Origin of the sequence: Paenibacillus sp. UNC499MF (assembly GCF_900107975.1) — a bacterium.
Classification (GTDB): domain Bacteria; phylum Bacillota; class Bacilli; order Paenibacillales; family NBRC-103111; genus Paenibacillus_F.
In genome coordinates this window covers 1-115,343 of record NZ_FNVF01000006.1, presented here as the reverse complement: position 1 = coordinate 115,343, position 115,343 = coordinate 1, and the positions used below count along the sequence as shown (strand labels likewise).

Below are 115,343 nucleotides of genomic sequence, written 5' to 3'. Positions count from 1 at the left end.
AAAAGCCAGCAGAAATGCCGTTTTCATAGGTTCCTTTTCCACCTTTCAAAAGTTCTACTCTATAGACTCCATTATTTGGAAAATGTTGCATAGCGGAAGCGTGCAGAGCTGTCTTTATCACGACCATAAAAGGACAGCGGGCGAATAACGGCCATGCTTGCAAAAAAGCCTCCCGTCGCCGGAAGGCTTTCTTTCTATACCTGCATGATTTTAATCAGATTCGTCGTTCCCGTTTTTCCGATCGGCACTCCAGCCGTGATGACCGCGTAATCGCCGCTCTGCAGCAGCCCCTGCGCGGTGCCGCTGGATACTGCGGCCTGGAACATGTCGTCGGTCGTCTGCACAAACTCGCCTTTGACGGGCAGCACGCCCCACAGCAGGCACAATTTGTTCAGAACCTCGTCGCTCGGCGCAATCGCGATGATCGGCGCCTTCGGTCTGTGCTTGGACACCATCCGCGGCGTATACCCGCTCATCGTCGGCGTCAGAATCGCTTTCGCTCCGATCGCCTCCGAAGCGCTGACGGCCGCCTGACTGATAATCTCGGTCACTTTGACCTCCGTGGGAACGCCCGTCTGCCGGCGGCCCGCCTCCGCCATGTAAAGCCCCTCGGCTTTTTTGGCGATCGTAGCCATCGTGCGCACCGACTCGACCGGATACTTGCCGGCGGCCGTCTCCCCAGACAGCATGATCGCGTCGGAGCCCTGTAGAACGGCGTTCGCGACGTCGCTCACTTCGGCCCGGGTCGGGCGCGGGTTGATCTGCATCGAATCCAGCATTTGGGTGGCGACAATAACCGGCTTGCCCGCACGGTTGCAGGATTCGATCATCACTTTCTGGATGACCGGGACATCTTCCACCGGAATTTCAACCCCCAGGTCTCCGCGGGCCACCATGATTCCGTCCGATGCTTCCACGATGGCCTCCAGCTCGTCTACGCCTTCCTGGTTTTCGATCTTGGATATGATCTGAATATGACTGCAGCCTTGTTCCTCCAGCAGCTGCCGGACCGTAAGCACGTCTTCCGCTTTGCGCACGAAGGACATGGCGATGATCTCAATCTTTTCGCGGATACCGAATTCGATATGGCGGATGTCCCGCTCCGTAACACCGGGGAGCGTCGTATGCACGCCCGGCAGGTTAACCCCTTTGCGCGGCTTGATCACTCCTCCGTTGATCACTTCGCACGACACTTCCGTGCCCGCCGCCGAAACGACTCTCAGCTCGATCAGCCCGTCGTCGATCAAAATTTTGTCCCCTGCCTTCACGACCTGCGGCAGTTCCGCATAATTGACCGAAATCCGCGTGCTGTCTCCCGCGATTTCTTCGCTTGTCAGCGTGAGGCTGTCTCCCGCTTTCACTTCGCACGACGCTTCCTTAAGAAGGCCGATTCGTACTTCCGGTCCTTTGATGTCCATCAGCACAGGCACGATGGCGCCCGTTTCTTTCGCCGCCTGGCGGATCCGGCTGATCTGCAGGCTGTGATCCTCCAGCTCCCCGTGAGCCATGTTAATTCGTGCCACGTTCATTCCGGCCGTGATCAATTCCTTCAATACCTCGACGGATCTGCATGAGGGCCCCATGGTGCAAACAATTTTTGTCTTCCGCATATGATCGGTCCTTCCTCTTCTTTGGTTGTCCCTATTGTAATTCGTTTTCGTTCAGGAGAAAATGAACTATAGTATTGCAATTGTACTATAGTATGTTTTATGAAGAGGGAACCATGATCAAATTAACGAACATCCGGCACGACCGGCTGGCGGAATGGTACGAGGAAAGCGGACCCGGCGGCAGTACGGCCGCTTCCTTCATCATGCTGAGCTACGGCCGCTGCCTGTACTGGATCGAAAACGACAAAATTATGCTGGAAAAAGGCGACCTGCTCCTGATAAGAGAAGGTGTGTCCTATTACGGCAAAAGCATTCCGACCTTTCTGCACAACAAATATGTCGCAAGCTTCCGTATTACGGATAAAGGTCATGAGCTGCCGCTGCTGGATAAACCATGGATAAAAATCCGCTCCGGCATGGCCGAATTTTTGCTCGAACGGACCCGCAAATGCTATTCAGACTGGAAGGAGAACGAACCGTACGCCCTAATCCGCGGACAAGCCATTCTTCTGGAGATGCTCGCTCTGCTGAGCCGTGAAGCGGATCAGGCTGCCGTTTTGAGTGAAACGGGAAAACATGCGGAACGGATGAAGCAGTATATCCGCGACCATTACCGCGAGAAAGTGACGAAAGACGAGCTCGGCGGGTTCATCTCGAAAAGCCCCAACTATGCCGCCGCTCTTTTTAAAAAGGTGACGGGGCAAACGATCAGCGAATATGTCCACTCCGTACGAGTGAAGAAGGCCGTCTACATGCTAATGGATTCACTGCTGACGATCGGCGAGATTGCCGAATTTGTCGGCTATGAGGATGTATCGTATTTTCAGCGGATATTCAAAAAAATGACCGGCCGCACCCCTTCCTCTTATATGAAAGAAAGGCCGCCGAGGAATTGACCCGCGTGTCGATCCGTGTGTGCCGCAGCGGTGATCTGTACAGCCTGCCGGCCGGTATCGTTCCAGCAAAAAAGCCCTCACGGGCTTGGATACTCATCATTCCGGCCGCTTCTGCTTGCGGTAGAAGGCCGGTTATCCGCCTGGTCTACTGACCCAGGTTCTGAATCTTATCGGTAAGCTGCTTCATTTCGTTGACCTGCTGAATCACCGGAGACTGGAGAAGCGATTTATAATCGAGCACCTGGCTGTTAAGCTGCTCCAGATGTCCGTTAATCGTGCCCAGCATCGTTTCGTTATACCCGACGATCTGCTTATGCAGGTCCTGGGCAAAGCCGGGCGCATCCAAGCCGTTAAAACTGGAAATATTGTCGCGCATCGCTTCCAGCTCTTTTTTCACTTTCTCTCCCGCCTGGGGATCGGTTGCGGCTTCGCGGGCGGCGGAGGGCAGGTTTTCGGCGAAAGCGGCCGCTTCCTGGAGATATGTCTTCGCTTCTTCTCCATAGTTCAAGGTACTGTTTACGCCTTCCAGAAGCGAACAGCCCGACAGCATCAGAACGGTCAAAACCGCAAGGACAAGTCTGATTTTCATAAATCGAAGGCCTCCTTTAGTTTCCGTTTACACGGTAATACTGTTTTGCCTGGATTCGGTTTCACTATGCGAATTCTCTGCATACGGGCTATTGCCGCGTTTTAAACAAAAAAAGAGCTGCATAACGCAGCTCTTGGCATTTTGACGGCTAATGTTCATCGAGGTCCAAGCACAATTCCAATTCGGCCGTCCTTAATTTCCAGGTCATATTTCTTAATCCGGGTCCGGTCGCTGAACAAAGACTTCCCCGTTTTGATGTCGAATTCCCAGCCGTGCCAAGGGCAGCGAACAATCTCACCCTTGCGGCTGTAGTCGTATTCGTAGACGCCCGACGGAAGATTCGTCCCGGAGACGAGACCCGCGCACATCGGTGCTCCCTGGTGCGGGCAGTAATTATGAAGCGCGTAGAACTCCCCGCCGATCCGGTAAATACAGATTTCCCGGCCTTCCACCTCGACCAGAGCATGCCCGCCTTCGGGAATGTCTTCCGTACCCAGCACATCGTGTACCGCCATAATCACACGACCCTCCGTTTACGATAAGTTATACAGCTTCTTCGCATTCTCGTAAAAGATTTTGCGACGGGCTTCCGGCTTCAGCTTCCGCAGGATCATATCCGGCGCGTCGAAGTCCCAGTGCGGATAGTCGCTGGAATAAAGAATCATGTTCTCCGCGTCGAACATGTTGAACAAGTCGACCAGATGCTGCGGATTGTCCGGCTCCTCGATCGGCTGCGTCGTCAGGAAGCAGTGCTCCGCGACGTATTGGCTAGGCATCTTGGTCAGCCACGGCACCGTGGAGCGGAGCGCCTTGTAGTTCTTGTCGAGCCGCCACATCAGCGGCGGCAGCCAGGCGATGCCGCCCTCGACGAGCACAACCTTCAGGCCGGGGAACTTGGCGAATACGCCCTCGCATACGAGGCTGACCAAATGGGCCATGAACATTTGGGACAGGCACGTATGCCACTCGATGTATCTCGCCGGATATCCGGCCGCCGTAGGCGCGGTCGAGCTGCCCCCTCCTTCGGCACCCGGATGAATGGCGACGGGCAGGCCGTGCCGCTCCGCCGCTTCGTAGATCGGGTGGTAGAAGCGGTGCCCCAGCGGCCAGCGTGCGGCGCTGGAGATGATCACTTCGACGATATCGGGATGATCCCCGATCCGGTCGATCTCCCTGGCGGCGAGCTGCGGGTCCAGCGTCGATACCGCCATGGCGCCCTTGAACGCCTTATGTTTGCCGAGCCACTCGGCGATAAGGAAGTCGTTGTAGGCGGAGCAGACGGCCGCCGCATAGTCCGGGTCGTGCGTCGTCGAAATGTTGTAGACGACGCCCGTCAGGACGGCATACTCGACGTTATAGCCTTCGATGAGCTGCTTGATCATGTAGTCGGGATCGGACCCCGCTCTGCCTCCTCCCGGCGGAATCGAGTCCTTCTTCATCACTCCGATCGGCGAATAATAACCCGAGCCCGAGTAACCGATACCCGTGGAGGCCACCCTGGATTTCCAGGGCTCCGGCAAATACGGGACTAGAGCAGAGTCGTCCTGTTCGTTGTGAACGTCGGTATCGATGACTTTCAGCTTTTCCGCTGCAGCCACAGTTTTCCCTCCTTCGTACTGATGCTGTATTTATACTCTTCTCAAGGTCTATTTCTTGCCGTACGTCCGGGTATAGGCCGTATTGTACATGTTCAGCAGATCGTCCGCTCCCATCTTCTTGACCTGATCCAGGAATTGCTGGTACGTCGTGTCGTTGATCGGTGTTTTTCCGGTGACGAATTCCGTTAATTTCTGCTCCAAAAACTTGTTGAGGTTGTTCAGCTTCGATTTTTCCAGTTCCAGCTCTTCCTCCGTTTTTACGATTTGTTTAGGAGACGGCACGATAAAAGGCTCATACCGTTTGTTGATATCTTTGCTCTTGTCGCTAAGCCCGCGTTCCCAGACTTCACGCGATTTCGCATTGTTCAGGGTGATCAGGTCATACCAGACGCCCCAGTCCTTGCGCAGCGTGTTGAACGGGGAAGCCCCGAATTCTTTCATATAAACGGGCTTGCCGTTTTCCATCGTGTAGGTTTTGCCCTCGATTCCGAGGGACAGGTAGTTCGAGCCTTCCTCGCTGACGAGATAGTCCAGGAACTGGACAGCCCGGTCCTTGTCTTTGACCTTTGCGGAAATCGCCCGCCCGACGGCTCCGATTACGGGACGGGAGAACTGATAATTTTTGATGCCGTCCGCGGCAAACTGCGGAATCGCGTCGAGTTCGAAAGCAGGAGTGCCCGCTTTGCGGCCTTTGTCCGTCAGCGATTCCAGATCCGCCTTCCAGAAGTAAGTGACAAGCGACCTGCCTTTCAGGATGCGTTCTTCCCACTGCGCCTGGGTGAGCAGGGAATACTCGGGATCGAGCAGCTTTTCGGTGTAAAGCTTATTCAGAAACACGAGCGAGTCTTTGTAGCCTTTGTGGTAAGGGGCGAACGCATATTTATCGGTCGTCGGGTCGATGTTGAAAAAGCCTTGGATGCCCGTAAACGCCCGGCCGAACACCGTATACAGTCCCGTATCGCCTACGATCGCATTGGGAATGAGCGGATACGAATTCGGTTCTTTCTCTTTATACGCCTTCAGAAACCCGTAAAATTCGTCCAAAGTACCCGGCGGCTTCAGTCCGTACTTATCCATCAAGTCTTTGCGGGTGTACCAGATGAAGTTAAAGCCTTTGCCCTCGGCGTCCCCTTCGATTACGGGCACCGTATAAATGCCGCCGTCGGCTCCGCTGGCGACCGCTTTGGCTTCCGGGTATTTCTCGTAGAAAGCTTTGAGGTTCGGCGCTTTATCCAGGTAGTCCTTCAAGTTCAGAAACACTTTGTCGGGACCGTGCTCTCTGCCCTCCTGGGTGCTGACCTGGATAAAATCGGTGACGGAGTTCGTGGCGATCATAATCTGTCTTTTCTCGGTAAGTCCTTCCTGGCTCACGATCTGGAAATCGACGCTGACGCCGGTCTTTTTCTCGATCTCTTTGAAAATCTCCCAGTCCTGCCTCACTTTTCCCTCTACACGGTCATACGCCAGCCATGAAAATTTGACGGGTTTCTTGGAATCCGTTCCCCCGCCCTCCCCCGGTGAAGCCCCCTGATCCTTGCTGGAACATCCCGCCGCAACGACTCCGGCAAGCAAAGCGACGGTCAAAATTACGGCAAACGGTCTTTTTTTCATTTCCGAACCTCCCCATAATGGTAGCTTCTGGTCTACTGGCCAGCTTTGCTGGTCCTGCCGCCCGCATATCGCGGTTTTTACTCTATAGCCATGAATTCCGCGGGAATTCAGAACTAGCCCGGCTGTCTAGCCTTTAATACCGCCGATCATGCTGCCCTGTACGAAATATTTCTGGATAAACGGATAGACGCACAGGATCGGGAGCGTAGCGATCATGATCATCGCGTATTTGAGCGTCTCCAGATGATTCAAATCCCCCTCGCCCTGAACGCTCGTTCCGGCGATGAGAATGTTGCGCAGCATAATCTGCAAGGGATACATGCTTCTGTCATTGAGATAGATCAGCGCGTCGAAGAAAGCGTTCCACTGGTTGACCGCGGTGAACAGGCCGATTGTGGCCATGACCGGTATGGACAGCGGCAGAACGATCCGCAGCAGCACCTGAAAGGAACTGCAGCCGTCGATTGTGGCGGCGTCCTCCAGCTCCTCGGGCAGCGCCTCGAAGAAGGTGCGCATGATGAACAGGTACCACGTTGAAATCAGGGACGGCAGGACGATCGCCCAGACGGTATCGAGCATGCCGAGCTTTTGAACGACCAGGAAGGTCGGAATCATACCGCCGCTGAACAGCAGCGTAAACGCGGCCAGGAGCAGAATGCTTCTGCGGCCGGGCAGCCATTTTTTCGATAAAGGATAGGCCATCGCCGCTGTCACGATAAGAGTAAGCCCCACATGAAGAACGGTATAGCGGATCGTATTCCAGTAGCTGATCCACAGATCGGGGTTGGTAACGAGCCGTTCGTAGGCGACCAGCGTAACCTGCTTCGGAAAAAGCAGCACCTCTCCGCTCGCCACCAGGGCGTTATTGGAAATCGAGGCCGAGAACACATAGACCATCGGATAAATCATGACAATGACCAGCAGCAGCATCAGGACGACGTTGAGCGTGTCAAACACTTTGGACCCCAGACTGGCTTTGATTTTCATCGCTGTCCTCCTCCTACCACAGACTCGTCTCGGAATATTTGCGTACGATCCGGTTGGCCGTGACGACCAGAATAAGCCCGATGATAGACTGGAACAGGCCTACGGCCGTCGCGAAGCTGAAATCGGAATCGAGAATCCCGCGCCTATACACGAAGGTGTTAATGACGTCCGACGTTTCATAGTTCATGGAATTGTAGAGGAGCAAAATTTTCTGGAAGCCCGTTTCCATAAAATGACCGAGCGTCAGCACAAACAGGACGATCATGACCGGCAGCATACCGACGAGTGTAATATGGCGAATCTGCTGGAAGCGGTTCGCTCCGTCCATTTTGGCCGCTTCGTAAAGCGTGGGATCGATGCCGGCGATGGCCGCCAGGTACAGAATCGTGCCCCAGCCGATCTTCTGCCAGATTTCGGAGCTTACGTAAATGGTCCTGAACCACTCGGGAATGCCCAGGAACATGACGGGCTCCATTCCGAATATTTTCACGAGAAAGTGGTTGACGACCCCGGTCGTCGGTGACAGAAACGTCACGAGAATGCCCGCGATCACGACGGTCGAAAGAAAGTGGGGCATATAGCTGACGCTCTGGACAAACCCCTTGAACCATTTGTTCCGCAGCTCGTGGAATAAAATGGCGAGCACGATCGGAGCCGGGAAATGAAACAGCAGATCGTACACGTTGAGCATGACCGTATTGCGGATGAGCTTCCAGGAATCAGGCGTGACGTAGAAGAATTCGATAAAATGCTTCAGCCCTACGAATTTGCTTTCGAGGATACCCCGGCCGATGGAAAAATCCTGGAAGGCAATAATGATGCCGTACATGGGCACGTACTTGAAAATGATGTAGTACAAGATCCCAGGAAGCATCAGCAGGTAGAGCGCTTTGTGTTTTCTGACGAGATACCAGAAGCGGGCACTCTTCGTCATGGCCTCTTCCTCCTTTCAAGTAAGCGCTTGCAAAGTGGTGATGGCCTAACTATAGAGAACCTGCCGTTTTCCGTAAAGCGTGCATATTTGTGCCCGGATGCCTTTTCCTCTATGCCTTGAAGGACGCGGTTTTCCGTGTATGTTCAGGAAAAAAAAGAGACTCCGGAAAATAAGGAGTCCGCCCCGTTCACTGATGAATCGTCCGGTATTTCGCGGGTGTGATCCCTTCGTATTTCCGGAACATCCGGATAAATGAATTTCTTCCCCAGTAACCGACTTTTTCGGCGATATCGTCCATTTTCAAATCCGTTTGAAGAAGCAGTTCTTTCGCTTTGACCAGCCGGTATTTGGCGATGTACTCCACATATTTCTCCCCGACCTCCTCCTTGAAGGTCCGGCTGAAATGGCCCACAGACATGTTCATGGAGTTCGCGAATTGTTCGATCGACAACTCTTCATCGTAATGCTCGTGAATATAGGCCAGAATGTCCGTAAATTTGCCGGCCCGTTCATCCGGCTTGGAGGCTTGGAACAGCAGCCCGTGAAACTCCTCGAAACAGCGTTTTACTTCCTCCAGCGTCATGCAGGCGTTAACCTTATCGAACAGACCCGCATAAAAAGGCACGTTAAAGTCTTTCCGGTCGGTTTCCACTGCCCGCACCCACGTATTTAAAATGTCCGTGCACAAATATTTAATCTGAACGGCCGTGCCGTTTTTGCGCACGGCTTCTTCCACCATTTCGTAAGCCGACTGCAGCAGCTTGTCGTAGTCGCGAGTTTTGTACCGGTTCAGAATACGCCCCACCTCCTGGGCGCTCAGGAACGGATCGCACGCGGCCGGATCCGGGGCCCCCTCCCCGCTGCAAATCTCGACGCCGGCGCTCAGTCCCCGGCGCTGCAGTGCGGATACGGCCTGCTCGTATGACAGGTGAAGCTCCTCGATCCCGTATACCGTTCCTCCGATGCCGATCGTCGCTTTGAAATAACCCCCATAGAGCTGCAGAGCCGCCCGGATCAGGTTCGCGTCCTCTTCGGGGCTCAGGCTGAGGAAGGGGTCCTTCTGAATGACGCACACCAGCAAATCGGGCTTGGTTCCGCACAGCCAGATGGTGGAGGGAACGAGCTGAAGAATGCGCTCCTTGAGCTCCGCCATCAGGAACGATTTGGATGTCTCCGACAACCGGCCGTACACGTCGGGGTCGTAGTGCAGGGCTATGCCCAGCACGGTCCGCGCCGCTTTTTTCGTATAGGTAAACCCGATTTCCCCGGAGTATGTCTCGATGGAGAGAGCGTCCCTGTATTCGCCCAGCAAAATTTTGGTCACGAAATGCTCCTGCACGATCGGAAACATCCCCGTCACCCGCTGGTTAAGCTGTTTGTTTTCGGAAATGATTAGCTGCGAGAACCGTTTGATCACATCGTAATCGTTCCCGTCGCTCCGGAATTGCAGCCCCTGGGCAGAGCCGTGCGATTTCAGTCCTTCTTTGATCTCCAGAATGGGCCGGTACATGCGGCGGCTCAAATAATACGAGACGAAACTCCCCACCACAATGAAAAAAGCGAGAAAAATCCAGCTGATCAGCCGCGTAAGATGGGCAGGCTTCATAAGCGTAGGCAAATCGACAAGGCTCAAATAATAGGACGTGTCGTCAAAACGGGATTTGACCAGCGAAATCGCTTTGTCCTCCGTAATCAGAAATTTGGACTCGCCAGAGGCGGCGGCCAGAGGCGACGGAAGGCGGCTGATTCCGTCCGACACTACCCCGTTCGAGCTGATAATTTCTCCCCCGCTTCCGAGTATAGCGGTACCGGCCACCCAGTTTTCCCCGATGTCGATCAACTGCCGCAATTTGTCCCTGTTCACATCCACCACCAGGTACACGTCGGGAACATCCGTATTGAACGGATAGCTCATTAAGGCGGACATCGTGGAGCCGTCCCGCTTCGGCTCCGAGAACTCCATCATTTTCCTGTTTGTAAACTTGGCCAGGTATGCCGCCTTCTCGCCGGCACCCATCGGATAGCGGAAATCGAAATAATACGCCTTATCCGTGTACGTATCCACATCAACGACAAGATCATGGTGAACGAACACCAGATACGCCTTCGTCACCAATTCATCCGATTGCAGCTTGATCAGCTGCTCCCTCAGGGAGTGGATCAGTTCCGTGCGCCGGGGGTTTTCGCCGGAAAGGTCTCCGGTTTCCTTAAGCAGGCTGCGGATATTGGAGGTGCTGAGCATGTTAATCATGTTCGTTTTCAGAGAATTAAAAGCGGTGTCCGTCTGCTCGGAGAAACGGCTCATAATGACACGGTTTAATTTCTGCGCATCCTTCTCGATCAGAGAGACGACGAGGAAATGTGCCAGCGTGCAGGCGACAATAACGGGTATCAGAATAACGACGAAATAGTTGGCGAAATGACGCCAGAACAAGGCGATGCGGAAAGAACGCGTTTTCGGAATCGGAATCATGTCTGCCTACCACCTTTTCACGGAAGGTTAAAAAGAAAAGAATGCAGGAGTAAAAACGGAGACAAAAGAAGCGGAGGAGGAAGAAACGGGATAACCCGGAGTCATCGGAAAAACCTTCGCCAGCGAGAAATGAGAGCGCTCTCATGCTATCCTTTAGTAGTATTATAGTGGCGGTGAAATAATAATTCTACAAATTTGTGAATTTTGAAATAATATTTTCGATCCCAACTTGAAAAGCCTACTTCCTCCAAAGGAAATAGGCTTTTAAATCGGCTAGTTATAAGGGAAGTGTCATCGTAATCGTTCTCGGAGCGAAACCCAGCGACTCATACAGATGAAGCGCGTGATTTCCGGCATATACACTGAGCCTTACTTCCGGATATCCTTGGCTTTTAAGCTGCTCCACCGCTTCCTGCATAAGCTGCCTGGAGATGCCGCGTCCTCTGAACGGCTCAAGCACATAGAGCTCATACACGAACCCGATAGTCCGGTCGGTAAACGAGTCTTTGCTCTCCCCGATCAGAACCCACCCGGCCAGCCGCTTCTCTTCCGCTGCGATCAGGTAATAGCAGCCTTTTTTCAGAAGGGGATCTACGAGCTGCCTCACTTTGTCCCGGTTCGGCTCGGCATTGCCGAGCGTTCCCTCCGACAGAGCCTGAGGCGAAAGCCTGCGGATCTGCTGAATTTCCTCCGGAATCGGTTTGCGGATTTCCACGTCGTTATGTTCCCCCTTTACGTGCCCTCTTGCCCGGCTATTTCTCTTCCGTACGGTATAACATACGACCCCGCAGGGCGGGTTCCTTCTTTTATCCTTAAAAATGAAGCGGCCCGTGCGCGTTGAGCTTAATCTTTTCACCCTCCGTGCCCATAAAGCCGGCCTCCGCAATGCGTTCGAGCAATCTGCCGCCGTATTGGCTGCGAAGCTGTAGCTCCGGCATATGGATATAGCCGATGTAGCAGTCGCAGCAGTCCATCCGGCACGGACGCGGACGCGAGAGCGCGTCCAGGCCGTCCCGGTACAAATGGCCGATAACCCGGCGGTCTTTGTAGCAGCGCTTGACTATGCCGGGCCCCTGGACGTAGAAAACGTCGAGACCTGTGCCGCACGCCCGTCCCCGGCTCTCGTAATCCTCGGCGTTCAGATCGAACAGCGGATCAAGGCCTCTCAGGAAGGCCATATCTTCTTCCGAATAATAATCCGGTTTGTCCTTGAACGCATTGACCCACATATACACGTCGGAAGGCAGCGAACGGCGGAGCGACTCCAGTCGGCCGAAAGCGCTTCTGACGCCCACGGAGCCGACGCTGAACGGGATTTGACGGTTGTGCAGCTGCATAACCTGTCCCAAAAATTTCTCCTCCGTCGTCTGCCCGGGATGATACGTCACCCAGAAGGCGGCTTTATTCGGATTCAGTTCCTCGGTCCACGCGAGACCGGCGGACAAATTCGTCTGAATGGCGACTTTATCCACATGTGCCATATGCGACAGGCGGACCATGGCCTCCTTATACCAGCGGTGAGTCAGCCCTTCGCCGTAAGGATTGAAGAAAACCGACAGGCGGTGCCCTTCGGCGCCCTGACTCTCCGCCCAGTCCGCAAAAGCTTCCACCTGCCGCCGGTCCTTCGCCAGCGTGGCCGCACTGTCCTTGTTCTTGCTGAACGGACAGTACGGACAGTCGTAATTGCACGACGAGAGGCTTCCCCGGTAATACAGCGTCGCCTTCATGCGAAGGTGTATCCTTCCATCCGGATGCGGGTCTCGGGGGAAATAAACCAGTCTCCGATGGAATCGGAGAGGGCGATCCCGTCGTCCGTCAGCCGGAAGAGGCCGCCTGCGCCTGCGTCTGCCCCGGTCCCCGGCACATGCTCGGCCAGCCCGGTCTCCGTCAGGGAGTTCAGCTCGGGATAGTCCTCCAGCGCTTCCGTGCCGAACCGGCCGGCGTAGGACGCGAGCTCCAGCCCCTCCCGGTGGAGAAGCGCCTTCAGAATGAAGCGCCGCTTCTGTTCCGCCTCGTCCAGGACAAAGCCGTAGTCGATGAGGTCATGACGCTCCGCAGCGACATAGTCCGCGATAATGCCGGCCGTCGCGCTGCGGCTTACCGCATAGCGGGTCGCGTAGTGTACGTTCTTCGTGTACGAGCGGGCGCCGCAGCCGAGACCGACCATGCCCTCTTCCTGGCAGCCGTACGGCAGAAGCGTCTTGGGCGACGAGGCGCTCTCACGGGCGAACCGCCTCATCGAATACTGCGTATATCCCGCAGCCAGGAGACGGTCGCGCGCCGCCGTATAGCAGGCCATGCGGATATCCGTGCCCCGCTGCCGGATCTCTTCGGGCTTGACGATCGTGTGCTCCCGCGTATACAGCGGGTATATAAAGATTTCTTCCGGTTCGTAGGCAAGCGCCCGTTCCAGGGAATAAAGCCACGTCTGGACGGTCTGGCCCGGCAGTCCGTAAATAAGGTCGAGATTGAGGATCGGAAACTTGACCCGTTTCAGCTGCTCCAGCGCTTTCTCGACCACCAGAGGCATTTGCGGACGGTAGATGGCCGCTGCCTCCGCTTCCACAAAGCTCTGGATGCCCATGCTCACACGGTCTACCCGGTGCGCCTGCAAAATGTCCAGACGCTCTGCGGTGACCGTCTCCGGCGAGGTTTCGACCGAGATGGAAGCTTCTCCGGCGTCGAGGCCCATGACATCTTCCGCTATCCGGAAAACACGGTCAAGCAGAGCCGGTTCCAGCAGCGTAGGCGTTCCTCCTCCGACGGCGAAACGCGCGAATTTCTTGTGCTCGACATGGGGAGCCCACTGGCGGGCCTGCCGCTCCAGCGCATCGACATACTGCTCGTGGGCGCTCGTCCGCTTGTCCGGCAAGGTGAACAAATTGCAAAAGCCGCAGCGCGCCCCACAGAACGGGATATGCATATATAAGAAGAAAGTTTCCGCCGGCTCGTCCGCCCACAGCTCCTCCAGCGGGATTTTTCTCTCCAACTCCCGGTAAGCCGTCTTGTGCGGATAAGAATACAAGTACGAGCGGTAAGGCGCGGAACGAATCTGTTCTTCCCAAGCGGAAACGGACATTTCTTCAGCTGCCTGCATAAGCTTGTTCCTCATTTGAGAAGAGGACATCGGCCTTCACTTCCTTTTCGTCAATTTACAAAATAAACTCGCGGTAAGGCACATTCCAGACCGCTTCGTGCGCGAGCCGGTGGCCTTCGTAGCCGTCTTCGCCGTAGCACGTTCCGTGATCGGAGAAAGCCAGGCAGAACACCGGCCGCTCCCGTTCTCTCATTGCTTCGAACAAACGGCCGAGCTGGCCGTCCACATAGCGGAGCGCCGCCCTCTGGCTCTCGACCGAATCTTTCTTCGCACCGGGAAGAAAATAATGATTGGGCCCGTGTATGGCCGAAACGTTCAGAAACATAAACAGCTTCTCGTCCGGCTCCGTCCGCTGGAGCAGCTTGAGCGCATGATTGACCTGGTGCTCGGTGGAACGCGGGTTCGTCACACCGAAGGTCATACGCCAGTAGCTTTCCTGAAAATAGCCGGGGAGCACCCGGGCGAGCGGAACTTTTTTCGTAAAAAAAATTACACCCCCGATACAGATCGTCCGGTAGCCTTCTTCCCGAAGGCCCGACACGAGATCGGGTGTGTCGAACAGCCATGTATGGGGATGAGTTTTAAGCCCCGTGTTTTTCGAGTGGAAAAGACGGATATGCTGCGACTTGTCCGTCGTTGCCGGAGTCGGCAGAAAACCGCCGAAAAAAGCGTGATGCGCCGCATACGTAAAGCTGCCGGGCGTGTGCCGCTTCTCCCAGGAGCCGCCGCCGCACAAGTTCGGGCAGTTGGCCTCCTCCAGCACGGCGGCGTCGTAACGCAGCGTGTCCAGCGTAATCATCAGAATGTCGTGAGTGCCGACAATCTCGTTCATATTCATAGAAGCGTTCCTCCCCCGTCCGGTGACGCCGCTGCCGCTCCCGCTTTCCCGGAGCTTCCGGCTCTGGAAAATCCGGCGGAACCCGCAGCTTCCGCAGACCCGGAAGCTGCGGTATCTTTGGCTCCAGCCGCGCCCCCGGCCGCTTCCGCCGCTTCGGCGGAGCCGCCCGCGAGCCGTTTCATCTGCCATTCGTAAGGGTCCATTCCCTGGTAAACGACACGGTACAGCAGATCCCCGAACGGATTGATGTCAAGTATGTAGGGCGCGTGCGAAGCGCTGTCTAGCAGCACGTCGATTCCCGCTGCGGCGGAGCGCGGAAAAGCGGCCAGCGCCTTCTCGGCGCAGGCCGCAGCTCTTTCGCGGACGCCCGGCGCAAGGCCGAGCTCCTCCACGCTTACCCGCTCGCTGCGCAGGTGAAGGTTCGTGATCGGCGTACGGCTTACACGGGCGATACTGTGGCAGGCTTCACCCGCTACGACAAGCTGGCGGATATCGTACGTCCCGCCGCCGTAAGACGCTTTCGGGATCCACTGCTCGACGTGGGCGCCATGCCTCAGCAGCCAGTCCAGCACCTGGCGGATCACGGATTTGTCCGTATAACGCCTGGGTTTCATCGCGTTATAGAATACCGGGGCGCGGGCGCCGTAGTTCTCGACGCCGACAGTCGTGACCGCCTGCTCCGCGCCCGTAAGCGGGTTGATGCGGTAAGCGACGACACCGCAGGCACCCGAGCCGGACGCGAGCTTCACGAAGACCCGGTGAACCCGCCGGGAGAGCATCAGCCCGCGAAGCGTCCCGCAGTCCGCGATCTCCTCCGGCGGAGCCAGGAGGCGGGGCACCGGCATGCCGGCGGCGGACAGGATGCGGTGCGTCTGCCGCTTGTCGAACATGCCGGCGATGTCCTCCGGCGCGTTCGTCCACTGCGGCTGCGGCCACAGCTCCTCCGCTTCCCGCCGCAGGCGGGCAAGCAGCCGCGCGAAGCCGCGGAACCATTGGGACGGGTGATACTGCCGTCCCTCCTGCTCCGCGAGCGAGAGCGCGGACCGCACGGAGAGCGGCTGCGGATCGCTGCGGTGCCCGAACGGAAGCAGCCGGTCGCCGTACGCCGCCTCTTCGTGGTCGGGAGCGCCCAGGGCGATCAGCCCGCGCTCCACCGCGAAGAGCTCGCCGGGCGCGTCCAGCCGCAGCAGCGGGCCTTGTCCGCCCGCCGCCTGCTGCGAGGCCGCTCCTGCGAGGCTTGCCGCCTGCGCGAGCGATGCGCTGCCGTCCAGCAGCCCGGCGTACGGCAGCACGACGGCCGGAGGCAGCCCCAGCTTCGCGCGCGCGCTCTGCAGCCCCGCCGTGCGGCGGTTGTCCGGGTTGCCGATCAGGATCATCCTTTGCGGCATGCCGTTATTCCGTGAGCGACGGATACCGGTAGTCGTCGTCTTCGTCCATATCCTGCTGATCTTCGGTGTTGACGTTAAGGCCGGATAATCTCCAGCGGTTCATCATTTCGTCGGACATATAATGATGGCTTAAGTTCAGATACTTCAGCTTTTTTACTTTTTCGCTGTTGAGCAGCGCTTCCGCTCCAATATCGGACAAGGTTCCGTCCGACATGTCCAGCGTATGCAGCCCGTCCAGAATCGGCGCGTCCGCCAGCGCGATTGCCAGCTCGTCCTGGATTTCGCTGTTTTTCAGACCGAGATAAGTGAGTTCGGGGAACTTGCCGGGTTCGGTGAGCTTCAGCACATCCTCCAGGCTGCCGTCGAATCCGTATTCGTCCACGCCGAGATACAGCTCCAGCTTTTTCAGGCGCGGAAAAGAACCTTCGGCTATTTGATGGATCACGTCCTTGCCCAGACCGCCGCAAATAATGGTCAGTTCCTCCAGATTTTCGTGACGAGCCGGGTTCAGATCCAGTCCCGTGCTTCCTTTGACCGTAAACGACCGGAGTGCGGGATAAGCCTCCAGCAGCGGGGCCAGATTGGTCTGCATAATCCAGGACACTTCGCATTCCTCGAAGCCCATATCTCCGATAAACAGACTCGTCAGTTTCGGAAACCGGTCCTTCAAGGCGACAAGCGTCACGACCGTTTCTTCGGAATCGTTTTCATAAGCACCGCCCCAATCTCCGATAATGAGGCTTGTCAGCTCCCCGCTTTGCGGGCTGTCCGCCAGCTCCTCCAGCAAATCTTTCATTTTCTTGCCGGCTTCGTACTGGTCGTAATCGATCGTTAGTTTAATCTCGGACATAACGGTCCCTCCCATGTAAACTTTTTCCTTCTATGTACGATATAATCCTAACTATAAACGATATTAAAAAAGACTTGCAAACATTTCCGGACGACCGTTTCCTTTTTCCGCCTTGTTTCTTTTTCGTTTTTTAGGGGCTGTTTCGTATGAAATCCGCACCGGATGCGGGTTTTTCGGGATGGATAACATCTTCTTTCCATGGACATATACGTAAAAAAAACCGCCATGCGGATCACACGGCGATCGGACGGACAGCCGGGGTCTAGTAACGGCAAAAGCAGCGGTTTCCAGGCAGCGGTTCCCCGGATCCTCGGTACCCCCACAAAAAGTATCGCCGCAAAACAAAAAATCCGCTTCCTGGCGGATTCCAACAAAATTCCCTATCATGCAAAGAATAAGGCTGCCGATTTTTACCGGCAGCCTTTTTTCGCAGCCTTTCGGCTCCTTTATTACACGGTCTTCAACTCCGAAACCGCAACTTCTTCCGCATTCTTCTTCTGGAATATCATCCCTTTATCCTTGAAGAGCAGGAGGAACACTAGCGCGACGACAGCCGCCACGACAGCCGGGTAAATCCAGAATTGCTGCCACTGCTTCAGCGCAGCCGCCCCTTGATCCACGACCGTATGATTGAAGATATAACCCGTGACCGAAGACGCGAACAACAGTCCTAGCCCGTTCGAGATCATGAACTTCAAGCTCTGTGCCTGCGCTTTAATCGTCACGTCCGCTTTATTGTCCACATAGATGTCTCCCGCCGTGAAGAAGAAGTCCCAACAAATCCCTTGCAGTGCCAGCGCAATGACGATGACGAGAATGCCTGCATCGACGGCCGCGAAGGAGAACAAAAGCGAACGAAGAACCCACGTGATCGCGCCCCACAGGATAATCTTTTTGAATCCGAATTTGAAGAGAAACAGAGAGAGCAAGAACATAAAGATAACTTCCGTTGCAATACCGATTTGCATAATCGTAGCTGCATTCTTAAACCCTAGCGCGCCCAGGAATACCGGCACATAAGCACTGTAAGCCGTTTTAGGAATCATCAGGAAAATCGTACAGGCCATGAATACCGTAAAGTTCTTATCCTTGAACAATGCGAGCGCATCAAGACAGAGCAGGTCCTTCATCAGGAACTTCTTACCCTTGCCGGCTGCTGGCGTATTCGGAAGCGTGAAGCAATAGATCCCCAGCACAATGGCAGAGATCGCTGCAATTTTGAAGGTCATAATGCTGCCCGAGAAGCCCATCTGTCCGAGCAGGAACCCGATCGCCATAAAACCAAAAGTTCCGAACACCCGAATCACCGGAAATGTTTTGGCGCCATGAATATGTCTGAAGCTGATGCTATTCGACAAACCCGTCGTAGGATAGAACAACACACCGACGATAAAGATCAATACGAGGAACATCGTCGCGTTGCCCGATTGAATCTGAGACGGAATCGCCAGCAGCACACAAGCATTAACTACATGCAGGATGCCCATAATTTTCTGGGAGGCGATGAACCGGTCCGCGACCATCCCGATAAACAGCGGCGACAGAATCGTCGCGATGCCGAGCAATGCATAAGAAGTACCGATGATGGAGGATAAGCCCGAGGTGCTGAGAACTAAGCCTAAAGTCATATTCCAGGCGCCTTGAACGAAATATTGCAGGAACATCATGATTAATAGTCTCGGAACGATAGTAGTCTTCATGTGTAATATCCCCTATTAAATAAATTTGATGAGACCGTCGTAAGCCACTTCGATACCGTAAGGCTTGAAGATGTCCACAAGCTCGTCATGCATGAAACCGCTGTTATGAGATAAATGCGAAACGATGATCCGGCTCGATGCCGAGTGAATGCCGCTATCCAGCAATCGCTTCTGGGTCTCCAACACGGTCTCAATGCTCATATGACCGTCGGAATGCGGATTCTGATTGTAGCCATGTGTACATTCGAGTACCGTCAGATCGATATGCTTGTCCGCGAGCCACGACCACGTCAATTCCGGGAACCACCCTGAATCATGACCATACAGCAAGGTCTTGCCTTCCTTTTCGATAAAATAAATCAGACACGTCTCCCACTTCGCATGATTGGCGAGAAGGGGCGTAATGCGCGCTCCGCCGGACTCTACTGTCACAAATGGAATCAGCCGGGTGAATTGAAACCGCTGGGGACTATAACCGGACAACACATCCAGACAACCGTTAACGGCACGATCATTCCCGAAAATATGCAGCGGATGCGTAACGTGGTGACCGTACCCTTCCATCCGGCTGAACAAATCTCCTGCGTTAAAATGATCCGGGTGCGTATGAGTGAAGAGCAATTCCGAAATCCGAGTAACATCCACATCGTCCCGCATGACTTGGCAGCTGTATTCCGGCGGGAAATCAATCTGCATCGTATCATCGACAATCGCAGCTGACCGCGTTCTTATATTTTTCCCTTTCTCGCTTCGCGTCTTCTCGCAAACCTCGCATTTGCAAAATGGATTCGGTATCCCTTCCGACGCGGCAGATCCCAGAAAATGAACTTTCATATAAATATCTCCTTTTCGATTCGCAGGTATGCGGGAATTCAGATACATTCTTTCTGTGATTGTTTCCTAGCAGCATCCTTGCTGCTTCTTGATTTCCGATCATCCACCGGGTTGTTCATCGGAAGAAATCGACTGATTCTTGCAAGGAAAAAAGTTAAGACGACGGAGAAAATGACGATGCCATAGTATCCCGCTCCAATGCCAATTCCGACGCCGCCTGAGAAAAATATCATGGCCGCCGATGTTAGCCCCTTAACCCGTTCCCCGTCCTTAAGAATGACCCCCGCTCCGATAAATCCTAAGCCGGATACGATTTGAGCCGTCAGCCGCATCGGATCGGCGCGCATGAGTTGACCCGTTTCATTGTAATGACTGGCGGTAGAGATGGAAATAATCGTAATTAATGTACAAGCCACTGAGGTATAGGTATATGTCTTCACACCGGCGGGCTTATGTTTATGTGATCGATCCCAGCCAATAAACAGGCCCATCAATGCGCTCGCAAGGATTCTGACATACATCTCCCAATGTCCGAACATCTGGCCATACTGGATTGGATCCACAGCGTTCCTCTCCCCCTTTAATCATGATGTCGTACAAATCTTGGCCGACCGCACTGACAAACGATCAATCCAGATATGATGTTAACGCTTTCTTGAATAGAATTCTAACATATTATTGGAACGAGTCAATAAAATTTTGAGAATAACTTCTCGCTTGATTGTCAAAAATCTGCCTAAAATACCGTAGATACAACGTTTGATGTTTTTTTTCAAATGTTTTTAATATTGGAACGTGTCAAAATTGTGTGATAGCATATCAAAAGAAGACCCGATATAATTAATTTAGCCAACTATCATCAATAAAGGGGGGGAGAATGGAGCATGCCTACCATCAAAGATATCGCCAAAGCTGCGGGGGTGTCGCATGGAACGGTATCGAATGTGCTGAACGGAAGAGGAAATGTAAGTCTGGAGAAAATCAATCTCGTGGAAGAGGCCGCCCGTAAAATGGGTTACAAGATCCACGCGCGGGCTAAATCTTTACGTGAAGGCAGCACGACAACCGTCTCCCTCATCCTGCCTAACATTTCATCGGATTCCTATAACAAGCTGTATATCGCAATCCATAGCACCCTCCTCCGTGCGGGGTACACGACAAATTTATATCTCACACAAGATCAGAAAGAGAATGAACAAGCCCTTCTGCAAGAAATTGCTGCCAATCGGGACTGCGCTGTAATCACGGTCTCCTGTTTGGACGATGCCATGGAATATTACGACCTGCTCGGTATTCCACGGGAGAATATCATTTTCGTCTATCGTAAATTGCAAAACACCATGAAATTCGCCAGCTTCAATGCGGATACATCCGGACGGACGATTGCTCGGAAAATAAAAGAAAAAGCGTACAAAAAGATCGGAATATTCACCGATTTGCTTCAATATTCCTGTGATCGGGATTTTAGAAATGCCATCATGGAAGAACTGTCACCTCTGGATTTGCGCATACATACGATTGCTGCCGCGCAATCTACCGCCTATAACCATGCATTTGATTTCTTTGCAGGGGATGCCTTCGATTGCATTGTGACCAGTGATCTGGAACGAGCGCGCTATATCAAAAACGCCCATTTTTTAGGGAGTACGGGCCAAAGTCCGGAGCTATACAGCTTGGCCGATTCCGAATTTCTAACCGAGGATTTGATTAACAAGTATCACATCAATTACCAGTGGCTAGGCAAAGAAATTGCCGAGACGATTCTACGTCATGAGACGACGGACCAGCGTGACGGGGCCCCGATCATCGGATTGAATCGCGGGTTTATGTTCGAACACCAGACGCTTGGTCATCCGGCGGCGAACAAGACGCTGAACATTCTTACGATCCCGAGTCCAACCACAGATGCGCTCAAGAAATTAGCGCCGCATTTTAAGAAGACGACCGGTATTGATCTTCGGCTAGCCGTCTATTCGTTCGAAGAAATTTACGACATCTTATCCGATATCGATAACCATAAGCATTACGATATCATTCGTGTTGATATGGCCGGGTTATCTTGGTTCGCGGGCCGGACTTTAAAACCGTTAAGCCCGGAAATGCAGGAGCTGCTGACGAATTATCCTTCTCAGCTTATCGAGCGGTATGCTTATGTGAATGAGATCCCTTACGCCGTACCTTTCGACCCTAGCATTCAAATGCTTTTCTATCGTAAGGATATTTTCGAAGATACCAAAGTGCGAAGAATGTTCTATGAGCAGTATAAAGCCGAACTGCGAACGCCCTCCGACTTCGACGCGTTCAACCGGATTTCCGCATTCTTCTCCCGAGCGAGTAACCCCGAGTCGCCTTTATCCCATGGATCCTGCGTAACGACGGGAAACTCAGAGATAATCGCTTCCGAATTCCTAGTCAGGTATTATGCCGAAGGCGGACATTTGATCCAAGAAGACAATAAGCTGGCTCTATCCAAAGAGATTGCGATGGATGCCTTTCATAGCTATATCGATCATTTATCCATAGCCAGGAACTTACCTGCCAAATGGTGGGACGAGTCCATCTCGTTATTCGAAGACGGTCAGATCGCGATGCTCATCGTGTATATGAATTTGTTCTCGAATATTGCCCACAGCGAGATATCCCCGCTCGTCGGGTTCGCAGAGGTCCCTGGCCAACAGCCGCTGCTAGGCGGAGGCTCGCTAGGCGTATCAAAATATTGCCGGAAGGACGACGAAGTCTCAGCCTTCTTCCGCTGGTTCTATGGTCATGAAATTGCCGAGCAAGTTACGCTGCTTGGCGGCGCTTCGGTCAACGATTTCATCTACAGCAACCAGAATGTCATGCATCAATACCCTTGGCTGAAATTCGCTAAAGACTTAGAGTACCGCGGGGTTCGGGAATCCGCCTTTCCGACAGGACATAACTTCAATCTGCGGAAAGTCGAGAAGATTATCGGTCTCGGTGTGAAAAATGTGATGAATCAGATGATGAGCGTCGAGGAAGCGATTGATTATATCAATGCAAGGTTATCCGACAAAGAGTTTCTTGCCTTATAGGAGATGCAGCTCTTAAGATACAGGAAAAAGACAGGTCAATGATCGCCGCGGTATCGCCGGGTGTCTGACCTGTCTGGGAAGTCCATGAAAAGAAAAAACTCGAACCTTTTTCCGGCTTTACCCGTGCCGGCCTCATTTACCGCGCCTCCCGGACTGCCTGCCTGTTGAACGCTCCCGTCACTGCCGCTTCCGGGCGCCGAGCATCCCGCCGCCGTCAGAAGAACTAAAGCTGCGGCGGCAAGCTTTAACCGCTTGAAAAAGCTGTGTGCACCGCGCTGCCGGGACATGAACATTCCCCTTTCTTCCTTTACCAGGCTGTAAAAAAAGAGAAGGACGTCACGTCCTCCTCCCTGTTCTGCCTCAAGCCCTTACTTGCTGCTTTTATACCGCTCGTAAGACTGCTTGTAAATCTTCATATATTCGTCCACGCCCATTTTCTGAACGGTCGCCACGTACTTGTCCCACTCGGACATCGGCTGGGAGCCGGTGATGAATTTCGCTTCCATTTCGCCGATATACGTTTCCATATCCTTGCCCACCGTCGAGCGGAATTCGGTCTCTTCTTCGGTGAAGTTGAAGTTGTTCCACAGCTCCTTCACCGCGTGAGGCTCCGCTTTCTTGCCCGTTTCCACGGATTCCGGCAGCGTCTCCGAGCCTTTGAAATACTTCTGCTGTACATAACCCGGATAGCTTCCCCCGAGCCACGTGATGTATTTGGCCAAAGCCTGGTCCATCGTCAGGCCATTCGGGTTTTTCGTGATTTCCTCGACGAATTCCAGCTTGCCGTCCGCCGTTTTCTTATAGGTCTGGCCTTCGATTCCCATGAAATAGAACGTCGCTCCTTCATCGCCGTAAAAATGGTCGATCCACCGCACGGTCGCCTCCGGATTTTTGTTCTTGTCCGTAATGACAAACGCGCCCGGCCAGACGGCCGGCACCTTGACGTGCGAGTACAATTGGTCGCCGTGAGGCCCCTTCAGAGCACCGAGCCCGAAATAGCCGGTCTGGTTCATCTGGGTTTTCGGATTCGGATTGATGGTGGCGCCGAATACGCCTTTCTGTCCTTTGGCGAACAGGGCCGCCGTCTTGATCGTAAAGATTTCTTTATCGATCAGGCCCTCGGTGTACAGCTTGCGCATGTACTCGATCACTTCTTTGTAGCCCGGGTCCGTCCGGAAAAACCGCAGGTCATTCGTTTTCGGGTCCACATCGACGAATTTGTGGCCGAGACCGCGGTTTCCGAAGCCCCACGCCCCGCGCAGCTGCTCGATCAGCGGGTTGATTCCCTCTCCCGCATATGGAATTTCATCCGCCTGCCCGTTCCCGTTCAGATCGGTTTCTTTGATCTTTTTCAAATACTGGTAAAACTCCTCCATCGTGACCGGCTCCTTCATACCCAGCTTATCCAGCCAATCCTGCTTGACCCAGAGCGGAGTGCCGATCAGCATCGGAAGAAAATCCGGGCTGTAGAAGGAAGGGAACGAATAAATGTTGCCGTCCGGCATGGTCAGGCCCTTTTTCAAATCCGGGTACTTCTCCATCAGCTTCTTGAAGTTCGGAGCGTACTGGTCGATGAGGTCGTTCAATTTGACGAACGTTCCCTGCGCCCCGTATTTCATCAGGTCGGAGGAAGGAACGCGGGCCGAGTAGAAAGCGTCGGGATAATCCCCGCCGGCCAGTGCTAGATTGCGTTTTTCCGTCAAATTTTCAAACGGGACGAGCTGGAACTTGATGTTCATGTTGGTCATCTTGGCATATTCTTTCCAGACGAGCGTTTCTTCGAAGTTATTGCCGTTCGTCGCCGCCTTCCCCGTGAAGAAGGTAAGCGATACCGGCTCCTTGGCGATGGGCATTCCCGTCGGATTCAAATTCGCCACTTCTTTCTTGCTGTCTTTGCCGTCCGCGCTACCCGCGTTATCGTTTCCTCCGCTGCATGCCGACAGCACGCTTACGGCTATGGCGACGGTTAACATCACGGCTGTCCATCTCATTGTTCTCATCAGCAAATCTTCCTCTCTTAGTTCATTGTATCTATCGGCAGCCGGGGTGTCAGCCCCGGCGGACCCGAGAAATTTACCGCAGCTTCCAATCAGCCTTTAACCGAGCCGATCATGACGCCTTTGACAAAATACCGCTGCAAAAACGGATACAGCATCAGCACCGGCAAATTGGCCACAATGACGACGGCGTATTTGATCGCTTCGCCCTCCATCACATTCCGGGCATGGGAATCGTCTCCGACCCCGAGCATTTCCTGCATCTGCCCCTGGATGAGAATTTCACGCAGGAAAAGCTGGAGCGGATATTTGTCGCGGTCGGTCAAATACATCAGTCCGCTGAAATACGAATTCCAGTGCCCCACGCTGTAGAACAAGATCATAACGGCGATGATCGGCATGGAAAGCGGCAGCACGATTTTCCACAAAATGCCGAGGTTGGAGCAGCCGTCGATCGAAGCCGCTTCCTGCATTTCGCCGGGAATCGAGCTCTGGAAAAAAGTGCGCATAATGATGATGTTATACACGGACACGGCCCCCGGAATAATGAGCGCCCACATCGTGTTGAGCATGCCCAGGTTTTTGACGAGCAGATAGGTCGGAACCATCCCCCCGCTAAAAAACATCGTAAACACCATAAGGGCGGAAATCGCATTCCTTCCGGCAAAATCTTTGCGCGAGAGCGGATAAGCGGCCGCAACGGACAAAATCAGATTGATCGCCGTACCGACGACGGTATACACGATCGTGTTCAAATACCCCGTCAAAATTTCGTTGTTCTGAAAAATTTTCGTATAGCCCATCCACGTAATGTCTTTCGGCCACAGCCACACTTCTCCCCGCATAACGGCTTCCGGACTGCTGAAGGAGGCGACCAGCACGAAGACAAGGGGATACAGCACGATCACGGAAACGAGAGACAGCAGCGCGTACACGGCCCAGTCGAACGCTTTTTCCCGGGTGCTTTGAATGGTATTCATCGGGCAGTCCTCCTTTCTACCACAAGCTGGTGCTGCTGACTTTGCGGGCGATCCGGTTCACGGTCAGCAGAAGAATAAAATTGATGACGGAATTAAACAGGCCGACCGCCGCCGAATAGCTGTATTGACCGTCGATAATCCCTTTCTGGTACACATGCGTGGAAATGACGTCGGACGCCTGCATGTTCAGCGAGTTCTGCATCAGATACACTTTCTCGAACCCGACGCCGAGCAGCGATCCCATATTGAGAATGAGCAAAATGGTGACCGTCGGCATAATGCCCGGCAGATTGATATGCAGGATGCGCTGCCAGCGGCTTGCCCCGTCGACTCTTGCCGCCTCGTGAAGCTGCGGATCGATCCCCGTGAGGGCGGCCAGGTAAATGATGGAACTCCAGCCCATCTGCTGCCAGACGCCGGACAGGACGTAGACGCTTTTGAACCAGCCGGGATCGGTCAGAAAGTTAACCGGTTCCCCCCGGAACCACGTCACGGCCATATTCAGCAGACCGGTCTGCGGCGAGAGGAATATAAACACCATCCCCACCAGAACGACCGTCGACAGAAAATGGGGCGCGTACGTGACCGTCTGGACGAACTTGCTGAACTTTTTGGAGCGGACTTCATTGATCATCAGCGCCAGAATAATCGGAACCGGAAACCCGACGACGAGCTGATAGAGACCGATGCCCAGCGTGTTGGTCAACAGCCGCCAGAAATAATAGCTTTCGAAGAACCGCTCGAAATGTTTGAAGCCCACCCAGGGGCTGCCCCAGATTCCTTTGGTCGCGATAAAATTTTTAAAGGCAATTTGTACGCCGTACATGGGAAAATACTCGAAGACCAGGAAAAACACGAGGACCGGTAAAATAAGCAGATACAGATCCCAGTTTCTCCGGACCCGTTTAAAGACCGCGGATCGTTTCCGTTTACGTACGGCCGGAGCGGCCGGGGCTGATGACGGAGCCGCTGTTTGCGGCGATGACGCTTCTTGTGACAAATCCCCACCCCACTTTTCATGTATTCTTTCCGGAGCATAGCAAACGGGGCCGCCGCCGGGTATTTACACTTCTTTATCTCCTTGGCCCCAGATTCGCCGCATAAAAAAAAGATAAGAATCTAAAAAAAGGCTTATTTGTCCCCCGGCGTTCTTTGGATAAAATAAGAAGACAACACGGAAAGGGAGCTTGATGCGCTTGAAACGGGTCCTGCTTAACCGGCATTCGCTGGTCTACAAACTATTTTTCAGCTTTCTCGGCATTCTGCTGCTGTTTTCCGTTTTTAACGGAGTGTCCGTTTATTTCTTTAACAAAAGCATGCAAAACGAAATTATCCAGTACAACCGGCTGATGCTTAAAAATACGGCCGAACGGTACGAGACCCATTTCGAACGGATCAAAACGATGCTTTTCGACCTGTACTCGAACGAAGCGCTCGTGGCGTTCAACCGCCAGCTGCTGACGAAAGCGGAACCGGACATCGAATACTGGAAGGCATCCGAAGTGCTCAGAACGGTCCGCGCCCAGGCGTATAATCCGATGTTTTATCTGAATAACCTGCTGGTGTATTACGATTCCCATTCATTGATCCTGGAGAAAGAAGGCAGCGTGAACGCGCCCATGCTGTTCGAACGCTTCTACCGGAGCGCGGATTATCCGCTCGCTTATTGGAAGGAACAGTTTGCCCGAAGCGGGAACTATGCGCTGCATCCGCAGTCGTCTTTCAACGTGACGACCTTGAACTCGTCGGTGGACGTAGAGCTGATCCCGTTCTCGTTCCGCATGCCCGGCTCCAATTACCAGGTGGTCGCCCTCCTGGACGCCCGCGCTCTGCAGGAAGCGTTCTACGGACCCGGAGACAGCCGCGAGTTTATGATTCTCCGGGAAGACGGCTCCCTGCTGTACCGTTCTTCATCCGCCTTCGGCGCCGGAGATATCCCGTCCTTCGATCCGGATGGAGCCGGGTATGCGAAAGCGGGCGGCACGTATTTTTTTGCCGAAAAAGACCCGCTCACCCGGCTCACGTATGTCACGGCGCTGCCGTACGCGAATATTACGGCTAAAGTGCGCAACGCGAGCCTGACGCTGCTGCTTATATTTGCCGCCGCCCTTGTGCTCGGCATTGCGGCCTCGCTCTTCTTCAGCCGCCGAATTCACAGGCCCCTCAAGCAGATGCTCAGCTCCATTGTGAGCCGGGACCCTGTACGGCCGAAGAACGCGATCCGCGAATTCGACCTGATCCATCAAAACATCCACGAGTTGATGCAGGAAAAAGAAGCCGTCCGGAAGGAGCTTCTCGGAAAAAAGTCGCTTCTGACCAGCTTCGGCTATATCAATAAATTGAAAGCGATTACATCCGACATCAGCGACTGGCAGGACATCGCCGAAATGGATGACCCGTTCTTTCTGGTGCTCGCCCAGCTTCATTTCAAAGAGGGGACCATTCACGAAAACCATTCGCGGCCGGACCGGATCGCCTACTACATCCGGGAGTATATCAACGTTGTCATGACCGAGCATCTTCCCCATTCGCACACGTTCCAGATCGATACAAATCAGATTTTGACATTTGTCAAAGGCGATGACGAGCCGGAAAAACTCAGGGAAGCGCTGGAGAAGCTGAAACCTATCCTCGACCGGGACAAAGCTTATTTTCTCGTCACGCTCGCCGTCGGTTCGGTTCACCAAGGTTCGGGCCAGTTCAACGCCGCCTACAGGCAGGCGCTGGAAATGGCGCAGCAGGCCCGGCCTCTGGACGAGTGCCAGATCATCCGCAGCCACCGCGTGCCGCCTCCCTATGCGCTGAACGCTGCCCGGGAGCAGGAGCTGTTCCAGCACATCCAGGCGGGAAATCTCGCCCACTGCGTGTCGCTGACGGAACGCATCCTGGAGCAGATGGAGAAGAAAGAAGCCGGACTCGCGCAGTACCGGCAGATCGCCGAGAGCATCCTGCTCCGCGCCGCGAGAGCGGTCGAGCCGTACCGCCACGCCGGTACGGACGCAGCGGCGCCGCAGAGCGAGGACGCCGCGGCTGACCCGGAGGCACCGGCGGCGGAAACGCCGGACAGAGCGGGCGGCAAGGACGCCGAAGCCGGTGCCGCAGGCACTATTCCCCGGAATTCGCCTGGGAATATGATGCAGAGCGGCGGCGCTTCCCGCCTTATTCCCCCGGCTATGCCAAGGAATATGACGGGGACAGGCAAGGCCCCCCGCCCTATTCCGCTGACTTCACCGGGGGATATGGCGGAAGTCGGCGGCAGCGGCGGCATAGCCGGCCCTGCGGCTTCCGGAGCGCCCCGCACCGGAAGCGGCGAGCCAGGCGCGCCTGGCCAGGCGGCCCGTGGCGAAGGTGAAGGTCCCGGCGCGCCTGGCGAGGCAACCTTTATCGGAAGCGAAGCTCCCGACTCGGCCAGCAAAGCGGCCAGCGCCAGCGCTCACAGCCCGGAGGTGGCCCTTCCCTTTCAGGTGCGCTACCTGCGCCTGCTGAGAAGCTGCTTTACGCCGGATGAGTTCGCGCAATTTTACGCGCAGCTGTTCAAAGAGGCAGCCCGAACCATCGCTGCGGGCAGGGAAGAACGGGATTCCGTCATCGAATTCGTGATGAACGAGCTCCAAAACAAGTTCGCCGACGATATTTCGCTTGAACTTCTCGCCGACCGGCTGAACTTGTCGGCTGCCTACTTGTCCGTGTATATCAAGGAGAAAACGGGTGCGAACTTCAGCCAACAGCTCAACGCGATCCGCATCCGCAGGGCGAAAGAACTGCTCGGCGATATAAGTTTGAGCGTGCAGGAGATCAGCGTGAAAATCGGCTACCGCAACGTCACCTCCTTCAACCGGATGTTCAAGAAAATGACGGGCCTTCCTCCCGGTGAATACCGCAAGAGACATGTCATCGGCGGGGAGGTTGGCGGTTTGTAATTCAGACCCTTAGGGCTCGACAGACTACCGCGCAATGCCGCTACGAGCGTCCGGGTATAGTGCGCATCGGCAGCTCCCGTCCCTTGTTTAGGGCCTCTTTTCCAGAACTGGGTTTCAATCGAAATTGAATTGGTTAATTATTTCTTATATTTGTTGGTTTAAGATGAAATTATTTACCACATCAAGCCGTACGATCAGCGGATATTACTCAACAGGACAGGGGGAATACAAATGAACCCACGCAAAAGAGCGGTTACGCTTGCATTCTGTGCTCATTTGGCGCTGCTGCCGCTTCCCGGCTGCGGTTCCGGCTCCGACTCATCCGGCGGAGCCGGTACGATCACGCTTGATCTGGCTCTCTGGGACGAAAATTTGTCGGAGGTGATCCGCCAGTCGCTAGAAAGCTACAAAAAAGACCATCCGAACGTAAACGTGCGGGTCACGTATACTCCGTTCGCGGATTACTGGAGCAAGCTGCGTACCAGTCTGGCGGGCAAAAGCGGCCCCGATGTTTTCTGGATGAACGGCCCGAACTTTTACCAATATGTAAGCGCTAACTTATTAAAAGAGCTCGACCCGCTGATGGCGGCCGACGGCATAAAAAAGGAAGATTACACGAAAACCCTCGTCGATATGTACTCCACCGAGGGGAAATTATACGGTCTTCCATATTTCCTGGACGACATCGCGCTGTATTACAACAAAGAATTATTCGATGAGGCGGGTATCCCTTATCCCGATGAAACCTGGGACTGGGACAAGCTCAAGGAAACGGGCGCCAAACTTACCCGCAAGGATAAAGGCCAATACGGCTACATCTCCCCCGTTACAAACCAGGACGGTTACTATAACCTGATTCATCAGGCGGGCGGATACATAATCAATGACGATAAAACAAAATCGGGTTTCGATCTTCCGGAATCCATAGCCGCCTTGAACTGGCTGAAGCAGTTGTCGGACGAGGGCATCTCCCCGGACGCCAGGCAGCAGCTCGAAACAGAGCCCGTGCAAATGTTCGGCTCCGGCAAAGCAGCCATGGTGCAGGCCATTTCGGTCAAAGCGCCCGAGCTTCACGGCATGCTTGGCGATAAACTCGGCATTGCTCCGCTGCCCGGTGGGAAGCGGAAAGCTACCATCGTGCATGGTCTGAGCTGGGCGGTGAACCGGAATACCGAACATGAGCAAGCGGCCTGGGATTTAGTGAAAGCGCTTGCCGGCGAACACGGATCGACTCTTCTCGCTAAATCCGGCTTTAGTATTCCGGCCTATGAGAAAGCCCAGGCCGAGTGGCTGAAATCCATCCCGTCGCTGAATCTGCAAGTATTTGTCGACAGCATCGAAAATGCCGCTCCATACCCCGTTTCGAAATATACCGCGGAATGGCAGACGGTTGAAACTAAAGAAATCCTGGAGGCTTTGCGCGGGAGGAAAAGCGTGGAAGAAGCCGCGGGCAGGATCGCTTCCAAAATGAACATCCTGCTGGAAAAAGAACAGGGGGTGGCGAAATGAGCACGGAACGACCCAACCGCTCCACCGTGAAATTCAAGCCCGGACGCTCCGGTATGGCGGCCCGGGAGGCCATGTGGGCTTATCTTTTTATTGCTCCGGTCGTGCTGGGACTGGCGGTCTTTTATACCCTCCCCGCTCTTGGCTCGCTGGTTCTTTCCTTCTTTGACTGGGATGGATTGTCCAGGGCTTCCTTTATCGGCTTCGATAATTTCGCCGCTCTGGCAAAGGACGAGGATTTTCTCCGTTCTCTCTGGAACACCTTCCTGTTTACAGCGGGCTCGGTGCCTCTGTCTATCGCCTGCGCGACCTTGATCGCCGTACTGCTGAACCAGCCGATCCGCGGGCTCACGGTTTACCGGACGCTCTTCTTCATCCCCGTCGTGACGATGCCCGTGGCCGTGGGAATGGTCTGGCGCTGGCTGTACAATTCGGAATACGGCCTCATCAACCAGGTGCTCGGCTTTCTGCATCTCCCCCAGCCCAACTGGCTGTTTGACGAGCACATTGCGCTGCTCAGCATTATCCTTGTCAGCGTATGGATGAATGTCGGATACAATGCCATCATCTTATTGTCGGGTCTCCAGGGGATATCCAGAACCTATTACGAGGCTTCCTCTCTGGACGGAGCCGGCAGCTGGCGCAAATTTGTTCATATTACGGTCCCGCTGCTAAGTCCGAGTCTCTTTTTTGTCCTTATCATCTCGTTCATTAACTCGCTCCAGGTGTTCGACCTGATCTACATGATGATGGGCAAAGACCAGTCCATGCTCACTTATACGAGAACCGCCGTTTTCAGTATCTGGGAACAGGGCTTTAAGTTTTTCCATTTGGGCTATGCCTCCGCCCAGGCGTGGGTCCTCTCCGTCGTCCTAATGCTGATCACGCTTATCCAGATGTATTTCCAGAAAAAATGGGTTCATTACGAATAAGGGGGTCCCGAGATGGCAGTAAAAATGGCAGCAGAACCGGCAGCAGGAGCAGCAGTCAGGACAGGTTCGCGGGATAGGTCCCGCCTCTTACTTGTCCACTTGTTGTTAGTCGCCGGCGGAGTCGTTATGGTCGCCCCTTTTCTATGGATGATCCTGACTTCCTTCAAAACATTGCCCGAATCGTTAAAAGTACCGCCCGAAATTTTACCGGGCTCGTGGCAGTTTGAAAACTTCACGAAAGTGTGGGGGAAAAACAACTTCGGGCGTTATTACCTGAACTCCATCCTCGTTACTGCCGCCCGCACAGCCGGACAGCTGCTTCTGTGCTCGCTCGCGGCTTTCGCCTTTGCCCGGCTGCGTTTTCCCGGCAAGAATTTGCTGTTCATCGGGATGCTGAGTGTGCTTATGGTGCCTTCCCAGGTTGTGCTCATCCCGAATTTTATTCTTATGCAGCAGTTCAGATGGCTGGATACGTTCTACGCGCTGATCGTGCCGGGTATCTTCAGCGCTTTCGGCACCTTCCTGCTCCGCCAGTTTTTTATGGGGCTCCCCAAAGATTTGGATGAAGCCGCCAAAATCGACGGCTGCAGCCTCTTCGGCATCTATTGGCGCATCTATCTGCCTTTATCCAAACCGGCGCTTGTCGCCTTGGCCATTTTCACCATTCTGGCGGCTTGGAACGATTTCTTCTTCCCGCTCATCATGACGAGCTCGGACAGCATGCGTGTTCTGCCCGTAGGCATCGCGAATTTCCAGGGCCAATACACGACGGACTATCCGCTGCTTATGGCCGGCGCTCTGCTTGCCACCCTGCCGATGATTCTGATGTTCATCTTCCTTCAGCGCTATTTTATCGAAGGAATCGCCATGACGGGTACGAAAGGCTGAGCGAAGAGATTACCGGTTATCGGCACCGATCATCGCTTTGCCCGGTCTCAGACAGACAGAAACGGAACGGAAGCGCAATGACTAAGCCGGTTTCCATCTGCGTCGGTATGCTCGAAACAAGCGGCGCCCCTCCGTTCTCTCTCACTTTCGGGCCGGTACATGCTATACTGGATCAAAAAAGAAGCGGAGCTGAATCATGACGACGTACCTCGCCTTGTTAAGAGGAATCAACGTAAGCGGACAGAAGCTGATTAAAATGGCCGAACTCAAAATCATGTTCGAAGCGATGGGGTTTGCCGCGGTGAAAACGTATATTCAAAGCGGAAACGTCCTGTTTGGGTCAGACCCGGAAATTTCGGAAAGAGCGCTGAGGGAGCGGATCGAGGAGAAAATCGCCGCTGTATTCGGCTTCGGAGTTTCCGTTATTGTACGGACGGCGGAAGAATGGGAAGCTATTATCCAAAGCTGTCCTTATGACGCGGCAAATTTGAAAGAAGGCGAGAGCATCTACGTGACGCTGCTGGGAGACCGGCCGGAGCCGGAAGATTTGAAGCGTATCCCCGAGGCAGATCCTTCGCTGGAGGAATACCGGGTGAACGGACGCGAGATCTACTTCCTGTTTCATCAGAGCATCCGCGATTCCAAGGTGGCCGGCAGCCTGCAAAAGCTGAAAACACCCGTGACGACGCGGAATTGGAACACGATGAACAAGCTGCTTGCGTTGGCCCGTACCCTTTAAAACGTCACATTTCCGAAGCCAGCCTTATCTCCTGCTCCGGTTCCCGTGGGACGGGTTGGGACGGGACGGGGGGCTGACCACCGTCATGCGACGCCGAACACCCGCACACGCTCTGCTCACAGGCCGTCACCGCGTCTTGCGCCGACCCGCTAAAGCTTGATCCGGCCTTCCTCGGGGCCAGCCTAATCCGCAAATGGGCACTTAGCACGGTGCGGATTCAAGTTTGTGAATACGAAAAAGCCGCCGATATCGGCGGCTTTTTTTGTTTCATCCGGCGGATTCCCGAAGCTCCCGGACTCGGCACCCGGCACAGTTCGGGTTCGCTGCACTTCTCCGGAACACACATATACATGCACACGGGGTGCATCGGGTGCGCTTATTGGCCTGCTTTGCCGATCTTTCTCTTTTTCAGCTCGTAGGAATTAACGCTGGTAGAGATGACATACTCCGGCTTCGGCTGCCCTCTTTTCTCGCGGTGCCCCTGAATATGCTCGTCGCTCTTCTCCCAATTCTTCCAGGCTTCTTCCGATTCCCAGCGGATCAGGATCAGCACTTCCTCGTTCTCTTTCTTCGAACGGTTAACCATTACGCTGACGTCGATAAGACCTTCGCGGCTGTCAATGGCGCCTTCTTTGCTGAAACGCTCGACAACCTGATCGGCATTCCCTTTTTCCACTACGACGGATCTCGTTTGAATGAACATGAAGATACACTTCCTTATTTGTGAATGATACCTTCATTGTAGTTGATAAAGATTATCATTGTCAATTTGATCGGCTCTTCCGCAGGCCGCCGGGGCACGGCTTAAACCCGCTTTTTTCGTAAAAAGAAGTATGCGCTTCGGCAAAAGTAGGGGGTATATTACGATGTGGAATCCCCTCCGGTCCGCCTTTTCCGTAATTTTTTCTATAACCTGCCTGCGAAGGACATAGATTTACCACTTTCTGCAAACTCTAGGAAAGCGGCTTGGAAACAGGACCGTTATACTTGGAAAGGCGGTGGTCATATGGCACAAACCAGCAGAGGAATCACGTTTTTACAGCTCTCTATGCTGCTCCTGCTCGTGAACGGTCTCATGAATCATGTCATTCTCAATCCCCTTGTTATGGATGCCTCCGGCAGGGACGCTTGGCTGGTCCCCTTGTTTTCCGCCTTGTTTCTGCTTCCATGGTGTCTTCTTCTCGTTTTCTTCATGAAAAAGTCGGAGCAGACGAAACTCCAGCCTTGGCTGGCGCAGCGGACGCATCCGGTCGTCTCGTGGATTCTGATCGCCCCTCTTTATGTGCAAATTTACCTGATCGGGCTAACGACGCTTCTGCATACGGGGATTTGGACGGTCACGAATTATTTGCCGGCTACTCCACGATTTGCCCTGATCCTCGCTCTTCTCGCCGTTTGCACATACTGCGCCGTATCGGGGCTCCGGACGATCGCCATCTGCGCGGGGGTGCTTCTGCCTTTCGTCATTGTGCTGGGTTACTTCGTCATGATCGCCAACATGCCCAACAAAGAATACGACCGGTTATTTCCTCTGCTGGAATTCGGTATGAAGCCCGTGATGGACGGGATGCTCTACGCGGCCAGCGGTTTTATGGAATTCATTCTGATTATCGCTCTTCAGCAGCATTTGAAAAAAAGGATCAAAAGCTGGCAGCTCCTTATCCTGGCCCTGATGTTCATTCATATCATGCTGGGCCCGATCATCGGGGCCATTACGGAATTCGGTCCTGAGGAGGCCGCCAAGCAGGCGGAATCGCCCTATGAACAGTGGCGTCTCGTCAAAGTGGGCGATACGATCGAACATGTCGATTTTTTCTCCGTATTTCAATGGCTGGCCGGTACGTTGATCCGAATCGGATTATCCTTGTTTCTGCTGGGGGATCTGCTTCCTTTCAGCCGGGCAAAATCCCGCAACCGGTTCATCGTCGGCATGGCGTTAAGCTATCTGGCCGTGACCCTGCTGCCGATTACCCAGCAAAGCTTGTATGAATTTATGCAGCGGTACTATTTCCCGGGTTCTCTGATTGCGCTGCTGGGTTCGTTCTTCGTATGGACGGTCATATCCGTCACAACTAAACCGGGTAAGGAGGGGGCTTCCTGATGGCGCAGAGCGGCAGCATGGACATATGGACGGCGGAACGGCTTAAGCAGTTGTTCAACCAGAGCGACGATATCGTTCTGCTCACCCACACATTCGGAGATCAAGACTCAAACTCAGCGGAAGTCCTCCTGCTGTACAGCGAGGGAGCGATCAACGGCCAGCTGATCGGCGAACTGGTACTGCCCGCCCTGGAAATGGCCTTCGACAAAGACAGGGGCTTCCGTATGTCCGGGGCAGCACTCAGCTCCTGCCTTCCGCTTCTTCCTTTTCACGGTCTCACTACGGCGGAGACAATCTCTGAGAACTTGTTCGAAGGCAAACTGCTCCTCGTTTTCCCCGGTCTGCACGCGGCTTTTCTTATGAATATCGGCGGTTTGCCCCAACGTTCCCCGGAAGAGTCCAATACGGAACTATCCATTAAAGGCCCGAGGGACGGTTTTGTGGAAACTCTCTCTACGAACACCGCCTTGATCCGCAAAAGAATCCGCAGCCACACGCTGTGCTGCGAAAAATTCGTGATCGGCAAGAGAACGAGAACCAAAGTGGCTTTGATGTATGTCCGCGACATCCTTTCGCCCGAACTGCTGGTTGAGGCGCGCAGCCGGCTGGAGTCTATCGACGTGGACGGCATCTTCAGCATTTCGCAAATTGAAGAGCTGGTCACGGACCAGAAATTCTCCTTGATGCCCTTAATGGATTATACCGGAAGGCCGGATTTTGCCGTCAGCGCTCTCCTCAACGGGCGGTTCGTCCTCCTTGTCGACGGCAATCCCATGGTATTGATCGCTCCCTCGACCATGGCCATGCAGATTAAATCGCCGGAGGATCTCCATACGAATTTTTATTATACGTCGTTTTCCCGTCTGGTCCGGATTCTGAGCATTTTCCTGTGCGTGCTTCTTCCGGGTTTCTGGGTGTCGCTTGCGGCGTTTCACCAGGACCAGGTTCCGTTCCGGCTGCTCGCGACCATCACCATCGCCCGTCTGGGGCTGCCCTTCTCCGGGCAGTTCGAGCTTCTGATCCTCCTCATCCTGCTGGAAGTGTTCCGCGAAGCCGGGATTCGTCTGCCCAGCGCCATCGGTCAGGTTCTGACCGTCGTGGGCGGTCTCATTATCGGCGACGCGGCCATACGGGCGGGCCTCGTTTCCCCCTCCGTGGTCGTGGTCGGGGCCATTACGGCGGTAAGCAACGCCACGCTGGTCAACCAGAATTTAAGCTCCGCCGTCAGTCTGGTGCGGTTCTTCCTGTTCTTCCTCTCCTGCATACTCGGCATGTTCGGGCTCATTATGGGACTTATTCTGGTGACTGTTTATTTGTCCAGACTAAGATCTTTCGGCGTCCCTTACCTGTCCCCGTTTTCGCCGCCGATCTACGGCAACTGGGCGCCGGCCTTTATGCGTCTCCCCTGGTCTTTGATGACCCGAAGGCCCAAAAATCTGCATACGCGGGACAAGGATCATATGAAGGAGGACAACCCGTGAGCATCGTGAAAAGGTGTGCCTGGCTGGTTATTCTTCTGTCGCTGACCGGCTGCTGGAACTCCAAGGATATCCAGACGATGGCTTATGCCACGGCTCTGGGCATTGATTACGCGGACGGGAAATATATCACGTACGTCCAGATCCTGAACTTCTCGAATATTGCCAAAAGCGAAAACAACCAGGTCGGAACCCGCATTCCGATCTGGGTCGGACGAGGGGAAGGAAAAACTCTTTCGGCCTCGCTTACGTCCATTTACTCTACTTCACAGCTGCGGTTGTTCTGGGGACATGTCAAAGCCGTCGTCGTAAGCGAAGCTTTGATGAAAAAAGGGCTTGCTGATGTTTACGATATGCTCAACAGGTACCGCGAAATCCGTTACAACATTTTGTTCTACGGAACGAACAAGCCGCTGGATAAACTGCTTTCCCAGACGTCCATGCTGAACTTTTCGCCGGTGGAGTCTTTATTGACCCGGCCCGAGCAGTACTATGCCCAGAAGTCTTTGATCCTGCCTGTATACGGGTACAAGTTCATCGCCGACCTGAACGAAGCCGGAAACTCAACCATGCTTCCGTCTTTAACGGCCAACTCCGTCGTATGGCAAGAAGATCAGTCCAAAGTCTCCTTGTACGAAATAAACGGCGCTTATTTTTTCAATCATCATAAATATGCCGCCTGGCTGTCCGAGGAAGATCTGAAAGGAGCCCGCTGGCTTCAAACGAAACTGGAGCGGACACCTTTGGACGCCCCCAAAGAACATCCTCTGGCCGCCCTTATTCTGGAAGATCCGAGCTATACGGTCAGCGCGCATATCGCGGATGAAAAAATACGGTTTAACATTTCCTTAAAGATCGATGCGTTTATCGACGAATTCCGGAAACCGGCGTCAGATAAGGATATCGAAACCGCGGCAGAGACGGAAATCCAAAACGAAATCCGGATGTCCTTCCGGAAAGGACTGGACAAGAAGGTCGATGTCCTGAAACTGAGCGAAACGCTTTACCGTAAATACCCGGACATGTGGAAAACGTATTTTAAAGGAAAAGAATTTCCGCTCGACCCCGATTCTGTCGGGAAAATCGACGTTAAAGTGAACATCACGCATGCGGGCAAGTATAAAGAAAGAAAATAGCCTTCCGCGGGTTTTACCGGGAAGGCTGTGCGTTGCGGAAACGGATGATCGAAAAATGCGAAACGGACGAAGCCAACAGTGCATCGCGCAGAGGATGAAGATCCGGCACGATCCGCAGTTCCGCGCCCGTTGCCGACAGCTTGGCCAGCAAATTCTCTTCGCGCACGACCGATACAGGCGTTACCTGACGTTCGGTTATGTAATAGCCCGCTGTCGCATCGAACAAACGGAAATCCCGTTCCTCGAAGGTGTACCGGTACAGAACGGTTTCCCTCAGCCGCTCCAGCCAGGCGCTCTCTATCGCAATGACCGTATCCGAGGCGGCCGGCCCGAAAAGAAGCCGTTTGTCTTCCTCCGTGACATCACCGGAAAGCTTATACACGATTCGCGGACATTCCCGCGGAAAGTAGTATAAATGCGCATGAGCTTCGTCCACCGCCCAGACGACGGGAGGAAGATCTTCCCGCGCCGGCGGCTTTCGCGGGAGGAAGGCCGCGATATCAGGTTCTTCGCTGAAATGATACAGCATCCGGACTGCCTCCTTTTGTAACGGAAACCGGTTTCGATCCGCTGCGGTTTCGCTTTTTTGTACGGAAAAGATCCGGATACATTTGTGCGTCTTCTTCCGGTCTGTCAAAAAAATTCATCCAGCCGGATGTAATACTCGACTTTGTCTTCGTCTAGTCCGGTAAGACCGTAATGTTCCAGGAAGAGGGCCTTATAGCGGTCATCGCCGTAATCGTGCCGGAGGCTCCGGATTGCCAGGCCGATGTCCTGATAACGATCCGCCACACCCGCTCGTCCGAGGTCGATAAATCCCGACAGCTTTTCTCCGTCGATAATCAGATTAGGGGGACAGTAATCTCCATGCGCAAAAACCGGATCGTCGGTTCCCGGCTTATCGGCGAGCAAAATGCGGTACAGTTCCTCCGGCGTGCAGTCGTACTCCTCTTTTATTTCGGCCGGATCCACCATGCGCTCGTCGACTAATCTTTTCGCATCGCGCAGCTTCTTATCCAAGCCGTTAGCAAGCGGACAATCGCGGATATCCAGGCTGTGAATGCGGCGGAGGCTTTCCGCGTAAAGCTTCACGAAGAACTCTGGCTTACCTTGGATCGCTTCGTGGGAACCGTCTTTTCCGGACAGCGCCTCCATCAGCAAGTAATCCATCCCGCCGTGTTCCGCCGTGTATAAAACCTTGGGGACCGGGAGCTTCCCGTCCAGCCAGGCAAGTGCTTCGATTTCCGGCCGGAGGGTTCTCCACCAGACGCTCGGGGCGATTTTGAGAAAAGCGGGGGCGCCCCTGTACTCCTTCACGTGATAAACATGATCCCCCGAATAGCCGGTTTTGTTCACAGTCAATTCCGTCTGCCCGAGAAGCTCGACAAGCTCCTCCGGCCAGTTGCGCATATTCTCGTTCATCTGTTGGTTCCTCCTTAAGACTTCATGAGATATGAATGTAGATGCGGCACTTATGCAGCACTCATGCGGCACTTATGCAGCACTCATGCGGCACTCATGCGGCATCCATTTGGCACTCATGCCGCATTCGAAACCGCACGATTTCGTTCCTGTAACAAAATTTACCAGGATGCTTCGCTACACGCTTTTTCCTACGATAGTGTCCGGCTGCGGTTCCAAGATGATCCGCCTTTGAACGGAAATTACTCCTATTCGCCGTCAGGAACAAAATTCCTTTTTAAGTGCCGTTTTCCAGAGTTTAGATTTAGAAATCTTTATAATAGGACGTCCGCTCCTGTCTTGCTATACTAATGAAAACATCATTTCCCAAGGAGGTTTCCCGCTTGCTGTATTCTGTTGTCTGCCTCATCGCTGCAACGATCTGGGCGGTTGTCATGAAGAAAGCGAAAGTGAATGCCGTTTACTCGAACACTGTACTCATGCTGCTTTTTTGTGCGCTGGTCGCCGCCATCGGTCTATCGCAAAATTATACCCAAAGTCTGATTCCGGAAGCAACTGATGGAATCGGAATAGCCAACGATGTGGCCTATTGGATCATTGGAGAAGGAAACTGGTCTACGGCGCGTTTTAAATCTTTTTTTGAAATGTCGCTGTATGTCAGCCTGTTCTTGGTCGTGTTGTACCCGCTCCTCCTGCTGATCGAAAAAAGAACTGCAAAAAACGGAGTAACTTCATGATCGGCTGAAAAAGGGATACTAAAAAGGCGCATACCTTGGAGGTATGCGCCTTTCCGGGTTTAAACGGGCACGCGTGCCGCAAAACTCTGCATGCGGTTTTAGCCAGAGACCTGAATCTAATCTTAAGGAAACACTTAAATTCAAGCGCCGGCAAATGCGCCTAGTTCACGAATCCGGCCGTTTGCAGCAGCCGTTTCAGCACAGCCGCGCCTTCCGCGCGGGTAGTCTTTCCTCCGGGCACGAAGAGACCGTCCCCGCGCCCGTACAGCAGGCCGGCTTCCACCGCCTGCGAGACGGCGCCTTCCGCCCAGCCGGAGATATCGCCTCGGTCCGCGAAGACCTCAAGAACACCCGCCGCGGAGTTCTCCTCCGTCCGGACACCGGCCAGCTTCGCGGCGCGCATGAGCATCACGCTCATCTGCTCGCGTGTCAGCACCTCCCCGGGGCGGAACTCCCCGGTCTCGAAGCCGTCGGCGAGCCGGGCCTGAACGGCGGCGCCGACCGGGCCGGCATACCACGCGTCACCGGCAATGTCGGTGAAGCCTGCCGCGGCGGGCGCCGGGTCGAGCGCAAGGGCCCGCGTCAGCAGAGCCGTGAACTGCGCCCGCGTCAGCGCTTCGTCCGGCGAGAAGACGCCGGCCTCCATGCCGTCGACGATACGCTTCGCGGCCAGCAGCTCGACATCCTTCCGCGACCAGTGGGCGGCAAGATCGGAGAAGCCGACAGCGGAGGTAACCGCCGCGTACGTGCCGCCCCTTCTGTCGCGGATTACGGCCCGGTGCGAGCCCCCGGACGATTCGAAGCGGGACGGCACGAAGCGCAGCTCTCCGGTAGCCGGGTCCGCTTCCATCGCCGTGGCGCGGTCAGGATCGAGCGCTTCGGACAGGTTTACGCTCCTTCGGACGTAGCTTCCGAAAGCGCCGATTTCCTTCGTTTCCCCACCGGCCGTGAGGAAAACCCGGAAATCAACCGGCATGCCTTGTACCCGCATGCCCTCTTTCGCCGCCCGGGCGGATAGCTTTGCGGCCTCGTCCCCGGGAGTCAGCCCGATCGCCACAAGCAGATCGAAGCTGCCGTCCGCGGGAATGTGCGCCGCCAGCAGCCCCGCCGGGATCTCGATGGCGCCGAGATGCGAGGATACGCTGAGAATCGCGTCTGGTGATCCGGCGGCCGCCTTGCGGAGCGCCCCGCCCGGCAGTGATACGGTGCCTGCCGGCCCGCTGCCGGGAATGGCGTAGGAAAGGACCGGGTCCGCCTTTCCCTGCAGCGCCGCAATCTCGGCTTCCATAACGCCGGCATCGGCCGAGACGAGCGTCAGGTTCCGTCCGTCGGAACCTTTCGTCTCCGTCACCGACGTGCGTTCCGGCCCGGACGGGGACGTGCCTCCTCCTCCGGCGGAACCGCTCCCGGACCCGGAATCCGTGCCGGAGCCCGGGTCCGTATCCGATCCGCCTCCCGTGCTGCCCGGGCTTACGTTCACCCGGGCCAGCGCGGTATGTCCTTCGTAGGCCGTCTGCACCGTGCCGCTTCCTTCCCGCAAAGCGGTGATTCGTCCGGCAGCGTCTATGGAGACAACAGCCGGGTCGAGAGAGACATAAGACGCCTGCCCCGTCACGTCCGCGCTGGAATGCTTGTATTCGGCGGTGACGGCGAGCTGGACGTTGTCGCCCTTACCCAGGCTGTAAGAGTCACGGGCCAGCTTCAACGATTTTACCGCCGCTTCGTCCCCGATAATCGTAACGGTCTTCTCGTTCGTTTTGAACCCGTCCACACGGACGGTAACGACCACCGGATTCGCCCCCGGACGAATGGCTGTTTCGGCCTGGAACGTTCCGTCTTGCCGGAGAGCCGCCTCCTGCCCGTTTACGGTAACGGCCGCCTTGCCCGGGCCCAGAACGTCTACCTTGCCCCGGAAGGTCACACTGTCGGCGGAAGTTCTAAGCCCCTCATACGCGAGGAAGCCGCTGAGGGCCGCCGCCCGCACGGAGTCGCCGGTCTCGTAAGCATTCGCGACGAGCTGCCGCTTGGTGCGGATGCCGGAAGCGTCAAGCGTCGATACGACGAATCCGCCTTTCGGGATGACACTGTTCGTTTCTTGCGGCTTGGCCCAGTTCCACGTCATGGCCTGGGTTTTGTTCGGCACGGACGTCACTTTGCCGGAGCTGTCCACGACCGCTTCCACGCCGAAGCGGCTGTTGCCGGTCGAATAGCCGAAAGTATCCGTGAGCACGCCGATGTTATTTTCGATCAAATTGGTATTATAGTAGCTACCCTCCAGGAACGAATCGGGCGAGTCCGGAAGGGAGATGCCGAGCTGATAGTCTCTTACGTAAACGAGATTGCGCAGGGCCGCTCCGGCTACGTGCCAGTTCACCTGAGACGCGTCGAAAAGCATAAGCCCGTGCGTATTTTCCAGGCCCGCCTGGAACACGTCACGTTGGAGAGCCGGTTCCTGCACATTCGTGAGGGCGATGCCGGCGTAGAGCGGCACTTCCCCGTTCGTGACGATGTTTCCGAGCGTAATGTAATGCTCGATTTCGGGAGCCGTTGTCTGATAGGCGCCGATCATGATGAAATCGAGATTTTTCACATAGCCGCTTTCATAATAACCCGGCGTGTATACGGATTCGTCCTTCATCCGCAGACGCTCGTCGTAACGGAATTCCGTGCTGCCCCAGTGTACGCCGTTCAGGTAATACGATTCGAACCAGGAGCCCACGTAGGCGGACACTTCGATTTTTTTGCCTTTTTCCGTCTTATATCGGTCGGCCAGCTGCCTGACTTCAGACGTAAAGCTTTTGATCGTTTTCGACCGGAATTCCCACCAGTCGCGGATAAGAGGACCGTCTTTGCGCACGTTACCCGCGTACGTGAATACGTCGTCCGGCCAATTCCGGAGCTGCTTGCCGCGGGCGCCGAGGAACGATTCGAACTTGGCTTTCGTCACGTCGCTGAAATCCGCGCTTTCGTTGTCATATCGGGCACGATCCAGTACGACGCCGTCCACGTCGTAATTTTGCAGCACTTCTTCGATCGTTTTCAGTTGGAAATCGCGCACCCCGTCATTGGACGGGTTCACGAATGCGACGGCGCCCTGCTTGGCGGATTCGCGAAGCCGCTTGATCTGCCCTTTGTCCGCCGCATTGTACACACGCTCTTCCCAGTCGAGATGACTGTTCAGCACGGCATATTCATTGCTGGCGATCGACCCCTCCGCGAAAATGTTAAAGGCGACGTGGATATCGAGTCCCAGTTCGCGGCTGCCGCGGATAAATTCCTGGAGCAGATCCAGATCCGGATTGGAGCCCGCTTTTTCGGGCGCTGTAATCGCGCTTACGTACGGACGGCCGGTCAGGGTGCTTTTCTTGTACGAGACGTACCCCTCCACTCCTTTCACGTCAAACACGACAGAAGTCACGCCGTTCTCTTTCGCGGTCCGCAAAAAATTATCCACGTTGTCGGCGGTTTGGAATTTTCTCGCATTCGCGGCCTGGTCGACCCACAGAATCACCTTCTTCTCGGTCGAAAAGCCCGGACGGCTGTAGACGACGAGATCTTTGGAGTCCTGCTCCCTGCCTTCTTTCGTAACGACGAGATCCAAATAATTGATGCCCTCTGCAAGCGTGTACGAAGTTTTGAACTTTCCGTCGGGACCGAACGGAAGCGGGGTTCCGTTGACCGTCAACGCGATTTTCGCAGGATCGTCCATATTCGTAATCGTTCCGGAAAGCTCGGTGGACGGCTTCGTTTCCGTATACATCGCGTAATTGTCCAGCTTCAGCCGGGCAATCGGCCCGCCCGCTCCCATCAGCTCCTTGACCGGGACCGCGAAGCCGTTCTTGCGGAGCTTGATCGCATCTCCGGCTTTGAAATACGTCGCCAAATATTTCTTGATGTTTTTGCTGGCGTAGCTCGTATCCTGGGCGACCAGCACATAGCCGCCGGGCGGAATTTCAAGGTCCGTGGGACCGGTCCAGGCCGGCGTTTTGCCGTCTATCGAAGGGTTGATGACCTTTGTCACCTTGCTCCCCGCATCCACCTGCACTGCAACATTAAACTGGGGAACGGTAACCTGCGGCCCCCAATCGTTCGTGAAGAGTGCCACGGTGTCGTCGATTCCGGCGATATCCTGGTCTACGTATCCGATCACGTGGCGCGGGCCTTCGATGCTGATCGTAATGTCGATCGGCGCCGCCTCGACTTCGATCCGGTCAGCCGGCTGCTGAGCGTCGTTATACGTCACCGTTATCGTGGACGAAACGATTTCCCGGCCGTCTTTCAGCAGCCTGACGGGTATCGCGTTCGTTCCCGCCGTCAGCCGGACCGGGCTTTGAAAGGTTCCGTCCGCATTTAGCGAGGCCGCTGCTCCGTTTACGGTCAGAGAAATCCCTTGTCCGCTTCCGTAGCGGATTACCTGCCCCGAAACCGTAAAATCAGGCGATGTAACCGTCATACCCGATGCCGTCGCCAGATTCAGGCCGGGGTCCGGGTTCAGAAAATCACCTGCGTGCACAACTTTTCCCCCTTTATGCAAAGACACGGTGTCTCCGGTTTTGTAATGCTCGAAAAGCGGCTTCCGGGTTACGGATGTCCCCCAGGAAGAGTCGCTTGCAAGCAGCACATATCCGCCCTCCGGAACGGGCAGGTTCTGGCTCTCCTCCCACGTGGAGCCTGTCGGCGGAAGAGCAGTCGGACCGATCACGCGGATCACCTGTCCGTGCTTATCCACGGCGATGGCCGCATTCGTTTTCTTGACGAATACTTGGTCGTTCCCCGAGGAATTCGTCACCTGGGCTCCGCTCGTGAACAGGGCCACATAGTTCGTCTTCTGGGGCGGCGCATCGACATTGACGTTGATGTACCCGACCGGCAGCCGGAACGCGCCGTCCTGCGACAGGACATACACCTCGTCCGTCACCCCGGCTTGCGGCTGACTTCCTCCGCTGTCCTGCCCCGGACTTTGCGCCGAGACTTTGCCAAATGCGGGGGAAAGCAAAGAAATGACCAGAGCGATAATCATCATCCCATTCCACTTGCGCAGCAAGCTTTTCATAACGGCTCCCTTCTTTCGGTCAAAGTTTAGAGTCGAACCCGGCCGAAGCCGGAGAAAAAACGGCAGCCGCTCGTAAGCCGCTGCCGGATGTGAATGATTCTGGATGTGATATGCGTTATTTTTTGGCGGTTTTAAACCATTCGTTGGCCGCTTTAATCATCGCATCGCCGCCATCGGCCTTCCATTTGGCCAGGAATTGATCGTAATTGGAAAGCGGGTCCGATCCGCTGATGAATTTCAGCATGCTGTCGGTCTGGAACTTGTCGAGCTTCTGCTTGTTTTTGGAAATATCCGCAATCGGCGGCGCTTTGGCAAGCGGGTCGGTGACCATGATGCCTTCGGCGTTTTTGTTGATCTGTTCGAAGAACGCTTGCAGAACGGGATCTTTGCGCACACGGGCCTGCCAGTAGTCCGGGTATTTTTTATAATCCACGCCTGTCAGGAATCCGCTTCCGTTGTTAAGCTCGTCATTAAATTTCGGCAGAATCGGGTAATACTTGCCGTCTTTGATCTCATGATGCTCGCCCTGCTTGCCGATGGCGATCTCGATGAAATTATCCGGCTTCAGCTTCAGATCCAGAAATTTCATGGCATCTTCCTTATGCTTGGAAACCTTCGGAATGGTGACAAACCAGGTTGTATTCGCTTTCACGAACGTGGATGCTTTGCCGGATTTATCCTTCAGGAAAGGAATAATGGCCGTTTTGGCATTCGGATCGTTCTTCTTAAGCGCCTTCTCCGTCGTTCCCGCGTTCCAGTAAGCCTGTTTGAAAATGGCCGCTTTGCCGCTGGAGAACTTCTCGATCGCCTTGGCGCTCGTATTGATCGGCATTTCCTGGTCGATCAGACCTTCTTTGTACAGCTTGTTCATATAAGTCAGAAATTCTTTCATCGCCGGTGTCTCTACCTGATGAACGAGGGTTCCGTTCTGGTTCACCCAGTCCGCAGTCACGCCGAATGCGGCCCCGATATCGCCGATAATGGACTCCTTCGCATCTTTGGAACCGGTAAGCGGTGCGATGTTTTTCTTTTCTTTGATCGTTTTCAGCACCGTGTACAGCTCGTCCGTGTTCGTCGGCGTTTTCAGGCCGAGCTCATCCATCCAGTCCTGCCGGACAACAAGTTCTTCCCCCACCGCGAGACCCGAGCCCGTTTCCGGAATGGCGTAGATTTTGCCGTTTACTTTGGCGCTTTCCCACGCAGCCGGGTCGATGGCTGCTTTCATGTTCGGCGCGTGCTTTTCGAGCAGGTCGTCGAGCGGCTCCAGGGCGCCCGAGGTAGCCAGCTTCTCAAACTGCGGCGCGCTCAGCTTCATGACGTCGTACTCTTCTTTGTTCGCCATCAGCAGGTTCAGCTTCTCGTCCGGATTTTCCGCCGGAAGCATTTCGTAATTGACCTTATAGCCTGTTTTTTCCGAAATCGTTTTGGCGGTAAATTCTTTGTTCGGATCGAAATTGCCGTACTGCATCAGCTGGCGCAGGGCCGGCTTGGCTCCTCCTGCCGGTGCCGGCGAAGTACCGCCGGTCTGGGTCTCTTTTCCTCCGCCGCATGCCGCCGTGGTGACTCCAAGGGCTGCGACCGTGAGCAGAAGCGCTGCTTTTTTTAACATAGATGTAAACCTCCCTTTTTGTTGAACAACAAGACCGAGCCGAGTTCCGCAAGCCTCAAGAGAAGGGCCTCACCGCCTTTCCGAATGAAGGTGCCTGTCAGCCTTTTACCGAGCCGACCAGAACCCCTTTCACGAAATATTTTTGCAAAAACGGGTAAACGAGCAGGATCGGCAGCGTCGCAAGCAGGATCGAAGCGGCCTGGATCGACTGGGGCGTCGTATTCATCGAGGAATCCAGATTGTTGTTCCGGAGAAAATCCCCGGTGGACGAAATGAGCAGTTCCTTCAGAAACAGCTGCATCGGCTTCAGACTCGGATTCGTAATGTAGATCATGGCGGCAAAATAGTCGTTCCAGAAATATACCGCGAAGAAAAGCGCGATCGTAGCGAGAACCGGCAGGGAAAGCGGCAGCATGATGCTGAACAAAATGCGCAGATTGCTCGCCCCGTCCATTTTCGCCGATTCTTCAAGGCTTTCGGGCAGCCCTTCGAAGTAGTTTTTGATGATGAGCATGTTATACACGTTCACCATCGCCGGCAGGAAAAGAGCGGGCAGCGTGTTGACCAGATTCAGATTCTGCATGAGCAGGTACATCGGAATGAGCCCGCCGCTGAACAGCATCGTGAAGATGAACACCAGCAGAAGCCATTTGCGTCCCCGCAGCCTCGGTTTCGAGAGGGGATACGCCGTGATGGTGGTCAGAAAAAGACTGAGCAATGTACCGACGACTGTGATCAGGATGGAAATTTTAAACGAATTCAGGAACATCTGATCCTGCAGCACATAAGCGTAAGTGCTCAGCTGAAAGCCGACCGGAAACAGACTGACCTGTCCGGAAATGACAGCGGATTCATCGCTCAGCGATTTGGAGATCAGGTTCAGGAACGGCAGCAGCGTGGCCAGTCCGAACAGGATAAACAAGGTGTAATTGATGACATGAAACAGCTTCTCGGACCAAGTCGTCCGTGGTTTTCTGCGTTTGAGCGGCTTTACGGCAGGCAGGGCTGCGTCTGTATTCATATGCGTCTCTTCCTCTCTACCAGATTCCGCGCTGCAAATATCTGCGGCTCAAATGATTGCCGGTAATCACAAGCGTGAAGGCGATAACCGATTCGAATAGTCCGACGGCGGTCGTAAAGCTGTAATCCTGGTTGCCCAGACCCATGCGGTACACAAACGTGCCGATTACGTCGGAGACGTTGTAGACGGTAGGGTTGTACATGACGAGAATTTGTTCCGTACCCGCTTCGAGCACGGAGCCCAGACGGAGGATAAACATCAGGAGGATCGTCGGTAAAATTCCGGGCAGCGTAATGTGCCAGATCTGCTTCAGGCGCCCGGCGCCGTCCATTTTGGCGGCTTCGTAAAGCTGGGGGTCGATCGTTGAGAACGCGGCGAGGTACACGATGATGCCCCATCCGGTTTCTTTCCAGCCCGCCGACGTGACGAGGACACTGCGGAACACGCTGCTGTCCATGAAGAAAGCGATCTGCTCCAGCCCCAGGCTGATCAGTACCTTGTTGACGAGGCCCCCGTTCGTGGAGAGCAGATCGATAAAAATTCCGCTCACGATAACCCAGGACAGAAAGTGCGGCAGATAAATGACCGTTTGGATCGTGCGCTTGAACAGCATGTTCTTCATTTCGTTCATCAGAATCGCGACGACAATGGGAAGCGGAAACAGGATGACGATTTTCAGCAGGGAAATAATAAGCGTATTGACGAAAACACCGCCGAACTCCTGCGAGGTAAACAGCTTTTTGAAATGCTCGAGTCCCACCCACGGGCTTGCCGCCATACCGTCGAAAATATTGAAATCCTTGAACGCAATAACAAGACCGTACATCGGCGTGTATTTGAAAAGTAAAACAAACAGGATACCCGGCACGAGCAGCAGGTATAAATCCCAATCCTTGCGGATATCCGACCTGAGTTGCCTGGAATAACTTTGTTTCGACCGGGAGACGTTTACTTCAGAAGCAGGCTGTCTCATCGAATCCCCCCTTATGCGGTTTCGCTTTTGTATAGTACTAAGTGTAGAACCTGCGCGAAATCCGTAGTAGAGGATTCTCATTACTATTTGTGGTACTTTGATAGCGCGCTGATCCTTCCCGGGGATGCCTCGGGTGCAAATACGTTCCATCAAAAAAAACCGCCCGCCGTAATACGGCGGACAGCTTTTCACGCTTTTATTTGCTGGTTTTGAAATACCCGGAATATATGGAAAATTTCTGGACGCCCTTTCCCTGCTCCGGCGTAACGCCCGGTAACCGTTCCCTTTCCGGCCGGCTACGGCTTCATTTCGCCCGGTGTGACGCCCCAATATTTACGGAACACTTTCGTAAAATAGCTGACGTCCCGGTAACCGACGAGCCGGGCCGCATCGTACACCTTGGCGCCTTCAAGCAGCGCCGCCTTGGCTCGGTCCATTTTCCGCTCCAGCACGTACGTGGAAAACGCGACGCCCGTCTCCTGCTTGAACAAACGGCTCAAGTACGAGGAATTGACATAGAGCCGGTCCGCCACGCTGTGGAGGGTGATATCGCTGTCGATCTCCTTCTCGACCATGGACAGGATCGTTTTCACGACCCCGTGGCTCGTCGTTTTGCGCTGTTCCTGCAGATAGGCCGAGTAGTGAAGCACCGAACGCTCCAGCCAGGCCCGGATCTGCTGCTTCGTGCTCAGCAAGGTGACGTCCCGGTAATACGGGTAGTCCTCCTTGACGACATCCTGCACGCTCCAGCCCTGCTTGTGAATGAGCCGGATCATGAGGCTCGTCCAGTACATCAGCGCCTCGTGCATCCCCGCAGCGGTCTCCGTTCCTTCCATCGCCTGATCCCACAGCTCCGCGAGAGTAGTCATCGCCTTATCCTCATCGCCGGTTTCCAGAGCGATCTCCAGCGTCTTCTCCAGTCCCGGCGAAAGCGGCACGGACGTTCCGGCCGCCGGCTTGTCCCGGTACGGTACCGCGATGTCGGACCCGTACACGATGCGGTCCTGCAGCGCCTGATACGCCTGAGCGTACAGCTTGCTGATCTCCGTGAGGCCGCCGGTCCCGCCGCTGATTCCCGCGCTGCACGTGACCTTCAGGCACTCTTTGGCCTGGGAGAGCAGCTTCACGACAGCGGCATGCACGCGCAGCATCACGTCGTTGGGCGAATCGGCCGCCGGCATGGCGAACAGCATCAGCGTGTAGCCGCTTGCGTCCGTATTCACCCAGCACGAGTGCGGCTGGAGAAACTCACGGGCGACACACTGGAGCGAGAAGCGCAGCAGCGGCATATCCCCGCTTTTGTAGCGGGGCTCGCCGGTCGCGAGCGGATCGACGTCGGCTACCGCTACGGCGTACTGCATACTCTCATCCAGATCGAGCAGATAATCCCTGCTGATCTTGCGGATTTCCCAGAGGGCGTACTTGCCGCCGATCAGATTTTGGAAAAACGCGCTCTGCAGCTGGGGCAGATGCTCCGACCATTTCTCCTGGAGCTCCGCCTGGCTGTGCCAGCGCTCCAGCTCCTGCCGCAGCTGTTCGGCCGCGCTCAGAACCGCCTCCAGAATCTCCCCGTCACCCGCGGGCTTCAGCAGGTACTGGGAAACGCCCGCTTCGATCGCTTTCTGGGCGAAGCCGAAGTTATCGTGCCCGCTGAGAATAATCATCTTCACGAAGGCATCCTTCTCGCGCAGCTTGCGGGCCAGAGTAAGCCCGTCCATCTCCGGCATCTGAACATCGAGCAGAACGATGTCCGGCTTTTTCCGCTCAAACAGAAACAGCGCTTCCGTCCCGCTCGCCGCCTGGCCGGTCACTTCGATTCCGTTGTCTTCCCACGGAATATTGTTTACGAGCGAAGTGCGCAGGCGCACTTCATCCTCAACGATCATCAGGTTCATGTTCCCGTCTCCTCCTTGTAGCCGATCATGCTGTCCGCACCGGGACTGAAATCTTCTCTGCAGCGGACCAGGGGAAGCCTGAGCGCCGTCCGGGTGCCTCCGCCTTCCGCACTGTCGATGCTCAGTTCCGCGCTCACGCCGTAATAGAGCTTGATTCTGGACACGACGTTCCTTAGCCCGAACAGGTCGTCCACGCCTTCTTCATCCAGCGAGTAAAGCTTGCCCTTGCGTCTGTGGAGCCTGCCCAGCTCCTCCTGGATATAGGCCAGCCGCTCCTGCGGGATGCCGCTGCCGTTGTCCCGCACCTCCAGCACAAGAAACCCTTCTTCCAGCCTGGAGGAAACGACGAGGCGGCCGCCGTGCTCTTTGCCGTCCATCCCGTGGAGGATGGCGTTTTCCACCAGCGGCTGGAGAAGCAGCTTAAGAAGCGGAATCCCCTTCGTTTCCTCCTCCATCCGGTACTCCGCCTCGAAGTTTTCGAGAAACCGGATCTGCTGGATCCGGATATAGTAATGCAGGTGCGAGAAGCTTTCCTCCACCGAAAAAACTTCGCGGCCTTTGTTCAGGCTCAGCCGGAAAAACCGCGACAGGTTCAGAACCATTTCGCTGATTTCGTCCGCTTCGTAATTTTTGGCCGTCCAGTAAATGGAATCGAGCGTGTTGTACAGAAAATGAGGGTTGATCTGGGACTGCAAAAATTTCAGCTCCGTCTTGGCCAGCCTCAGCTCCTGCTCGTAATGATCCTCGATCAGATGCTTCTGCTGCTGGGCCATCTGGTTGAATGCCTCGGTCAAATAGCCGAATTCGTCCCTGCGCTTGTTCTCCAGCTGGATGTTCAGCTTGCCGCTGCCGAGCCTTTTGATCCCGTGCGACAGCTTTTGCAGCGGTGAAGCGATGCCCGTGTAGACGATCCAGGAAATCCACAACGCGAGCAGGATACTAATCGTAATGATTCCGTACATGTAAAGCGTGACCTGCTCCGTCTTGCTGTACAGCTCGCTCTTGGGCTGGGTCATCGTAAGCTTCCATTTGGACGTGGCCGAAGTGATGGAAACCGACAGTACGTCCGGCTCGGAGGGCAAATATTTATCACGCGTCTCCCCTTCCTTCCCGATGCCCGCAATCAAGTTGTTGTCGGCGTTAGTCAGATAGATTTTGGTCTGGGGAGAAGGAAGCAGCGGTTTGATCAGATTGAGCAGCCGCGTTTTGTTCAGCGTAATGAGCATCACATTCTGTTCCCGCTGAGGATTGTACAGGTCCATGGAGCGGACCAGGGTTACGCTGTCCGACTTCATCAGGTCACCGAAGGTGCTGCTCCCGTAAATGATTTGACCCGGCAGCATGTACAAAATGCCCGTGCCGTTTTTGAGCGTCATATCGTGCATAAAATCCTGCTGGCTCTTATCCAAGCCGCTTATGCCGTAATTCGTGGAAAACATCCTTCCTGACGGATAATGGTAGATCGAAATCTGGGAGGCAATGTGATTGATCGAGTTCATATTGGCCAGCTGCTTCATCATTTGCGAAAAGTCTACGACGGAACGCGGCGTCAATTCCTCACCGTTGCGGGACAAAGCGCCGATCAGCTCGGCGTCCGTCGAGATCAGTGTGGACAGTTCCTCTACACTCTGCAGCGTCAAATCGATATAGTCCATTGCGGAATTTAAGGCCAGCCGGGACCTTTCCGCCGCCTGCTCGACGAGAATCTGCTGGGAGCGTTCGTTGGCGAAGAGACTGACCAGCACGAGCGGAAGCAGGATGAGCAGAAAGTAACAGGTCAGCCGGACTTGAATATTCCGCTGAAACTTGTCAAGCAGCCAGCGTAATGTCTTTCTCATCGCGGCCCCTGCGGAATACCCTGCTTCTTGTACCACTCGTTCACTTCCCGGGTCATGTCATTTCCGCCTTCTTTCCTCCACTGTTCCACGGACGTCTCGAAAGAGTCCAACGGCTCGACGCCCACCACGATACGGACGAAATGCTCCATGAGTTCTTTCCCCTTGGTGTTGTAATATTTGCTCATCGACGGAGTCGGCGAGCCGTAGAAGGCGTTCGGGATGAGATGGCCTTCGATTTGTTTCAAATTTTCGTACAAATGAAAATCGCCGAGAGAATCGAGCCGCAACTTCGAAATCTCCTTGTCTTGGATATCCACCATCGCCTGGTAGATGCCCCGGTACAGATGCTTGTCGTGTTCCTCGAAGTTCGTGACCATCTTTCCGTTCTGCATCGTCCAGATTTCGTTTTCAAAACCCAGCTTGAGCGTCTTGTACCCGTCTCCCGCAATGAAATTCAAGTAACGGATGACCCCTTCCGGATTGGTGCTGCCTACCGGAATGACATTGTACGAGCGGATCAGATTGGTCGCGTAGACTCCGCTGTGCCCTTCCGGCCCCACCGGATATTCCAGCGGAATCCAGACGGCCCGGGGATCTTTCTGCATATTGGCCGCAATCGGCCCCCGCGTGTCGTACCAGGCGGCCGAAAAAATGCCCACCTTGCCGTTCTTGACCTTGTCCATCAAGCTGGGGTTGCGGTTCAGCGGAAACTCGGGGTCGAGCAGCTTCTCCCGGTACAGCTTGTTCAGGAAAGCGAGCGCTTCTTTCGTCTCCGGCAGCGTACCGGTGTAGGCAAGCTCGCCGTAACGCTCGGTCCACTGATCGAGCTGCACGCCGAACGCGCCAAAGAAGGGCGCCGAACGGGTAAGCGCCTCGCCGAATGTCAGCCCGATCGTGTCGTTAAGCCCGTTGCCGTCCGGGTCGTCCAGCGTAAAGGCGCGGATTACCTTGTAATAATCGTCCAAGGTGACGGGCGGAGCGAGACCCAGGCGGTCCAGCCAATCCTTGCGCGCGTACATCAGTTCCAGCCCTTTCACTTCGTTCAAGCTCGGTACCGCATAAATTTTGCCGTCGATGGTGACCTGATCCCATGCTTCTTTCGGAATTTTCTCCTTGAGGGCTTTGCCGTACCGGTCGATCAGCTCGTCCAGCGGCATCAGCTTGTTCTGTCTGGCGTTATCATTCATCCATACCTTGTCGGAAAAATTAATGAGATCCGGCAAATTGCCGGAAGCCATAATGACGTTCAGCTTTTCGGGATATACGTCCTGGGGCGGGAGGGTCACCTTAATACTCAGCCCGGTGTTTTCTTCGATATAGCGCAGGTAAGGATTGTTATTCTCGTCCATCCCCTGTGGAAAACTCATTCCGATCGTGTTCGTTACAATCGAGATGGAGTCGGCCGCAGATGCGGGGACGTGCGGAACAAGTCCGCCGCCGGCAGCTTCCGGCACACGTTCGCACCCGGCGGAAACGGCGGCAAGCGCCCCCAGGAGGAGCGAACTTCTAAGCAGGGCAAGCGGACGAAGGGGACGGCAGCGGAAGCGGCGCGTCAGGGCCGCGCGATTTCTTACTCCGCTTTCAAGCATCGCTTGAATACTCCGAGAAGTCCGTCCGCCATCCGCTTAAAGCCGAGATCGGTCGGGTGAATCCCGTCCACCGTACATTCATGGCCGTCTTCGCCGAGCAGCGCCGACCCGTCGAAGAAGGTGATGAACCGGTCGCCGTTTGCGATCCGGTCCTCTACGATCTTCCGCTGTATGGCCCGCCGGTCATCCAGCTTCTTGCGGACGGCCGGGTCGAATGTGACGGCGGCAAATTCGATGCAGGAGAGGACAAGGATCGGAACCTCCGGGTGTTTTTCCCGGTACAGTCCGATAAAAACCGGCAGCGTGTCCCGAATGTTCTCCGGCTCACCCGTGTTGGCTTCATAATCCAGGACCAGCAGATCCGGATTTCCGATTTCGCGGATCACTTCGGCCACTTCGGGTTCTCCCTTGCCGCTGCCCGAAAAACCGAGATTAATAAACTCCCGGTTTATTAGCCGGCTTAAAATACCGGGATAGCTCATGCCCGGCCGGTTCGCGCAGCCGCCCTGAGTGATCGAGGTGCCGTAGACGATAATCCTTCCCGGACTTTCATAGGGGAGCGGTTCTTCCAGGCGGGCATCGTCGTCCGTTCCGATCCAGACCTCCTCCACCCCCTGGTAGAGGGGGAAGTTCAGCGTGACGTGCCGCATCCGTCTCTCCCCGAACTTGTATAGCCGTGACGTGTAGCCGGAGTCCCCCGGTTTAAAGGAAGCGGTTGCAACATACCGCTGATTACCCGGCTCCCCGATGTAACAGTCGAACCCGCTTTGGCCCAGCAGCGTCATGTGGGGCATGACGGCATCGCCGCCGAGCCGTACCCGGACGGAAAGCTGCGCCGTATCGGTCATAAAGCGGATCTGCCCGCCCGCCGTACAATCCGCGAGCCGGTCGACCGCTTCCGGCAGCTTGCCGGACGGAAGAACGGGCAGCCGCCGGTACCGGCCTTCCGTCTTCAGCCACGGAAATCCCGAGATTCTGAACGGAGCCTGCCGCGGATCGTGCCATACGGCTTCCCCGTCGGCCATCGTGTCCGTCTTCAAGTTGCTGTCGTACCGGGCGATATCGATTTTTCCCGCTTGCTTCACTTCCACTTCCATCACTCCCCCGTTTGGTTGAAAGGTCTTTCTTTAAACTTACCTTTGTCTTTCACAAGGTGTAAAGAAGTTTTTGTAAATCGCTCCCTATCAAAAAAATCCTTTCTCCGGTTTCGGAAAAAGGATTGAATGATTTTATGTTTCCGCGGAATCCGTTTGGCGCAATCAGCCTTTCGGCGGAAACGGATCGTTCCCGTAGCTGTTGGATTCCGATATTTTGCCGTCCCTGTTGTGAATTTTGTGCTCCGTTTCTCTCTTCTTGGCTTCTTCCCGGCCTCTTGCCTGCGCTTCTTCTTTCGTGTCGTGATGGCTGAATTTCTCTCCGTCGCGCTGATTGTCCCAGCCGCCTTCGGGGCTCGGCGTCGTATGTACGGAAGCCGGTTCATGTTTGGACATCGGGATCCCCTCCTGTTTGGTTATGATTTTACTTACCCTGAAAACCCGGTTGTTACACATCGGGCCGCCCTAACAAACGAAACTTGGAGCAACCAGGTCTGGAAAACCAATAGGGCCGAATTACGGAAGCTTTTCCTCTCGGCACAAATCGGGACCAAACAACTTTTCCACGGTCGTTCACCGGATAAAATCTAGCACGGGGTCCAGCGACTGTTTTTCTTCCGCCGCGATCAGATCCCCCATTTTGTCGAGCCGCTGTTCGATCGTGAGCAGGGTAAACAGTTTCGGGCTTACTCCCTGACGGACTTCGTCCCAGGTCAGAGGCGTCGACACTGTCGCTTCCTCCCTGCCTCGGGGCGTGTAGGGCGCCGACAAGCTTTTGCCGGGAGCATGCTGGACGTAATCGATATAGATCTTCTTCCCCCGCTCTTTGATCAGCCTTTCGACCGTGAACAGACGGGGATGCTTCTCAGCCAGATAGTTCCCCAGAAATTCTCCGACGGACCGGAGCTGATCGAACGTATACCCGTCGCGGATCGGAACGAAAATCTGGACACCCGTCGCACCCGACGTTTTCGGCACCGAACGTACGCCCATCCCTTCGAGCGTTTCACCGATGATCGCTACCGCTTCCATGAGCCTCGGCTCGTCTTCGAAGCTCGGATCGATATCCAGCACCCATTCCGCGGGTTTTTCTCCGCCGATGTATTCGAACGAGGGATGAAATTCCAGCGCAGCCAGATTGCCGAGCCAAAGCAGGGTGGACAAGGAGTTCAGATGAATATAATTAACGCCTCCGTGAGCCGCGGTTTTCACGAATTCCGGCAGCTTGGAGGGCGCGTTTTTCTGGTAAAAAAACTTCCCTCCGACCCCGTCCGGATAACGGATCGTGGTCAGGTACCGGTCCCGGCAATAGGGAAGCAGGTACGGAGAAAGCGCGATAAGCTTCTGCAGGTAAATCACCTTCGTGATGCCCGCTTCGGGCCAGAGGAGCTTCTGCGGGTTCGATACCGTAATTTCGTTTCCGTCGACCGTAACGACTCCGGATTCGGTTGAACTTGGACTCATAACGTTATCCCTTCCAGCGCCAGCAGTTTAGGATGCCGCAGCAGGCCGCTTTCCGTCACCTCGCGTCCCGTAACAAGGATCGTCAGCGGCTGTTCCAGCCACATCACTTCGGCGCTTCGCAATCCTTCGGGCGTCCCCATGAAATAATCTTCGATAATCCGCCCGGTCTTGAGGCCGCGGAGCTCGCGCTTTACCCGCTCGTTCAACCCGGACGAGACGCGTCCGAAATAACGGCCTTCTCGGCTCATCACGAGACTGGCCACCCGGCCTTCCTTGAGCAGAATGCCGACGGCCTGCACCTCGTGCCGGACGGCCCTTTTGCGCTTGAACCAGTCTTTGTGCTCTTTGCCCTCGCGGTAGGGACTCCCTGCACGCTTGGCAATGACGCCTTCCCATTCGTTAGCGGTCACCCACTCCCACAACGTCCCCGGGTCCGCGTACTGATCGGTCCGGTAAAGTGGCGGCTTCCAGCCGGACGCAAGCTCCTCCAGCCGCCTGAAGCGTTCCCTGAAAGGAATGCCGCGAAGATCTTCGTCCCCGATTTGCAGCACATCGAAAAGCATATAATGTACCGGTTCGCGGGCGACCGCACGCCGGATTAAAGCCGGATCGGTCAGTTTGTCCCGCTGCTGCATTTTCTGGAAGCTGGGCCGTCCGGTAGCGGGATCCAGAATAACGGCTTCTCCGTCAAGCACGAAGGTCCCCGACAATTGTTCCAGGGCTTCGATCAAGTCGGGGTAGTTCCGGTTCTTTGATAACATTTTCTTAGAGAACAGCTCTACTTTTCCGTTATCCACAAAAGCGAGAATGCGGAATCCGTCCCATTTGAGCTGGTATATCCATTCATCGCCTTCAGGAAGTTTACTCGTGAGGATGGGCGACATCGGCAGAAAAGGCTGCATAAATCAGCTCCCCGTCTTCTTCGCCGACGACTTGGAACGGCTTTTCGGCTTGCCTTTGGCAGCCGGTTTCGTGGATGTTTCCGTTTTTTTTCGCCCTGCCGAGCCGGTACGTCCTGCTGTCCCGGAAGTTTTTTTCTTCTCGGTTCCGGCCGCTCCCTGTTTGTCTTTCATCTGCTTGAGGCTCGCTTGAAGGGCATCCATCAGATCGATGACATTCGACTTTTTCTCCTCCGGAGCCAGCTTGACTTCCTTGCCCTCTACTTTATCTTCGATCGCGTCCAGCAGACGTTCGCGGTAATCGTCTTCATATTTATCGGGATTGAATTCTCCGGTGAGCTGCTCGATCAGCATTTTCGCCATGTCCAGCTCACGCTCATCGGCTTCGGTCTCTTCCGGCAAATTCGGAATCTGCTCCTTGGGCCGGATTTCCTCGGCGTACCACATCGTCACCATGGAAAGTACTCCGTCGATGACGCGGATTGCGGCCAGACTGCTTTTGGAACGGATCGTCACGTTGGCGATTCCGATTTTCTCCGTTTCTTCCAGCGCCGACACAAGCAGATTATAAGCGTGGGTTCCCGCTTCGTCGGGCGCCAGGTAATACGTTTTCTGGAAATAAATCGGGTCGATTTCTTCCAGATGGACAAAATCGAGAATCCGGATTTCCCGGGATTTCTCCGAGGCGAGCCCTTCCAGCTCCTTCTTATCGAAGGTAACGAAATGGCCCGGTTCATATTCGTAGCCTTTGACGATCTCGCTCCAGTTGACCTCGCTCTCGCATTTCGGACAGGTGCGGGTGTAATGGATAGGCACATTATATTCTTTGTGGAGCATTCTCATCGGAATGTCGTTGTCCTGTGTAGCCGTGTACATTTTAACCGGCACGTTGACAAGACCGAAACTGATGGCACCCTTCCAGATCGTTTGCATGTGTCAATCCCCTCCGTTTCGCTTAAAGAAGCGTATGTGTTGTACTTAACCGCGAGCCCGGGGGATCAATCAATGAGCCGGACGGAAAAAACAGGATGGGGTCATCGCCCCCATCCTGCGCCGCATCAACCATTATTCGTTCAATCTACCCATCACGAGCGTACCGTAATAGATACCGTCGGAAAGAAGCTTGTCCTTTCTCAAAACCCCTTCGACTTCAAAACCGAGTTTCTCATACAGCTGAACGGCTTTTTCGTTCGTTTCGAGAACCGTCAGCGTCATTTTCACCATTCCGACGGAATCCGCCCAGTCGATAGATGTCTTCAGCAAATTTTTACCGATGCTGTGCCCCCAAAAGTCTTTCAGCACTCCGACTCCGAATTCGACTTTGTGGGAGAACCGTTTTAAAGAATTTCCTTCGCATCTGGAATACCCGACGATCCGGTCCTGTACAACCGCGACCAAAAACAAGTTTCCCGGGCTGTCCGAATCCGCCTCAATCAGCTTTACAAAGCCCGGCGCGTCCATGAACGCTTCACCCGGCTCCCGGTCCAGATTTTCGGTTTCCCCGTCGATTTGCACTCTTAACCCGGACAACTGTTCCGCATCTCTTGCGGCTGCCGACCGGATCGTATACGATAGTCCGTTCACATTAAAGGGCCGTTCGGCGATAATCATGAGTGTCTCCCATCCTTCTGTTTTTCGCAAAAAAAATTTGCGGTTAAAACAGTTTAGCACAGGTATCCGATGTCAGGCGACGGGCCGTCACGATGTTTTGGGGCGAGCAGCCGTTAAAATCCGACACAGTAACATTCCTATACTAGGACAAGTACAGTGTTTTGCGCGAAAAATGACTTCTATCCCGTGTTCTACTTCAGGAGGAATCCACCATGAAAAAAGCCGTATTCCTGGACCGCGACGGGGTCCTGAACGAGGTGATGACCCGCAGGGTGCGCCACGTCAACAAGCCGTCCGATCTCTATCTGCTGCCGGGTGTGCCGGAAGCCGTCAAAGGTTTGAAGGAGGCCGGCTTTCTCGTATGTGTCGTCACGAATCAAGGCGGCGTCGGACTCGGATTTATGACGGAGAAGACGCTTCTGGCCGTTCACCGGCGTCTGAACAAGCTGCTGGCCGCAGAGGGCGCGGTCATCGACGATATCGCTTACTGCCCGCACCGTCCGGCCGCAGGCTGCCGCTGCCGTAAGCCAAAGCCCGGCATGCTCCTCGAGCTGGCCCGCAAGCATGGCATCGATCTGGCGCGGAGCTACATGATCGGCGACAGCGAGACCGACATCGGGGCGGGCCGGGCAGCCGGAACCCGGACGATCCGGATCGGCGCGCCGGACGGGGCGGATTTTGCGGCTTCCTCCCTGCTGGAAGCCGCGGTGATCATTGTGCGGCACGAAGTGGAGACGGCCGGCGGCCAAGACCGGCGCAGCGGATAAGCTGCGGCAGGGATCGCGCTGCGGCACGATGGCGGCAGCGCACGGCCGCTGCGCGTCCACGCGACGGCGGGCTTGCCGCCTACGATCGCTGCGCGTCCGCGCTCACGGCGGGCTTATCGCCACGGTCGCTGTGCGTCTACGCTCACGGCGGGCCTGCCGCCCACGGTCACTGCGCGTCCGCGCTCACGGGGCAGGCTTGCCGCCACGGTCGCCGCACGTCTACGCTCACAGCGGGATTGCCGCTCACGGTCGCCGCGGTGCCGGGCAACGGGGCTTGCGTACTGGCGGGACTCTGCCCTGAGGGCAAACCTCCTCCCGGTAAGCCGCCCCTCTTCCGCTAGGCGAGCATAATCCGGCTGCGCTTGTGCTCGCGCATAAGCGTATCCGTCAGCCGCAGAAAATCCATCGAAGCCGGCAGATCGTCCGCTTTGGGACGAATCCGGTAAGCTTCGCCGGTGAGCAGGTTGTACGCTTCGATCTGGCCCGGCAGCCTGCCGAAAGCCTTGTAGGCGAAGACAAGCGACAGTTGAAGATACGCCTTCACGACGCACCAGTCCTCGTCAAGATAATACCGCTTCAGCGTGTAGGAGCCGTTTGCCCATTCGCCTACATGCAGATGCATGACGAGCTCAAGATCCAGTTCTTCGACCTGCACCGAGAGCGTCTCGAAGAGAAACAATGGCGGGTCCGTGTACTCTTCCTGAAAGAGGGCGAGAATCAAATATTTCGCCAGATTTTTTTTCATCCGCAAATAATCTTCCATGACAAGACCCGATTCTTCGGGACCTATAAGGTACAGTTCCAGCCTCTCCAGGATAATGTCCGCCGTCCGCCGGGAAGCGTCGATGCCGTAAAATTCGCGGATGATCCGGTCGGACGCCGTTCTCGCGCTTTCGCGCCAAGGCTCGCTTTCTTGACAGTTTCCGCCGGAGAAAAAGCAGCCGGGACAGCGGATAAACTGCTCCAACCGCCCGTCCTCCATCCGGCCTGCCGCCGGCCCGCCGCTCACAGCGCCCCCTGGAGGCGCATAACGGCCTGCCGTCCGAATTCTCTGCACGCTTCGCGTTCGGGAGCCGACGGGCAGAGCTCGATTTTCAGCCCCTCCTGCATCGTGCAGCCGAGGGATTGGAGCTTTTCCGTCAGCAGATCGACGGCCGCTCCGTATTGGGCGTAACTAGAATCGCATGAGCCGAATACCGCTCCGATTTTGCCCGTCAGCCGCAGCTCATCCATCTCTTCATAAAAATCCAGAAACTCGTCGGGCAGCTCTCCGTCTCCCCAGGTGTACGCCCCGAGTACGATCCCGTCGTAACCTTCCAGTTCCGCGGCACGGGCATCCAGTATATCCTTGACCGTTACCGTCCCTCCGGCCTGTTTGATCCCTTCGACCACAGCATCCGCCATTTCTTCCGTATTTCCGGTCAAGCTTGCGTACACAACTATAAAAGCGCTCATCCTCCACCCGTCCCTCCATCTATGTAAATGTTTAAAAGTGATCTTTTTGATTGATAATGATTATCATTTTCATAATTAGTATAGAGGGTCCCCGCTCCGTTTTCAATCCCTAATTGAAAATTATTCTCAATCAAAATTAAAATAAAAATCAAAAAGAACCGCAGCTAATCTGCGGCTCTTCCCTTATCGTCTCTTCGCCGGTTCTATCGTGTCGGCGAAACTGTCGTCTTTCCGGAGCAGTTTAACGCCCTGCCTGCGGTTTCCGGACCGCATAGCTTAAACAGTCCGTTTTCATAATGACCGGCGTTTCACCGCGGTTGATTTCGATGTCCAGCGGCTTATGGGACACCTCAAGCTCCTCCCAGCCGGAGTATGCCTGCCGGAATTTTTCCAGCGCCTGCTCTTTACTTAAAATGAGCTCGATCAGCGTTTCGCGTTCTCCGCCCGTTTCCGCATCCACTTCTCTTATGTTCGTATTCATGAGGAGAAAATTGATGCCTCCGTCCCTTGTCCCTGCCGCAAGTCCTGCCAGCACCTTCTCCAGAGCGGCTTCGGAACGGACATGCTCAAGACTTGACGCCGCGAGGATATAATCGAACGTGTTCTCCGGCACCTTGTATTCGCTGATATCCGCCTGCCCGGTTTCAATGAGCCCTTGGACACCGTACTTGCCGCTGTTGGCTTCAAGCTCCTCCACCGCTTTGTCCAGCAAATCCACACAGACGACTTTTCCGCCTGTCGGCTGGAGCTTCCGGGCCAGCGGAATGGAATTCCGTCCGACTCCGCACCCGAGATCCAGTACTTGCAGAGGGTTCCCCTCCTGAAGCTTCTCCAGATACGCCAAAACCCGGCCATCCGGCTCTTCCAGCCAGCTATCCTTCTCGTACAAATCGTGCTCTTCGAAATACTGCTCGTGATACGCCTTCTCCTCGCGCCGGATACGCTGCAAACGTGCCGAATTCATGCTCATCATCCTTCCGCTGTTTATTGCTACCCATGCTTACCCCAAAAAATACGGAGTTGAAGCGCCGATCCGGCGGAAGGAAGAATAGCGGATCTGTCCCGCGAAAATCCGGGACCGATGTCCGTTAGTGCGCGGTTTTTCTAGTCCGAAGCGCTCGTACAACAGCCGTGATTTTAAGCAAGCCGGTGCAAACCAGCAAAATCGCCGTCAAATACAACCCGTGGGAAATTCCCGGCAGAAAAACCATCAAAACCGGCCATGGCGCTTGAAGCAGCTTCGGCAGCATCAGAATCCCGGCCGGAAGCAGCAGGTGAACCGAGATGATTGCCGCCAGACTCAGCGCAATGCCGCCGGCCGTAGGCTTCACGTGTTTTTTCCGTTTGAACAAGCGGTAAAAACTGCGGACGGCAAGCGCAAGTACCGCGATCAATGCCAGATCGGCCAGTACATACGTCCGGTTATAATTCGGAAGGGCATCGACGGAAGCATCTTCCCCCTGCAAAATCCCGTATATCCCCATGACGATCTGATCGTACGGGACGAGATAATCCATCGTGTTAAGAAGCAGAATAATGCCGGTATCGCCGTGAATAACCATAAACGAATACGTATTTTCGGTCGCTCCGTCATGAAAGAAAACCCCGTTTGTGACCGTCCATCCCATAGCGTAGGAAGCGCCGCCGCCCATGGAAGCTTCCGGCTTATGCATCATAGCGCCGCTTTTTTCGCTCCAGACCTGCTTCTCGTTATAACGGCCCCCGTTCATTTGTGCGCTCAGGAAACGGGTCATATCTTCCGCGGAGGAAATCAGGTAACCGGAAGGCACCGTGCCGGTATGGGCAAGCTGACGGGTCGGAGTTTTGAAGCCGAAAACCGGCTGATACCCCGTCGCCAGATCCGCCCCGCCCGCCTCCGCCGGTGAACCGAAACTGCTTTTCATGTCAAGCGGTTCGAAAAGATTGTTTTGCACATAAGCTGTGTAAGATGTTCCCGACACGCTCTCCACCAGACCGCCCAGTACGTTATAGTTCAAATTGGAATATTCGAAACTCGTTCCCGGAGCACGGACAAGGGAAATTTTACGTAAACCGCCGATATGATCTCCGATCGTGGAGTCCCCCTGCGTCAGGGCGGCCACGCCGTCGTATTTCGAAAACCCGCTCGTCTGGTAAAGCAGATCTTTAACCCGTATCCGGTCGGATTCCTCCGGAACCGTCGTTTTAAAATCCGGCAAATAGCGGCGCACCGGTGCCTCCAGATCGATCTTTCCCTGCTCCGCAAGCTGCATGACGGCCGCCGCCGTGATGGCTTTGGTTGTCGATCCCAGCACGAAAGCGGTCTGCGGAGTCGCTTTCCTGCCGTCCGGACCGCTTATGCCGTAGCCCTGAAGATAGAGCGGACTGTCCTTCTTCACGATGCCGAGCGCGGCTCCGGGAATGTGCAGCCGGCTCATGACTCCTTCCATGTAAGCGTCGATCCGTGCGGTATCCGGCTTATCAGGACCGCTTCCCGCCGCTTCGGCGGGCGCAGGCACCGCAATCAAAAGAGCGGCAGCAGCCGCAAGCAGGAATCGCTTTCCTTTTGCCAAGCGTTGTTTCCGGGTCTCTGCGGGCGGGGTTGTTTCCTTCAGGTTCATTCTCATCCAGTCTCCTTCGTGATCCTATTTCCGTATATAGGAATATTTTAAGTTGACCTGGAGAACGAACCCATCGATTTTCCTTGCAAAATGCTTATCTCCGGCTTACAAATTCGTCACATGCGCCGGGGCCGGTTCAGCTTTTTATCGCCCCGCCTTTATATGGAAAAAATCAAAAAAGCCGCCAGTTATCCTGACGGCTTAAAACATGATTGATTTAATTGAAGTTAGATGGTAAAATAAAAAACCGCTATCAATACTAGTAATTAAACGTATTGAGCGCTTTTATCTAATCATATCGTATCACCTTTGCACAGCTTTGTCAACTTTTTTTTCATTTCCGCTTATGCGGGTTGTTCTTTCACCTTTAAGGAGGGGTTTTCTTGTCGGTTTCCAAAGAAGAATGGCAGCACGAACAGCAAAGGGTCGATCTCGTCAGAAATAAGCTGCGGCAGCAGCTGGAGAAAATCGAACCCGATGTCGGGCAGCTCAAATCGCAGGTCGTCGATATCCGCAAGCATTTCTGGGATGAAGTGACCGTCAATCTGGCTCATGACGACGATATCCTGGATACGTACCTCAGCTTGAGGCAGCAGGCCGAAGTTTTATCCGAGAGAGAGAGAACCCACCGGCAGCTCAAGAAGCTGGCCGACCGGATGAACCGTCTGCTCCCCTCCCCTTATTTCGGGCGGATTGATTTTAAAGAAGACGGCTCGAGCCGGACCGAGCGCGTGTACGTCGGCGTATCTTCCTTTCTCGACGAAGACGGCGAAACCTTCCTTGTCTACGATTGGCGTACCCCTGTCGCCAGCCTTTATTACGACTACGCACTCGGTCCGGGCGAATACCATACGCCCGGAGGTCTTGTAGAGGGCGAAATCGAACTGAAGCGCCAGTTTATTATCCGCGACGGCCGCATTCATTTTCTGTTTGATACGGGGCTGATGATCGGCGACGAACTGCTCCAGCAGGTGCTCAGCAAAGGGGCGGGCTCCCAGATGAAAACGATTGTCGCCACCATCCAGAAGGAGCAGAACCGCATTATCCGCAACGATAACTCGCGGATGCTTATCGTACAAGGCGCGGCAGGCAGCGGCAAAACGTCCGCGGCTCTACAGCGGGTCGCCTATCTGCTGTACAAACACCGGAAAACGCTGACCGCCGACCAGATGGTGCTGTTTTCACCGAACCCGCTTTTCAACAGCTACGTGTCCACCGTTTTGCCGGAGCTTGGCGAGGAGAACATGCAGCAGACGACGTTCCAGGAATATCTGCATCACCGGCTCGGCCGGCGGTTCAAAATCGAGGATCCGTTCGATCAGATCGAATATGTGCTGGCGGATGAAGAAACTCCGGGCTATGCCGCTAGATTGAGCGGAATCCGGTACAAGGCTTCCTCCCGCTTCCTGCATGTCATTCAAGCGTATAAAGATCAGCTCCTGAAGGAGCATATGCTGTTCAAAGACATCGTTTTCCAGGATCAGGTGATCGTGTCCCGTCAAGCTTTATCGGACCACTTCTACGGCTATGACGCTTCCATCCGCCTGGCCAACCGCATCGAGCTTATGAAGGAATGGCTGCTGGAAGAGCTTGCGGCGTATCAGGAGCGGGAGATGCAGGAAGACTGGGTCCGCGACGAGCTTGATTTCCTCGACAAAGAGCAGTACCAGCGCGCCTACAACCAGCTCCGCAAACGGCGGGGACGCGCCGAAAGCTTCGACGATGCGGACGTGGAAGAGCAGCTTCTGCGCAAGATGATCGTCCGGGAGCATTTCAAGCCCCTGCGGACACGGGTAAAGCGGCTCCGCTTCGTCGATGTTCCCGGCCTGTACCGGCAGCTGTACGAGAACAAGCCGCTGCTTCAGTCCCTGCACCGGGCAGCCGCCGCGGCGGATCTTGCCGTTCCCGGGGAGACCGCCGTGGACCGGGACGGCCTTCCTGCCGAGTGGGATGAAATCTGCGCGTACACGCTGGACCGGATGAACCGGGGCGCTCTGCCGTACGAAGACGCGACTCCTTTCCTGTACTTGCAGGAACTGACCGAAGGCTTCCGTACCAACACGATCGTCCGGCACGTTCTGATCGACGAAGCCCAGGACTACTCCCCTTTTCAGTTCGAATTTCTGAAAAGGCTCTTCCCCCGCTGCCGCATGACCGTGCTCGGCGATTTCAACCAGGCCGTGTTCGCCCAGGCGACCACGCTGGAGGGCAGCACGCCCGTCGCGGACTTGTACGGTCCAGGCGAGACGGAGCAAATCGTGCTGCACCGCAGCTACCGGTCGACTAAGGAGATTGTCGAGTTCACGCGCGGCATGCTGAAGGACGGCGCTTTGATCGAACCGTTCGACCGGGAGGGCGGCAAACCCGCCGTTTTCACGGGGGCCGACACGGACGCGCTTGTCCGCCGGATGAAGGCCGAAATCCGGGCGCTCCAGGCGGAGGGCGCCGCGTCGGTCGGCGTCATCTGCAAAACCGCCGCCGAAAGCGAGCGCGCCTTCGAAGCGCTGAGCGGCCTGGATGAGCTTCGTCTCATCCGCAAGGATACGCCTTCGTTCGAGAAAGGCGTCATGGTCATCCCCGCTTATCTCGCCAAGGGGGTGGAATTCGATGCGGTGCTCATCTATGACGCTTCCGCTCAAGACTACCGCCGCGAAAGCGAACGGAAGCTGTTCTACACGGCCTGTACGAGAGCGATGCACAAGCTCCAGCTTTACTCGGCAGGAACGTTAACCCCGTTCGTCACGGCGCTTGATCCGTCCGTTTATACCGTAGTGACCGTGGAATAACGGTCCCCTCCCCCGTCTCCAGACGGGCCTGAGGGAGCCTGAACGGCCGGCTTTGTTTGAGCGCACGATTACCTCTGTGATACAGTAAGAAGGGAGACGGAACTTTTTCCACATTTTACTTACACAGGCGGTGTATGTTAACCATGCTCAGTACCCCTATCGGGCGTTTGCGCGTGATCGGTATCCTCGAGGGAATATCCTTCCTCCTGCTGCTGTTTATCGCCATGCCGCTCAAGCACTTCGCAGACATCCCTCAGCCCGTAACGGTTGTCGGAGGCTTGCACGGACTGCTGTTCGTCCTTTTCCTGCTCGCAGTCGCACACGTCACATTCGTTCACCGCTGGTCGATTCTCAAAGTGCTGATCGCCATCCTGGCCTCCTTCCTGCCGTTCGGCACATTCGTGCTGGATGCCCGGTTAAAGAAGGACAACTGGTCCTGACACCTAAAAAAAACGTACGTCAAAAAACCTGCCGGGCACCATTGCCTTGGCAGGTTTTTTTTAGGGTGCGGAGCTTCCCTCACGGGGATTCCGGCGATAATTGCCCGCAAGAAGCAGCAGGAATGAAAAGGCGACGATCGCCGCCGTCCAGCACCAGGCAAGCGTATAGTCGCCCGCATCGACTGCGGTGTAAATGGCCGTCGGAACCGTCTGGGTCCGTCCCGGAATATTTCCCGCGATCATGATCGTAGCTCCGAATTCCCCCAGCGCCCGGGCAAAACCGAGCACAAAAGCGGTCACAAGCGCTGGTCCGGCCAGGGGCAGCGTAACTCGGAACAAAACCTGCCACTCGCCGGCTCCCATGGACCGGGCGGCTCCTTCCAGATCCCGGTCGATCGTCTGGAAGCCCGTTTTGGCCGATTGGTAGACAAGCGGAAAAGCGACGACCGTCGCCGCGATGACCCCAGCTCCCCAGGAGAAGATGACCGGCTGATCCCACAGCCATTCGGCCAGACGGCCGATCCAGCTTCTCCGTCCGAAGGCGAGCAGAAGCAAAAAGCCGATTACCGTAGGAGGCAGGACAAGGGGCAGCATAAAGACCGTTTCCAGCAAAGTCCTCCCCCTGAACGGGCGTTTATGTACGAGCCGGGCGGCCGATACGCCGAATACGAAGGCAAGAACTCCCGACAACAGCGCGATTTTCAGCGACAGCCAGACGGGAGAGAAGAACATGTCCATATTCACCGGCATGTTCAGGGACTTTTTAAGCCGAAGCCGTATTTCGTAAAAATGCCCCGCGCTTCCGCTCCGGACAAATACTCATAAAACTTCCGGGCTTCGTCCGCCTGCTTCGTGCCCGAAACGATTCCCGCCGGATATTCGATCGGCGGACTTCCCGCCGCTTCTTTTGCCGTATACACCGTTTTCACCTTGCCCGAAGTCAGGGCATCCGTTTTGTAGACGAAACCCGCGTCGGCATTTCCCGACTCCACGTAGGCCAGCACCTGCCGGACATCCTTGGTCCACACGATTTTGGACTGGAGCTTATCCCAAATTCCGGCTCCGTTTAAAAATTGCTGCGTGTAGCTGCCGGCCGGAACCGTTTTGGGCTCCCCGACCGCAATCTTCTTCACCGCTTCTTTCAAAAGATCTTCCGGACCGGAGACGGCCGCTTTCGCATCCTCCGGCACGATCAGGACCAGCTCGTTGGTTAGCAGAACGCCGGAATGGTTCTTGTCGATGAGCTGCTTATCCAGCAGAGCCTCCATTTGCGGCACCCCCGCCGAAAGGAAAATGTCCGCGGGAGCTCCCTGCTCGATCTGTTTCTGCAGAGTCCCTGAAGACCCGAAATTATAAAGCAGCTTAACGCCGCCGTTCGCACTTTCGTAACGCCGGCCGATCTCCTCCAGCGCATCCTTCAGACTGGCCGCGGCGGAAACCGTAAGTTCCGCCCTCTTTCCATCCGCTTCCTTGCCTGCCTCCGGTTTACCGGCCAGAGTACCGGTTTGCCCGTTCGAGCATGCGGTTAGCCCCCATAACAGAACTCCCGCCGCAATCGCTTGCCCTATCCGCTTTCTAAACACAGCGGTCCCTCCATTTCTTGCGTAACTTAAAACGTGGTTCGTTCGAGCATGGGACTTCCGGCCGGCCGTACCGAAATACCGGCAAATCATCGCCTGCATCAGGTAAGATTGCCTCGGCAGTTCTTCCGTCCCGGCTCTCCCGTTCCAGCCATTCTATTCCCACAAATAAGAGATAAAGCCGGTTTTGACGTCTTTTTCAAACCCGTTCTTCTCGTAAAAACGCAGCGTCGCGTCCTCTTTGGAACTGGTCAGCAGCATCACTTTGTAACAGTCCGCTACCCGGGCCAAATCCAGCGCCTTTTGCAAAATCAGACTGCCGTAGCCTTTTTTCCGGTGATTCTCGCTGGTTACGACATTCTCAATCAGCCCGAAAGGGCGACCGCCGCGGGTCAGGTTCCGGACGATGACAAGCACGCATACGGCTGCCAGCTTCCCCTGGTCCTCCGCAACGACAAACTTCATGCCCGGATCATGGAACATGTCGCTCCACTGCCGATCCAGTTCTTCGCTTGGAGGGATAACCGGGTCCTCCGTATTCAGCTGCCGGTACAGCTCCAGAAGCTGGTCCAGCTCATCGTGCCGGATCAGCCGGATGGCCGCTTGTTCATTCATGGACACACCTCTTTTTCTATATGTGTACTCGGACTATTTGCGTGGCTTCGCCCGGCTGGTCGGAATCGCTTCAAGCGGATTGTCCGGCCAGTAATGCTTCGGGTAGCGGCCTTTGAGATCTTTTTTAACCTCGAAATAAGCTTCTTTCCAAAAGCTTTCCAGATCGCGCGTAACCTGTACGGGCCGCTGTGCCGGAGAAAGCAGGTGCAGGGTCAAGGGGACGCGTCCGCCGCCGACGGCAGGCGTAGCCTGAAGCCCGAACATTTCCTGAAGACGGACGTACAGGGCGGGGGCTTCCGGCATGCTGTAATCGACCGGGATGCGGGAACCGCTGGGCACGGACAGATGCGTAGGCGCCTGTTCGTCCAGCAGTCTCCGCTCTTCCCATGTGAGCATGGCTTCCAGCACCGTCACGAGGTTCAGACGCTGGAGGTCTCCCCGGTTTTTCATGCCGTATACATGCGGCCCCAGCCACTCTTCCAGAGAAGCAAGCAGAGCTTCGTCGGTAACATCCGGCCACCGGTCATCGTGAAGGGCCATAAAGCTCAGACGCTCGCGCAGCTGTTTCGCCGCCTTGCTCCAAACCAGCACTTCCAGCCCTTGGCTTCTGATCCCCTGAAGCAGGGCATTCCGCGTAAGCTCCGGATCCGGCGCGGCAACGGTGATCTCCCGTAGGGTCAGCAAGCCGAGCGATGTTTTTTTCCGGGCCCGTACGGCTTGAGCCTGCCGGTCCCAATACACCGAAATGTCCTCGGCGATTTCATGGGCAAAATGCTCCTCAAGCTCGTCCAGTCCGACGGGAGCCGCCAAGTAAACGGTACTTTCCGCGCCCTGATCGTCCAGATCGGCGCAGACCAGCCAAGGCTCCGCCGAGAGGCGCTGCATATCGGGCAGCGCGGCCCCTCTGCCGCTGCTGAGCGTAAACCGTCCGGGCGAACGCTGTCCGGCAATGCGGTCGGGAAAAGCGAACGCGAGCAGCAGGCCCGTCCGTTCCGTACCGCCGGATTCGCCCTCCGGAACGCCCAGCTCGCGCTTCCAGCGGGCCGCCTCCGCTCCGAGACGGCGCAGCACGGAAACATCCGCGCCTGCCGGCCCGCTCCCGGCCGCGAAGCCTTCCGGCTCCGCAGGAGGAGCGCCGGTCGAGCCGCCGCTTTGCGGGGCCCGCTTCGCTCCGCGCCCCTGGCTGGAATAGGCCCGCAGAGCTTCGGCCCGCAGCCGCAGGTCCGCATCCCGGGCCGACGGCGTGCCGCGGAGAATATCCCGCTCGCCGAGCAGCGCCGCCAGCTCGCAGGCCAGCCCGCCCGCGCCCAGCGGAAGCGCCTGCAGCGCCATGTGCGCGAGCCGCGGGTGCAGGCCGAGCTCCGCCATCCTGCGGCCGTGAGCGGTGACGGCGCCCGCTTCGTCCAGCGCACCGAGCCTGCGGAGCAGGCCGCACGCCTGGGCGTAAGCGGCGGCCGGAGGCGCGTCGAGCCAGGCCAGCTCGTCCGGCCGGGCTCCCCATACGGCGAGATCGAGCGCCAGCGGCGCCAGATCCGCCTCGGCCATTTCGGGCCGCCCGGCGGGAGCGAGACGCCTCTCCTCCTGCTCCGTCCACAGCCGGTAGCAGACGCCCGGCGCAAGACGCCCCGCACGGCCGCGCCGCTGATCGGCGGAGGCGCGCGAAACCGCGGCCGTCTCCAGGCGGCTCATGCCGGTGCGCGGCGAAAAGCGCGGCACGCGCGCGAGCCCGCTGTCGACGACGATGCGCACGCCTTCGACGGTAAGGCTCGTCTCGGCGATCGTCGTCGCCAGCACGATCTTGCGCCTTCCCTGCGGATCGGGCGCAATTGCCCGGTCCTGCTGCTCCGGCGTCAGACTGCGGTACAGCGGCGCAACGAGAGCCTGCCCGGCAGGGAGACGGGCGGCGAGTGTTTTTTCCACGCGCCGTATTTCAGGCGCTCCCGGCAAAAACACGAGCAGATCCCCTTCCTCCTCGTGCCAGGCTTGCAGAACCGTATCCAGGACGGCCGCTTCCACGGACCCTTTGACGGGGTCCCGCCTGTAACGGGTTTCGACCGGATACATTCTGCCCTCGCTCGTGACGACGGGGGCGCCGTTCATCAGCGCCGCGACTCCGTCGGCTTCCAATGTCGCGGACATGACCAGAAGCTTCAGGTCTTCCCGCAGCAGAGACTGGGATTGCAGGCAGAGGGCAAGGCCCAGGTCCGCCGCCAGATTCCGCTCGTGAAACTCGTCGAACAGCACGATTCCCGCTCCTTCAAGAGAAGGATCGCGCTGGAGCATGCGGGTAAGAACCCCTTCCGTAATGACCTCGATCCTTGTCTTCGGCCCGATCTTCGTATCCGAGCGCATCCGGTAACCGACCGTTTCGCCCGTTTTCTCTCCCAGCAGGGACGCCATGTAAGCTGCGGCGGCCCTTGCCGCAATCCGCCTCGGTTCCAGCATCAAGATGCGTTTGCCGTCCAGCCAGGATTCCTGAAGAAGAGCAAGCGGCACGCGCGTCGTTTTGCCTGCGCCCGGAGGTGCGATAAGGACCGCGTTCCGCTCCCGCCTCAGCACGTCCAGCAATTCCGGGAGTACTGCCTCCACCGGTACGTCCATATTTGTGTCCCCCGTTTAATTCGTTAGAAGTTAACCCTTGCCTTCTTGTATTTAAAAGTGATTCCGTAATTGTCTTTATCTTTCGCCGGCATTCCGGCACCCAGCCCGCCGTTTTTCCGGTTCCGCCGTAACCTAACATCCCTGAACCGCGACAGCGAAACAGCGGCCGGAGCGTTTACTTTTGCGAACACAATCTTCAATAAGCCGGATGCCGGTCGTCGAAAACCCATTTCTTCAAAAAGCAGGCGGCGCTTGAACAGATTTCCCGGATCGCCCGGTTATGCAGCAGCCGGAAGCCCAAGCTGCGGATTAATGTTTTTGAGCCGAATCGTTTTTGAAAAACACGAAAGAACCGCTCCGCCCGCGTTCCGGTATCGTATCCGGACGTATCCGGCAGTAGCGGATTCATCCGGATGAATCCGGCAGCATCCCTCGCAGCGAAGACCGGAAACTCTTTTCACAGCATAAACCAATTGACCGCTTCCCGTCCATTCACCTCTCCGCACAAAAAAGAGGACGATTGTATCGTCCCCTTCAAGTGTTCTCCTCGCATACGTGCCGCCTGCTCCTCTATTCCTCGACCTGAGGTTCCACAATAATCGTAATAACGGCTTCGGTAAGGTCTCCGCGGTTGTTTGCGATCTCGATAATGAAAACATCTATGCCCGTAAAGTTCCGGCCGGGATTGTACGTCCAGATTCCGTCTGCGCCCACCGTGGAATTTCCTTGTTTGGCCGGATTTTTTAAGGAATACGTCAACGGCAGTCCCAGCCTGCTCAAGGCCCGGACCCTGCCCTGAACAGGCGTATTCATGGAAGTCGTCCGGGTTTCGCCGCGCGCCGTCAGCGTATCGGGCACAGGCTCGCCGTTACCGCCCCCCTCATCTTTCCTTTCGACCGTAATCGTAACCAGCGCGATGGAAATGCCTCCTCTGCCGTCACGGATAAGGACCGTAAACCGGTCGCTTCCCGTAAAGCCCGGGTCCGGCACGTAAATAAACCTGCCTCCGGCCCCGACGCTGACTTTTCCCGATTCCGGCGGCAGCAGAAGCTCGAACCGCAGCGGATCGTTGTCGGGATCGGCTCCATGCAGCTGCCCGTCGAGCGGAGTGTCCGCAAAGGTGGCGAAATACTGATCCGCTACCGCGGGAGGGCGGTTGGACGGAAGAATTTCCGACGGATTAACGGTAATTCGGACAGCCGCGAATGTTTTTTCGCCTGTGCGGAGGCTTGTGACGACCACCGTAAACACATCCGTTCCCGTAAAGCCCTCGAACGGCGTATACGTAAACGTTCCGTCCGGACGGATCACGGCCGTTCCGTGGGAAGGGGCGCCCAGCAGTTCGAAGAGGAGCTGCCCGCCTTCCGGATCGGCGGCTGGGATCCGCCCGGTTACCGGCTCCCCTTCACGGGTACCGAGTTCAATATTTCCGGCTACCGGCTGTTCGTTGACGGGCAGTACCGTTACCGACACTTCCAAAACGGTGAACGCCCCGTAAGTATCCGTCACTTCTACTCCAAAAGCATCGTTCCCCGCAAATCCCGAATAGGGCGTATAACGGAAGCTTCCGTCCAAATCAAGCTCTACCGTGCCGTGTGCAGGCGGCTTTGCGACCCTAAAGCCGATGGAATCCGCATCCGGATCGGCGGCGGACAGCTTCCCGTAAACCGTCGTATCCTCCGGTGTGGAATAGGAAGCATCGTCCGCAACCGGCGGTAAATTGGTGAATGCGGTAGTTACGATGACCGACGCGATGCTGACGGCCCCATCCGCATCTCTTACACGGACCGTGAAAGAATCCGTTCCCGTGAAGTTACGGTTAGGCGTGTACGTGAATGTCCCGTCCGCACCGACCGATGCCGTCCCGTTGACCGGCAGGGAATTCAGCTCGTAAAAGAGTGCCCGCCCTTCCGGATCGGCCGCCGCTACCACTCCGGATACCGGCGTATTCCTGGTCGTGGAGCTTTGGACATCTTGGACCACCGGGGCCTGATTTATTGGCAGGACGACGATACGGACCAAAACCGTCTGCAGGGTGCCCGATTCCGTAAGGACGAACGAATCGCCGCCCGTGAAACTCGGGTTCGGCACATACGTGAAGCTTCCGCCGGCATTTACCGTTACCGTACCGTTCGGGGGCGGTGTGCTCACCTGATAGACCGCCGAAACTTCCGGGACGAGTGGGACTGTGCCGGTAACCGGCGTATTTTGCAGCGTCGTCAGGATCGTTTCGCTCGCGGAGCCCACAAAAACCGGTGACACTTCGACGGTAATCGTCGCTGTCCCTGAAGCGCCTGATTCGTCTGTGACTCTGACACGGAAAAAATCAGTTCCGATAAAATCCGGATTCGGCACATACGTGTACGTGTTTCCGGGACCTACAGCCGCCGTACCGTTTGCAGGCGGTGTGTCCAGCGCGTAAGTGAGAACGCCGCTGTCGATATCGGCCGCATCGATCGTTCCGCTGACAGGCCGGTTCATAAACGTGGATTCCGACACGTCGCTGACCTGCGGCGGATCGTTGACGGGCAGCACCGTCACGGTGATGTCCGAAACGAACCCGGCTCCATGATTATCGCTCACGAGGACGGTAAAACCGTCCGTCCCGTTAAAATCCGGAACGGGGGTATAGATGAAGCTTCCGTCCGCATTTAAAATCACCGTCCCGTTCCCGGGCGCCGTATTGACGGTGTATACAAGAGGATCGCCTTCCGGATCATACGCCGAAATCGTGCCGGATACGGGCGTATCCTCCTGGGTAGCAAGGGCCAGCGGAGCCGCGAAAGGCGGGTCGTTAACAGGCGTGACCATTACGTTTACGATTGCCGATGTGACTCCGCCCTGATCGTCCGAAGCCGTCACCACAAAAAAGTCCATGCCGTTAAAATTAAGATTCGGCGTATACGTGTACGATCCGTCGGCATTTACCGCGGCTGTCCCGTTGACAGCCTGTGCGGCAAGAGCATATACAACGGGATCGCCATCCGGGTCGGCCGCCGTAATCTGTCCGTTCAGAACGGTATCTTCGGGGGTCGTCTCATTAAGCGTACCGAGAATGGGCGCATCGTTGACGGGAACGACCGTTACGGTCACGACCGCGCTGTCCGTTCCTCCAGCGCCGTCACTGACGGTTACGGTAAAACTGTCGATCCCGTTGAAATTCGCATTCGGCGTGTAGCTGAATGCGCCGGCAGCCGTCACCGAAGCGATTCCGTTCGAAGCTTGCAGCGCCAGCGCAAACGTCAGCGTGTCGCCGTCCGCATCCGATGCGGCAACCGTGCCGGTAAGCGGCGTATCTTCGAATGTGGCCGTATAAAGGTCTTCCGCGACGGGCGGATCGTTTTGCGGAGTGACGACAATTACTACCGGCACTTCGGCCGTGCCGCCCTGTCCGTCGGCGATAACGGCCGTAAAACTATCCGTCCCATGGTAATCGGGATTCGGCGTATAGATGTAAGCTCCGTCCGCTCCGAGCAGCACCGATCCGTTCACCGGCGGCGTGCCCAGTGTGAAAGTCAGCGTGTCGCCGTCGGCGTCAAAGGCCGCAATCTGCCCCGATACCGGCGTATCTTCCGCCGTGTAATCCGTCTGCCCGGCCGCCACGGGCGCGTCGTTGACCGGCGTCACCGTTATCGTAACGTTTGAAATCGCCGAGCCTCCCCGTCCGTCGTCCACTACGACCGTAAAAGAATCGGTCCCGTTGAAATCCGTCCCCGGCGTATACACAAAACTTCCGTCCGCCGAGACCGCCGCCGTTCCGTGGCTCGGAAATGTGCCGAGCACGAACGTCAGCGCGTCGCCGTCCGCATCTGTGGCTGCCACCGCACCGGCAAGCGGTGTATCCTCCGGCGTACTCAGCGCCAGATCCGCCGTCACCGGCGCGTCGTTGACCGGCGTCACCGTCACCGTTACGGCTGCCGTTGCCGTTCCGCCGTTACCGTCGCTCACCGTCACCGTAAAGCTGTCGGTGCCGTTAAAGTCCGGGTTCGGCGTGTACGTATACGTCCCGCCTGCCGTCACCACGGCCGTTCCGTTTGCCGGCGGCGTCCCCAACGCGTACGTCAGCGCGTCGCCGTCCACGTCCGTGGCCGTGATCTGACCCGTCACCGGCGTGTCTTCCGGCGTCACGTCGCTGACATCGGCGGCCACCGGCGCGTCGTTGACCGGCGTCACCGTTACCGTCACGTGCGACACCGCCGTCCCGCCGCTGCCGTCGCTCACCGTCACGCTGAAGCTGTCCGTGCCGTTGAAATCGGCCGCCGGCGTGTACGTGAACGTCCCGTCGGCGTTCAGCAGCACGCTGCCGTGTCCGGGTCCCGCCGCCAGCACGTACGTCAGCGCATCGCCGTCCGCGTCCGTGGCCGTCACCTGCCCCGCCGCCGGCGTATCCTCCGCCGTCGTCAGCGCCACGTCGGCCGTCACCGGCGGATCGTTCACCGGCGCCACGTTGACCGTGACCGTCGCGGTCGCGGTCCCGCCGCTGCCGTCGCTCACCGTCACGGTAAAGCTGTCCGTGCCGCTGAAGTCCGGGTTCGGCGTGTACGTGTACGTGCCGTCCGCCGCCACCACGGCCGTTCCGTTTGCCGGAGGCGTTCCCAGCGCAAACGTCAGCGCGTCGCCGTCCACGTCCGTGGCCGTCACCTGCCCCGTCACCGGCGTATCCTCCGCCGTGTAATCGACCTGCCCGGCCGCCACCGGCGCATCGTTCACCGGCGTGACCGTTACGGTGACATGCGAGATGGCGAACCCTCCGGCCCCGTCGTTCACGACGACCGTAAAGCTGTCGAGCCCGTTAAAGTCCGGCGCCGGCGTATACGTGAACGTGCCGTCGGCCGCCACCGCCGCCGTTCCGTGGGACGGCGGCGTGCCGAGCACGTACGTCAGCGCGTCGCCGTCCGCATCCGTGGCGGTTACCGCGCCGGCAAGCGGCGTATCCTCCGGCGTACTCAGCGACAGATCCTCCGTCACCGGCGCGTCGTTCACCGGCGTCACCGTAATCGTGACCGTTGCCGTGTCCGTGCCGCCGCTGCCGTCGCTCACCGTTACGGTGAAGCTGTCGGTGCCGTTGAAGTCCGGGTTGGGCGTGTACGTGTATGCGCCGGCCGTCGTCACGACCGCCGTGCCGTTTGCCGGCGGCGTCCCCAGCGCGAACGTCAGCGCGTCGCCGTCCACATCGGCCGCCGGAACCTGGCCGCTTACGGGCGTGTCTTCCGGCGTCACGTCGCTTACATCGGCCGCCGCCGGCGGATCGTTCACCGGCGTCACCGTCACCGTTATGTTCGCGACCGCCGTGCCGCCGTTTCCGTCGTCAACCTGAACCGTAAACGAATCCGTTCCGTTGAAATCCGGAATCGGCGTATACGTAAAGGTCCCGTCCGCCGAAACGACTGCGGTTCCGTACACGGGGGACGTAAGCAGTGTAAACGTCAGAGTATCGTTGTCTCCGTCGACTGCCGTCAAGGTCCCTGTAACGGACGTATCTTCCGGAATGGTGACGGATGCGTTGGACAGAACCGGCACATCGTTCACCGGCAGAACCGTCACGGTTACCACGGACGTGTCCGTACCCCCGTTTCCGTCATCGACGAGGATCGCAAAACTGTCGGTGCCGTTGAAATCGGCGTTCGGCGTATACGTGAACGTTCCGTCGTCCCCCACAGACGCCGTCCCGTTCAAGGGAGCTGTACTTATCGAATAGGCCAGCGCGTCGCCGTCCGCGTCCTGAGCGGTTATTTTCCCGCTGTACGCAATGTCTTCGGGGGTCGTCACCTGCATATCCGCCGCAACGGGAGCGTCATTGACAGGCGTCACCGTCACGGTAACGAGCGAATAATCGATCTGCCCGCCCGGACTCGAAGTCACCCGGACCGTAAACGAATCGGTTCCGTTAAAATCGGGATTCGGCGTATAGGTGAACGTCCCGTCGGGGTTTACTGACGCACTGCCATTGCCGGGAACCCCCTCCAGGATGAAAACCAGCGTGTTTCCCGGAGGCGGATTTCCCGTGACCGCTCCGCTGAGCGGCGTATCCTCGGGCGTCGTAACGGAGGCGTCATTGCCTAATTCGGGATTAAGCGTCGGGATTACCGTTACCGCAACCTCCGCCGTATTCGTTCCGCCGTTTCCGTCGCTTACTTGGATGACGAAGGTGTCCGTTCCGCTGAATCCCGGGTTCGGCGTGTAGGTGAAGGAACCGCCCGCTCCAATGACGACCGAACCGTTCGCCGGAGGAGTCGAAGCGATGTATGAGAGCGTATCTCCATCCACATCGGTCGCCACGATCCGGCCGGTCACGGAAGAATCCTGCGGTACCGAAACAGACGTATTTTCCGCAGCAGGCGGGTCATTGACAGGCAGAACCGTCAGGTTCAGGACAGAAATCCCGGAACCTCCGTTTCCGTCGTCGATCCGTACGGCCACCGTATCCGTGCCGTTGAAGTTCAAACCGGGCGTGTAAGAGAACGTCCCGTCCGGGTTTACCGTGAAAACGCCGTTTTCCGGCGAAACGATCACCGTATACGTAAGCGGATCGCCGTCCGGGTCAATCGCCCCGATAAGTCCGAAAAGCACTGTGTCTTCGGGTGTGCTCAAATTTTGCGGGGGTGCAAAAGGCGGGTCGTTCACCGGCGTGACCTCTACCGTCACCACGGCGGTATCCGTTCCTCCGCTGCCGTCGCTGACGAGTACCGTAAAGCTGTCAGTGCCGTTGAAATCGGGTGCCGGCGTATACGTGTAGGAACCGTCCGGTCCCACGACTGCCGTTCCGTTCGCCGGGGGCGCCGCAAGGCTGTACGTCAACGGATCTCCGTCTGGATCGGCGGCGGTAATCTGACCGTTGGTCGGGGTATCCTCCGCCGTACGATCCGATACATCATTCGCCACGGGTGAATCGTTCACCGGCGTCACCGTAACGGTCACATTTGAAATCGCCGACCCGCCGCTGCCGTCGTTAACCACAACCGTGAAACTGTCCAAACCGTTAAAATCGGGTGCCGGCGTATACGTGAACGTTCCGTCCTGCAAGACGGCAACAGTTCCGTTCGTCGGAACGGTTCCGAGCAGAAACGTAAGGGAATCTCCGTCCGCATCCGTAGCTGTTACCGTTCCGGTAAGCGGCGTATCTTCCGGCGTCGTCAGAGCCAGATCCGCCGTGACCGGTGCATCGTTGACCGGTGTCACCGTAACGGTAACGGCCGCTTCCGCCGTTCCCCCGTTGCCGTCGCTGACGATGACCGTGAACGTGTCCGTGCCGTTATAATCCGCTGCGGGCGTGTACGTAAAGGCACCCGCCGGAGTAACCGCCGCCGTACCGTTAGCGGGTGGCGTGCCAAGCGCGAACGTTAAAGCGTCCCCGTCCGCATCCGTTGCCGTCACTTGACCGCTCACCGGAGTGTCTTCCGGCGTTACCAATGCGGCGTTTTCCGCTGCGGGCGGATCATTCACCGGGGTGACCGTCACGGTCACGCCGGAGATGGCGGTTCCTCCGTTACCGTCGCTGACCAGCACGGCAAACGTATCGGTTCCGTTAAAATCGGGAAAGGGCGTATACAGGAACGATCCGTCCGTATTCACAACCGCCGTGCCGTTAGAAGGGGGCGCCGCCAGCGTATAAGTTGGCGTATCTCCGTCCACGTCCGTTGCCGTCACGGTTCCGCCCGCAGGTGTATCTTCCGGGGTCGTCAGTGCCACGTCTGTCGTAACAGGCGCGTCGTTTACGGGAGCAACCTGCACCGTCACCTGCGCTTCGGCGGTTCCTCCGCTGCCGTCGCTGACGAGTACCGTAAAGCTGTCCGTGCCGTTAAAATTAAGCGCAGGCGTATAGGTATAGACGCCGTCCGCTCCCACCGCCGCCGTCCCGTTGAGAGGCGGCGTTCCCAGAGCGAACGTCAGCGCTTCCCCGTCCGCATCGGTCGCTCCGACCCGTCCTTGGACAGAGGTGTCCTCCAATGTGAAAACAGCTTCATTCAACGCGACCGGAGGATCGTTCACGGGCGTGACCGTAACCGTCACGTTCGAAATGGCCGAGCCTCCGTTGCCGTCGTTGACGACGACGGTAAAGCTGTCCGTGCCGTTAAAATCCGGGGCGGGAATATAGGTGAACGTGCCGTCGGCCGCAACCGTTACGCTGCCGTTTACCGGACCCGTGCCCAGAACAAATTGAAGCGCGTCCCCATCCGCATCCGAAGCCGTTACCGCTCCCGCAAGCGGGGTATCTTCGGAAGTGGTCAGATTCAGATCCGCCGTCACGGGCGCATCGTTCACCGGGGTGACGGTAATCGTAACGACAGCGGTGTCCGTGCCGCCGTTTCCGTCGCTGACGGTCACGGTAAAGCTGTCGATTCCGTTAAAGTCCGGATTTGGCGTATACGTAAACGTACCCGCTGCGGTAATGACCGCCGTTCCGTTGGCAGGCTGCGTATCGATGGCAAACGTAAGCGGATCGCCGTCCGTATCCGCAGCCGTAACCTGGCCCGTTACTGGAATATCTTCCGGGGTCACATCCGCAAAATCTTCCGCAACGGGAGGATCGTTCACGGGGGTAACCGTCACCGTCACGCTCGACAAAGCCCTCCCGCCGTTTCCGTCGCTGACGCCGACTACAAAAGAATCGGTCCCGTTAAAGTCCGGTCCGGGAGTATAGACAAACGTTCCGTCCGTATTGAGCGTAACTGTTCCGTGCCCCGGGGAAGCCTCCACGGTGAAGGCGAGTACATCCCCGTCCGCGTCCGCCGCGACGACAGCTCCGCTGACCGGCGTATCTTCCGGCGTCGTCAGCGTCACATCGGAAGTGACAGGCGGATCGTTGACCGGTTCCACCACGACCGTTACCGTCGAAGTCGCCGTTCCGCCGCTGCCGTCACTCACGGTCACCGTGAAGCTGTCCGTTCCGTTAAAATCCGGGTCCGGCGTATAGGTGTAAGTGCCGTCGGCCGATATTACGGCGGTTCCGTTAGCCGGAGGCGCGCCCAGACTGAAGGTCAGCGCGTCGCCGTCCACGTCCGACGCAGTCACCTGACCGCTTACCGGCGTGTCTTCCAGGGTGACGTCCGCCCTGTCCGAGGCGGCGGGCGGATCGTTCACAGGAGTGACCGTCACCGTCACGTTGGAAATCGCCGAGCCTCCCCGCCCGTCGCTGACGACGACGGTGAAGCTGTCCGTGCCGCTAAAATCGGGGTCCGGCGTATACGTGTAGGTTCCGTCAGAGAGAAGCGATACCGTGCCGTGCGTGGGAAGCGTTCCGAGCACATAGCTCAGGGCGTCCCCGTCCGCATCCGCTGCGGTTACGGAGCCGCTCAAGGGAGTGTCCTCCGGTGTGGTCACCGCCGCATCCGCCGTCACCGGAGAATCGTTGACCGGTGACACAATAATCGTGACGACAGCTTCCGCGGTCCCTCCGCTCCCGTCGCTTACGGCCACCGTAAAACTGTCCGTACCGTTAAAATTAAGCGCAGGCGTGTAGGTATAAGACCCGTCCGCCGCCACCGTTGCCGTCCCGTTTAGAGGAGCCGTCCCCAAAGCGAAAGTCAAAGGATCTCCATCCGCGTCCGCAGCCGTGACCTGACCGCTTACCGCCGTATCCTCGGGCGTGGTAAGCGTCAGCGATTCCGGCACGGGGGGATCGTTGACCGGCGTCACCGTCACGGTCACATTGGAGACGGCCGAACCGCCTTTGCCGTCGCTCACCTCGACGACAAACGAATCGGTTCCGTTGAAATCCGGCACCGGAACATAAGTAAATGTCCCGTCGGGATTTAAAGTGACGGCTCCGTTCGACGCGGGTGCTCTTACCGTATAGGTTAAAGAATCCCTGTCCGCATCCGCAGCCGTGACCGCGCCGCTTACCGGCGTATCTTCCGCTGTGGTCAGCGCGGTATCCGAAGCGACGGGGGGATCGTTGACCGGCGTTATCGTTACCGTAACGGCAGCCGAGTCGGTCCCCCCGCTGCCGTCGCTGACGATAACGGTGAAGAAGTCCGTTCCGTTATAATCGGGCGCGGGCGTGTACGTATAGCTCCCGTCGGGTCCTACGACAGCCGTGCCGTTAACGGGCGGAGTGCCGAGAGCGAAGGTCAGCGCGTCTCTGTCCACATCCGACGCGAGGACCCGGCCCGATACGGGCGTATCCTCCGGCGTAACGACGCTCGCGTCCTGCGCCGCGGGCGGATCGTTGACCGGCGTTACCGTGACGACGATATGCGAAATCGCCGAACCGCCTTTGCCGTCGTTAACGACCACATTGAAGCTGTCCGTGCCGTTGAAGTTCGCAAGCGGCGTATAGGTCAGAATTCCGCCGGGCCCGAGTACGGCCGTGCCGTGGGTCGGCAGCGTCCCGAGCACATAGGTAAGCGCATCGCCGTCGGCATCCGCTGCGGTTACAGTGCCCGTGACCGGCGTATCCTCCGCCGTCGTCAGAGCAAGATCGGACGTGACGGGCGCATCATTGACGGGCGTGACGGTGACCTGTACAGAAGCAGCCGCAGTGCCTCCGCTGCCGTCACTGACGACAACCGTGAAGCTGTCCGTGCCGTTGAAGTTCGCAAGCGGCGTATACGTATAGCTTCCGTCCGCCGCCAGTACAACCGTGCCGTGGAGCGGCGCGGCGCCGAGTGAATAAGTCAGCGCGTCTCCGTCCGCATCGCTTGCGGTTATTTTGCCGCTCACCGGAGTATCTTCCGGCGTGACGACACTGCCTCCGGCGGCGACGGGCGGGTCATTGACGGGCGTTACGACAATCGTGACGTTGGCGACGGCCGAGCCGCCTTTCCCGTCGCTTACCCGGACGGCGAAAGAGTCCTTGCCGTTAAAGTTAAGACCCGGCGTGTACACGAACGTACCGTTCGCGTTAAGCGTGACGCTACCGTGCGTAACGGGAGCGGCCAGCGTATACGTCAAGCTGTCCCCGTCCACATCGGTCGCGGGTACGGCTCCGCTGACAGGCGTGTCTTCCGCCGTCGTCAAATTCACATTGGCGGCGACGGGAGCATCATTAACCGGCGTAACCGTAATAGTTACGGAGCCCGCGGCGGTTCCTCCATTGCCGTCGCTGACCGAATAGGCGAAGCTATCCTGTCCGTTGTAGTTGAGGTTGGGCGTATACGTGAACACTCCAGTCGGGCCGAACACAATCGTTCCGTTCGCGGGAGGAGCGGCCAGGCTGAATGTCAGCGTATCGCCGTCCGCATCGGCTGCGGCCACTTTTCCGCTCAGAGACGTGTCTTCCAGCGTAGTAAGCGAAAGATTCTGGGCGACAGGCGGATCGTTCACCGGTGTAACCCGGATGGTGACGAGCGAGTTCGCCGTCCCTCCGCTGCCGTCGCTGACGGTGACGGAGAAAGAATCCGTTCCGTTGAAATTCGGATTCGGCACGTAAGTAAAAGTCCCGTTCGCGTTAAGCGCAACGGTTCCGTGTGCGGGCGGGCTCCCGACCGTATAAGCCAAAGCCGCGGATTCGGGGTCCGATGCCGGAATTTGCCCTGTAAACGATGTATCCTCCGGAATTGTTCCCGTTACATTCGAAGCGGTCGGCGGGTAATTCCCGGCGGCTACAGTCACGACGGATGAAGCTGCCGTGCCATTGAACACCGTTCCCCCGATTACGCTCTGGAACTGGTACGTGACTGTCGCCTGATCGGCGAACTGCGGCGAATCGGTAGGCCGCGTTGTGACCCGGCTTTGGAATTGGACCACGATCGTCTGGCTGTTCGCCAAGTTCCCGAGGGAGATGCCCGTGTAAGGATTCGCCGAGACTTGAGCCGTGCCGTTGACGGTCACGCTGCCCGCTAAAAATGTGGTGCCCGCAGGCTGCAGGTCTTTGAGCGTAAGCGTATTGGCCGTGGCGTTGCCGGAGTTCGTTATCGTAATTTTGTACGTAATTACTTCATTAATGTAAGCGGTCGTTTTACTTGCTTCCTTCGTTACGCTGATGACCGGCGCGTTGATGTTCACCTGAAGAGCCAGCGCATTAATCAGATAGACATCGCCTGAAGTCGTTCCCCGGATATTGGCGGATGTCTGGGAATTAACGAGTTTGGACGATACGTCCACATTCGTGATGTCCCACCCCTGGCGGCCTCCGGATATGACGGAGCCCGTAGGGTGATTGCGGTCCCCGAACGTCCCTGTCGTGTCAAGCAGGCCGCTGTCGTTATTAATCTGCGAGCAAAAAAAGTTGCTTACGGGATTGTTCGGCCCGTAAATCGGCGTAAGATCGGCGGCTGTCGGCCCGAACTGCATTTGATCCCCCGTAAGCGGAGAATCCCCTTCCTGAGCGCTGACGAGAAGCCTCCCGCTGAGCGGACCGCTCGTCGGGGTCGAAAAGCCGCTTACGACAGCCGAGGTGGTGCTTGAAGGTGTATCCACCATCTCATTGCCGACGAAAACGGTCATGTTCCGCGAAGGCAGCGTCGCATTCTGATAAATGACGGCAAGCGTCCAGCCCGCATGATTGGTGCTGTTTTCGCTGTCTCCCTGCGTACCCGGAACCTTGCCGACCGTATAGGTACCGCCTCCGCCGGACTGGACAAGACTCGTGACATTGGCCGACCTGACATAAAAGTACCTCGTCGTATTCACGCTGGCCGTAGCCGTATCCGGCGTAACCGTAAAAACGCCGGCGCTGTTCGTGAGCGACACCGTATTGTTCAAAACGCTGGCAACATTTTCCCCGCCCAGATTATAGCTCCCTCCCCAGATCAGTTCCGCATATAAAACAGTGCTCTGGGCGGGCAGGACGAGAATGGCCGAAGAAGAATTCAGCCGGTAATCGGACGTGGTCCCGAGCGGGTAAGTTCCATCCCGTAAAGTTGTGTTGACCGTCGTAAACGTTCCGATGGAGTGAGCCGTTCCCGGCGCGTTTGTATTGTTCGCTTTACTGAGGCCGAGCGTATTGCCCGTAAACGTGATGGCGCCGTTGGTCGTCACCGAGTATCTGTTTATAAAAGGCAACCCGTATCCCTCCTTTCCGCTATAGGTAGTTTATGCCGGGCCCGGCGCCGATTTGCTTCGACAAAGCTCGACCACTGGAAAAAAATAAAAAAAACGCCAAGCGGAACAATCCGCTAGACGCTTTTTAAGAGCTTTATTCAGTGCTTGTGGGGCATAGTTCGATTATACGGGACATCGCCGTTTTTTGGCGGGCAGTTCGCGCAGAGTCTTCCTCCCCTACAAAGCGGAAGCGACTTTGCTTTTACCGGCCGCTCGGGAGACGGGCGCAAGCTTGGGCAGAATGGAGCCCAGCAGCAGCATTCCGGTAACTCCTGTCGCGAAAAGCACCAGAGCCATCGCCCACGCGGGCAGGAACCCGCCGATCACGACATTGATAGCGCATATAAAATGGGCGCCGCTGTACAGCATCCCGTTGACCGCCATATACGAGCTGCGCGCATGGTCGGGAACGATGTTCACGAGAAAAGCCTGCTTGATCGGAACATAGACCAGCTCGCCGACGGTCGCAATCAGCATCAGGACTAGAAGGGCCCACGGATGACTGCCCATGGCCAGATAGCTGTACCCCGCAATGTTCAGGAAGAGACCGACGAACATCGTGCGGGTGCCGCTGTATTTTTTAAGCAGAAAACCGGTAAACAGCGAAAGAACAACAATGGCGAAGGTATTCTCGGTTCTCAAAATGCCCAAAAGCTCAAGACCGTTCAAGCTCGTCATGCCCGGCAGCAGAACGGCTCCGTGAATGTCCCTCTCCAGGCGTATTCCGATATACTCCGTCAAATTAAACTCCACCGAAACCAGGAGCAGGCTGGCCAGTACGTAAATCATAAAAGTCCGGTCGCGGAACACTTCCCCGTAGCTTCTCAGAATGTGAAAAGGCCCGCCGGATTTCGCCGGGATGCTTTCCCCCTCCGCCGGAGCAGCAGGTCCCTGCAGCGTTTCAGTCAACAGGATCAGGGTAACGAGGTAAGAGACGAACGTGACCGCCGCTACCCCGATTAACAATTCGAACAGGTGGGAGCTGAACAGGAACGCTCCGATAATGCCGGCGATCGAGATGGACAAGTTATTCAGCCAGTACGTAATGCGGTACATAAATTTACGGGCCGATGGCTCCGTTACGTCGATGAGCATGGCGTCCGCGGCGGGCTTGCTCAGTCCCCAGGCGGCACCGATGACAAGACTCATCGCCAAGGTCAGGTACGGCGACTGAAACCAGGGCGAATTCGCGGCGGCCATTACGGCGTAAGCGGCGGTGCAGACGAGTTCGCTGACCAGCATCAGTTTTTTGCGTCCGATGCGGTCCGCATAATAGCCGCCGATAAACGTCGCGGCGACGCCTGCGGTGATGTTGCCCATAACCGCTAATCCGGCTATCGTCGTTCCGAGCGTTTTGGCGAAATAAACCGCCATGAACGGCAGAACCATGCCGCTTAGAATGCCCGTCACAAAGTGCAGCGTTATCCTGATTTTTACATTGGGGTGAAAATCTCTGAATCTCATATCCGTTTCCTCATCTTCCGTCGGTACTGGGTGCTTGTTTTTCGTTTCCCCAGTTTATCAAATCGTTCCCCGCTAAAAAAGGTAAATGAATGGCAGCGGATTTCCCCTTTTCTGAACCGCTTTACTTCTTTTGAGCGTATTACCTGACAAAACGACATCAAAACAAGGAGGTCCGGCCATGCAACCGGCTGAAACCAGAGACGAACTTCTCAAACAATTGAACGAAATTCATAGATGGGAAAACGAACAGAAAGATATCTTTTTCTGGGAAAAGCTCAGCCGCCTCCCTTTCGCCCTGCTGGACAAGGTTACCCCGCGTTTCCTTCAAGACCGCATCGGACAGTTGATCGATGAAATGGGAAGCTACATTCAAACCGGAGGAAAATACCTCGTTTCGGAGAAAGGCGTGCTCGAACATCTTTCCAGGCATACGGCGGAGGACAAAGACGCCCGCCAAGACGTCCCATCCATCCGGGAAGCCGCGCATCTTCCCCTTGCGGTCATGGACCGGGCCGCGGATTCCTTGTCCGAATCCAGATCCGCGCTCGCGACCGTGCAAGGAGCCACCACGGGGTTCGGCGGCATTTTTACACTGGCGATCGATATTCCCGCCCTGCTGGGCCTTTCCCTGAAAGTGCTCCAGGAAATCGCCGTCTGCTACGGCTACGACCCCAACGACAAGAAGGAGCGCATTTTTATTATTAACTGCCTGCAATTTTCGTCATCCGATATCGTGGGAAAGAAAGCCGTCCTGGAGAAATTGTCCGATTACGACAAAGAGGGCCGGCAGTCCGTCTCCCAGCTCCAGGGCTGGCGTGAAGTCGTCACGACGTACCGGGATAATTTCGGCTGGAAAAAGCTGTTCCAGATGATTCCGATTGCGGGCATGCTGTTCGGGGCTTACTTTAACCGGGGCACGATCCGGGACGTCGCCGAGGCCGGCAAAATGCTGTACCGCAAGCGCCGCATTCTCGAAAGGTTGAATCAAACCTCTTAAAGGAGTATCTTCATAGATATCTCGTATGAAAGGGGCGTAACCACAATGAGCTCAAGTGAAATACGGGGGCGCTTCGCCCCTACTCCGTCCGGCGAACTCCATATCGGCAACGCCCGTACCGCCCTGCTCGCCTGGCTGCAAACCCGGGCGGCGGGCGGTACGTTCGTCCTGCGGATGGAGGACATCGACCAGCCGCGCTGCCGGCCCGAGCTGGCCGAACAGATCACCGAAGACCTGCGGTGGCTCGGCCTCCTCTGGGACGAAGGCCCGGGCGCGGGCGGCCCCGGCGGGCCTTACGAGCAGAGTGCCCGTGGGCACCTCTACGAGGAGGCGCTGCGGAAGCTGCGGGAGAGCGGGCATCTGTACCCCTGCTACTGCAGCAGGGCCGAGCTTCACGCCATCTCCAGCGCCCCTCACGGCCTCTCCTCGGAAGGGCCCGCCTATCCCGGCACGTGCCGGTCGCTGACGAAGGCCGAGCGTGAGGCGCGGGCGGCGGTCAAAGCGCCCTCTCTCCGCTTCGCGATGCCTCCGGAGGATGTCGCTTTCCGCGATCTGGCCGCGGGAGCGCAAATTTTCCCCGGCGGGGCCGGAGGGGACTTCGTCGTGCAGCGGGCGGACGGCATCGTCGCTTACCAGCTTGCCGCGGCTGTCGACGATGCCGCCATGGGCATCACCGACGTCCTGCGCGGCTGGGATCTGCTCGACTCCACCCCGCGCCAGCTGATGCTGCTGAGGGCCCTCGGGTACGAGCCGCCGCGCTACACGCATGTGCCGCTGCTCTACGGGCCCGACGGCCAGCGCTTGTCCAAGCGTCACGGCTCCTTGTCCGTGTCCGCTATCCGCCGCGCGGGAGTCCCGCCCGAGACGCTGCTCGGCGTACTGGCCTTCCTGTCCGGCCTCATCGATCGGTCGGAGCCTGTTCAGGCTTCGGAGCTCACGGGAAATTTCCGGCTGGCGGCGTTTCCCCGTCACCCCGTGCAGCTGAACCGGCAGCTGCTGCGGCTGCTGTCCGCCGGCTGAGATGTGTTCGCTCCCACCCGTTCGGGAAGCCGCGGCAAATCGTCTCCGGCTGGCGGGATAAAATCTCTCTCCTCTGCGCAAAGTATTCCTAGCTTTGGCGACCGGATCACCGGAGATCCTAAGGAATTCAACCGAGGAGAGTGAATCCGCCTTATGGAGGCGAAAAAAAAATGGGATCTCATTTCTGTGGCGTCCATCCCGCTGATCATGACTCTTGGAAACTCCATGTTAATTCCTATCCTGCCTTTAATCCGTGAAAAGCTTCACGTGACCTCGTTTCAGGTCAGTCTGCTTATTACGGTTTATTCGATTGCAGCGATTATCCTTATACCGGTCGCCGGGTTCCTGTCGGACCGGTACGGCCGTAAAGTCGTCATCATCCCCAGTCTGATTATCGCCGGCATTGGCGGCGCCGTCTGCGGATTTGCAGCCTGGTTCATGCCCAATCCCTATATAACGATCCTGCTCGGCCGTCTGCTGCAGGGTATAGGGGCCGCGGGCGCGGCTCCCGTCGCCATGCCTCTGGTCGGAGACATGTTTACAAAGGAAAGCGACGTCAGCAGCGGCCTTGGCGTAATCGAAACGGCCAATACGGGAGGCAAGGTGCTCAGCCCCATCCTCGGATCCGCCCTGGCCGCCGTGATCTGGTTCCTGCCGTTTATGGCCATTCCCGTTTTCTGCCTGATTTCCGTTCTGATGGTCCTTTTTCTCGTGAAAAAGCCGGAGAAAAACGGCGGCAAGGAAGCCGGCCCGGACCAAAAGAAAGCGAAGGCGGAAGAAAAACGTGCGGACAAAACCGGGAAGCCGGCGAAGGGGCCGTCCAAAAAATCGGAAGACACCGACGGAGCACCGATCTCTCTTCCCGTATTTCTGAAAGACCTGAAATGGATCTTCTCCAAAAACGGAAGATGGCTGTACGCCATTTTCGCCATCGGCTGCATCTGTATGTTTTTGCTTTTCGGAGCTCTTTTTTATTTGTCGGAGCTGCTGGAAGAGAAGTACAAACTGCACGGCATTCTGAAAGGATGCGTTCTGGCAATCCCGCTGACTCTTCTCTGCCTGACGTCTTTTATTACCGGCAAAATCATCGGCCAGCATAAGAAGCGGATGAAATGGCTGACGTTTATCGGCAGCCTGCTTGCTTTGGGAGCGACGGTCGGCTGCCTTTTCTTCAATTCGCTGTACGGCCTGCTTACGATGCTTTCCCTGCTCGGAATCGGCATCGGACTCGCTCTTCCCTGTCTGGATGCCTTTATTACCGCGGGTATCGACAAAGCCCAGAGAGGCACGATTTCTTCCTTCTACAGCTCCATGCGGTTCATCGGTGTGGCCATCGGTCCGCCTGTCGTATCCGTTCTGCTGACCAAATATCCGGGTATTCTGTTCTATGTACTCGGCGCGGCCTGTCTGCTGGCAGCTCTGCTCGCTCTGTTTGCCATTCATCCCTCCACGGATGAAGAGCCCCGGCCCAAACCGGAGGCTTCCCCCGCCTGAAAACGAAAAGGCTTGTCCCAAGGACAAGCCTCCTCTTTTAAGAAGCTTTTATCTACATATTGTTCCTTCATTCACTTCATATTTCCCGGCTCTCATCTATCACTCTTTTATCCAGGCGACTTTTAAATTCATCTCCTCTATACAATGCGATTCGTCCAGTTCGAGGTTGGAAATGGCGGGCGTGACGGGATAGGCCTCCATCGCTTCGGCAGGAAAAGGCTTGAGCAGCGGGATGAGCCGATCGGTGTCTATCGCCCCCTGCGACATCCAGTCTCCGGTCGAGTGCTGATTCAAAATAACCGGCATCTGGTTATGGAAGGAAGTAATCAACGCGTTCGATTCCGTCATCAGCAGCGTACAGGTCCGAAGCTCCTTCCCTCTCGGGTCGCTCCACACATCATACAAACCGGCAATGCCGAACACTTCACGATTCCGGGGCACCACGCGAACGGGAAAGCTTTTCTTCCCTTCCGTCTTCCAATAATAAAAACCCGAGCACGGAACGATGCAGCGCTGCCGCATAAAAATTTTACGGTAGGCGGGGTCCTGATGTACCGACATCCCGTCCGCGTTGACCGCGTCTCTTGCCCAAAACGGAACGAATCCCCAGCGGTATTCGTCCAGCACAAGCTCCCCGTTTACGGAAACGATTACAGGCACATGCTGCCGGGGCGAGATGTTATACCTCGCTTTGTAGGGAACCGCTACTTTATCCACGGAGAACCGGTCTTGAATCTCCTTGATATCGGCGGTCAGCGAATATTGTTTGCACATGGAAATCACCATCCTTTTGCGCTTTATTGTGCCGCGCTCCAGGAAATATATTCTATTTATTTTTCCTTTTTTAGACATTTACCGACATTTTCATACAAAAAATTTGGTGGATGCCGCTTTTTGGGGTACAATAGTCCAGAAGAATATGGGGTTTGGCATTCCCTTGCTATTTAACAGGCGTTTTACATATGAATGGGTATTTCATCAATAAAAGTCTGTTATCCATGATTTGGATTTACATGAAAAGGGACACGTTCATAATTCCTTAATATTTTTCTAGTATAAAAGTATAGATCGAAAGGAAAGGAGCCTATTGCATGAGCATTCGATGGAAAGAATGGTATAAAAGCATGTTTGTTTGGACGATCGTGCTGCTGCTTGCCAAGATGGCACTGTTCCGGATCTTGGTCTATGACAAACTGACCCTGGACAAAATTTTAATAGACGCCTTCGATGTGATGGTAGCAGCCTGTCTTATCGAGCTTTTCCGGCCCGGGCGTGTAAAAACAGCACTTTTCTGGATTTTCAACATTTTAGTCAGTTTGGCATTACTCGCATCCGCTATTTACTTTCAAAATTTTGGAACAGTTCCCATCTACACAACGTTAAAGCAGCTAAATCAAGTGGGACAAGTTTCTTCATCCGTACGTTCGATTATGAGACCGGAGGACCTGCTGTTCTTCGCGGATATTCTCGTTGTTCTGCTGTTCAAGCTCGTCGTGCGTAAAAAACCGAAGAGAAATTACGTGCCTTTCCGGCTTCCGTCACCGGTTACCTATGCGCTCATGATCGTGAGCGTACTGCTGGCCTCTACTTCCATTGCGGCCGCTTCCGGCACCAAAAACGAACTGAAAAAAGGAGAAGAACTCGGTTTCTTCGCTTATCAGGCCGTTTCGTTGTTTGACGGGCTCCGCGCCAACCGGACCAATTATGCGGACATTGCCGAAGTCAAGCAAAATCTGACGGAGCTGGAAGCCTCTTACCCTCGCAGCGCCCCATTGGCGCAAGGGGCGGCGCCTAACTATTTCGGCACGGAAAAAGGGAAAAACGTGATCGTGGTCCAGCTGGAAGCGTTCCAGAACTTCCCGATCAATCTGGAAGTGAACGACCAGGCGATCACGCCGAACATGAATGAGCTGGTCAAGTCCAGCTTCTATTTCAACAACTTCTTCCAGCAGGTCGGGCAGGGCAATACCTCGGACGCCGAGTTTATTTCCAATACGTCCATTTACCCGACCGCAACCGTGGCCATGTCCAGCGGCTTCAACAACCGCGAGCTGCCCGGTTTGCCGAGAGCGCTTAACGCCTTGCAGTACGAAACGAATACGTTTCACGTCAATGACGTCAAATTTTGGGACCGGGACAAAATGTATCCCGCTCTAGGATTTAAGCAGTATTTCGATAAGCCTTCGTTCACGAACGACAACTTCAATGCTTTCGGCGCATCCGACGAAGAATTGTACCGCACCGGCATGAAGCGTCTCGTGGAACTGAATAACGAAAACCAGCCGTTCTACGCCCAGTTCATCTCGGCATCCAGCCACCATCCGTTCAAAATACCCGCGGATAAACAGACGCTGGATCTGCCGGAGAACATCAAGGGCAAGCAGCTCGGGGACTATCTGGAAGCCGTCCATTATACGGACTATGCCCTCGGGACCCTGATCGACCAGCTCAAGGAGAACGGCATGTGGGACAAAACGATTCTCGTGCTGTACGGGGACCACTTCGGCCTGCAGCCGCAGGACAACGATCCTAAGATGGTCAAAGAGGCGCTCGGAATCGATTACCATGAGCAGATTTCCCGCTACAATATTCCGCTCATTATCCACGCCCCTTCCCAGCAAGGTGCTCAGATCGAAACGGCCGGCGGCCAGTTGGACATTATGCCGACCGTAGCCAATCTGCTCGGCATCCGTATGGAGGAAGCAGGCATTGTGCCGTTCGGGCACGATTTGCTCAACGTTACGAAGAACGTGTCCGGAATCCGGTATTACCTGCCGACCGGCTCCTTCGTCAACAACGATGTATTGTTCGTACCGGGCGAAGGCTTTGACGACGGGACCGCGGTCTCGCTAAAAACGCACCAGCCTGTCGCGGATATCAGCCAGTACCGCAAAGATTATGACTACATTATGGACCTGATGGAGCTTTCGGATGAATATGTGAAGCTGCTTCCCGTCCGCAAATAAGTACTTTACAGGTGCAGGAACCGGATTTATTCCAGCACCTGCCAAGAAGGCGGCGTCCCCCGGGGCGACGCCTTCTTTCTTTTTGTCGAAAAACGGCTTTGGACGGGTCTGAATAGATAGCTGGATAGATGTGGAGAAACTTCCGTTTTGATATGTTTGACATGTCATTTGTTCCGTAGCATAATATTGACTATCGAATGTTTCACTTGTGAATCATTAAACAGTGCAACGATAGGAGGCGAGAGCATGGAGAGCCCGCTTTACCCCATCTATACTTCTTTTCGTGAAGTTAATCAGACAATCAAGCGTATCCTTCGCACGAATGCGGAAGCGGTGGGGTTATCCCATGTGCAGTTCACGATTCTCCGGCTCCTGAAAAATTGTCCCGGCACCAATGTGACGGAGTTGGCCGAACGCATGCAGCAGACGAACAGCTCGGTCAGCGTAGCCATCGAACAATTGGTGGGAATGGGACTTGTGGATCGGATCCGCAGCGACGAAGACCGCCGGAACGTCAAATTAAACTTGACCGAAAGAGGTACGGAGAAGGTAAAGCTGTCAATGAATGAAGATTCGCATCTTTATAAACAGCTTGTGCGGATTTTGAAAGTCCCGCCTCAGGAGATTCAAAACATGCTGGACACGCACCAAAAAATTTTAGATCAGCTAAATGCCAAGGAGGAATAAAGTAAGATGGGTTACACCAGAATCGTTATCACCAACGTAGTTGTCATTATTGTTTTAATTGTCGCCGCTGTTACCGGCTATTATTTCTATAATCAGTCGACCACTTATATCAAAACCGAGAATGCGCAGATTGCCGGCCAGCAGATGCTGATTACCGCTCCCGCGACAGGCAAACTTGAAGACTGGAAAGGCAAAGTCGGCCAAGTGTTTAAAGCCGGCGACGTCATCGGTACCGTTCAAACGGCCGGAGCTCAAGGAACTACAGCCGTGAACGTGTCTATGCCTGCCGACGGCACTGTCGTACAGACAAGCGCTTATGACAATGAAACCGTGGCTCCCGGCACACCGCTCGGTTATGCCTACAACATGGGCAGCCTCTTCGTTAATGCCAACATCGAAGAAACACAGCTTAAAAACGTGAAAGTCGGCCAAACCGTCGATATCTATGTCGATGCTTTCCCGAACAATACGCTGACCGGAACCGTGAACCAGATCGGCCAGGCTACTGCCGGCACGTTCTCCATGCTTCCGCAAAGCAACAGCAACGCGAACTACACGAAAGTCACTCAAGTTGTCCCGGTTAAAATCATGCTGACCGATAATCAAGGGGTTGCACTTGTACCCGGTATGAGCGCCGAGGTCCGCATCCATAAGTAAGGAGCGATTAAGGAATGTCTGAAACAAAAGCGTTAGTTGTCTATAAGGAGAAAGAACCCGAAGAAGACATGACGAAGCATCGTGGTACGGTGCTTCTCGTTTTAATTCTGGGTGCCTTCGTCACCATTCTTAATCAGACGCTTCTCAATGTGGCCCTGCCCCATTTGATGAATGATTTCAATGCGTCTGCGGACACCATTCAATGGCTGTCCACCGGTTACATGCTGATTAACGGGATTATTATTCCGATTTCCGCGTTCCTGATCGGTACGTTTACGACCCGCCAGCTATTCATCTCCGCGATGATTTCCTTTACCGTCGGCAGTTTGATATGCGGCATGGCGCCGAACTTCACCATAATGATGATCGGCCGTATCGTACAGGGCGCGGGCGCCGGTATTATTATGCCGCTCATGATGACCGTTATTCTGAACATCTATCCTCCGCAGGTACGGGGACGAGCTATGGGTACGATCGGGATCGCCATGTTCTTCGCTCCTGCCGTGGGCCCTACTCTGTCGGGCTGGATCATCGAGCACTGGACATGGAGAATCTTGTTCTACGTGGCCATGCCGATTGCCATTCTCGATATTATTTTTGCATTTCTAGTTTTGAAAAACGTCACGAAAGTAACGAAGCCCGTTTTCGATTTCCTCGGGTTCGTCACTTCGACGATCGGCTTCGGTTCGCTCCTTTACGGAATCAGCGAAGCCGGCAGCAAAGGCTGGGATTCCGTTCCCGTCGTCTCGACCATTATTATCGGGGTCGTCTTCATCGCCCTGTTCATCGTGCGCGAGCTGACTGCCAAAAACCCGCTTCTGAATCTGCGGGTTTTCAAGTACAACATGTTTTCACTGAGCACCGTCGTGAGCTGTATCGTGAACATGGCCATGTTCGGGGCGTCTATCCTCGTTCCGATCTATGTTCAGAACATCCGGGGGTACAGCCCGATGGAAGCGGGTCTGCTTATGCTGCCCGGCGCACTTCTTATGGGTATCATGTCGCCGCTTTCCGGCGCCTTGTTCGACCGTTTCGGCATTAAGCCGCTCGCTTTTATCGGTCTTACGATTACGGCCATCACGACTTGGGAATTCGCTCATCTTAACGCGGATACGACCTATTCGACCTTGATGTGGCTGTACACGATCCGTATGTTCGGCATGTCGTTCATTGCGATGACCATCATGACGACTGGGCTCAATCAGCTGCCGAGAGAGCTGGCCAGCCACGGCACGGCCGCTTCCAACACGGCGCGCCAGATCGCCTCTTCAATCGGAACGGCGGTTCTGGTTACCATCATGACAAATCGCACAACCTATCATGTAGGCCAATATGCGAACGACCTGTCCTTGTCCAATCCGAACTACAATCCGTCGGGTCTGGAAAGCATGGGCGCCGCATTTGCCCAGCAGATGGGCCAGTCTCTCGCGGCCGGCAAAGCGTATGCGAGCCAAATGCTGTACGGGCTCGTTACGAAACAATCGACCATTCAAGGCATTAACGACGCCTTCGTCGTTGCAACAGGTCTTACGATAGTCGCATTAATCGTATCCTTCTTCTTCCGCCGCGTCGCTCACGGCAAAACCGCCAAGAAAAAAATGGCCGAAAAGCCGGCCGAACCGATTGAATTGACGGAAACGAGCGGACAAACGGCGCGGGTCTGACATCCGCGCTTCCATTTGACCTTGTCACGGAAAGGACGTCTATTATGAAAATTTATGTAGTGTACGACAGCGAGAGCGGCCATACCGAAGCGCTTGCCCGCTCCATTGCGGAAGGCGCCGCCGGTCATCCGGAGGCCGAGGTTCTTCTCCGCCACGTCAACGAAGCACAAATCAGCGAGCTGGAAGACGTGGATGCCATCATATGGGGCTGTCCGGGCCATTTCGGAACGATAAGCTCCGGGCTCAAGAGCTGGATCGACAAGCTCGGCTACATGTGGGCCAAAGGCGAGCTCATCGGCAAAGTCGGCGCCGCGTTCTGCACGACGGCAACCGTACACGGCGGCATAGAAATGACGCTGTGGAACCTGATCACACCGATGCTTCACAACGGTATGATTATCGTCGGCCTGCCGAGCAACGTGCCGGAAAACGTGCTGTACGGCTCCTACTACGGCGTGGGCATCACTTGTCCGGTCGAGACGTCCAAGGATGCGCCTCCCAACCTGCCGACCGAGTCGGACCTGGCTCTGGGACGCGCCCTGGGCAAACGGGTTGCCGATATCGCCCGAAAGCTAGCCTAAAGCGTTAAGGAAAGGATGATACCCGTTGGACTTATTTTATTTTCTGGCCATTGTGGTCATCGGCCTTCTGGTTCTCATCCCGGTTAATCTGAAGCTGTTCCGCAAGTCGGCGCAAAACCGGCAGCCGGAGAAACCGGCCGAAGACCAAGCTTCGGAAAACCGGGGCGGCAAGGGCGGCAACTTAACGGACGACCGCGCTGCCGAAACCGCCGAACCGCGGGGAGAATCTCCTGCAGTCAATTCCGGCACTTCTGCCGAAGCTCCTGCAGCCGCTGCTTCTCCTGACCTTGCGGACGCTTCACATGCCGGCATGGCCCCCGGACGCCCGGCTGAAGACCAGGCTCCGGAACGTGCCGTTCAGGCGGCTTTCCAGGCGCCTGAAACCGCCGTCGCAAGTCCGGACGCCGCTCCAGCGCCTTCCCCGGAAGAGCTGGAGGAGGCACGTTTCGCGCCGGCGGCTGACGAGCCCCTCCCTCCGCTTGCGCAGCAGCCGGAGGGCGAGCCCGAGCTGCCTCCACGCAGCCAGCGGCATGCGGGCCACACGCACGGCCGCAAAGCGTCGCTGCGCGGCGGCAGCATCCGTTCGGCGGCGCAGACCCGGCCTGCCGAGGCGCCGCTGCCGGCGGAGCTGCCGCACGAAGCTGGCTCACAGCCCGCGGCAGGCACACTTGCAGCGGCGCACTCCGGCGGCGGTGCCGCCGAAAGCCCGGCCGCTTCGGCCGAGCCGGGGCTGCAGCTGCACCCCTTCGCGGACCGCAAGCGCAGCGCCGAACCGCTGCAAGCGGCGGGCGCGGACGGTGCCGCCGGCCCTCGGGCGGACGAAGCTCCGCCTGAACCGGCGGCGCCGTCGGACGCGGCTCCTGCGGCCGCAGCCGGCTCCACCCCGGCTGCGGACCGCACGCCGTCCGGCGTTCCTGCGCCGCATGCCGGCGAAAGAGCCGCTGCGGCTCCCGCCGGTGCGGCCGACGGAGACGACGGCGCGCATTCGGACATGGACTACCGCGAAGCGCTGCGCCGCGGACTCCGTCCCGAACCGGAGACGGAAACCGCGCCCGAGCCGCGGAAGGACGAGAAATACGACGACCGGAAGTACCGGGATACACTGCGGGACATGTTCCGTGAAGCGGCGAAAAACGCCGGCAGCGGCGGAACGGACAACCGCAAGTAATAGCCGAGTTCATCGGTCGTTCAGCACACAAAAAAACCCGCGTACGGAGATTTCTCCGCATGCGGGTTTTTTGTGGTATCATCCGGTCCCGTCAGTGACGAATGACGGCTCAGTTTGGGCTTAGTTTCCGCCGCCGTATACCCGGTATGCCGAATGAAGCGTCGGGCCGACATACTGGTTCAGCGGGAACGAATGGCGGATCGCTTCGGTGATGAAAGCTTTCGCCGTGTGGACGGCTTCCCTTACGGATTTGCCTTTCGCCAGCTCGGCTGTGATCGCCGCCGAGTACGTGCAACCTGCGCCGTGCGTATTCGTTGTTTCGATGCGGTCGGATTCCAGCAGCTCGAACGTTTCCCCGTCGTACAAGACGTCGACCGCTTTGTCGTGCTGAAGCTTGCCACCGCCTTTGACGAGCACGTATTTGGCACCCAGTTTTTTGATGGCAGTAGCCGCTTCTTTCATATCTTCCACGGTGCGCAGAGGAGAATGTCCGCTAAGCTGGGCCGCTTCGAACAGATTCGGCGTCACGATCGTGGAACGCGGCACCAGTACGTCACGCAGGCTGACGGTCGTTTCGGGGTGAAGCGCCTCGTCGTTGCCTTTGCAGACCATAACCGGATCGATGACGACGTTTCCGACGTTCTCGCGGTCGATGGTGCGGCCTACCAGCTCAATGATTTCAACGGAACCGAGCATGCCTGTTTTCATGGCATCCACGCCGACTCCGTGAAGAACCGTCTCCAGCTGCGGCGCGAGCACCTCGGTGGAAATCGGGAAAACCTGATGGGCCCAGCCGTTATGCGGGTCCATCGTAACAATCGTGGTCAGTGCAGTCATTCCGTATACGCCGCGCTCCTGGAACGTTTTCAGGTCGGCTTGGATGCCGGCTCCTCCGCTGGTGTCGGAACCCGCAATCGTTAATGCTTTGTACATAGTCTTGTCCTCCTTGCGATAAGGTCTTCGGTGTCGAATCAGAGGTGCGGTTTATAACGATCCTGCTCGAAAATCGTCTACTCTCTATCCTACGGCACCGCGTGAAAATGTGCAATACGCCGGAGGCGCCCGCTGGTTCTGCGGATCTGGCTCTCACCTGCGTACGGCGCGAAGCATCCAGCGCCCGGCGCCCGGCACCGCGTGAGGATGGTCACCTGTCTCGCAACGAAAAAAACCGCCTTTCGGCGGCTTTCTAGTACCAGCTTTCACATAACGGCCTGCCCGGGAACGGGCGGGACGCCTTACAGCAAATTTTTGAAATCGTCCGCGGATATGCCCTCTTCCACCGCAAACTCGAAGTCGTCCACATCGTATATCTGTACCGGAATTTCCGCCTGAATGATTTTTTCCACCAGCTCGACCTGATCGGTCAGCATAGGCGCCTTCTCGTGCAAGGCCGTCAAAATCAGCTCGGTTTCCACCGGATCGAACGATTCCCCGTAATGAGCGTTGTCCACGGAATTAATGACGGTAAAAGAGACCGTGTCGTTCACGAGGATCGGCGGGCTTTTACGCCACGGGACGGTAAGGGCCCGTTCGATTTTTTTCTTGTTCAGCGGGTCCTCGAAAAAAGTGATCAGCTCTCCGATCATCCCTTTAACATGCGCGTCCTCCTGCGGATCGGGCATAACCGGCTCCGGGCTGTCCTTCAACTCGTACAACTCGGCAACGGTGGAGTACGGCAAAATATATTCTACCGGACGTCCGGGTACCAGCAGTTGTCCATATATGGCAACCAGGACGGACTCGATAATAAAGCGTCGGCCCATCGTTTCTTCCCCCTTTGTAGATCGGCACAGCCAAAATAGTCAACTACCATCATAACACTTCCCTCAGGGTCCTTCCAGCGTTATGGGAATATTTTGTCCGGCCGGGGGATCTGCGCAAGAAGCCGTAGCCTCAGGCAAGTACGGATTCGATCAGTTTCAGCTCTTCCGCGGAGAATTCAAGGCCTGAGACAACCGCCGCATTCTCTTCGATCTGTCCCGGCCGGCTTGCGCCGATCAGCGCCGAGGTCAGGCGTCCCTCTCTGAGTACCCAGGCAAGCGCCATTTGGGCCAGTGTCTGCTTGCGGTCGCCGGCGAGCTCGTTCAGCCTCCGGATTTGCTCCAGCTTCTCCGGCGTCACGTCTTTTTCCTGCAGGAAGACCGACGGTTTGGCCGCGCGGGAATCCGCCGGAATGCCGTCCAGGTATTTCGTTGTCAGCAGGCCCTGTGCCAGAGGACAATACGCAATGCTGCCGACGCCGTTTTCCTGGAGCACGTCCTGCAGCCCGTTTTCGATCCAACGGTTGAACATGGAATACGACGGCTGATGAATAAGCAGCGGCGTGCCCAGCTCCTTCAGAATACGGATCGCTTCAGCCGTCTGTTCCGCCGTGTAGTTGGACACGCCGACATAGAGCGCTTTGCCTTGCCGGACCATCGAATCCAGCGCCATCATCGTTTCTTCGAGCGGCGTTTCGGGATCAAAGCGGTGGGAATAAAAAATATCCACATAATCGAGCCCCATCCGCTTCAGGCTCTGATCCAGGCTGGCCGTCAAATTTTTGCGCGAGCCCCACTCCCCGTAAGGGCCTTCCCACATGAGATATCCGGCTTTGGAAGAAATAATGAGCTCGTCCCGGTAGGGCGCGAGGTCCGTTTTCAGAATCCGGCCGAAATTTTCTTCCGCCGAACCCGGCGGGGGACCATAATTGTTCGCGAGATCGAAATGAGTAATACCCAGATCAAACGCTTTTCGGATCATCGCGCGGCTGTTCTCATACGAATCCGATCCGCCGAAGTTGTGCCACAATCCCAGTGAAATGGCCGGCAGCTTCAAGCCCGAGCGTCCCACCCGGTTGTAAACCATAGAACCGTAGCGACCCTTATCCGCCAAATAATGCATAACTATAAGCACCTCCGTTGATGAGTAAGCAGTATGCCCATTGCGAACTTCTTGCCTGCTCCGCTTCCCCTTAATGGGAAAGCCGTATACATTGGAATTCGCCCGCAAGCTTCATTTACCTGCCGCGCCGCTTCCCAAACGTTCAGGCAAATTTAAAAAAGGCGGCTCCTTCAAGGGAACCGCCCTGCTTTTATCCGGCCATAAGATTTTTGGTATCCTGGGGACTGTACACCGAGATGTGATCTACCCTGCCGGTCGATTTCGGAATGACAAACTTCAACTGAAACTGGCTTCCCGCTGCGTACGTATAAATCGTATCTCCGCCGTTGACGGTTACTTCCGCAGGCTCGCCCAGCGTCTGTTTTATATCCGCAAGAGCAAGCTGCCGGAGGGCTTTATCGTAGGAACGCACATCGAAGATCAGCATCCCTTTGTTAAAGCCGAAAGTAACTCCGCGTTTCGCGTAGGTCGCATATTGGCCTTTCCCCGCCCCTTCTTGCTTGTCGGGCTTGCCCCATTTCTTCTCCACCTCGTCAATAAGTCCTGTGTGGGCGGCATACTCCACGCCCGCAATCTGTCCTTTGCGCGCCAGCTCCATCAGACCTTTAACTTGCGCCGCTTTATCGGCAGCGGCCGAGCCCTCATCATCCGGCTTCGCCGTCGGAGACGGGGCTGCGCTCGGAGCCGGGCTGCCGCTCGGGCTTGCCGACGGAGTCGGCGAGGCGGAAACGGTCGGCGCAGCCGTGGGACTCGGCGCGGGTTTCGAATCCGAGCCGCATGCCGTCAATGCAAGCGGCACGGACATAACGGCTGTCACCAGCAGCAGTCGGCTTTTATGCGTTAAGTTTGAGTTCATGCTTTCATCACTCCTCGGATCGTTTCAGGGAGTCTGCGCTCCCCGTTTTTTTCTGGGCCGTGATTCACGGATCTGGCATATGCCGGTTTACGGTCGGCATCTTGCCATTCCGGCCTGCGCCCGGCAAGGCCCGAACGTTTCTTCCCGGGACTGACTCCGGATTAAAAGGAGGGGATTCGGACCGGCCGGACCGGGTCGGGACCGGCACACGGCTTGCCATGCGGCATGCCGGGCAGGTTGCGCAGTGCTAGGCGGCACAAGACGGTGGTCAACCACTGCTCCCGGCATCTTTATAAATCGCCTGCTTTCGCCCGCGTACGCTTCTCTCCGCCGATTTGATCTCGGACGGGAGCTCCACTATACTTGAAATGGATACACCATCCAGACCCTATTTCGAGTATACTCCAGGAGGCAACCATGATCAAACAAGCGGGCACGATTGCGGTTTATGTGGATGACCAGCAGGCATCCCTCAAATTTTGGACGGAGCGGGCCGGGTTCACCGAAGCGGCCAACCATCCGATGGGTCCCGATGCGTCTTGGATTGAAGTGGCGCCGCCCGGCGCGCAGACGCGCCTCGTGCTTTATCCGAAGGCCATCATGCCGGGATGGGAAGAGCAGAAGGCCGCCATCGTTTTTGAATGCGACGATATTCAGGAAACCTACAAGACATTGTCCGCCAAAGGCGTCCGTTTTCTGGAAGCGCCGAACCAGATGCCTTGGGGAACCTACGCGCGTTTCGAAGATATCGACGGAAACGAATTTTTGCTGAAACAATAGAATTTCAGAAGAATCCGGCTGGACCATCCAGCCGCACAAAAACACCCGCCTTTACGGACGGGTGTTTTTTATTTTTGCTATGTTAAATCTTATTAAAGGAGCTGATTAAACTTGCTAAGGGCGGACGAGACTTATTTCCTATACTGGGATATTTCAATAACAATATAACAAAATACAATATAAAATTATTGTAAAACGATAAATCACATGCTAAAATCATGTTGTCATAAATAAGTGAGGTGCTTTAAATGAATGTTAAACGAGGTTCAACCATTTTCTTAAAGGTAATTATTTTTCTGGCTGGAATTGCAGTGCTTGCTTTGTGTATCTATTGGTTGCCTGAAGCAACGAGGAGAGATGCCCTAGCAAATCCAGATTACCATTACCAGGTTTACCCCCTTTTAGTATGCGCGTATGGAATCTGTATTACGTTTTCTGTTGCATTGTATCATGTATTTAAGCTATTAACTTATATCGAAAGGAACAATGCTTTCACCGAGTTATCCCTTAAATCTTTGAAGGTTATAAAGAGATGTGCCTTTACAGTCATTTTCTTCATTTTGTTTGTGATAGTAGACTTAATGGTGCTTGCTAAAACTACAGGAGATGACGCGGCGGGTCCGATATCGCTAAGTCTAATGGGTATTTTTGCAGCAAGTATTGTTGCAGTCATTTTAGAAGTTCTTCAAAAACCGATCATACATCTCCTGGATAAAAAAGAGGTGTTATAAATGAAAAAAGCGTCCACCTTGTTTTTAAAATTAGCGGTTATTCTTATGGGGATTCCAGTTCTTGCTCTGTGTATATTTTTAGTGCCTAATGTAGCGAATTTTGCAGCCGAATTATACCCAAATATCGCTTCAATGAAATATTTCGTTTTCATCCTTATGTATGGAGCGGCTATCCCTTTCTATTTTGTCCTCTATCAAGCTTTCAATCTATTGCGCTATATGGATAAAAGCAAATCATTTTCGCAATTATCCGTAAATGCATTAAAGAATATAAAACATAATGCGATTACCATCAGCAGTTTATATGTATTAGGCATGCCACTCATTCATTTTATAGCGAAAAAAGTTGACCCTCCTATTGGATTATTGGGACTCGTTATCATTTTTTCTTCGTTGGTTATCGCCTTTTTTGCTGCTGTCCTACAACGGCTTTTGCAAGAAGCGATTATCATAAAATCAGAAAATGATTTGACGGTCTGAGGTGGAGGATGTGGCAATTAGTATTAATATTGATGTGATGTTAGCAAAACGAAAAATGAGCGTAACGGAGCTTTCGGAGAGGGTTGGAATTACGATGGCGAATCTTTCCATTCTGAAAAACGGGAAAGCCAAAGCGGTTCGTTTTTCAACATTAGAAGCGATATGTAAGACTTTGAATTGTCAGCCAGGTGATATACTGGAATACAATAGCGACGAAGACACTCAATAAAAACAGACAACTAATTAATTTAACTAACGGATACGATAGCTAAATAAACCGCCCTTTACAGGGCGGTTATATTTTTTGTTGAAAATCAACATTGAGAATTAACATAGCCTTATTTTTATAAAACGGACCACGATTTTCCGCCATCCTTGGTCTGTACCAGAACGGATCTCTTCTGATCCTTCGTTTCGAGAAGAATCCAGCCCACATTTTCCGAAATAAATTGGAGCTGGGTCAACTGAGGATATTTGCTCCACGTTCTCGACAAGATTTTATCCTCGCTCAGCGGCGCCCACGTTTTGCCTCTGTCCGTCGAGTGATACACGATATTTTTATCCAGGTACCATCCGTCCGTCTCACTCAGGAAAAAAGGCAGGGTGAACGCGTTTGACTCTTTGTCGGTTCCGACTTTGAAAGGCGCGTAACTCCAATTGACGCCCCCGTCGTCGGTGAACAAGCCGTGAAACTGATCCGCCTCGCTGCTCGGACAGCTGAACGGAATCCAGCCTTTGCTCCGGTCCGACCCGAAGAAAACGGGCTGCAGCACGTCCACTACCTCGCAGGTCTCGCTGCTCCGGGCACTGGTAATTACTTTGCTTTCTTTCCAAGTCCGTCCGCCGTCCTCGCTCCGGTACATTTTCGGCTGTCCCTTCACTTCCATGGACAGCCAGCCTGTCCGCAGATTCTGGAAAGTCAGTCCGGTAATGGTCCCATCCTGGGGAAGATCGGCATCGGCTGTCCGCTGCCAGGTCGATCCCCCGTTGGAGGTGGAGTACAGGACGTGGCCGGAATCGGCCTTGGACGGATCGGTAATGCTGAGCATCCAGCCGTTCTGCGGCGTCTGAAAATCCAGCACGACCGGGTTCATCTGTTCGGGCAGTTCAGCGGCTTTCCAGCTTCCTCCACCGTTCTCCGTCTGCCAGATAGTAGTCTTTCTGCCCTCCAGGTCGCTGCGGACGATCCATCCCCTCTGCTTGTCCAAGAAGGAAATAGCCTGTCCGTAGCCCGGTGAGAACTTGAAATTACCGGCCGATGGTGGAGACACGTTCTGCCAGCTCTGCCCGCCGTCCTGCGTCCGGTACATGCGCAAGGACTGGTTCGTGACGCCCCAGGCAAAGCCCGTCTTTTCATCGATCAGATGAAAATCGAGCAGCCTTGTCTGGATCTGGAACTCCGAAGGAGTATCCTTCTTGGTATCCGGCCCCGGCTTGACCGTCGGCTGCGGTTCGGGAGTCGCCGTCGGTACCGGCGCCTGAGGCGCGCCGGCCTCTTTGCTGCTGTCCGTACTCAGGCAGCCGCTTAACAATCCTGCCAAAAGCAGGCCTATCAGGAGCAGAGTGCTTCTGCGAATCATGCTGATACCTCCTAACCGGTCAAAGTACAACCATTTGCGTAATCCTGTTTGTATGCCGGCGTGCAAGCAGCCGGCTCATTTTCTATCGAAAAATCGCTATCTGAAATTTTGCGGGGTTAAATACCTTATCCTATTGTAAAGAATTTTTCGCTTTCCTTCCACCCCCCGGCGAAGAAGTGCCGGAACAAGCCGCTGTCTGCGCTTACGCGAAAGTTGTCCGGAACCAACATAGTGGACCCCGCCCATGTTTTCAGCCGGTGGTCAACACTGTTTCTCTAGACCCACACGGTTATCGTCCGGTACGATAGAAGTCCAGAACTAAGCAGGGCTATGGAGGCAGCGCAAGTGGACGCATATAACGATTTAAAACAAGGCGAACGGGGTGCGTGGACATCCATTGTCGCCTATATCGCACTGACCGTACTTAAACTCGGCATCGGATACCGGGCCGGTTCGGAGGCGCTCACGGCCGACGGCCTTAACAACGCCACGGATCTCATCGCCTCCGTGGCTGTCCTGATCGGCCTGCGGATCTCCCGCAAGCCGCCCGACAGCGACCACCCTTACGGCCACTTCCGTGCCGAGACCATTGCGGCGCTCGTCGCTTCCTTTATCATGTTTGCCGTCGGCATACAGGTATTCATCCAGGCGGCCGGCTCTTTCACGGGCCCGAAGCTGGAAGCCCCCGGCATGCTTGCCGCGTGGGTCGCTTTGCTGTGCGCGGCCGTTATGTACGGCGTGTACGCCTACAACATCCGGCTTGCCCGCAGGATCAACAACAAAGCGCTGCTGGCCGCCGCTTACGACAACCGCTCGGACGCTTTCGTCAGCCTGGCCGCTTTCGCGGGCATTATCGGAGCGCGGCTCGGGCTTCCCTGGCTCGATCCCGTTGCCGCCGTTCTCGTAGCCTTTCTGATCTGCAAAACGGCCTGGGGCATTTTCATCGATGCCGCCCACGCGTTAACGGACGGCTTCGACGACAAGAAGCTGGTGCTCTATAAACAGACGATTGCCGGAACACCCGGGGTGGAAGGCATCGAAGACGTCAGAGCCCGCGTTCACGGCAATCAGGTGCTGCTCGACGTCGTGATCGTTGTGGACTGCCGGCTTACCGTCGCCCAGAGCCATGATATTGCGGAGGATGTGGAGCAGCGGATGCTCCGCAAGCACAAGGTCGGTCATGTGCATGTGCACGTCGAACCGACCCCGATGTAAACTCCGGATGATTATCTCTTGAACCTCACGCTGCGTTATGTGTTATTCTCCAATGCATAGACATGAAGCAGAGGTGATCGTTGTATGTTGGATTATATTTTACAGTATAAGTGGGCGTTCTTTATCGGAGGAGAGGCGGTTTTCTGGGGCAGCATTGTGTGCTTTCTCCTGCTTCGCTACGTCTGGAACTACCGGAAACTGAGCAAGCTTTTTATCCTGCTGTTCCTGCTTAGCGATTTGTGGATGGCGGCCATCGGTTACCTGGATTACAGGCGTACCGGACAATTCGAAACCTTCCAATGGGTGATTCTGATCTTTCTCGCTTACGCGCTGTTTTTCGGGCGGAGCGATCTGCGCAAGCTGGATGCCTTTATCGCGGTAAAAACCGCAAAATGGTGGGGGATTCCGGATCACGAGCTTCCTCCCGCCGAGCCGAAATTATCGGGAACCGCCCATACGCGCCGCGAGCTGAAGAACTTCACCGTTCATTTCGTTCTCTATGCCGCCGTTACGTCCGTCCTGATCGTGGTTTACGGAATCGTTCCCGAGCAATCGCTTCCGCCCGAACCGTCCGGTCCGTATGCTATACGCCTTGCCTTGGCCGGCATTGTGAACCATGAGACGGCGGCCTCCGTTTTGAAAGTGTGGAGCCTCATACTGGCTATCGATGCCGCCATTACGCTGTCATATGTGATTTTCCCCAAAAAGCCGGATAAAACGGCGGCCTCCAGGTAGGGTTTTGTCCGAAACGGTCGCCGTTATAATGCGTCGGACGTAAGTCCGGCCGCTTGAAAGCAGCTCAAAAAGCCCCGGGCGCACCGGGGCTTTTGTTTTTTTGTCTTTTGCTAACCTGCCAGCCTCACAGTGTAACGCATATCTCCCGTTTGAGCTCGTGCCGGTGTGCCACGCGGCAAATCAGACGCAGGTATCAGATCACGAAGTCGAGCACTTCACGGTAAGGCAAATACGCTTTCGTCCCCGTTAACGGAGGCGAATATACGTGAAGGCTTACAATCCGTTCTTTATGCTCGTTGCGCATTTCGTGAATTTGGCCGCGGGGGGCATACATGCACTCGCCGCTGGCGACGGGAGCCGCCATAAAAGGCTCGGGATACCCGCCCCGGTCCAATTCGTACCACACATTGAGCATCTCGCCTTCAATAACGCGGGCACAGCCGATCGAAGAACCGTGGTCGTGAATAGCTGTTTTGCCGTGCCCCGGCAGATGGATCACGACGACCTCCACATCGGCCGTCCGCAGAAGCACATGCCGGCCGTAAGCCAGACGCTCCGGCTCGGTAACGTGCGGTGCGATTTTGTCTTTCGTCAGGGACAAGGCTTCCAGTCCTGCCCTAAGCTCGTTCATCGTCGGTTTTTTCAAACCGCCGAACGCATGTTCAATCGATTGAAGCAGATTCATGCCGCATCCTCCTGTATATCAGGTATTCTTATGGAATGAATAACCGGAATTGATATCAGGATATGGGCCGGACAGCAGGTTGGTGCCTGATCATGCCTTGCGGTTCAGCTTTAAAATACGACGAAATCCGGCTCCTACCGCCGTTAAAAGGCCCGCCCGGAAGATTCCGGACGGGCTTTTTCGCGTTGCGGCCGTTATCGTGCCGCGCCGCGCACAGGATACTGCGCGCCGCGTGAGCACGCGGGGGTGGTTCCCCGCGAAGCGCCTGCGGACCGGCAGGATTACGCTCCCGCCGCGGGGAAACTGGCTTTCCGCGGGGGATTACGCTCCTGCCGGGCCCGCTCCGGCTTACGAACACCGCCGACTGAAAGAACAGCCGGGGCTGCCTTCGCAAGCCGGGAAACTCCGGCCGGACGAGCGACCGCCTAAGACGTGCGCTAACCGTCTTATTGGTATTGGTTTAGCTTTTCGGTTTAGCTTTTCGGTTTAGCTTTTCGGTTTAGCTTTTCGGTTTAGCTTTTTCGGTTTAGCTTTTTCGGTTTAGCTTTTTCGGTTTAGCTTTCGATTTAGCTTTAGCTTTCGGTTCCGGCTTCCGCTTTCGCCGCCTTATGACCGAGGCCGCCGCAATTGTGCTCCAGCACGGCCGTCACCGCTTCCGCCACCGATGAGGTCGTATGACCGGCTCCCGCTTTTACCTCATCCCGGCTTTTGATCATCGCAAAGCTGTGCGGCGTCAGGGCAAACATCGGCAAATCGTTGAAAGAATCGCCGATGCACGCAGCTTCCTCATGCCGGAGACCGAGCTCTTTAAGCAGCCGGGCCAGCCCGGTTCCTTTAGAAACCCCCGCCGGCATCAGATCCATACAGTCGTGATCGGAAATGACGGCCTCCACGCTGCCTTCATATTTTTGCATAAGCTCCTCGCGGAAAGACAGCAGCTTCTCCATATCGCCGAACAGGGAAAGTTTGCAGGGCTTCACCTGCCCCGAACGGATTTCCCCGCCGATATCGGGCTGAAGATGAACCGGACTCAACTGACGCTCCTCGTAAGGCCGGGAAGCGTCCGTGCTTTTGTGAAGGCGAATCGTCTCGTCCGAGCAGCAAACGAAGAAGACGAGTTCCCGCTTCGAGACGATCTCGAACAAATCGGACGCCCGGTCTGCCGGGAAATGCGAGGCATGAAGCTGCTCTCCTTCCCGGGTGTAGACGGCGGAACCGTTCTGGCTGATACCGTAAGCCCCGACGCCTACCCGGTCCATAATTTTCCGGATATCAGGATACAGCCGGCCCGATGCGATGCAAATCTGCACGCCCTGCCCGGCCGCCTCGCGCAGCATGCGGGCATCCGAGTCCGCGACCTCCAAATCGGCATTCATGAGTGTACCGTCCAAATCCGTTACGATCAGTTTAATCATGCTGAGTATCCCCCTCTACGATGAGCAGCTCCACATCATGCCTTTCCAGCAGGCGGAGTATGCTTTCTTCCGGTTCGCGGTCCGTCACGATCACATCCACATCTTCCAGACCGGCAACTTTATAAAACAACTGTTTGCCGAATTTCGTATGATCCGCCAAAACGACGACACGGTCAGCTCGGCGGATCATTTCACGCTTGATGGAGCCGTCCTCTTCGTGCGGGTAGGAAAGCCCGTCCGGACTGATTCCGCAGGCACCGAGAAACAGCAAATCGACATAATAATCCCCCAGCTGCGCCAGGGCAGTCGCCCCGAACAAAAACCGGTGTTCCAGATCAAGCTGCCCGCCTAGCATATGCACCTTGAAGCTTTTACTGTCTGCGAGTTTCGCCGCAATATCGATGGAGTTCGTCACAATCACGTTATCCGTTGTCTGGATATGCTCGGCGACCGTCGCAACGGTCGTCGACGTGTCGAGAAACAAGTAATGCCCGTCGCGGATCAGCTTGGCGGCTTCCCGGCCGATCTGCCGCTTCTCGTCCGACGCTTTCTGCATCCGATCCTTGTACGCGGTCACCGCTCGGTTCATCGAGGGCAGCATGGCTCCTCCGCGGGTCCGGACAATGAGCCCCAGCTCATCCATCCGCACGAGATCCCTGCGCGCGGTATCCCGCGACACGTCGAACCTGTCGCAGATTTCCTTCACGTCCATCCGCTGATGCTCCCTTAAGTAGTCCATAATCGCTTCGATTCGTTCTTCCTGAAACATATCGGCACACCCTTAAGTGATTTCATGTAATGCGATAATGATTTATAAGTAATTATAAGTTTTTTTAAGTCGTTTTGTCAATCAACCGTAATTCCCTTTGAAAACCACCCGCCAACAAACAATCACTAAAACAAAAAACAATTACAAAAAAGCGGCTGATAAATCAGCCGCCCTTTTTAACGTTTTATTAACATGCCCTGTATGAGTTCATCTCACTGCCGCCTAAAGGCGTTCCGAAATCGAATCGATCATTTCCCGGATTTTGGCTCCCGATTTGCGGAGCTTCTCTTCTTCGTCGTCGCTCAGAGGCAGCGTAATAACCTCCCGCACGCCCGTACGGTCTACAATACACGGTACCCCGAGATACACGTCGGACATGCCGTGATAATTGGAGACGAACGTCGATACGTTCAGCACCGCTCCCTCGTCGCGCAGAATCGCGGTACAAATCCGGTCGAGCGCCAAAGCTATCGCGTAATACGTCGATCCCTTCGCTTCGATAATCTGATAAGCCGCGTCCCGCGTATTCCGGAAAATTTCGTCCTTATCGTCCTGATTCAGCTCAAGAGGCAGGCCGGCAAAATTCGCCAGACTCCATAGAGGCACTTCGGAATCCCCGTGCTCTCCGACAATCGCCGCATGAATGCTGCGCGGGTCCACTTGAAGCTTCTCGCCGATCAAATAACGGAAACGCGCGCTGTCCAGCAAAGTTCCCGAGCCGATGACACGGTTGACGGGCCATTCGGACTTTTTCCACGTAAAGTAAGACATAATATCGACCGGATTGGTCGCCACCAGAAGAATGCCTGTCTGGTTGTACTTCGTCACATTCTCGACAATGCCGTTAAAAATGTCCACGTTGCGCTTGAGCAGATCCAGACGGGTTTCCCCCTGCTTTTGCGCGACACCCGCACAAATAATGATAATATCGGCGCCTTCACAGTCGGAATAGTCACCCGCCCATACTTTGACCCTGCCGGTAAACGGCAGGCCGTGGTTCATATCGAGTGCGTCCCCGTTCGCTTTCGCGTGATTATAATCGATGAGGACAAGTTCGGACATCCGCTCTCTGAGCAGAAGGGTATACGCCGTAGTGGAACCGACGGCCCCCGTTCCAATGACAACGATACGTGTTTTTTTGGCTGTTTCCAGGTTATCGAATTCGTTAGCAGACACGAGAACCTCTCCTTTCAGGGGAATTCTGGTATTATTGTAGGCGAATTTCCCACCAAAAAGCAAACGTCCGGTCTACAAAACGATAAAATATGCCCGGGATTGCTCGAAAAGCACCGGCTGGTCCAGTTGAAATCCTGTGCCGATATATCCGCAGGCCTGCACCGGGGCAAGGCGCGCCGGTTCGGGATAGCCGCCTTCTTCCAGCCAGTCCGCTCCCAGCACCGCAGCGGTATGTTCCCACAAGCAGCAGGCCGGACCGATCAAATAATCTTTATGCATCGCCAGAGCCGTTCCTTCCTGCCGAAGCATGTACGCGCTGCGCAGATCGTCCAGCAGAGATCCGCCGCAGCCCGGGTGAATTTCCCGCCCTGTCTGGAGCGCATTCGCGGAACTTTCCACTCCCGCAGCAAGTTCGAAGCGCGCGGTCTGCCTGCTGCCAGAAGGATAATACGGTTCCCCGCAGGGCCATACGCCGTCTTCCTCACTCAGGACCGCCGCAGGGCGGAAACCGAAAGAGCTCTTAACGGAACGGCCGCAGCTTCCGTAATATCCGGCTCCCCCGTAGCTTCCGAGCACCTCCACAAACGGTTTGCGCCGCGACCGGGATATCAGATCGAACAGCGCCATCTCGGTCAGATCCGCTTTGACATTCCCCCAGAGAACGCGGTACAAACGGACGATATCGAGCGCTTGCGCCGTCGTCGTTTTTTGGAGGCGGTACAGAAAACGGGCCCAGGTCACAAGATCGAAGTACTTTTCATTCACCGCCATCAAGCATTCTCCCCAGCCTGTCTCTCCCGCCTCGTCCGTAAGCTTCAGGAGCCCGTACCTGCAGTTCTCCAGCTTTCCTTTGGCATGATGATAGCAGCAGGGAACATCGAATTCAAACAGTTCAATGCGGATAATTCGTGCGTCCATTTCTTCCTTTTCCACTCCTTTTCTCCCAATGACGCTTGCGAGGTTAGCTGCCGGGTTCGGGTTTGAGAGACCCCTACGGATACTTATTCCGATTCACCCCAGAAACGTGGGTCCCCCGCTTCTCTTTCGAGAATTAAGCGCGCAGATGAAGATGATGACAGAGCCGCTCCGGCGTCCGGACACGCTCTCCGAAGCCGCTTTCTGCGGGCCCTGAGAGTATGTTACCCCCGTGAATCGGGCCTGTAAACAAATCCGGCGGACAGCCCGATTCCGTTTTGATCCATGTAACCCCATTCATTCTATCGTTGCTTCATCAGGCTGATCGGTGCTCATTCTTTCTCCTTTTATCAGAAAAAAAGCCCCGGTATCCGGGGCTTTTTCGGTAAGCATTATCGTTCGGTCAGATATGGGCGCGTGCCTTGCCTCCTCCGAGAGTCGGGTTTGCGCCGTGGTCTCCGCGATGGCGGAGAAGCTTGCGGAGGTAAGGAAGGATGTAATAGTCGGCTCCGAACTTGCCGGCGTTGGCTCCGGCGGCGATGACGATCACACCAAGCAGGATCATCCAAGGGTTCGTGCTTACGGTACCGGCGAAGAGGAACATGAAGTTCATCAGTACCCCGAAGAATGCTGCGGCCGTCGTCAGTGCGCCGAGGACAAGACCCAGTCCTACCAGAAACTCTCCGAGCGGAATCAGTACGTTAAACAATTTGGCGTTCGGCAGTGCGAAGTTTTCCAGGAATGCGGTGAAGGTCGGATAGACCAGCTCGTTGGTCGCTTTATCCATAACCGGCTTCGCTACCGCGCCTTTCAGGAAGCCCGTGGCGTCAAATCCGCCCGTCAGTTTGTGCCATCCTCCGGTGATCCATGCGTATCCGAGGTAAAAGCGGAGGATGAGCATCAGACCTGCCGCGTAGACGTTCGTTCTTAACCAGTTAAACATATAAATTTCCCCTTTCAAGCTGCGTATTCTATATGATGGTTTTGCGTGTTTCCGTTTTTTTAAAGCCAGTACTGCTCGATCAATCCGCATTCCGCTTCCAGAGGAAGGGGAAGTCCGGTTTTGCCGGCCGCTTGCATTCGGACGATTTGCCCTGCCTGCACACAATCGAAGCATAAATCCTTATAACCTTCGGGGTGCTGCTGAAGCCGGGCGCCGCATGCCTCACAGTGTGCGGGTGCCGCGTTTACAAGATGAAGGGCGGTCATGATACTCGCATCCTTTCGCAGTTCGCAATTTATTTTGTGAATATTTTCACATTCTTGGCCGTAGAAAGCTTTTCTTTCCTCCCCGAATCATTCAGGAAGTTCGGATGAGCCGGCGGAGCCGTCAGCTCTGGATACCAGAGGCTTTAACCGGCAGTCTTCGCAAATCCAGGCGGATTTGATTTTTTTCACGATTGGAATACCGGAACCGCATTGCGGGCATCTTCCTTGTTGAACCTGCGGGTCAGCTGTCTCTTTCATGGCTCCTTCACCTTCTTTCGTGTGTTGTTCTCTCTTTCTGACTTTAGTATAGTCCTCCCCCGGGAGGTATGTATGTGATATTAATCACACTTAGCCCGAAATAAGTGATAATAATCATGTTCAAGCATTCTTCATAATGAAAGCCGTTACTTAATAAGGTCATGTGAATAATATCACAATCACTTAAAACCAGAAGTTCTATACTTCTTTTAGATAGCCAAATATCCGCAACAGCGCTTCCGGCAGGTTTGGCTGCCTAGCGTTTCTACTATAGAAACCGTAACAACGACAGTCCGAACATAACAAAATTTTGCACAAAGAGAGATGACCCCTATGCGAAACCATACTGCCGTCTATTTCACGAATGTCCGTTTTTTCCTGATCCTGCTGGTCGTTCTGGTTAACCTGCTGCTAACCCTCCCGCCTCTGCCGGAAGCCGCGCAGGCTGTCGTGACCGCCATTTTCACGTTTCATCTGCCGGTGTTCGTGCTGGTAACCGGTTATTTCGCCAAAACCTACTGGCAGAAACCCGACGCGGCCGCCGGAATGCTGCGGATCGCGCTGCAGTATCTTTTCTTTCAGACCTTGTACTCGGTCCTTGATCTGTTCTGGCTCCACAGCCCCGGCATCCGGTATTCGTTCTGGCTGCCTTATTGGATGCTCTGGTTCCTGACCGCGCATTTCGGCTGGAAGCTTCTTCTCATCCCGTTCACCCGGCTCAAGCATCCGGTTGCCGCCGCCGTCCTGCTCGGCGCCGCGGCCGGCTTCCTGCCGGCGGAAACGGGCGCGTGGCTTGGCCTGACGCGCACGCTTGTGTTCTTCCCGTTCTTCCTCGCCGGATACTACTGGCGGGAAGAACGGGAGCCCCGGCGGCGCACGGCTGTGCAGCGCCGCGCGATCCGGGCCGCCGCGGCGCTGCTGCTGCTGGCGCTGCCCGCGTTCTGGCACGCGGCGGGCGCGGATAGCGCCGCGCAGTGGCTCGCCGGCGGCGCCGGCTACGCGCAGCTCGGCGTCCCGGCCGCGGCGGGCACGCTGCTGCGCCTCGGCTGCTACGCGGCGCAGGCCGCCGCTTCGGCCGCGTTCCTTCTGCTGCTCCCCCGCGCGGAAAGCCGCTTGACCGTCCTCGGCGGACGGACGGTCTACGTCTTCCTGCTCCATGGCGCCGCCATCAAGCTGCTGGGCGCGGCAGGGCTCATGGAGCTGCTGGCCCGGCTGATGGGCGCGGGAGCGGCGGGGACTGCCGCGGCTCTTGCGGCGGGATGTGCGGCCGCGGCCGCGATCGTGGCGGCGCTGTCGGGCCGCCGGTTCACCGCCGCGATGCGCCCCTGCATCGAGCCGGATGCGGCCCGTGCCCTCCGCTGGCTGCAGCGGAGACTGCCCGGCCGGACGCGCAGCACGTACTAGCCGCCTATGCGCGGGCCCTGCCGGTTCGGATTGCGGCTGTTGCCGGCGTTCCCCGGAATTTCGCCGCGATGCGGCGCATAGGAACGTCATCAGCCGCCGGACTCACGAGCGCGTACCCGTCAGCAGGTTTTTGACGCCCGGCACACTCGGTCTTTGCACCGGCTTATCGCTGCCTGGTTGTAAGCCGCCGCCGCTTCCAGCCGTTCATGGACTAGAGTCGCGCGGCGTATCGGTCCACAGCGAAAAAAGCCCGGCCTGAATAATGAAATGCACCCCTTAGAATGGACATTGGAAAAACCCTTGGGTAATTCCGATGAAATTCTAGGGGGTGCATTTTTTATGCCAGCGAGAAAAGGACAAAAGTTCAAGCACTATACGGAGGA

The 115,343-nt window shown here is 55.9% G+C and carries 92 protein-coding genes and 1 riboswitch (1 of these 93 running past the window's edge); of the genes, 30 read left to right on the top strand and 62 right to left on the bottom strand.

From position 1 onward, the window contains the following. Together C4S74_RS14815 and pyk are read right to left on the bottom strand one after the other, a co-directional pair. Positions 1–27 carry the start of a hypothetical protein gene (locus tag C4S74_RS14815; RefSeq protein ID WP_103996072.1) on the bottom strand. 1,827 nt of this gene lie to the left of the window's left edge, so 27 of the gene's 1,854 nt are visible here — the first part of the coding sequence; the start codon lies at positions 25–27; its stop codon lies beyond the left edge, outside the window. Positions 28–194: 167 nt separating this feature from the next. Further along, on the bottom strand, positions 195–1,610 hold the full coding sequence (gene pyk / locus C4S74_RS14810) for a pyruvate kinase (RefSeq protein WP_103996071.1): 1,416 nt from the start codon (positions 1,608–1,610) through the stop codon (positions 195–197). A 113-nt stretch (positions 1,611–1,723) separates the two neighbouring features. On the opposite strand from pyk, the gene C4S74_RS14805 reads away from it, so the two are divergent. After that, on the top strand, positions 1,724–2,506 hold the full coding sequence (locus C4S74_RS14805; protein ID WP_103996248.1) for an AraC family transcriptional regulator: 783 nt from the start codon (positions 1,724–1,726) through the stop codon (positions 2,504–2,506). Between the two features lie 145 nt (positions 2,507–2,651). Here the strand turns inward: C4S74_RS14805 and C4S74_RS14800 are convergent, their stop codons facing one another. The 17 genes from C4S74_RS14800 to C4S74_RS14720 form a co-directional block, all read right to left on the bottom strand. Beyond that, the gene (locus tag C4S74_RS14800) at positions 2,652–3,095 is read right to left on the bottom strand and encodes a DUF6376 family protein (protein ID WP_103996070.1); all 444 of its coding nucleotides are present in this window, start codon (positions 3,093–3,095) and stop codon (positions 2,652–2,654) included. A 155-nt stretch (positions 3,096–3,250) separates the two neighbouring features. Then, positions 3,251–3,610, bottom strand: coding sequence for a Rieske (2Fe-2S) protein (locus C4S74_RS14795; RefSeq protein WP_103996069.1), 360 nt, complete (start codon positions 3,608–3,610; stop codon positions 3,251–3,253). A gap of 18 nt (positions 3,611–3,628) precedes the next feature. Beyond that, a complete protein-coding gene (locus C4S74_RS14790) occupies positions 3,629–4,693 on the bottom strand; it encodes an amidohydrolase family protein (RefSeq protein ID WP_103996068.1) in 1,065 nt (354 codons plus the stop codon). Between the two features lie 48 nt (positions 4,694–4,741). Then, a complete protein-coding gene (locus tag C4S74_RS14785; RefSeq protein WP_103996067.1) occupies positions 4,742–6,304 on the bottom strand; it encodes an extracellular solute-binding protein in 1,563 nt (520 codons plus the stop codon). 126 nt (positions 6,305–6,430) lie between these two features. Further along, the gene (locus C4S74_RS14780) at positions 6,431–7,291 is read right to left on the bottom strand and encodes a carbohydrate ABC transporter permease (protein WP_103996066.1); all 861 of its coding nucleotides are present in this window, start codon (positions 7,289–7,291) and stop codon (positions 6,431–6,433) included. A gap of 13 nt (positions 7,292–7,304) precedes the next feature. Further along, complete coding sequence (locus tag C4S74_RS14775) at positions 7,305–8,225, bottom strand: sugar ABC transporter permease (RefSeq protein ID WP_103996065.1); 921 nt, start codon at positions 8,223–8,225, stop codon at positions 7,305–7,307. 187 nt (positions 8,226–8,412) lie between these two features. After that, positions 8,413–10,698 (bottom strand): helix-turn-helix domain-containing protein, encoded by a 2,286-nt coding sequence (locus C4S74_RS14770; protein WP_103996064.1) that lies wholly within the window; start codon positions 10,696–10,698, stop codon positions 8,413–8,415. Between the two features lie 277 nt (positions 10,699–10,975). Further along, positions 10,976–11,413 (bottom strand): GNAT family N-acetyltransferase, encoded by a 438-nt coding sequence (locus C4S74_RS14765; protein WP_103996063.1) that lies wholly within the window; start codon positions 11,411–11,413, stop codon positions 10,976–10,978. Positions 11,414–11,510: 97 nt separating this feature from the next. After that, positions 11,511–12,425, bottom strand: a complete 915-nt coding sequence (locus tag C4S74_RS14760) for an STM4011 family radical SAM protein (protein ID WP_103996062.1) — start codon at positions 12,423–12,425, stop codon at positions 11,511–11,513. Next, positions 12,422–13,795, bottom strand: coding sequence for an STM4012 family radical SAM protein (locus C4S74_RS14755; RefSeq protein WP_374755403.1), 1,374 nt, complete (start codon positions 13,793–13,795; stop codon positions 12,422–12,424). Before C4S74_RS14755 ends, C4S74_RS14760 begins: the two co-directional genes overlap by 4 nt. Before the next feature lie 55 nt (positions 13,796–13,850). Continuing rightward, positions 13,851–14,633: an STM4013/SEN3800 family hydrolase gene (locus C4S74_RS14750; RefSeq protein ID WP_103996060.1), complete on the bottom strand. Its 783-nt coding sequence runs from the start codon at positions 14,631–14,633 to the stop codon at positions 13,851–13,853. Further along, a complete protein-coding gene (locus C4S74_RS14745) occupies positions 14,630–16,021 on the bottom strand; it encodes an STM4014 family protein (protein ID WP_103996059.1) in 1,392 nt (463 codons plus the stop codon). Before C4S74_RS14745 ends, C4S74_RS14750 begins: the two co-directional genes overlap by 4 nt. A gap of 4 nt (positions 16,022–16,025) precedes the next feature. After that, positions 16,026–16,871: an STM4015 family protein gene (locus C4S74_RS14740; RefSeq protein ID WP_103996058.1), complete on the bottom strand. Its 846-nt coding sequence runs from the start codon at positions 16,869–16,871 to the stop codon at positions 16,026–16,028. A gap of 63 nt (positions 16,872–16,934) precedes the next feature. Continuing rightward, positions 16,935–17,258 carry a hypothetical protein gene (locus tag C4S74_RS14735; RefSeq protein WP_146065504.1) on the bottom strand — a complete coding sequence of 108 codons (324 nt, stop codon included), beginning with the start codon at positions 17,256–17,258 and terminating at the stop codon, positions 16,935–16,937. 62 nt (positions 17,259–17,320) lie between these two features. Beyond that, positions 17,321–18,571 (bottom strand): MFS transporter, encoded by a 1,251-nt coding sequence (locus C4S74_RS14730; protein WP_103996056.1) that lies wholly within the window; start codon positions 18,569–18,571, stop codon positions 17,321–17,323. A 15-nt stretch (positions 18,572–18,586) separates the two neighbouring features. After that, positions 18,587–19,405, bottom strand: coding sequence for an MBL fold metallo-hydrolase (locus tag C4S74_RS14725; RefSeq protein ID WP_103996055.1), 819 nt, complete (start codon positions 19,403–19,405; stop codon positions 18,587–18,589). 38 nt (positions 19,406–19,443) lie between these two features. Continuing rightward, positions 19,444–19,944 carry an MgtC/SapB family protein gene (locus tag C4S74_RS14720; protein WP_103996247.1) on the bottom strand — a complete coding sequence of 167 codons (501 nt, stop codon included), beginning with the start codon at positions 19,942–19,944 and terminating at the stop codon, positions 19,444–19,446. A 345-nt stretch (positions 19,945–20,289) separates the two neighbouring features. On the opposite strand from C4S74_RS14720, the gene C4S74_RS14715 reads away from it, so the two are divergent. Then, positions 20,290–22,461: an extracellular solute-binding protein gene (locus C4S74_RS14715; RefSeq protein ID WP_103996054.1), complete on the top strand. Its 2,172-nt coding sequence runs from the start codon at positions 20,290–20,292 to the stop codon at positions 22,459–22,461. 368 nt (positions 22,462–22,829) lie between these two features. Here the strand turns inward: C4S74_RS14715 and C4S74_RS14705 are convergent, their stop codons facing one another. The 3 genes from C4S74_RS14705 to C4S74_RS14695 all read right to left on the bottom strand — a co-directional run bounded on the left by C4S74_RS14705 (position 22,830) and on the right by C4S74_RS14695 (position 26,438). Then, positions 22,830–24,461, bottom strand: coding sequence for an extracellular solute-binding protein (locus C4S74_RS14705; protein WP_103996052.1), 1,632 nt, complete (start codon positions 24,459–24,461; stop codon positions 22,830–22,832). Positions 24,462–24,550: 89 nt separating this feature from the next. Beyond that, a complete protein-coding gene (locus tag C4S74_RS14700) occupies positions 24,551–25,438 on the bottom strand; it encodes a carbohydrate ABC transporter permease (RefSeq protein WP_103996051.1) in 888 nt (295 codons plus the stop codon). A gap of 16 nt (positions 25,439–25,454) precedes the next feature. Further along, positions 25,455–26,438: a sugar ABC transporter permease gene (locus C4S74_RS14695; RefSeq protein ID WP_103996050.1), complete on the bottom strand. Its 984-nt coding sequence runs from the start codon at positions 26,436–26,438 to the stop codon at positions 25,455–25,457. A 190-nt stretch (positions 26,439–26,628) separates the two neighbouring features. Between C4S74_RS14695 and C4S74_RS14690 the strand changes: the two genes are divergently transcribed. The 5 genes from C4S74_RS14690 (at position 26,629) to C4S74_RS14670 (ending at position 33,423) form a co-directional block, all read left to right on the top strand. After that, positions 26,629–29,358, top strand: coding sequence for a helix-turn-helix domain-containing protein (locus tag C4S74_RS14690; RefSeq protein WP_103996049.1), 2,730 nt, complete (start codon positions 26,629–26,631; stop codon positions 29,356–29,358). A 231-nt stretch (positions 29,359–29,589) separates the two neighbouring features. Further along, positions 29,590–30,867, top strand: coding sequence for a sugar ABC transporter substrate-binding protein (locus C4S74_RS14685; RefSeq protein ID WP_103996048.1), 1,278 nt, complete (start codon positions 29,590–29,592; stop codon positions 30,865–30,867). After that, a complete protein-coding gene (locus C4S74_RS14680) occupies positions 30,864–31,796 on the top strand; it encodes a carbohydrate ABC transporter permease (protein ID WP_103996047.1) in 933 nt (310 codons plus the stop codon). The genes C4S74_RS14685 and C4S74_RS14680 overlap by 4 nt, the downstream gene beginning before the upstream one ends. A gap of 12 nt (positions 31,797–31,808) precedes the next feature. Next, positions 31,809–32,684, top strand: coding sequence for a carbohydrate ABC transporter permease (locus C4S74_RS14675; RefSeq protein WP_258042489.1), 876 nt, complete (start codon positions 31,809–31,811; stop codon positions 32,682–32,684). 196 nt (positions 32,685–32,880) lie between these two features. Next, complete coding sequence (locus C4S74_RS14670) at positions 32,881–33,423, top strand: DUF1697 domain-containing protein (RefSeq protein ID WP_103996046.1); 543 nt, start codon at positions 32,881–32,883, stop codon at positions 33,421–33,423. Positions 33,424–33,799: 376 nt separating this feature from the next. Here C4S74_RS14670 and C4S74_RS14665 read toward each other — a convergent pair whose 3' ends face one another. Then, positions 33,800–34,126, bottom strand: a complete 327-nt coding sequence (locus C4S74_RS14665) for an antibiotic biosynthesis monooxygenase (RefSeq protein ID WP_103996045.1) — start codon at positions 34,124–34,126, stop codon at positions 33,800–33,802. A gap of 303 nt (positions 34,127–34,429) precedes the next feature. Here C4S74_RS14665 and C4S74_RS14660 point away from each other — a divergent pair, with 303 nt between their 5' ends. Genes C4S74_RS14660 through C4S74_RS14650 form a run of 3 tightly spaced genes read left to right on the top strand, consistent with a single transcriptional unit; the run spans position 34,430 to position 38,138 of the window. Continuing rightward, complete coding sequence (locus tag C4S74_RS14660) at positions 34,430–35,524, top strand: endospore germination permease (RefSeq protein WP_103996044.1); 1,095 nt, start codon at positions 34,430–34,432, stop codon at positions 35,522–35,524. Beyond that, on the top strand, positions 35,524–37,005 hold the full coding sequence (locus C4S74_RS14655) for a spore germination protein (RefSeq protein WP_258042488.1): 1,482 nt from the start codon (positions 35,524–35,526) through the stop codon (positions 37,003–37,005). The genes C4S74_RS14660 and C4S74_RS14655 overlap by 1 nt, the downstream gene beginning before the upstream one ends. Further along, positions 37,002–38,138, top strand: coding sequence for a Ger(x)C family spore germination protein (locus C4S74_RS14650; RefSeq protein ID WP_103996042.1), 1,137 nt, complete (start codon positions 37,002–37,004; stop codon positions 38,136–38,138). The genes C4S74_RS14655 and C4S74_RS14650 overlap by 4 nt, the downstream gene beginning before the upstream one ends. A gap of 13 nt (positions 38,139–38,151) precedes the next feature. Here the strand turns inward: C4S74_RS14650 and C4S74_RS14645 are convergent, their stop codons facing one another. Both C4S74_RS14645 and aph(3')-IVa read right to left on the bottom strand, forming a co-directional pair. Further along, positions 38,152–38,667 carry a DUF6886 family protein gene (locus C4S74_RS14645; RefSeq protein WP_103996041.1) on the bottom strand — a complete coding sequence of 172 codons (516 nt, stop codon included), beginning with the start codon at positions 38,665–38,667 and terminating at the stop codon, positions 38,152–38,154. A gap of 104 nt (positions 38,668–38,771) precedes the next feature. Next, positions 38,772–39,560 (bottom strand): aminoglycoside O-phosphotransferase APH(3')-IVa, encoded by a 789-nt coding sequence (gene aph(3')-IVa / locus C4S74_RS14640; RefSeq protein WP_103996040.1) that lies wholly within the window; start codon positions 39,558–39,560, stop codon positions 38,772–38,774. A 383-nt stretch (positions 39,561–39,943) separates the two neighbouring features. Here aph(3')-IVa and C4S74_RS14635 point away from each other — a divergent pair, with 383 nt between their 5' ends. Next, on the top strand, positions 39,944–40,297 hold the full coding sequence (locus C4S74_RS14635) for a hypothetical protein (RefSeq protein ID WP_258042487.1): 354 nt from the start codon (positions 39,944–39,946) through the stop codon (positions 40,295–40,297). 160 nt (positions 40,298–40,457) lie between these two features. On the opposite strand, the gene C4S74_RS14630 is transcribed toward C4S74_RS14635, so the two are convergent. The 13 genes from C4S74_RS14630 to C4S74_RS14570 form a co-directional block, all read right to left on the bottom strand. Continuing rightward, positions 40,458–45,350, bottom strand: coding sequence for an S-layer homology domain-containing protein (locus C4S74_RS14630; RefSeq protein ID WP_103996039.1), 4,893 nt, complete (start codon positions 45,348–45,350; stop codon positions 40,458–40,460). A gap of 115 nt (positions 45,351–45,465) precedes the next feature. Further along, a complete protein-coding gene (locus tag C4S74_RS14625; RefSeq protein ID WP_103996038.1) occupies positions 45,466–46,959 on the bottom strand; it encodes an extracellular solute-binding protein in 1,494 nt (497 codons plus the stop codon). 97 nt (positions 46,960–47,056) lie between these two features. Next, on the bottom strand, positions 47,057–47,980 hold the full coding sequence (locus C4S74_RS14620; RefSeq protein ID WP_103996037.1) for a carbohydrate ABC transporter permease: 924 nt from the start codon (positions 47,978–47,980) through the stop codon (positions 47,057–47,059). 16 nt (positions 47,981–47,996) lie between these two features. After that, positions 47,997–48,953: a sugar ABC transporter permease gene (locus tag C4S74_RS14615; RefSeq protein WP_103996036.1), complete on the bottom strand. Its 957-nt coding sequence runs from the start codon at positions 48,951–48,953 to the stop codon at positions 47,997–47,999. Between the two features lie 296 nt (positions 48,954–49,249). Beyond that, positions 49,250–50,848, bottom strand: a complete 1,599-nt coding sequence (locus C4S74_RS14610; RefSeq protein ID WP_103996035.1) for a response regulator — start codon at positions 50,846–50,848, stop codon at positions 49,250–49,252. Beyond that, entirely contained in the window at positions 50,845–52,686 is a 1,842-nt protein-coding gene (locus C4S74_RS14605; protein ID WP_103996034.1) for a sensor histidine kinase, read from the bottom strand. Before C4S74_RS14605 ends, C4S74_RS14610 begins: the two co-directional genes overlap by 4 nt. Then, positions 52,683–54,275, bottom strand: a complete 1,593-nt coding sequence (locus C4S74_RS14600; protein ID WP_103996033.1) for an extracellular solute-binding protein — start codon at positions 54,273–54,275, stop codon at positions 52,683–52,685. Before C4S74_RS14600 ends, C4S74_RS14605 begins: the two co-directional genes overlap by 4 nt. After that, positions 54,257–55,372, bottom strand: a complete 1,116-nt coding sequence (locus C4S74_RS14595) for an SGNH/GDSL hydrolase family protein (RefSeq protein WP_103996244.1) — start codon at positions 55,370–55,372, stop codon at positions 54,257–54,259. The genes C4S74_RS14600 and C4S74_RS14595 overlap by 19 nt, the downstream gene beginning before the upstream one ends. Before the next feature lie 162 nt (positions 55,373–55,534). Further along, the gene (locus C4S74_RS14590; RefSeq protein WP_103996032.1) at positions 55,535–55,765 is read right to left on the bottom strand and encodes a DUF2188 domain-containing protein; all 231 of its coding nucleotides are present in this window, start codon (positions 55,763–55,765) and stop codon (positions 55,535–55,537) included. 177 nt (positions 55,766–55,942) lie between these two features. Beyond that, positions 55,943–56,833, bottom strand: a complete 891-nt coding sequence (gene ligD / locus C4S74_RS14585) for a non-homologous end-joining DNA ligase (protein ID WP_103996031.1) — start codon at positions 56,831–56,833, stop codon at positions 55,943–55,945. Continuing rightward, positions 56,830–57,735: a DNA ligase gene (locus C4S74_RS14580; protein WP_103996030.1), complete on the bottom strand. Its 906-nt coding sequence runs from the start codon at positions 57,733–57,735 to the stop codon at positions 56,830–56,832. The genes ligD and C4S74_RS14580 overlap by 4 nt, the downstream gene beginning before the upstream one ends. Before the next feature lie 3 nt (positions 57,736–57,738). After that, entirely contained in the window at positions 57,739–58,665 is a 927-nt protein-coding gene (locus tag C4S74_RS14575) for a Ku protein (RefSeq protein ID WP_103996029.1), read from the bottom strand. Positions 58,666–58,797: 132 nt separating this feature from the next. Continuing rightward, positions 58,798–59,343 carry a GNAT family N-acetyltransferase gene (locus C4S74_RS14570; RefSeq protein WP_103996028.1) on the bottom strand — a complete coding sequence of 182 codons (546 nt, stop codon included), beginning with the start codon at positions 59,341–59,343 and terminating at the stop codon, positions 58,798–58,800. Between the two features lie 212 nt (positions 59,344–59,555). Between C4S74_RS14570 and C4S74_RS14565 the strand changes: the two genes are divergently transcribed. Then, complete coding sequence (locus tag C4S74_RS14565) at positions 59,556–60,110, top strand: HAD-IIIA family hydrolase (protein WP_103996027.1); 555 nt, start codon at positions 59,556–59,558, stop codon at positions 60,108–60,110. A 337-nt stretch (positions 60,111–60,447) separates the two neighbouring features. Here C4S74_RS14565 and C4S74_RS14560 read toward each other — a convergent pair whose 3' ends face one another. The 4 genes from C4S74_RS14560 to C4S74_RS14545 all read right to left on the bottom strand — a co-directional run bounded on the left by C4S74_RS14560 (position 60,448) and on the right by C4S74_RS14545 (position 64,165). Next, on the bottom strand, positions 60,448–61,119 hold the full coding sequence (locus C4S74_RS14560; protein WP_103996026.1) for a hypothetical protein: 672 nt from the start codon (positions 61,117–61,119) through the stop codon (positions 60,448–60,450). Beyond that, positions 61,116–61,565 (bottom strand): flavodoxin, encoded by a 450-nt coding sequence (locus C4S74_RS14555; RefSeq protein ID WP_103996025.1) that lies wholly within the window; start codon positions 61,563–61,565, stop codon positions 61,116–61,118. Before C4S74_RS14555 ends, C4S74_RS14560 begins: the two co-directional genes overlap by 4 nt. A 241-nt stretch (positions 61,566–61,806) precedes the next feature. After that, complete coding sequence (locus C4S74_RS14550; RefSeq protein WP_103996024.1) at positions 61,807–62,529, bottom strand: class I SAM-dependent methyltransferase; 723 nt, start codon at positions 62,527–62,529, stop codon at positions 61,807–61,809. Between the two features lie 124 nt (positions 62,530–62,653). Next, the gene (locus C4S74_RS14545; RefSeq protein WP_103996023.1) at positions 62,654–64,165 is read right to left on the bottom strand and encodes a serine hydrolase; all 1,512 of its coding nucleotides are present in this window, start codon (positions 64,163–64,165) and stop codon (positions 62,654–62,656) included. Positions 64,166–64,548: 383 nt separating this feature from the next. Between C4S74_RS14545 and helD the strand changes: the two genes are divergently transcribed. Together helD and C4S74_RS14535 are read left to right on the top strand one after the other, a co-directional pair. Further along, positions 64,549–66,951 carry an RNA polymerase recycling motor HelD gene (gene helD / locus C4S74_RS14540; RefSeq protein ID WP_103996022.1) on the top strand — a complete coding sequence of 801 codons (2,403 nt, stop codon included), beginning with the start codon at positions 64,549–64,551 and terminating at the stop codon, positions 66,949–66,951. A 143-nt stretch (positions 66,952–67,094) separates the two neighbouring features. After that, a complete protein-coding gene (locus tag C4S74_RS14535; RefSeq protein WP_103996021.1) occupies positions 67,095–67,391 on the top strand; it encodes a DUF3817 domain-containing protein in 297 nt (98 codons plus the stop codon). Positions 67,392–67,451: 60 nt separating this feature from the next. Here C4S74_RS14535 and modB read toward each other — a convergent pair whose 3' ends face one another. The 7 genes from modB to C4S74_RS14480 all read right to left on the bottom strand — a co-directional run bounded on the left by modB (position 67,452) and on the right by C4S74_RS14480 (position 86,635). Further along, positions 67,452–68,141 (bottom strand): molybdate ABC transporter permease subunit, encoded by a 690-nt coding sequence (gene modB, locus C4S74_RS14530; RefSeq protein ID WP_103996020.1) that lies wholly within the window; start codon positions 68,139–68,141, stop codon positions 67,452–67,454. A 2-nt stretch (positions 68,142–68,143) separates the two neighbouring features. Next, positions 68,144–68,974, bottom strand: a complete 831-nt coding sequence (modA, locus tag C4S74_RS14525) for a molybdate ABC transporter substrate-binding protein (RefSeq protein WP_103996019.1) — start codon at positions 68,972–68,974, stop codon at positions 68,144–68,146. Positions 68,975–69,127: 153 nt separating this feature from the next. Then, positions 69,128–69,586 carry a GNAT family N-acetyltransferase gene (locus C4S74_RS14520; protein WP_103996018.1) on the bottom strand — a complete coding sequence of 153 codons (459 nt, stop codon included), beginning with the start codon at positions 69,584–69,586 and terminating at the stop codon, positions 69,128–69,130. Between the two features lie 33 nt (positions 69,587–69,619). Then, positions 69,620–72,187: an ATP-dependent helicase HrpB gene (gene hrpB / locus C4S74_RS14515; RefSeq protein ID WP_103996017.1), complete on the bottom strand. Its 2,568-nt coding sequence runs from the start codon at positions 72,185–72,187 to the stop codon at positions 69,620–69,622. A gap of 196 nt (positions 72,188–72,383) precedes the next feature. Continuing rightward, positions 72,384–72,596 (bottom strand): hypothetical protein, encoded by a 213-nt coding sequence (locus C4S74_RS14510; protein WP_103996016.1) that lies wholly within the window; start codon positions 72,594–72,596, stop codon positions 72,384–72,386. A gap of 161 nt (positions 72,597–72,757) precedes the next feature. Further along, positions 72,758–85,132, bottom strand: coding sequence for an Ig-like domain-containing protein (locus C4S74_RS26245; RefSeq protein ID WP_146065503.1), 12,375 nt, complete (start codon positions 85,130–85,132; stop codon positions 72,758–72,760). Positions 85,133–85,348: 216 nt separating this feature from the next. Beyond that, positions 85,349–86,635 (bottom strand): MFS transporter, encoded by a 1,287-nt coding sequence (locus C4S74_RS14480; RefSeq protein WP_103996015.1) that lies wholly within the window; start codon positions 86,633–86,635, stop codon positions 85,349–85,351. 178 nt (positions 86,636–86,813) lie between these two features. Between C4S74_RS14480 and C4S74_RS14475 the strand changes: the two genes are divergently transcribed. From C4S74_RS14475 to C4S74_RS14465, 3 genes are all read left to right on the top strand, one after another. Beyond that, complete coding sequence (locus tag C4S74_RS14475) at positions 86,814–87,632, top strand: EcsC family protein (RefSeq protein WP_103996014.1); 819 nt, start codon at positions 86,814–86,816, stop codon at positions 87,630–87,632. 45 nt (positions 87,633–87,677) lie between these two features. Further along, positions 87,678–88,652, top strand: a complete 975-nt coding sequence (gene gluQRS / locus C4S74_RS14470) for a tRNA glutamyl-Q(34) synthetase GluQRS (protein ID WP_103996013.1) — start codon at positions 87,678–87,680, stop codon at positions 88,650–88,652. A 153-nt stretch (positions 88,653–88,805) separates the two neighbouring features. After that, on the top strand, positions 88,806–90,146 hold the full coding sequence (locus tag C4S74_RS14465) for an MFS transporter (RefSeq protein WP_103996012.1): 1,341 nt from the start codon (positions 88,806–88,808) through the stop codon (positions 90,144–90,146). A 99-nt stretch (positions 90,147–90,245) separates the two neighbouring features. On the opposite strand, the gene C4S74_RS14460 is transcribed toward C4S74_RS14465, so the two are convergent. Further along, positions 90,246–90,920: an SOS response-associated peptidase gene (locus C4S74_RS14460; RefSeq protein WP_103996011.1), complete on the bottom strand. Its 675-nt coding sequence runs from the start codon at positions 90,918–90,920 to the stop codon at positions 90,246–90,248. Positions 90,921–91,237: 317 nt separating this feature from the next. Between C4S74_RS14460 and C4S74_RS14455 the strand changes: the two genes are divergently transcribed. The 6 genes from C4S74_RS14455 (at position 91,238) to C4S74_RS14430 (ending at position 97,869) form a co-directional block, all read left to right on the top strand. After that, positions 91,238–93,112 carry an LTA synthase family protein gene (locus tag C4S74_RS14455; protein WP_103996010.1) on the top strand — a complete coding sequence of 625 codons (1,875 nt, stop codon included), beginning with the start codon at positions 91,238–91,240 and terminating at the stop codon, positions 93,110–93,112. A 246-nt stretch (positions 93,113–93,358) separates the two neighbouring features. Continuing rightward, entirely contained in the window at positions 93,359–93,799 is a 441-nt protein-coding gene (locus C4S74_RS14450; protein WP_103996009.1) for a MarR family winged helix-turn-helix transcriptional regulator, read from the top strand. A gap of 6 nt (positions 93,800–93,805) precedes the next feature. Further along, positions 93,806–94,456 carry an efflux RND transporter periplasmic adaptor subunit gene (locus C4S74_RS14445; protein WP_009672433.1) on the top strand — a complete coding sequence of 217 codons (651 nt, stop codon included), beginning with the start codon at positions 93,806–93,808 and terminating at the stop codon, positions 94,454–94,456. A 14-nt stretch (positions 94,457–94,470) separates the two neighbouring features. After that, the gene (locus C4S74_RS14440; RefSeq protein WP_103996008.1) at positions 94,471–96,120 is read left to right on the top strand and encodes a DHA2 family efflux MFS transporter permease subunit; all 1,650 of its coding nucleotides are present in this window, start codon (positions 94,471–94,473) and stop codon (positions 96,118–96,120) included. A gap of 44 nt (positions 96,121–96,164) precedes the next feature. After that, on the top strand, positions 96,165–96,701 hold the full coding sequence (locus C4S74_RS14435) for an NAD(P)H-dependent oxidoreductase (protein WP_103996007.1): 537 nt from the start codon (positions 96,165–96,167) through the stop codon (positions 96,699–96,701). Between the two features lie 25 nt (positions 96,702–96,726). After that, positions 96,727–97,869 (top strand): hypothetical protein, encoded by a 1,143-nt coding sequence (locus C4S74_RS14430; RefSeq protein WP_103996006.1) that lies wholly within the window; start codon positions 96,727–96,729, stop codon positions 97,867–97,869. Positions 97,870–97,989: 120 nt separating this feature from the next. On the opposite strand, the gene pdxK is transcribed toward C4S74_RS14430, so the two are convergent. From pdxK to C4S74_RS14410, 4 genes are all read right to left on the bottom strand, one after another. Then, positions 97,990–98,802, bottom strand: coding sequence for a pyridoxine/pyridoxal/pyridoxamine kinase (gene pdxK / locus C4S74_RS14425; protein ID WP_103996005.1), 813 nt, complete (start codon positions 98,800–98,802; stop codon positions 97,990–97,992). A 302-nt stretch (positions 98,803–99,104) separates the two neighbouring features. Beyond that, positions 99,105–99,632 (bottom strand): ADP-heptose synthase, encoded by a 528-nt coding sequence (locus C4S74_RS14420; protein ID WP_103996004.1) that lies wholly within the window; start codon positions 99,630–99,632, stop codon positions 99,105–99,107. 130 nt (positions 99,633–99,762) lie between these two features. Continuing rightward, on the bottom strand, positions 99,763–100,752 hold the full coding sequence (mgrA, locus tag C4S74_RS14415) for an L-glyceraldehyde 3-phosphate reductase (protein WP_103996003.1): 990 nt from the start codon (positions 100,750–100,752) through the stop codon (positions 99,763–99,765). 190 nt (positions 100,753–100,942) lie between these two features. Beyond that, positions 100,943–101,608: a YjgB family protein gene (locus C4S74_RS14410; RefSeq protein ID WP_103996002.1), complete on the bottom strand. Its 666-nt coding sequence runs from the start codon at positions 101,606–101,608 to the stop codon at positions 100,943–100,945. Positions 101,609–102,025: 417 nt separating this feature from the next. On the opposite strand from C4S74_RS14410, the gene C4S74_RS14405 reads away from it, so the two are divergent. The 4 genes from C4S74_RS14405 (at position 102,026) to C4S74_RS14390 (ending at position 103,828) form a co-directional block, all read left to right on the top strand. Next, on the top strand, positions 102,026–102,388 hold the full coding sequence (locus tag C4S74_RS14405; protein ID WP_103996001.1) for a VOC family protein: 363 nt from the start codon (positions 102,026–102,028) through the stop codon (positions 102,386–102,388). Between the two features lie 248 nt (positions 102,389–102,636). Further along, positions 102,637–103,119 carry a DUF2975 domain-containing protein gene (locus C4S74_RS14400; protein WP_103996000.1) on the top strand — a complete coding sequence of 161 codons (483 nt, stop codon included), beginning with the start codon at positions 102,637–102,639 and terminating at the stop codon, positions 103,117–103,119. Next, positions 103,120–103,599 (top strand): DUF2975 domain-containing protein, encoded by a 480-nt coding sequence (locus tag C4S74_RS14395; RefSeq protein WP_103995999.1) that lies wholly within the window; start codon positions 103,120–103,122, stop codon positions 103,597–103,599. It abuts the gene before it with no gap. A 10-nt stretch (positions 103,600–103,609) separates the two neighbouring features. Further along, a complete protein-coding gene (locus C4S74_RS14390) occupies positions 103,610–103,828 on the top strand; it encodes a helix-turn-helix transcriptional regulator (RefSeq protein WP_103995998.1) in 219 nt (72 codons plus the stop codon). A gap of 115 nt (positions 103,829–103,943) precedes the next feature. Here the strand turns inward: C4S74_RS14390 and C4S74_RS14385 are convergent, their stop codons facing one another. Continuing rightward, positions 103,944–105,179 carry a YCF48-related protein gene (locus tag C4S74_RS14385; protein WP_103995997.1) on the bottom strand — a complete coding sequence of 412 codons (1,236 nt, stop codon included), beginning with the start codon at positions 105,177–105,179 and terminating at the stop codon, positions 103,944–103,946. Positions 105,180–105,524: 345 nt separating this feature from the next. Between C4S74_RS14385 and C4S74_RS14380 the strand changes: the two genes are divergently transcribed. Continuing rightward, the gene (locus tag C4S74_RS14380; RefSeq protein ID WP_103995996.1) at positions 105,525–106,394 is read left to right on the top strand and encodes a cation diffusion facilitator family transporter; all 870 of its coding nucleotides are present in this window, start codon (positions 105,525–105,527) and stop codon (positions 106,392–106,394) included. An 84-nt stretch (positions 106,395–106,478) separates the two neighbouring features. Next, the gene (locus C4S74_RS14375; RefSeq protein ID WP_103995995.1) at positions 106,479–107,129 is read left to right on the top strand and encodes a hypothetical protein; all 651 of its coding nucleotides are present in this window, start codon (positions 106,479–106,481) and stop codon (positions 107,127–107,129) included. A gap of 193 nt (positions 107,130–107,322) precedes the next feature. Here C4S74_RS14375 and C4S74_RS14370 read toward each other — a convergent pair whose 3' ends face one another. The 7 genes from C4S74_RS14370 to C4S74_RS14335 all read right to left on the bottom strand — a co-directional run bounded on the left by C4S74_RS14370 (position 107,323) and on the right by C4S74_RS14335 (position 113,298). Beyond that, entirely contained in the window at positions 107,323–107,814 is a 492-nt protein-coding gene (locus tag C4S74_RS14370) for a cysteine dioxygenase family protein (protein WP_103995994.1), read from the bottom strand. A gap of 572 nt (positions 107,815–108,386) precedes the next feature. Continuing rightward, entirely contained in the window at positions 108,387–109,229 is an 843-nt protein-coding gene (locus C4S74_RS14360) for an HAD family hydrolase (RefSeq protein ID WP_103995992.1), read from the bottom strand. Continuing rightward, positions 109,222–109,998, bottom strand: coding sequence for a DeoR/GlpR family DNA-binding transcription regulator (locus C4S74_RS14355; RefSeq protein WP_103995991.1), 777 nt, complete (start codon positions 109,996–109,998; stop codon positions 109,222–109,224). The genes C4S74_RS14360 and C4S74_RS14355 overlap by 8 nt, the downstream gene beginning before the upstream one ends. A gap of 222 nt (positions 109,999–110,220) precedes the next feature. Further along, the gene (locus C4S74_RS14350) at positions 110,221–111,174 is read right to left on the bottom strand and encodes an L-lactate dehydrogenase (protein ID WP_103995990.1); all 954 of its coding nucleotides are present in this window, start codon (positions 111,172–111,174) and stop codon (positions 110,221–110,223) included. A 72-nt stretch (positions 111,175–111,246) separates the two neighbouring features. Further along, the gene (locus C4S74_RS14345) at positions 111,247–112,107 is read right to left on the bottom strand and encodes a hypothetical protein (protein ID WP_103995989.1); all 861 of its coding nucleotides are present in this window, start codon (positions 112,105–112,107) and stop codon (positions 111,247–111,249) included. Between the two features lie 2 nt (positions 112,108–112,109). Beyond that, positions 112,110–112,242: riboswitch (cyclic di-AMP (ydaO/yuaA leader) on the bottom strand. A gap of 250 nt (positions 112,243–112,492) precedes the next feature. Beyond that, entirely contained in the window at positions 112,493–113,032 is a 540-nt protein-coding gene (locus C4S74_RS14340) for a DoxX family protein (protein WP_103995988.1), read from the bottom strand. A gap of 59 nt (positions 113,033–113,091) precedes the next feature. Continuing rightward, on the bottom strand, positions 113,092–113,298 hold the full coding sequence (locus tag C4S74_RS14335; protein WP_103995987.1) for a hypothetical protein: 207 nt from the start codon (positions 113,296–113,298) through the stop codon (positions 113,092–113,094). 591 nt (positions 113,299–113,889) lie between these two features. On the opposite strand from C4S74_RS14335, the gene C4S74_RS14330 reads away from it, so the two are divergent. Next, the gene (locus C4S74_RS14330) at positions 113,890–114,960 is read left to right on the top strand and encodes an acyltransferase family protein (protein WP_103995986.1); all 1,071 of its coding nucleotides are present in this window, start codon (positions 113,890–113,892) and stop codon (positions 114,958–114,960) included. Positions 114,961–115,343 lie beyond the last annotated feature (383 nt).

What these genes read in the sequence shown, in the direction of transcription:
- modB (WP_103996020.1), bottom strand. Translation starts at nt 68,141, where the DNA reads ATGCCGGTGAATATGGACATGTTCTTCTCTCCCGTCTGGCTGTCGCTG.
- C4S74_RS14435 (WP_103996007.1), top strand. Translation starts at nt 96,165, where the DNA reads ATGAAAATTTATGTAGTGTACGACAGCGAGAGCGGCCATACCGAAGCG.
- C4S74_RS14575 (WP_103996029.1), bottom strand. Translation starts at nt 58,665, where the DNA reads ATGCAAACGATCTGGAAGGGTGCCATCAGTTTCGGTCTTGTCAACGTG.
- hrpB (WP_103996017.1), bottom strand. Translation starts at nt 72,187, where the DNA reads ATGGACGTACCGGTGGAGGCAGTACTCCCGGAATTGCTGGACGTGCTG.
- C4S74_RS14750 (WP_103996060.1), bottom strand. Translation starts at nt 14,633, where the DNA reads ATGAATATGAACGAGATTGTCGGCACTCACGACATTCTGATGATTACG.
- C4S74_RS14670 (WP_103996046.1), top strand. Translation starts at nt 32,881, where the DNA reads ATGACGACGTACCTCGCCTTGTTAAGAGGAATCAACGTAAGCGGACAG.
- C4S74_RS14580 (WP_103996030.1), bottom strand. Translation starts at nt 57,735, where the DNA reads ATGCAGCCTTTTCTGCCGATGTCGCCCATCCTCACGAGTAAACTTCCT.
- C4S74_RS14420 (WP_103996004.1), bottom strand. Translation starts at nt 99,632, where the DNA reads ATGGGCCGACGCTTTATTATCGAGTCCGTCCTGGTTGCCATATATGGA.
- C4S74_RS14340 (WP_103995988.1), bottom strand. Translation starts at nt 113,032, where the DNA reads ATGTTTAACTGGTTAAGAACGAACGTCTACGCGGCAGGTCTGATGCTC.
- C4S74_RS14455 (WP_103996010.1), top strand. Translation starts at nt 91,238, where the DNA reads ATGAGCATTCGATGGAAAGAATGGTATAAAAGCATGTTTGTTTGGACG.
- C4S74_RS14410 (WP_103996002.1), bottom strand. Translation starts at nt 101,608, where the DNA reads ATGAACTCAAACTTAACGCATAAAAGCCGACTGCTGCTGGTGACAGCC.
- C4S74_RS14630 (WP_103996039.1), bottom strand. Translation starts at nt 45,350, where the DNA reads ATGAAAAGCTTGCTGCGCAAGTGGAATGGGATGATGATTATCGCTCTG.
- C4S74_RS14700 (WP_103996051.1), bottom strand. Translation starts at nt 25,438, where the DNA reads ATGAATACCATTCAAAGCACCCGGGAAAAAGCGTTCGACTGGGCCGTG.
- C4S74_RS14360 (WP_103995992.1), bottom strand. Translation starts at nt 109,229, where the DNA reads ATGATTAAACTGATCGTAACGGATTTGGACGGTACACTCATGAATGCC.
- C4S74_RS14625 (WP_103996038.1), bottom strand. Translation starts at nt 46,959, where the DNA reads ATGTTAAAAAAAGCAGCGCTTCTGCTCACGGTCGCAGCCCTTGGAGTC.
- C4S74_RS14755 (WP_374755403.1), bottom strand. Translation starts at nt 13,795, where the DNA reads ATGCAGGCAGCTGAAGAAATGTCCGTTTCCGCTTGGGAAGAACAGATT.
- C4S74_RS14565 (WP_103996027.1), top strand. Translation starts at nt 59,556, where the DNA reads ATGAAAAAAGCCGTATTCCTGGACCGCGACGGGGTCCTGAACGAGGTG.
- C4S74_RS14660 (WP_103996044.1), top strand. Translation starts at nt 34,430, where the DNA reads ATGGCACAAACCAGCAGAGGAATCACGTTTTTACAGCTCTCTATGCTG.
- C4S74_RS14510 (WP_103996016.1), bottom strand. Translation starts at nt 72,596, where the DNA reads ATGAATCCGCTACTGCCGGATACGTCCGGATACGATACCGGAACGCGG.
- C4S74_RS14655 (WP_258042488.1), top strand. Translation starts at nt 35,524, where the DNA reads ATGGCGCAGAGCGGCAGCATGGACATATGGACGGCGGAACGGCTTAAG.
- C4S74_RS14590 (WP_103996032.1), bottom strand. Translation starts at nt 55,765, where the DNA reads ATGTCCAAACATGAACCGGCTTCCGTACATACGACGCCGAGCCCCGAA.
- C4S74_RS14610 (WP_103996035.1), bottom strand. Translation starts at nt 50,848, where the DNA reads ATGAACCTGATGATCGTTGAGGATGAAGTGCGCCTGCGCACTTCGCTC.
- C4S74_RS14760 (WP_103996062.1), bottom strand. Translation starts at nt 12,425, where the DNA reads ATGAAGGCGACGCTGTATTACCGGGGAAGCCTCTCGTCGTGCAATTAC.
- C4S74_RS14600 (WP_103996033.1), bottom strand. Translation starts at nt 54,275, where the DNA reads ATGCTTGAAAGCGGAGTAAGAAATCGCGCGGCCCTGACGCGCCGCTTC.
- C4S74_RS14545 (WP_103996023.1), bottom strand. Translation starts at nt 64,165, where the DNA reads ATGAACCTGAAGGAAACAACCCCGCCCGCAGAGACCCGGAAACAACGC.
- C4S74_RS14730 (WP_103996056.1), bottom strand. Translation starts at nt 18,571, where the DNA reads ATGAAGACTACTATCGTTCCGAGACTATTAATCATGATGTTCCTGCAA.
- C4S74_RS14715 (WP_103996054.1), top strand. Translation starts at nt 20,290, where the DNA reads ATGCCTACCATCAAAGATATCGCCAAAGCTGCGGGGGTGTCGCATGGA.
- gluQRS (WP_103996013.1), top strand. Translation starts at nt 87,678, where the DNA reads ATGAGCTCAAGTGAAATACGGGGGCGCTTCGCCCCTACTCCGTCCGGC.
- C4S74_RS14335 (WP_103995987.1), bottom strand. Translation starts at nt 113,298, where the DNA reads ATGACCGCCCTTCATCTTGTAAACGCGGCACCCGCACACTGTGAGGCA.
- C4S74_RS14705 (WP_103996052.1), bottom strand. Translation starts at nt 24,461, where the DNA reads ATGAGAACAATGAGATGGACAGCCGTGATGTTAACCGTCGCCATAGCC.
- C4S74_RS14595 (WP_103996244.1), bottom strand. Translation starts at nt 55,372, where the DNA reads ATGGAAGTGGAAGTGAAGCAAGCGGGAAAAATCGATATCGCCCGGTAC.
- C4S74_RS14665 (WP_103996045.1), bottom strand. Translation starts at nt 34,126, where the DNA reads ATGTTCATTCAAACGAGATCCGTCGTAGTGGAAAAAGGGAATGCCGAT.
- C4S74_RS14555 (WP_103996025.1), bottom strand. Translation starts at nt 61,565, where the DNA reads ATGAGCGCTTTTATAGTTGTGTACGCAAGCTTGACCGGAAATACGGAA.
- C4S74_RS14330 (WP_103995986.1), top strand. Translation starts at nt 113,890, where the DNA reads ATGCGAAACCATACTGCCGTCTATTTCACGAATGTCCGTTTTTTCCTG.
- C4S74_RS14520 (WP_103996018.1), bottom strand. Translation starts at nt 69,586, where the DNA reads ATGAATGAACAAGCGGCCATCCGGCTGATCCGGCACGATGAGCTGGAC.
- C4S74_RS14720 (WP_103996247.1), bottom strand. Translation starts at nt 19,944, where the DNA reads ATGTTCGGACATTGGGAGATGTATGTCAGAATCCTTGCGAGCGCATTG.
- C4S74_RS14770 (WP_103996064.1), bottom strand. Translation starts at nt 10,698, where the DNA reads ATGATTCCGATTCCGAAAACGCGTTCTTTCCGCATCGCCTTGTTCTGG.
- C4S74_RS14780 (WP_103996066.1), bottom strand. Translation starts at nt 7,291, where the DNA reads ATGAAAATCAAAGCCAGTCTGGGGTCCAAAGTGTTTGACACGCTCAAC.
- C4S74_RS14465 (WP_103996012.1), top strand. Translation starts at nt 88,806, where the DNA reads ATGGAGGCGAAAAAAAAATGGGATCTCATTTCTGTGGCGTCCATCCCG.
- C4S74_RS14375 (WP_103995995.1), top strand. Translation starts at nt 106,479, where the DNA reads ATGTTGGATTATATTTTACAGTATAAGTGGGCGTTCTTTATCGGAGGA.
- C4S74_RS14370 (WP_103995994.1), bottom strand. Translation starts at nt 107,814, where the DNA reads ATGAATCTGCTTCAATCGATTGAACATGCGTTCGGCGGTTTGAAAAAA.
- C4S74_RS14550 (WP_103996024.1), bottom strand. Translation starts at nt 62,529, where the DNA reads ATGAATTCGGCACGTTTGCAGCGTATCCGGCGCGAGGAGAAGGCGTAT.
- pyk (WP_103996071.1), bottom strand. Translation starts at nt 1,610, where the DNA reads ATGCGGAAGACAAAAATTGTTTGCACCATGGGGCCCTCATGCAGATCC.
- C4S74_RS14480 (WP_103996015.1), bottom strand. Translation starts at nt 86,635, where the DNA reads ATGAGATTCAGAGATTTTCACCCCAATGTAAAAATCAGGATAACGCTG.
- C4S74_RS14745 (WP_103996059.1), bottom strand. Translation starts at nt 16,021, where the DNA reads ATGCCGCAAAGGATGATCCTGATCGGCAACCCGGACAACCGCCGCACG.
- C4S74_RS14680 (WP_103996047.1), top strand. Translation starts at nt 30,864, where the DNA reads ATGAGCACGGAACGACCCAACCGCTCCACCGTGAAATTCAAGCCCGGA.
- C4S74_RS14445 (WP_009672433.1), top strand. Translation starts at nt 93,806, where the DNA reads ATGGGTTACACCAGAATCGTTATCACCAACGTAGTTGTCATTATTGTT.
- C4S74_RS14800 (WP_103996070.1), bottom strand. Translation starts at nt 3,095, where the DNA reads ATGAAAATCAGACTTGTCCTTGCGGTTTTGACCGTTCTGATGCTGTCG.
- pdxK (WP_103996005.1), bottom strand. Translation starts at nt 98,802, where the DNA reads ATGTACAAAGCATTAACGATTGCGGGTTCCGACACCAGCGGAGGAGCC.
- C4S74_RS14475 (WP_103996014.1), top strand. Translation starts at nt 86,814, where the DNA reads ATGCAACCGGCTGAAACCAGAGACGAACTTCTCAAACAATTGAACGAA.
- C4S74_RS14675 (WP_258042489.1), top strand. Translation starts at nt 31,809, where the DNA reads ATGGCAGTAAAAATGGCAGCAGAACCGGCAGCAGGAGCAGCAGTCAGG.
- C4S74_RS14690 (WP_103996049.1), top strand. Translation starts at nt 26,629, where the DNA reads ATGCGCTTGAAACGGGTCCTGCTTAACCGGCATTCGCTGGTCTACAAA.
- C4S74_RS14795 (WP_103996069.1), bottom strand. Translation starts at nt 3,610, where the DNA reads ATGGCGGTACACGATGTGCTGGGTACGGAAGACATTCCCGAAGGCGGG.
- C4S74_RS14735 (WP_146065504.1), bottom strand. Translation starts at nt 17,258, where the DNA reads ATGATAGGGAATTTTGTTGGAATCCGCCAGGAAGCGGATTTTTTGTTT.
- C4S74_RS14740 (WP_103996058.1), bottom strand. Translation starts at nt 16,871, where the DNA reads ATGTCCGAGATTAAACTAACGATCGATTACGACCAGTACGAAGCCGGC.
- C4S74_RS14405 (WP_103996001.1), top strand. Translation starts at nt 102,026, where the DNA reads ATGATCAAACAAGCGGGCACGATTGCGGTTTATGTGGATGACCAGCAG.
- C4S74_RS14685 (WP_103996048.1), top strand. Translation starts at nt 29,590, where the DNA reads ATGAACCCACGCAAAAGAGCGGTTACGCTTGCATTCTGTGCTCATTTG.
- C4S74_RS14775 (WP_103996065.1), bottom strand. Translation starts at nt 8,225, where the DNA reads ATGACGAAGAGTGCCCGCTTCTGGTATCTCGTCAGAAAACACAAAGCG.
- C4S74_RS14440 (WP_103996008.1), top strand. Translation starts at nt 94,471, where the DNA reads ATGTCTGAAACAAAAGCGTTAGTTGTCTATAAGGAGAAAGAACCCGAA.
- C4S74_RS14535 (WP_103996021.1), top strand. Translation starts at nt 67,095, where the DNA reads ATGCTCAGTACCCCTATCGGGCGTTTGCGCGTGATCGGTATCCTCGAG.
- ligD (WP_103996031.1), bottom strand. Translation starts at nt 56,833, where the DNA reads ATGAGTCCAAGTTCAACCGAATCCGGAGTCGTTACGGTCGACGGAAAC.
- C4S74_RS14400 (WP_103996000.1), top strand. Translation starts at nt 102,637, where the DNA reads ATGAATGTTAAACGAGGTTCAACCATTTTCTTAAAGGTAATTATTTTT.
- C4S74_RS14450 (WP_103996009.1), top strand. Translation starts at nt 93,359, where the DNA reads ATGGAGAGCCCGCTTTACCCCATCTATACTTCTTTTCGTGAAGTTAAT.
- mgrA (WP_103996003.1), bottom strand. Translation starts at nt 100,752, where the DNA reads ATGCATTATTTGGCGGATAAGGGTCGCTACGGTTCTATGGTTTACAAC.
- C4S74_RS14395 (WP_103995999.1), top strand. Translation starts at nt 103,120, where the DNA reads ATGAAAAAAGCGTCCACCTTGTTTTTAAAATTAGCGGTTATTCTTATG.
- C4S74_RS14725 (WP_103996055.1), bottom strand. Translation starts at nt 19,405, where the DNA reads ATGAAAGTTCATTTTCTGGGATCTGCCGCGTCGGAAGGGATACCGAAT.
- C4S74_RS14620 (WP_103996037.1), bottom strand. Translation starts at nt 47,980, where the DNA reads ATGAATACAGACGCAGCCCTGCCTGCCGTAAAGCCGCTCAAACGCAGA.
- C4S74_RS14355 (WP_103995991.1), bottom strand. Translation starts at nt 109,998, where the DNA reads ATGTTTCAGGAAGAACGAATCGAAGCGATTATGGACTACTTAAGGGAG.
- C4S74_RS14605 (WP_103996034.1), bottom strand. Translation starts at nt 52,686, where the DNA reads ATGAGAAAGACATTACGCTGGCTGCTTGACAAGTTTCAGCGGAATATT.
- C4S74_RS14460 (WP_103996011.1), bottom strand. Translation starts at nt 90,920, where the DNA reads ATGTGCAAACAATATTCGCTGACCGCCGATATCAAGGAGATTCAAGAC.
- C4S74_RS14615 (WP_103996036.1), bottom strand. Translation starts at nt 48,953, where the DNA reads ATGAGACAGCCTGCTTCTGAAGTAAACGTCTCCCGGTCGAAACAAAGT.
- C4S74_RS14785 (WP_103996067.1), bottom strand. Translation starts at nt 6,304, where the DNA reads ATGAAAAAAAGACCGTTTGCCGTAATTTTGACCGTCGCTTTGCTTGCC.
- C4S74_RS14805 (WP_103996248.1), top strand. Translation starts at nt 1,724, where the DNA reads ATGATCAAATTAACGAACATCCGGCACGACCGGCTGGCGGAATGGTAC.
- C4S74_RS14385 (WP_103995997.1), bottom strand. Translation starts at nt 105,179, where the DNA reads ATGATTCGCAGAAGCACTCTGCTCCTGATAGGCCTGCTTTTGGCAGGA.
- C4S74_RS14570 (WP_103996028.1), bottom strand. Translation starts at nt 59,343, where the DNA reads ATGATTATCGCCGAACGGCCCTTTAATGTGAACGGACTATCGTATACG.
- C4S74_RS14645 (WP_103996041.1), bottom strand. Translation starts at nt 38,667, where the DNA reads ATGCTGTATCATTTCAGCGAAGAACCTGATATCGCGGCCTTCCTCCCG.